The following is a 115,343-nucleotide window of genomic DNA, read 5'->3' as shown; positions in this document are numbered from 1 at the left end:
CTGTGCATCGTAATGCAGCGGCGTGTATTCGCGGTTCAGCGGACGCGGCCCTTCGCCCCACACAATCCCTTCTTCGGTTGCAGCGGGTGGTGTAATGGCATCCCCCGGATTCGCCGGGAAAAACAGTTTGATGTGGTCATCGAAGCCGCGTGACGTAAACCCGGTCAGCTCGTCGCCGTTTAATACAATGCGTTTAAAACAGCCGGAAATCGTTTCACTGCTTTTTACCGTGATATGACGGAAAACCAGTTCGTTTTTGACCCGGACCGGCAGGTTTGCGGCAGGGGTTTCAGTGCGATGTTGTGCCATCACGTTCTCTCTTTTGCGATAAGGTTTGCTGAAAGATATATCTTAGTCATGTTTTCCGCAATCCCGGAAAGTGTAAGGAAAAACAAAAAAGCCATCGCGGTGGATGGCTTCGGATTGCAGTGGCCGGAGGAAGAATGGCTAGCGCACGGCGCCGTACAGGAACATCTCGACGGCGTTTTTCACCAGTTGCTTGATCTCGATGACGTCCAGTGGCGCAGGGTCGCTCTGGTACAAACGCATATTGGTTTGCGCCGTCACCAGCGCCAGAAACTGGCGCGCGCGCAAATCGGCATCAGCATTGCCGAGTTGCCCTTTTTGCATCGCCAGCGCTAAAAATGCCGCCAGTGATTCGATGGCTTCACCCGGACCGGCATCGTGAAACAACATACCGATGTCAGAACGCCCGGCTTCGGCAATCACCATCCGGTATACCGCCAGCGCGGTACCGTCGTTGGTCAGCACCAGCAACATTCTTTCACCAAAACGGGTCAGCACCGTTTCCAGCGGCAGATCAGGCAAGGGGGCGGAAAGCCCGTCAACGGCATCGGAAAGATGCCCGGTGGCGTAGGCTTTAACCACCGCCACCAGCAGCGATTCTTTGGAGGGAAAGTAATTGTAAAGTGTGGCTTTTGATCCGCCAAGCCGCCGGGCAAGCTCATTCATCGAAGCACGCTCGTAGCCGCACTCCTGAAATAATTCCGCCGCGGCATCCACAATGGCATCCCTTCTGGCCTCGGTACGTACCTTCATTTTCGCTCCTTAACTGTACGGTACAGTTTCTATTTATACCCACTCTAACCATGCCTTTCCGGCTTGTAAAGCCGCGCCCCCCTGGCCCGTTTCGAAAGACGAATTGCAAAGATTTCGTTAAGAACTACATTTTTTTTATCATTTTGTTGATAACAATTATCAGTATCATTATCATTCTCACGAAGCCGAAATGGGTGCGGATGTTAAATAAACCCATATTTTATAAGGACAATGGCCTTTTCACGGAAGAATTGCATGCAGATGACCAGCGCGTCTGATTTGTCGAAAGGCAGTAAATGCGAGCAGAACTTAAAAAAATTAGTCCAGGACTTATAACAAATGTTCAAATCCTTTACACAGCAGGGTTTGGTGAAAAACGTCATTTTCATGGGGACGATTCTCACCACCACCTTTAACGTAAATGCAGCGGAAGCCGTTAAAGACAATACCGATCTCACAGCAAGCAATACGCAATCTTCTGAAGCCATCAAAAAAAAACCGGCGGTGCGTACCGCGCAGGATCTGGCGCAGAACAATGAAGAAGTCATGACTGTCACCGAAACGATGCCGGATAAAAAACCAGGCTCGAAAACCACCATCACGGCGGCAGAAATGCAGCGAAAAGGCGGTAATGATTTCGGCACTATCATGCGTTATGAGCCGCTGATCACCGCGACCGGCGCGAGTGGCGGCTCCGGCAATGGCAAAAGCGGCTTCGACCGCAGCGGTTATACCGGCTATAACATCCGTGGCCTGGAAAGCAACCGCGTCGGTATTGACGTCGACGGTATTCCGCAGCCAAACGCTACCGGGCGCAGCTACGTCAGCCGTGCGGGCCTGAATACCTTTGGTATTGGCCGCGATTACATCGACCCGTATATTTACGGTCAGGTGGATATTGAATCCGGCGCCACATCAGCCGATCGCGCCAACACCTCCATCGGCGGTGCCGTTTCCTTCCTGCCAAAATCTGCCGACGATTACCTGCGTCCGGGCAAGGAAGTCTATTTCGGTTACCAGTCTGATTATGATTCTTCGGATCGTTCCTGGCACAACGGCATCACCGCTGCCGCCGGTGACGAAACCCTGCGGGGCCTGATCGCCATCAGCCGCCGCGACGGCCAGGAAACCAGCAACAACAGCGATACGCTCGATGCGTATCCGGCCAACTGGCACTCTGACGCCATTATGACGTCGGTCATCTGGCAGCCGAATGATGCGCATAAAATCACCGGCACCCTCGATTACTACGAGAAAGTGAACCACACCCATTACGATACCTGGAACAATGCTGGCAGCGCGATTCTGGGTACCGCACAACAGCAAAGTAACACCCGCCGCTGGGGCGCGAGCCTGAAAGATGAATGGACGCCATTCAACGATTACGTGGATGCCATCGTCTCGAAAGTGTATTACCAGTACACTCAGGCACACGACAACACCTATCTGCCAAACGAAAGTAAGCAGATGATGAACGTCTACTCAAACTATGACGTGAACACTTACGGCGCGGAGACCAGCTGGCTAAAAACGCTGGGTCGCCATGAGCTGAGTGCCGGTATCAACGGCCGCGTGTCCAACACTGAACGTCCATTCCGCGAAAGCCCGGATCAAAGTGCTTTCACGACTATCATGCAGCCGGAAGCTAACAGCCGGACGTATATCCTCGGCGGCTTCCTGCAAGACACCATTAAGTTTGACCTCGACGGCCATAACTTCTCTGTGGTGCCTGCGGTGCGTGTCGCGTATCAGAATACCAAGGCAGAAAACCTGTCAGACTTGTCCAACAGCATTGTTTCTGAAGATCAGGTTTCCACCCTGTACGGTAAAGCCAACTCCGATACACAGGCCCTGCCATCACTGGCCTTCACCTATGACATCACCCCTAAGCTGATGACTTACCTGCAGTACCAGCGCGGTGCCCAGTTCCCGGATGCCAGCCAGCTTTACGGATCCTGGAACCTCGGTTCTAACTACGCAGGCCGTGGTCAGTACGCGCTGATCGGTAACACTAATCTGAAAACCGAAACCAGCAATAACTTTGAATGGGGCATGAAAGGCGAAGCCACGGAAGGCGTGACCTTCAAGACTTCTCTCTTCTATAACACCTACAAAAACTTCATTGCTAACACCCGTTACACCCGCGCGGGCAGCCCGGGTATGTTCACCAATGTGCCCTCCAATATTTATACGATTTATCAGGCAGAAAACCGCGATGAAGCCTTTATCTACGGTGGCGATCTGAGTACCAAAATTAACTACGGTACCTGGTTCAGCAGCGTTGATGGCCTGAGCACCACCTTCGCACTGGGTTATGCCAAGGGTGAATCGAAATCCAGCTACGATGGCGACAAATATGTTGACCTCGACAGCGTGCCGCCAATGAAGTTTGTGGCTGGCGTGGCATGGGATGCGCCATCCGGCATCTACGGCACCGCCCTGACCGCCACCTTCGTGAAAGGTAAAAAAGCCGAAGCGACCAGCCGCCAGAGCTACACCAATGCCGGGACGCCAATCACGGGTTCCACCACCGAATACATGAATGTGCCGGGCTACGGTATGGTGGATGCAACGGCCTACTGGAAAGTCGCGAAGAACGTGAAACTCAGCGGTGGCGTTTATAACATCACCGACCGCAAATACTGGGATTATCTGAGCAGCCGCACCCTGACCGAAACCACCAATCAGGATGAGTACAACAAAGCGCTGGCTGTGATGCCGGGTCGCAGCTTCCAGTTGGGCGTGAACGTCGATTTCTAACCGATAACGCCCGAACGGACAACATCAAAGGCGTCATGTGCAAACATGACGCCTTTTTTACGCCTTGTGACCTTCTCCTCAAAACTAAACCCACCTGTACATTTTCTTGACATGGGAATTTTATTACTCCATAAATGAACCGTACCGTACGGTTTTGAAATAAACCGAAACCGACGTCCCGCGACGATTCTTAAAAAGGTAGGAAAAATGTCTGCATCCGTTCACGGCTATTCTCTGGCGGCTTTGATTTCTTTGGGTTTTCTCACCGGGTGCGCGAGTACCCAGCCTGTGCCCTACACCGGGGTCACCTCTTCTCCACAAATGAAACCTGATACCCAGGACGATTCAGGCCATATCGCATACAGCTACAACACCCCGACGGACTGGAATAAATACAGCCGCGCGATCCTCGATCCGGTGGTGATTTATCAGGGCAAGGATGCCCAGTTTGATGACGTCACGGCGGAGCAAAAACAGCAACTGGCGGCGTACATGCAGCAGCAGTTCGGCAAAAGTGTCGGCGGGCGTTTCCCGCTGACGAACGCTATTACCCCAGGCACCTTACGTATCCGGCTGACGCTCACCGGCGCGCAAACCACCACCGCGTTTCTGGGCACGTTCACCCGCTTTGATCTGATGGGCGGGCCGTACAACATCGTGCAGTCAGTGCGCGGCAAACAGGGTTCATTCACCGGCTCCGTGAGTTATGCGGTGGAAATTTATGACGCCCCCTCCAATCAGTTGCTGAAGGCTTATATCGCGAAGCAATACCCGAACTCGCTGAACATTGGCGCGACCTGGGGTGCGCTGAGTGCGGCCGAAACCGGGCTGGATAAAGGCGCGGAACAGTTGCAGGCACAACTGAAATAAGTGACGGCAGGACACAGGACATCACCATGAAAATCTATCCGCAGCAGGTCGTTTGCAAACATTGCGACAGTCTGTATACCCGAAAACCTGTGCGGTCCGGCGAGGCCGCACATTGCCAGCGTTGCCGTGCCGTACTGTATCGGGGAAGCTGGCTGAGTCTGGAACAATGGTTTGCGCTGACGGTTACCGCCGCGCTGTTTTTCATTATCGCCAATGCCTTTCCGGTGCTGGAAATTCAGTTTCATGGTCAGGTGCAGGCGGCAACGTTGTGGCAAACCGCGATGGCGCTGGCGTACAGCTACGCATCGCCACTGGCCATTCCGCTGGCCATGCTGATCATCGTCTGTCCGTGTCTGCAAATTCTCTTATTGGGTTGGGTGTTATGGCACGCCTGCCGGAAAAAAGCCGCGCCGGGGCTCGCTTCTGCGATGCGTTTGCTGGCCGGGCTGGCGCCCTGGAGCATGGCGGAAGTGGCGTTGCTGAGCATTCTTATCGCCGCCATCAAACTCTCGGGACTGGTGCAAATCACCCCCGGCCCCGGTACATGGGCGCTGCTCGGGTTGTGCCTGTTATTGCCGGTGATCAACCATCAGGATTTCCACCCGCTGTGGAGCCTCAAAACGCTGAAAGGCCAGCGCGAATGACGCCGGTTCCGCACGCATTAACGCAGGGCATCGTGCGCTGTCATGTCTGCGGACTGGTCTGCGAACAGGTGCCTGGCGTGCGGGCGTTGCCGTGTCCGCGCTGCCATGCGCCGCTGCATCCGCGATTGCCGGACAGCCTCAGCCAGTCATGGGCATTGCTGCTCACCGGGCTGTTGCTGTATCTGCCCGCCAATTTACTGCCGGTGATGTACAACAGTTTTGCCGGTCGCGGCAGTGAAAGCACCATTCTGGGCGGTATTGCCGGGTTCTGGGATGCCGGTGATTACATCATCGCAGCAATCATTTTTACCGCCAGCATTGTCGTGCCGTGTGCCAAGTTCCTGATCCTCGGCGGGCTGCTGATCGCGGTACAACGACGTCCCGCTTCCGGTCAGCTTCGTCGCTCGCGCCTGTTCCGCCTGACGGAACATATCGGTTACTGGTCGATGCTCGATGTGATGGTGGTCGCGATGATCGCAGCGCTGGTGCAGTTCCCCGGCCTCAGCACTGCCGAACCGCGCATCGGTATTGTTTTTTTTGGCGCAGTGGTGATCTTCACCCTGCTGGCTGCCCTGAAGTTCGACCCGCGTTTGCTCTGGGAAAATCAGAATAATGACTGAACACGCTTCACCCCCGCCGGACATTGTCCCGCGCCGTTTTCGCCCCTCGCTGATCTGGCTGGTGCCCGCCATAGCGGCATCAGTGGGTTTGTTTTTGCTGTTACAGGTCTGGGCGGATACCGGCCCGGAAATCTCCATTACTTTTCAGACCGCCAGCGGATTAGAAGCCGGTAAAACCGAAGTGAAATACAAAGACGTCACGGTCGGGCGGGTGAAATCGATTTCGCTCAGCCCCGACAGCCGCCGCGTGCTGGTCACCGTTTCACTGATGAAAAACGCCGAAAATCTGCCCAGGGAGGACACCCGTTTTTGGGTCGTGCGTCCGCGCATCGGCATGGGCGGCGTATCGGGTATCGATACCCTGCTTTCCGGCGCGTATATCAGCCTTGATACCGGCACATCGCAGAAATCCGGCAGTGACTTTCAGGGACTGGAATCGCCCCCGGCGGTGATCAACGGTATGCCCGGCAAACAGTTTGAAGTGGTGGCCGACGATCTGGGTTCACTGGATATCGGTTCGGCGGTGTATTACCGCCGCGTGCCGGTCGGGCGGGTCTCTTCCTATGCGCTGCGCCCTGACGGCAAAGGCGTCAGCCTGAACGTATTTATCGATGCGCCGTATGACCGGTTCGTCACTTCCGCCACCCGTTTCTGGAATGCCAGCGGCGTGGATTTATCGCTCGATTCTGAAGGTTTGCAGATCAAAACGCAGACCATGGCATCGGTGATTGCCGGGGGCATCGCGTTTGCCAATCCGCCCGACGACAGCACGGCAAAACCGGCAGCCAGCCACCGCGTATATACGCTGGCAGACGATCAGGCCTCGGCAATGACCCCGCCGGACGGCACGCCGCAGGTGTTGCAGTTGCGCTTCCAGCAGTCGCTGCGCGGCATGAAAACCGGCGCGCCGGTGGAGTTTTCCAGCGTGAAGCTCGGGAAAGTCACGGCGATTGAGCTCGATTACGACCCTGCCGCTTCACGGTTTATCTCGGTGGTGACGATTGAGGTGTATCCGAACCGCTTAGGGCATGTGCAGGAGAAACTGCCGAAACCTGAAAAAGACGGCCAGCAGCAGGCTGCCACGTTCCTGCGCGACATGGTGAAACACGGACTGCGGGCGCAGGCGCGCACCGGCAATCTGCTCACCGGACAGTTGTATATCTCGCTCGATTTTGTGCCTTCGGCGCTGCCGGTGTCTTTTGATATGACTGCGCGTCCGTTGCAGATCCCCACACTCAATGGCGGCTTTGATCACCTGCAGGAACAGCTCGCGACACTGATTGGCAAGTTATCGACAATGCCCATTGAGTCGATTGGCAGCAATCTGAATGCCACACTGGGCAATCTCAATCAGACGCTGATTCAGGTGAACCGTCAGGTTCTGCCACAAACCACGCAAACCCTGCGCCAGTTCGATCAGACGATGGGCAGCGCACAAACCCTGCTGGCGGCGGACTCTCCGCTGTTGCAAACGCTGGCCGAATTCCAGCGGACATTATATTCCCTGCGCACCCTCACCGGCCTGCTCACGCGCCAGCCACAGGCGCTGATCGCCGGCAGAAACAGTGAAAATAAGGAGCAACCATGAATGTCCTCCGCGTGATAACCAGGGTTTGCCTCCTGCTGGGGTTAAGCGGTTGCGCCTCTCCTGCGCCTCATTATTACACCCTGATCACACCTGCGGAGAATGCGCCATCTGCGATACCACCGGCTGCATTTGTGCTGCGCGTGCAACCGGTGACCGTGCCTGAACAGCTTAATCAGCCGCAACTGGTGATACGTAAAAGTGACGGCGAAATCGTGATATCGGATAGCACGTTGTGGGCCGCGCCGCTGCCGGAGGAAATACGCAGTGCGCTGTCGGCGCAGCTTGAACGCTCGCTGAATACAACAGACATCCGCGAATTGACACCGCCGCCCGATAAACCGGTTATCACCCTGCGCGTAACCGTGCAGCAACTGGATGCCTGGCCGCAACGTCACGCCAGCCTGACAGCCCGCTGGCAACTGCGTTTTGGCGCAGATGAAAAAATGCTGACCTGTCGCTCACAGCATCAGATTGACGTGACGGGTGGCGTGCCGGAACTTATCACCGCGCAACAGAAACTGATTGCGGTACTGGCCGCCGATGTTTCAGATGCCATAAAAAGCCGCCACTGCCGCTGAAAACCGGACTTTTTCGCAATGCTTACACGGCAAAAATAGGTTTACGGCATCTTTCCGCCGTTTATCTCAAGATCAATCAGTTACCCCTGTTCTGAACTGTTAAGAAGTGTCAGCAACAGGGGCGAACCTGAGAGCACCATCATGATTTAGTCATTATAAAACAACACATTAACACTATCCTTACGTTAGTTTCCCGCTCCGTCACTGTCTTGCCCTGCAAACTTGTAAGATATATCTTGAGGTCGTCGGCAATCAGCGAAGGAGAAAAATCATGAGCGAAACCGAACCTGCTGTACGGCGTAAAAGCAAACTGTTCACCCGTCAGGAACTGGCGCTGTTTGTGTTGCATCTGATCCAGATAAACCCGGTGCATGGCTACGAAATTATCAAAACCATCGAAGGCTATTCTATGGGGGTGTACATCCCCAGCCCCGGCGTGATTTACCCGATCCTGGCGCATATTGTTGACAACGGCTTTGCCACCGCCGCAGAAATAGAAGGCGGGAAAAAACAGTTTTCCATGACACCGGCCGGTTCTGAATATCTGGCGGCAAGAAGAAACGAAATCCGCGCCATAGAAGAAAAAATGAAAAAGCGCGTGATTGAAAATAACCCGCCGCCCGCACCTGAAATAATTTACGCCATTGAGAATTTAAAAATCACCGTACGGACGAAAGCCTATAACGGTGAGGTCACGCCGGAAATATATCAGCAGATGGTTAAATACATTAATGAGGTCACGAAGAAAATTCATGATTTATGATTCCTGATTTATAAACAACGGCACATCTTTAAATAATTTTAACGGGATCCTGACTGTTTTATTTCGATAAAACAGCCGGGGCTCCTTTGCCTTTAATTATATTATTTATTATTTACGGACACCAAAATGCCTTTAAGATTCTCCTGCTTATTGATACTTATCGCGCTGAGTGGTTGCGATAATTCACCACCGGCTCAGCCCACTGCCGCGCCCGCTGAAGTGGGCGTCGTCACGCTAAAAGCACAATCGTTCAATCTGGTCAGCGAATTAACCGGCCGGACCACCGCCACACTGACGGCGGATGTGCGGCCGCAGGTCGGCGGTATTATTCAAAAACGTTTATTCACCGAAGGCGACTGGGTTAAAGCCGGTCAGGCGCTGTATCAGATTGATCCGTCGTCGTATAAAGCGACGTACGATCAGGCTGCCGCTGCACTGAAAAGCGCCAAAGCGCTGGTGCTCTCGGATTGCCAGAAAGCCCGCCGTTATGCCGTACTGGTGAAAGAGCAAGGCGTGTCACAGCAGGATGCGGAAGATGCGCAATCGGCCTGTGCAGAAGACCGCGCCAGCGTTGATGAAAAAGCCGCATCGCTGGAGTCGGCCAAAATCAATCTCGACTGGACGCGGGTCACGTCGCCGATTGCCGGTCGTATCGGCATTTCCTCCGTTACGCCGGGCGCACTGGTCTCTGCCGCGCAGGACACCGCGCTGGCGACGGTGCGAAATCTCGATTCAATGTACGTGGATCTCACCCGTTCCAGCGCCGATTTGCTCAGTCTGCGTAAACGCGCGCTGGCAGCGAACAGCGATGCTTTAAGTGTCACGCTCACCCTTGAAGACGGTTCAACCTACCCCGAAAAAGGTCGTCTGGAACTGACCGAAGTGGCGGTCGATGAAGCCACCGGTTCGGTCACGCTGCGCGCCGTGTTCCCGAATCCGCAACACGTTTTACTGCCGGGGATGTTTATCCGCGCTGACGTGGATGAAGGCGTCGTCGAAAATGCCGTGCTCGCGCCGCAACAAGGTGTGACACGGGATGCCAAAGGCGATGCCACCGCGCTGGTGGTTACCGCCGACAACAAAGTCGAACAACGTCATATCGAAACCGGCGAGGCTACCGGAACCCACTGGCTGATTGTCAAAGGTTTGCAGGCGGGTGATCGCGTGCTGGTGGAAGGCAGTGACAAAGTCACGGTGGGCGATACGGTGAAACCGGTTGAAGTGAATAACGCCGCCACTGCGAAAAGCACAGAAGGAGCCGCCTGATGTTCTCCCGCTTCTTTGTGCGTCGCCCGGTTTTTGCCTGGGTGATTGCGATTTTGATCATGATGGCCGGAATTATGGCGATCCGCACGCTGCCGGTCGCGCAGTATCCGGACGTCGCGCCTCCCTCAGTGAAAATCAAAGCCACCTATTCCGGGGCTAACGCCGAAACGCTGGAGAACAGCGTCACGCAGGTCATCGAACAACAACTGACCGGCCTGGATAATCTGCTGTATTTCAGCTCCAGCAGCAGTTCCGACGGGTCGGTGGATATCACCGTCACCTTCAAACAGGGCACCAATGCCGATACCGCGCAGGTGCAGGTGCAGAACAAAGTCCAGCAGGCGGAATCACGCCTGCCGACGGAAGTGCAGGAAGCCGGGGTGACGGTCACCAAGTCGCAGTCCAGTTTCCTGCTGATCATGGCGGTGTACGATAAAACCGACAAAACCAGCAGCTCGGATATCGCCGACTGGCTGGTCAGTAATATGCAGGATCCGCTGGCGCGCGTCAGCGGCGTCGGCAGCTTGCAGGTGTTTGGTGCGGAATATGCCATGCGCATCTGGCTGGATCCCACCAAACTGGCGGCGTATGACCTGATGCCGTCAGATGTGGAAACGGCCATCGAAGCGCAAAACGTGCAAATCTCCGCCGGTAAAATTGGCGGTCTGCCGTCTTCCGCTTCACAACAACTGACCGCCACGGTGCGTGCGCAATCACGTCTGCAAACGCCGGAGCAGTTCCGTAACATCATTGTTAAAGGCAATACCGGCGGCGCGGTGGTGCGCATCAGTGATATCGCCCGCGTCGAAATGGGCAGCGAAGATTACACCGCGTCTTCACAGCTGAACGGTCATCCGGCGGCGGGTATGGCAGTGATGTTATCGCCGGGTGCCAACGCGCTCGATACCGCCACGCTGGTGAAAAACACCATCAGCGAATACCAGCGCAGCATGCCAAAAGGTTATGACGTCGCCTATCCGAAAGACAGCACCGAATTTATTAAAGTGTCGGTGGAAGACGTCATTAAAACGCTGATCGAAGCCATCGTGCTGGTCATCGTGGTGATGTATCTGTTTATGCAGAATCTGCGCGCCACGCTGATCCCCGCGCTGGCGGTGCCGGTGGTACTGCTCGGCACGTTCGGCGTACTGGCGCTGTTCGGCTATTCCATTAACACCCTGACGCTGTTCGCGATGGTGCTGGCCATCGGCCTGCTGGTGGATGACGCTATCGTGGTGGTGGAAAACGTCGAGCGCATCATGCGTGATGAAGGGCTTCCCGCCCGCGAGGCCACCGAGAAGTCGATGGGAGAAATCTCCGGCGCGCTGGTGGCGATTGCGCTGGTGCTCTCTGCCGTGTTCCTGCCGATGGCGTTTTTCGGCGGCTCAACCGGGGTGATTTACCGCCAGTTCTCCGTCACCATTATTTCCGCCATGATACTTTCCGTGGTGGTGGCGCTGACCCTGACACCGGCGCTGTGCGGCGCTTTTCTGCGCCATAAACCACAGGCTACCCGTGGTTTCTTCGGTGGCTTCAACCGTTTGTATTCGCGTACTGAGCAACGCTACGAAAATGGCGTGACGCATGTGCAGCGCCGTCCGGTGGCGATGGCGCTGATTTACGGCGCCATGGCCGCACTGATGGGTGTGCTGATGTGGCAACTGCCGACCAGCTTCCTGCCGTCTGAAGATCAGGGCGAAGTCATGGTGCAATACACCCTGCCCGCCGGGGCGACAGCGAACCGTACCGAAGCCGTCAATTCCCGTGTTACAGAGTGGTTCCTCGGCAAAGAGAAAGCCAATACCAACGTCATATTCACCATCACCGGCTTTAACTTCAGCGGCAGCGGTCAGAATGCCGGGATGGCGTTTGTGTCACTGAAGAACTGGGATGAACGTCCGGGTGCCGTAAACACCGCGCAGGCGGTAGCCGGTCGCGCGATGCGGGATCTGGCGGTGATCCGCGACGCAAAAGTCATCGCCATGACGCCGCCTTCCGTGGACGGGCTCGGGCAAAGCAACGGTTTCACCTTTGAGCTGATGGCTACCGGCGGCACCAGCCGCGCGGACTTACTCAAACTGCGCACCGAACTGCTGGCCCTGGCCGCCAAAAGCCCGGAACTGCAATCGGTTCGCGCCAATGATTTGCCACAAATGCCACAGTTGCAGGTGGATATCGACAACAACAAAGCCGTGGCGCTCGGGCTGACACTCAGCGATGTCACTGCCACCCTGAGCAGCGCGTGGGGCGGCACTTACGTCAATGATTTCATTGACCGTGGCCGCGTCAAGGAAGTGTATATCCAGGGCGACAGTGAGTTTCGTTCCAAACCGGCGGATCTGAATAAATGGTTTGTGCGCAGCAGCGACGGTACCAGCATGACGCCGTTCTCCGCGTTCGCCACCACCCACTGGACCTATGGCCCGGAAAGTCTGGCGCGCTATAACGGATCAACTTCCTATGAGATCCAGGGCGAGAACACCGACGGCTACAGTTCCGGCGCGGCGATGGCAAAAATGGAAGCGCTGGCGGATAAATTACCCGCCGGTTCAACCTGGGCATGGAGCGGACTCTCTCTGCAGGAAAAGCTCGCCAGCGGTCAGGCGCTCAGTCTGTATGCCATCTCGATTCTGGTGGTATTCCTGTGTCTCGCCGCATTGTACGAAAGCTGGTCCGTGCCGTTCTCCGTGATCCTGGTGATCCCGCTCGGTCTGCTTGGCGCATCCCTTGCCGCCGAACTGCGTGGCCTGAATAACGACGTTTACTTCCAGGTGGCGCTGCTGACTACCATCGGCCTGTCGTCGAAAAACGCCATCCTGATAGTTGAGTTTGCCGAAGCAGCACTCAAACAAGGCAACACCCTGACCGCTGCCGCGCTCTCCGCTGCCCGCACCCGTTTACGCCCGATCCTGATGACGTCGCTGGCCTTTATCGCCGGGGTGATGCCGCTGGCAGTCGCGACCGGCGCAGGGGCTAACAGCCGCATCGCCATCGGTACCGGCATTATTGGCGGCACCGTGACCGCCACCTTACTGGCTATTTTCTTTGTTCCGCTGTTCTTCGTGCTGGTGAAAAAAGTCTTCACCGGTCACAAAGACGCGCAGGAGTCAGCATGATTTTTCGTCTGAGTATTATTTCGCTGGCCATGTTGCTGGCAGGCTGTATCTCGCTGGATCCCGATTATCAGCGCCCTGCCGCGCCGGTGCCTGCAGTCTGGCCTGCGCAGGGCGCACAGCCAGCGGCCACCACGGTGCTGAGCGACTGGCAGGGCATCATGGCCGATACACGCCTGAATGCCGTGGTGGCCAAAGCGCTGACCAGCAACCGCGATTTGCAGGAAGCGATTGCTGATATTGAAGCCGCCAAAGCGCTGTATGGCGAGCAACGCGCCAGCCTGTTCCCGACGCTGGATGCTGAGCTTTCACAAACCCGCAGCCGGACGCAGGATGCAGGCGTCAGCAGCAGCGCCACCGCCGACGGTGCGGTCAGCAGTTTTGAAATCGACCTGTTTGGCCGTAACCGCAGCCTGAGCACAGCGGCAAAAGAAACCTGGCTGGCGAGTGAATCGACCGCGCAGAACACCCGCCTGACGCTGATTTCAGAAACCAGCACCGCGTGGATCACGCTGGCGGCGGACAACAGCAATCTGAAGCTGGCGCAGGACACCCTGAAAAGCGCGGCGGATTCGCTGAGCATTACGCAACGGCGGCAACAGGAAGGCGTCGCCTCGGGGCCGGACGTCAGCTCTTCGATGGCGATTTATCAGCAGGCACGCGCCAGTGTCGCCAGCTACCAGACGCTGGTCGCGCAGGACATCAACGCCCTGAATCTGCTGGCGGGCGACACCGTGGCGCAAAATCTGTTGCCGGGTACGCTGGAAAGCCTGGCACCGCAGGCCATCAAACTGGTGCCCGCCGGGATTTCGTCGTCGGTATTACTGCGCCGCCCGGACGTGCAGGAAGCGGAACATAACCTGAAAAGTGCCAATGCGGATATCGGCGCAGCGCGGGCGAATTTCTTCCCGACGCTCTCGCTGACTGCCAGCGCAGGCGTCGGCAGCAGTTCGCTGTCGAACCTGTTCAGCCACGGCAGCAATGTGTGGTCGTTCGCGCCCAGCCTGAGCCTGCCTCTGTTTACCGGCGGCAGTAATACCGCGCAGTTGCGCTACGCTGAAGCGGAGAAAAAGGGGCTGATTGCCGCGTATGAAAAAGCCATCCAGAGCGCCTTTAAAGATGTGGCGGACGCCCTCGCCCGCCGTGCCACGCTCAGTGAACAGATGGATGCCCAGCAGCAATATGTTGCGGCCGCACAGCGCAGTTACGATTTGGCGCGCCGCAGTTATGAAACCGGTGCGGGCGATTATCTGACGGTGCTTACCGATCAGCGTTCACTGTGGTCGGCGCAGACCGACCTGATTGCCCTGCAACAGACTGATTTTGAAAACCGTATCACCCTGTGGCAGACGCTGGGCGGCGGCGTGAAATAGCACACTATGGCAGGAGGGCACTTGCAGCTTGATATGTCGCCCCAATATAGCGCTACACTATAAGGCTGCAATGTCACCTGCCAGGAGCAATGATAATGAACAGAGAACTGAATGATTTTGAACGTTTTGTCATCGAAAACAAAGGGACAGAGCGCCCGAATACCGGTGAGTATAACGACCACTTTTCACCGGGCCGTTACGTCTGTAAAAGATGTTCTGCGCCGCTGTATTCCTCAGAACACAAATTCGAATCCCATTGCGGCTGGCCCGCTTTCGACGATGAAATTCCGGGTGCGGTAGAACGTGTGCCGGATGCCGATGGCCGCAGAACAGAAATTGTGTGTGCCAACTGCAAGGCACATCTGGGGCATGTCTTTGAGGGGGAATATTTAACCGAGAAGAATCTGCGCCATTGTGTCAATTCCGTTTCAATGATTTTTGAAAGTGCCGATGCGCAAGGGAATTACCACAAAGCAGAATAATCGCTTATTTCTGCTGTGATAAACGAATAAAAAGAAGGGCCGCACAGGGGCAGCCCTTAAAAGGAAGAACTCCAACAATATTATAATGGCATGATGTTTTACCCTAAGGGTTGCTCAATAAACATCATGCCGGCATTATAATTGAATCAGATTTATTTTCTATTCTCATTGCGTCTGTAAAAAGTAATAACTTTGTAAGACAGCGTTATTATTACCACGTCTTACCGATATTAAACTGGAATTGCTCCGCACTGTCCCCTTCATATTTCACCAGCGGCTGCGCATAAGAGAACACTAGCGGGCCGAGCGGGGATTGCCATTGCAACGCAATACCACTGGAAACACGAATATGTGTCGGGTCACTGTAATCCGGAATACCCGCGGCTTCGGTCGCTGAGGTATTTTTCCATCTCGTATCCCACACCGTACCGGAGTCGACAAATAATGAGGTACGCACTGAACTGGCGTATTTCTCGCTGATGAACGGCGTCGGCACATACAGTTCCGCGCTGGCAATCGCCATCGCATTACCGCCCACCGCATCAGTCGATTTGGTCACCGGACAGGTGGAATACGAGCTGTCCGCGCTGCTGCATTTGTAATACGCCGCTTTCGGCCCGATGGTGTTGGAGGAGAAACCGCGAACCGAGCTGGAGCCACCTGCGTAGAAGTTGTCGTAGAACGGGACTTCGTTGCTGCCAATGCCTGCCGCGTAACCGGCTTTGGCGCGGCCCATTAATACCCAGTCCGATTTGTCGCTCAGCGGAATGTAATGGTTGGCATCAAAGGTGATTTTGTAATAACTGTCGTCCGAGCCAGGCGTGGTCACTTTTGCCGCCAGGCTGGCGCGCGTGCCGGATGACGGGAAGAAGCCACGGTTAAGATCGTTATACGCCCAGCCGACACTGGCGAAGAAGTCATTGGTGCTCAGTTGTGCATCGCTGTTGGTGGACGTCGTTACCAGCCCCGGATGTACGCCGCTGGCATTGAGATAGCGCCAGACCGCGACCTGCGGTTCCATATCACTCAGCGTACTGTGAACATAATCCAGCCCCAGATTCAGCGTATTGTTTTCGCTGACCGGCAGGCCAAGATTCACGCCTGTGCCGTAACTTTGCAGATTATACGCCGCCAGATCGTTATCTTCCGCGTCGTAATGGTTGTAGAACACTTTGCCGCCAAGGCTGATGCCATCAACGGTGTAATACGGGTTAGTGGCCGAGACTTCGACATAGGTCTGATAGGAGTTGCGCGTGCCGCTGAAACTGACCGTATTACCGCTGCCCAGCCAGTTGTCCTGCGTTACGCCCAACTGATAACTGATGCCGCTGTCGGTGCCATAACCCAGGCCCACGTTGAATGTGCCGGTGTTACGCTCTTTAACTTTATACACCACATCAACCTGATCCGCTGAACCGGGCACCGGCTGGGTATCCACATCAACCGACTCGAAATAGCCGGTACGGTTGAGGCGATCTTTGCCCTTCTGCACCAGATCATTGCCCAGCCACGCGCCCTCCATCTGGCGCATTTCGCGCCGCAGCACTTCATCTTTCGAGGTGTCATTGCCTTCAAAACGAATGCGGCGCACCGAATAACGGTTGCCGGTATCCACGCTGATATGCAGTTTCACGGTTTTATCCGTTTCATTAATGTCGCTTTGCGTCGTGACATGCGGATAGGCATAGCCGTAGCGGCCCAGCAGATTTTTGATGTCACCTTCCACTTTGGTGACTTTCGCGCCGTTATACAATTCACCGGCAGGAATGGTGGCGAGCGATTCAATTTCGGAAGAATGTCCGGCCATGTCGCCGGTCACTACCACGCCGGACACGGTATATTGCGCACCCTCAGCAATATTGACGGTAATATAAATCCCTTTCTTATCCGGCGTTAAACTGACCTGGGTGGAATCAATATTAAAACGGGCATAACCGCGGTCGAGATAAAAACTGCGAAGTGTTTCTAAATCACCTGACAGTTTTTGTTTTTCATATTTTTTATCGCCAATCACATTCCACCACGGCACCTCATCGCGTAGCTGGAAATGGGCGATTAAATCGTCACTGGTAAAAGCTTTATTGCCCACAATATTGATTTGTTGAATTTTTGCCGACACACCTTCGGTAAAGACCAGTTTCACGTCCACGCGGTTACGCGGCAACGGCGTCACCACCGCTTTTACACTCGCGCTGTATTTGCCGACGCTGTAATAAAAATCTTCCAGTCCCTTTTCAATCGACGAAATGGTGGTGCGATCCAGCGCGTCCCCGACGCGGATCCCTGAGGCTTCCAGGTTCTGCTGCAACATCTCGTCCTTTATGGCTTTGTTGCCCGAGAACGTAATGCTGGCAATCGTTGGCCGCTCTTTCACCTGAACAATCAGCGTGTTGCCATCTTCAAGCACCTTCACATCGTCAAAATTGCCGGTCGCAAACAAGGCACGGATCGTCTGGCTGATATCGTCATCGGATACCGTATCGCCCACGCGCACGGGGATGCTCAGCAAGGCTGCGCCGACGGTGACCCGCTGCAATCCTTCGACGTGAATGTCTTTTACGACAAACCCGCCGGCAGCAAAAACCGGGGCACTGCTGAACAGCAGCGACGCTAAGAGTAATTTTTTCATTGTCATGTGATCCGTGCTCGCCGTTTTTCAACTAACAAAAATTCCTGTTAACAAAATATTTTGCTATCAGAAGAAATAACCTCGCTAACAGACTGTGGGATATATAGGAGGTTCAGCGGCAAACATTTGATTTTCGTAAAACATGACGTTGGATTACAGATTACTTACATTATTTTCGTCGGGTGAACAGTTGCGGTCCGGGCAACATCGTCGGGCGCGGTTACCCCTGAGAGGAGAACGCTTTTAAGGTAACGCTGTCGGGTAATGCGGTCATTGCGCCTCTGGCGGTGGTGGCAAGAGCACCGCATGCCAGTGCCTGATGAATGATCTGTTGCCAGACACTCTCCGAGGTCAGCGGCCAGTGTTGCGCCAGCCCGGCCAGTAATCCGGCGACAAAAGCATCTCCGGCGCCGGTGGTATCCACCGCTTTCACTTCGGGGGCCGGATAGTGCTTCAGACTGGCATTATTTTTCCGGTAAACCGAAACCCCCAGTTTTCCCTGCGTGACCAGCAGCAGTTCGGGATTATAGCGGTCACACAGACGCAGCATCCCCTCCGACAGCAACGCTTCGCCCGTCAGAAATTCCAGCTCATCCTCTGAGACTTTAATCACATCAGCCAGCGACAAGGCGCGGGCAAGATTTTCACGCAGTTGTCCCTCATCAGACCACAAGTCATGCCTGATATTGGGATCAAAACAGACATAACCGCCTGCCGCTTTCATCTTCGCCATTGCCAGAAAGGCGGAGGAACGTGAAGGTTCCGCAGATAACGCGATTGAGCATAAATGTAAAAAATCCCCGGGATGGAAAGCCGGAATGTCGGTGGCCTGGAGGAATAAATCCGCGCCCGGACGCACCATAAACGTGAAAGAGCGTTCGCCGTCAGCATCGTTTTCCACCACCACGGTGGAGGTACGGTGATGAGGGTCAAGGTACATACAGTCAATATTCACCCCCTCATCCGCGAGGGTTTTCATCAGGAACTTCCCGAAAGGGTCATCGCCCACGCGTCCGATAAATGCGCTGTCTCCCCCGAGGCGGCGGATCCCGACGGCAACATTCGCCGGTGCCCCGCCCGGGCATTTTAATAAGCGGTCATCCTCTTCAGCGATCAGATCCACCACGGCGTCACCCAAAACCCAAATCCGGTTATTCATCTTCATTCCTTTTTTAAATCCTGATAAATCGTCTGTCGATAAAATAGAAGAACCGGTTTAGCTAATCAAGAGCAAATGAATTTTCAGGACGAGAGATGGAATTGCCAGCAAGATCACAAATCCAGCACAAGGCTGCCGAACTTCGTTGCGTAAATACATAACGGGTGTTTATTGTGCTCAGGAAAACCAGTTTAGCAATTTAGCAAAATGGTTTTCCCATAATAATTAAACTTCCTCTGAAGGGATAAAAATGATGATGAAACCTCGCTATCTTGCTGTTGCTATTGGACTTATTCTTTCTTCTGCGGCCCAGGGTGCCGATATCTCCGCCAGTGCGATTGAAGCGCGCTTTGCGGCGATGGAAAAACGACTACAACTCGCCGAAAGCCGCGCCGCTAAGGCCGAAGCCCGTGCTACGCAGGCAGAACAGCAGGTTAAGCAACTCGAAACTCGCACCGCCAGCAACGAACAGCAAACCCGTCAGGTGGCGAAGACGGCTGAAATCACCCAGCAGCAAACTGCCGATGTGGCTAAACGCACTGAAACGTTAGCCGCTGATAACAATAAAAACAGCAGTGATAACAGCGGGTTTAAATTCACGGGATATGCCCGTTCCGGCGTGATCATGAATGACTCGGCGACCTCCACGGAAAGCGGCCCGTACGTGACGCCTGCCGGACAAACCGGCGGTGCAGTCGGGCGTCTTGGCAATGAAAACAACACCTACGTTGAGCTGAATCTGGAGCATAACCAGACAATGGCCAGCGGCGCGACTTCCCGCTACAAAGTCATGCTGGCTGACGGTCAGCGCAGCTACAACGACTGGACCGGCGCGACCAGCGATTTAAATATCCGTCAGGCCTTTGTTGAACTCGGCTCGCTGCCGACGTTCACCGGTCCGTGGAAAGATTCCACGCTGTGGGCGGGTAAACGCTTTGACCGCGATAATTTCGACATTCACTGGCTCGATTCCGACATCATCTTCCTGGCGGGGACCGGCGGCGGGATCTATGACGTCAAATGGGGAGATAACCTGAAAAGTAACTTCTCGCTTTACGGAAGAAACTTTGACGATCTTGAAGACGATAACAACGATGATACCCGCATCGAAAATTACATTGTCACAGCCAACAACTATGCCGGGCCTTTCCAGTGGATGCTGAGCGGGTTGCGTGCCAAAAACAATCAGGATCGCGAAAATAGCGGCACAAATGGGATCACTAATGCGGCGGATACCGGCTTCCATACCATGCTGGCGTACCACGGCGACAGTTTCTATGGTCTGCGTGAAGGGTCATCCAAAACCGCGCTGCTTTACGGTCACGGACTGGGGGCGGAGGTGAAAGCACTGGGCTCTGACGGACATCTGACTGACGATGCCAGTACACTACGTCTGGCAACCTACGGCATCACACCGATCAGCAAAAACTGGAGTATTGCTCCGGCTGTTCTGGCTCAGCAGAGCAAAGACCGTTATGTCTCCGGCGATGACTATAAATGGCTGACCTTCAACACCCGGCTGATTCAGCAAATTACCGAGAACTTCGAGCTGGCGTATGAAGGCAGCTATCAGTATATGGATCTCAATCCGCAGGGTTACAGCGATTACAACAAAGTGAAAGGCGGTTTCTACAAACTGACCTTCGCACCAACCTTCAAAGTGGGCGATATCAGCAACATGCTGAGCCGCCCTGAAATCCGCTTCTTTGCCACCTACATGGACTGGAGCAAAGAACTCGACAGTTATTCCTCCAGTGATTCATTTGGTACTGATGGCTTTACAGCGGGCGGACAGTGGAATTTCGGCATCCAGATGGAAACCTGGTTCTAAACGGCAGGGTTTGATTTAAAAAAAAAAGCACCCGGTCTGACCGGGTGTTAACGGTAATGACAAATTAAGGGATTCTATGAACATCAATGCAATCGCGACTGAGCTGCTTCCGCTGTTGGGTGGGAAGGACAATATTGCCAGCGCGGCACACTGCGCCACACGTCTGCGCCTGGTGCTGGCAGACGACAGTCTGATCAACAAAAGTGCTATCGAAAAAGTGGAAGGCGTAAAAGGCTGTTTCAGCAACGCCGGACAGATTCAGATCATTTTTGGTACGGGACTGGTGAACAAGGTGTACGCCGAGTTTATTAAAGTGGCCGGTATCAGCGAATCGAGCAAATCCGAAGCCGCCGATATTGCGGCGCGAAAACTCAATCCCTTCCAGCGACTCGCGCGCGTGCTGTCGAATATCTTTGTGCCGATTATTCCGGCGATTGTCGCATCCGGCCTGCTGATGGGGCTGCTCGGCATGGTGAAAACCTACGGCTGGGCCAACCCTGAGAGCGCGATTTTTATCATGCTCGATATGTTCAGCTCGGCGGCATTTATCATTCTGCCGATCCTGATTGGTTTCACTGCCGCGCGCGAATTTGGCGGTAATCCGTTCCTGGGTGCAACACTGGGCGGCATTCTGACTCACCCGGCACTGACTAACGCCTGGGGCGTTGCCAGTGGTTTCCATACCATGAATTTCTTTGGTATCGAAATTGCGATGATCGGTTATCAGGGCACGGTATTCCCGGTTTTGCTGGCGGTCTGGTTTATGAGCTTCATCGAAAAACGCCTGCGCAAAGTGATCCCTGATGCACTGGATCTGATCCTGACGCCTTTCCTGACGGTCATCATTTCCGGTTTTATCGCTTTCCTGATCATCGGCCCTGCGGGTCGTGCGCTCGGGGACGGTATCTCCTTTATTCTCAGCACGTTAATTACCCATGCCGGTTGGGTGGCAGGTCTGGTGTTTGGCGGATTGTATTCGGTTATCGTGATCACCGGTATTCACCACAGCTTCCATGCGATTGAGGCCGGTTTGCTGGGGAACCCGAATATCGGGGTGAATTTCCTGCTGCCTATCTGGTCGATGGCGAATGTTGCACAGGGGGGAGCCTGTCTTGCGGTCTATTTCAAAACGCGTGATGCGAAAATTAAAGCCATTGCCGTGCCTTCAGCATTCTCCGCGATGTTGGGCATAACGGAAGCGGCAATTTTTGGTATCAACCTGCGCTTCATGAAACCGTTTCTCGCCGCTCTGGTCGGCGGTGCGCTTGGCGGCGCCTGGGTGGTTGCGATGCACGTCAATATGACGGCGGTTGGCCTGACCGGTATTCCGGGGCTGGCCATCGTGCAGTCCAGTTCGATTCTCAGCTACCTGATTGGTCTGGTGATTGCCTTCGGCAGCGCATTCCTGTTGTCATTGCTGCTGAAATACAACACGGAGAGTGAAAAATGACAGAAGTCAGTTTGCTGAAAAAAGCGCTGCGCAGTGTGGTGGCCGGTCAGGTCAGAGCGGCGGCAGATCCTTATCGACCCGGCTGGCATCTCGCGCCGCCGGTCGGGCTGCTCAATGACCCTAATGGCTTTATCCAGCATAACGGTCGATTCCATTTGTTCTATCAATGGAACCCGCTGGCCTGCGCGCACGGTGCCAAGTTCTGGGGGCACTGGAGTTCAGCAGATTTACTTCACTGGCAGCATGAACCACTGGCGCTGGCGCCGTCAGAAGAATACGAAACCCACGGCTGTTATTCCGGCTCAGCCGTAACAGACAACGGCCAACTGACGCTGATTTACACCGGCAACGTGAAATATCCCGATGGCAGCCGCACGGCGTTTCAGTGTCTGGCGCGCGAAAATGCTGAGGGTGAGTTTGATAAAACCGGGCCGGTATTCAACCTGCCGCAAGGCTATACCGGACATGTGCGTGATCCGAAAGTCTGGTGGCATGACAAACACTGGTACATGGTGCTGGGCGCTCAGGATCTCAGCCTTCAGGGCAAAGTGTTATTGCTGCGATCTGACGATTTATCCGCGTGGGATCTGCTCGGCGAAATTGCCGGTTCAGGTTTACACGGGCTGGGTGAGTTCGGTTACATGTGGGAGTGCCCGGACTTATTCCGGCTGGCCGAAAACGACATTCTGATTTGCTGCCCGCAAGGTTTAGCGGCGGAATCTGACCGTTATCTGAATACCTTCCAGTCGGGTTATTTTGTCGGACAACTGGATTACGCCAATGCCACGTTTACGCACGGCGATTTCGCTGAGCTGGATCTGGGGTTCGAATTTTATGCACCGCAAACCACACAGACGGATGACGGGCGACGCCTGCTGATTGGGTGGATGGGGATCCCGGACGGCGATGAATTTTTCCAGCCAACGATACAAAACGGCTGGCTGCATACCCTGACCTGCCCGCGCGAACTGACACTGGTCGCGGGAAAAATCATCCAGAAACCGGCCCGTGAACTGCAACAACTTCGTCGTGACGAGCAGACATGGCAAGGGATTGCGGACTATTGCCTGCCTCTGGACATCACCCACGCCGAGACAGAGATTGTCACTGAGCACCCCTTCATCGCCGATTTTGGTGGTGATATGACCCTCAGCTTCGACGGAGAATGGCTGCGTTTAAGCCGTAAAAACCGGCGTACGGGTGTGCCTGAATACCGTGTCTGGCAGGGGCAGTTACGTAAGCTGACGGTGTTAAGCGATGCATCAAGCCTTGAAATTTTCATTAATGACGGAGAAGCGGTGATGTCCGCACGCTATTTCCCTGTTTTACCAGCACAATTGAACTTGCAGGGTTCTCATCAGATTACGCTGCGCCACTGGTCGTTGGCGGAATGCGTGATAGAATAAATGTCTTTCCGGACAACAGAATATGGCGCAGTGAAAAAGACCAAACGCATCACTATCAGTGGCATAGCCGAACTGGCTGGCGTATCGAAATCGACTGCCAGCCAGGTACTCAACGGGCACAGCAAGAAGTTTCGTATCTCCGATCCTACCCGGGATCGGGTGCTCGCCGTGGCGGCTGAACATCATTATCAGCCGAGCATTCACGCCCGCTCGCTGAATGTCAGCCGCAGTTTCACCCTGGGGCTGGTGGTGCCGGAAATGACCAACTACGGTTTTGCTGCCTGTTCTAACGAACTTGAAACACTGTGTCGTGAGAACGGCATGCAGCTGCTGATTGCCTGTACGGATGAAAATACCAGCCAGGAAACCATGGTGGTCAATAATCTCATCCAGCGTCAGGTCGATGGCCTGATTGTGGCGTCCAGCATGCTCAGCGATGCGGAATACGTAAAAATCAGCCAGCAAGTCCCCGTCGTTTTGTTTGACCGTCATATGCAGGACACGCAGCTCCCTATTGTTGTCTGTGAAGCCATCGAATCTTCAGCAGAACTGGTTTCGCGGATAGCGAAAATTCAGCGGGACGAGTTTTATTTTATCGGCGGCCAGCCGCGAATTTCTCCGACCCGCGATCGCCTCGCAGGCTATCAGCTTGGCCTGCAGCGGGCAGGTGTCAGTCTCGACCCCGACTGGATTGTGTACGGCAACTACCACCCGAGCTCCGGCTACGAAATGTTTGCGCAGCTGTGTGCCCGGCTTGGGCGTCCACCCAAAGCGCTTTTCGTGGCCTCCTGCGGTTTGATGGAAGGGGTTCTGCGCTATATGAGTCAGCATCAATTGCTTGAGAGTGATATCCATCTTTGCAGTTTTGACGATCACTATCTTTACGACTCGCTGTCCGTGAAAATTGATACCGTCGCTCAGGACTGCGGGGAGCTGGCCATGCACTGCTTCAGCATGATCAGTGATCTGATGAATGAACACCCCATCGCACAGCCACAATGCTTTTTAACCCCTAAATTGCACTGGCGTTCCCCGCACTTCTCGCAGATCAAATAGATATTCAATGTCGTCACATGAGGATGATGAGAGATGTTAATTCATCTCGCATCATCTGATTGTTCCTGCCAGCTTTGCTTCATCATGTCCCGGCTACGACAGCGGCGAACTCATCATTTCGCTGCCTGAAAGGGTGCTGCACACAGTTGCACCGGCAAATAGCACAGAGAAAATCACAAAACCTTTTGCATTAAATTGACACATTTTGTTATGTTATCACATATCAAAACAGTCGCAGCGATGAACAGGTTTAGGGAATGACATACAACAGGACGCAAAATACTGAACCGGTTCTCGCGGTGGAAGGGCTGACAGTGCGGCTCGCAGGTGAAGAACGCGTCAGCGGACTGAGTTTCAGCGTCAGTGCGGGCGAACGGGTTTGTCTGCTTGGTGCTTCCGGCTCCGGTAAATCACTGACTGCCAAAGCCATCACCGGCACGCCGCCTGCGGGCGCGATACACGGCGGCAGCATTCGGGTGAATAGCGTCGAAGTGCGCGGCATACATCCGGTTTCACGTTGTGCTGCCAGCCGCGTCGCCACGGTTTTTCAGGATTCTTCCACCGCACTGAACCCGCTGATGACGCTCGGAAAACAGCTACGTCTCGCCCTGCCCGCCGCCAGCGAAGACGAAATCTGCACGATGCTGGATGCCGTCGGGCTGGCCGATATTGCGCAATTTTCCACCCGTTATCCGGCAGAACTTTCCGGCGGTCAGCGCCAGCGTTTGTGCCTGGCGCTGGCGATGCAATCCTCTTCTTCGCTGCTGGTGGCGGATGAACCGACCACCGCGCTCGACGTGCTGACCCAGCAACAGGTTTTACAGGTCATGCATAACGTCTGCACCCGCCCGCAATCACCCCGGGCGCTGCTGTTTATCACCCATGATATTGCCGTCGCCGCGCAGCTATGCGAGCGCGCACTGGTGATGGAAAACGGCGTGCTGGTGGAATCTGCCGGTATGGCGCAGTTACTCCGTCATCCGCAACATCCTTATTCCAGAAAACTGGTTCACGCTGCAAGACAGGCCGCCGCGCTGCATCAGAATGCCGCGTCGCTGCGCGGGGTTGCCGTCTGATGGAGTCTTCACTGCATCTGGCCACCGAACCGTTTCTGCATCTGCATAACGTCAGCCGCCATTTCGCCCTGCCGCGTTCCGGCTGGCGCAGGCAGCACGCTGCGCTTTTTGAGCATCTGTCGCTGCGTATCGGCCCCCACGAAACGCTCGGGCTGGTCGGCGCGTCCGGCTGCGGAAAATCCTCCCTGCTGAAAATCTTGCTGGCGCTTGAATCTCCCGACAGCGGTGAAGTATATTGCGCCGGTGTTAAAATTCGCCCCGGCTCTGCACGGTCTCTGCGCGCATACCGGCAGCGCGTGCAGTACATTCCGCAGGATCCGGCCGGTTCGCTGCCACCGGCTCAGACCGTTTATCAGATTATTGCCGAACCGCTGAAACGCCTCGGGTTTAGCGGCAATATCCGTCTGCGCGTGACTGACGTGATGGCGCAGGTCTGCCTGAACGAAACGTTGATAGGGCGTACGGCAGCCGGACTCTCCGGCGGGCAGGCGCAGCGGCTAGCGATTGCCCGTGCGCTGGCGATCCGCCCGCAATTTCTGGTGGCCGACGAGCCGGTGAGCGGGCTGGATCTTCCCCTGCGCGGGCAGATCAAACAACTGCTGCAACAGGTGACGCAGCAAAATGGCATGGGCCTGCTGATGGTCACGCACGATATCTCGATGGTGGCCGGGCTATGCGACCGGTTGCTGGTAATGCACGGCGGCAAAATTGTGGAAGACCGCGCCACACAGGATATTTTGCGCGCCCCGGACCATACGCATACCCGGCAACTGCTGCAGGCCATTCCTCATTTACCTTTGACCGTTAACGGATAACCGGATGCTGACCCGTTCCATTGCCCGCGCTTCTGCGCCAAAACCACCGCTGCTGCTCGCCAGCAATCTGGTATTTAACATTGGCTTTTATGCCGTCGTGCCGTTCCTGGCGATTTTTCTGCGCGACGACTTATTGCTTTCCGGCTGGGCGATCGGGCTGGTGCTGGGTTTGCGGACATTCTCGCAACAGGGCATGTTTTTGCTCGGCGGGGCACTGTCTGACCGCTACGGCGCACGGGTCATCATTCTGCTGGGCTGCGTGGTGCGTATCACCGGTTTTCTGCTGCTCGGGCTTTCCGACACACTGGCACCGGTGATTCTCGGCGCCTGTCTGACCGGCATCGGCGGCGCACTGTTTTCCCCTTCGATCGAAGCGCTGCTGGCACAGGCAGGAACGCACAGCGAGAAAGCCGGAAAACGCAGCCGGGCAGAATGGTTCGCGCTCTCGGCGGTCTGCGCGGAACTGGGTGCGGTGCTGGGGCCATTGCTCGGATCGCTGCTGTCCGGTTACGGTTTTCAGCCGGTGGCGCTGGCCGGCTCCGGTCTGTTTCTGATTGCGCTGGTGGTGTTGTTTTTCACGCTGCCCGCCACGCCGGAACGTGCCGCTGAACTGAAAATTGTGCCGTGGTGGCAGACTTTCCGTCAGCCGCGTTTTGTGGCCTTTATTATTGCCTACAGCGCTTATCTGTTCAGCTACAACCAGTTGTATCTGGCGCTGCCGGTGGAGCTGCGCCGTTCGGGCGGCAGCGAGCAGGACCTCGGGCCGCTGTTCGTGCTGGCCTCGGTTCTGGTGATCGTTCTGCAAATGCCGCTGGCGCGTTTTTCCCGCCGGATAGGCGCGGCGCGGATTTTACCTGCGGGCTTCGGATTGCTGTCTTCCGCGTTTATCGCCGTGGCGCTTTTCGCCTGGACAATACCGCCGGAAGGCTGGCTGCGGCTGCTGCCTTCCGTATTACTGATTACCCTGCTGACTGTCGGCCAGATGCTGATTGTGCCGGTCGGGATGGATCTCATTCCGCGCTTTGCCGGGCAACATAATCTCGGTGCGCATTATGGTGCGCTGTCGTCGATGGGCGGCGCTGCGGTGCTCGCGGGCAATTTCCTGCTCGGCGGCCTGCTCGATAACGCCCTGACACCGTCTCCGGGCGCAGTGATTCCGTGGCTGGCGCTGGCCGCCGTTCCCTTTTTAAGCGCGCTGGCGATGTGGCGAATCTGCCGCCAGTTGCCCCCTCCTGCAATCTGACAAGGAACTTCTGATGTCTCTGTTACGTGTAAGCCCGCTGGCCGGGCTGCTTTCTGCTGCCCTTTTACTGACCGGTTGCTTCAGTGAAGCCGATAAAACCCCGGAAAAAAGCGCGGATCCACGCCTGCGGCTGGCGATGTTACAGCCGCCGCGTTCCGGTCTGACGCCGCTCAGCGACGATGCATTTAAACTCTCACGCTGGAGTACAGCAGAGACGCTGGTGACGCTCGATAAGCTCGGCGAAGCGCAACCGGCGCTGGCCATCCGCTGGCAGAAAATCGGTAATCACAGCTGGCGTTTCGCGCTGCGTGCCGGTGTGAAATTCCACGACGGCAGCCCGCTTGATGCCGCCACAGTGGTGAATGCACTGACCGTCGCCGCACATGCCGCGCCGAAACCGCGCATTCTGGATGGCGTGCAACTGACCGCCGTGGCTGACGGCGCACTGGCGGTGATTGTGACCACCGCACTGCCGGATCCGTTGCTGCCGCAGCGTCTGTCCAGCCCGCAACTGGCGATTCTTTCACAAAAAGCCTACAGCGCCAGCGGCGTGGTCGATCCACGCCATACCGGTTCCGGCCCGTTTAAACTGGTGCAGGTGAATGGCACCAGCAGCGCCCGGCTTGAACGTTTCGCCGGTTACTGGGGTAAAAAGGCCAAAGCCAGCGGCATTGATGTCAGTTTCGTGCCGGACGGCACCGCACGCGGCGCGGCATTACGCAGCGGCACGGCGGATATTGTCGAAGCCATTCCCGTGTCTCAGGCCCCGCTGCTCGATCAGAACTTAATCCACGAGGTGCCGATGCCGCGCACCAACACGCTGTATCTCAATACGCGCCTCGGTGTCATGCAGGATCCGGCGCTGCGTGCCGCCGTTCGCGAGGCGATTAACCGTCAGCAACTGGTGGATAATGTCTACGAAAAACGCGCAGATGTGGCGCAGGGTCTGCTCGGCCCGGCACTCCCCTGGGCAGCACAACTGCGCCAGCCGGTGAGCCATCCGGTAGCTGCCCGTAAACCGGCCGGTGAAACCATCACGTTAGCGACATTCAGTGACCGCGCTGAACTGCCGGAGGTGGCGGTGTATCTTGCGCAACAACTGAAGGCCGCCGGTTTTACCGTGACACAGGTAGTGCGCGAATACTCACAAATCGAATCTGACGCGCTGGCAGGCAAGTTCGATGCCTTTATTTTATCCCGTGCGACGGTGCTGGATTCCGGCGACCCGGTGGCCTATATGTACAGCGATTTTGCCTGCAAAGGGTCGTTTAACATTGCGCAGCTTTGCCGCCCTGACATCGATCAGGCGCTGCAAAAGGCTGCCGTTATTCCGGCTGGCGCTGAACGCCGCCAGGCGATCATGCAGGCTGAAAACCTGATCCTCGCCACGGATGCCGCCATTCCAATGTTGCATGAACGGGTGATTCAGGGCGAAGCAGCGGATATTCGTGATGCAGTGCGCGACCCGCGTGAACGCACATTAATCAATGCCGCGACACAACGTGCGGTTCAGGCCGACTGATGAGTGAATCTCTGTATTGCCGCACCTGCATGGCCGTCAGCCGTGTTCGCATGAGCCAGACCGGCGGCGCGTGGATACCGCTGATTTCGCGCTTGCTGACGCTGGCCGCCATCGTGGTATTGATCGGCCTGTTGCCGTGGCTGTCGGGCAGTGATCCGGCACTGACCTTGCTGCGCGCAAAATCCGGTGAGCAGGAAGCCACGGCAGAAACGCTCAATGCGATCCGCCTTACTCTGGGGTTAGATCAGGGGCCGTGGCATGCACTGACCCACTGGCTGGCCGGTTTGTTGCGGGGTGACGCGGGAATTTCCTGGGTATCCGGCATGCCGGTTTTACCCGGCATGTTGCGGGCCACCGGCGTTTCACTGACGCTGATGGCGGTTTCCGCTGGCGTGGCGTTTCTGATTGCACTGCTGTTATGCGCGGGCACGATGATTCGTGGCTTGCAGGGCGGCACGGCACGCCCGGCCGGTTTTCTGGCCGCACTGCTGACCGCGCTGCCCGAGTTTTTACTGGCGTCGGTGCTGCTGATTACCGGCGCTGTCTGGCTGAAATTTTTCCCGCCTTATGGCTGGTCCGGCTGGTATTACGCTGTGCTGCCTGCGCTGGCGCTGGGCATTCCGGCGGGTGGCTATCTCGGGCGGCTGTATTCCGATGCCCTCAGCGGTGTCTTTAATGAAAGCTGGCTGACCACCTGGAGCGTGCTGGGCATTTCGCGCCGCCATACCGCACTGGCCATTATCCGCCGCGCATTGCCCGGGGTAATGCCGTTAACCGGACTGGTGCTGGTGTCGCTGACCGGCGGTGCAATCGCGGTGGAAAAAGTCTTCGCCATCCCCGGCCTGGGGCGCGCTACGCTGGGCGCGGCGGCGGCGGGAGATTTACCGGCGTTACAAACCGGCGTGCTGATCCTGCTGCTGCTGGCCTCCGCCATCGGCATGCTGACGGGCGGCATGCGGCGGATATTACTGGGACGTGCGTTGTCATTGGGTGCGGTGCCGGTTCCGCAACCCGATGCCACGCCCGAGAAACAGCGGGCATGGCTGCCGTGGCTTTGTCTGAGCGTTCTGGTCGTTATGGTTCTCGCCGGTTTGCCGCGCGACCCGCTGACATCAGAGTATTTGCGCCTGCAATCCCCCTCTTTCGCTTTGCCGTTTGGCGCTGACGCGATGGGTCGTGACCTTCTCGCCCGCGTGGCGCGTGGCACATTCAGCACCTGTTTGCAGGCACTGAGTGTTTCACTGATTTGCCTGCTCGCAGGCGTGATTACCGGTGCTTTTCCCCGTGCTATGACCGGCCCGATTGAAGTCACTAACGCACTGCCGCCGGTCATTGCCGGGCTGGTGATCGCTGCCATCAATGGCCCAACCGCCACCGGCGCGGCGATTGCCGTCACCGCCGTAAGCTGGGCGCCGCTGGCAGCACATACCGCCGCGCTGGTGGCCGAAATCCGCGCAAGGCCATACATGCAGATGCTTGCGGTCATTGGCGTGGGTGCATTGCGCCGTAATGTATTTTATGTGTTTCCTGCGCTGGCAGGTCCGCTGTTGCGCCACGCCCTGCTGCGTTTACCGGGCATCGCGCTGGCGCTGGCATCATTAGGTTTTCTCGGGCTTGGCGAATCCCCGCCCGCCCCGGAATGGGGACGCGTGCTGGCGGAAGGGATGCCGTATATTGAACGCGCCCCGTGGAGTGTGCTCGCGCCTGCCGGTGCGCTGGCGCTGCTGTCCGTGATGGCGGTGACGATGAGCAGTTTGCGCTGGAAAAAAACCGTCAGGGCTGGCTGAACTGTTACCTGAATCATTATTTTCGCGCCAATCTGACGGTACTGCCGCCCTGATGACCGGCCGGACTCAATTTCGCCTCATGACAATCTCCGGTCAGGCGTGTATTTTTTCGCTGTTCTGTTACGTGCTCAAAATCTTCTTTTTTCAGATGCATCGGGGTGATGGGCATGCCGTAGAAATCACGGGTGGGCCCGGTGATTTTTCCACCCAGCTCGCTGATGATCCTGACCGTGGAATCCCGCGCCTCCATTATCACGTTATCTGTTTCTTCAAGCATCTCCGTCAGGGAAACCCGCGCCAGTTGCCTGCCGATGCCCATCCCGCGATAACAAGGATTAACGGCAAACCTTCCCCAGTGCCATTCGTTATTTTCCTGCCAGCAGGCGACAGTGCCCAGAACATATTCTCCCGAGCGAACTATCCAGCATTTAGTTTTAAGCTCTGCGGGTAACAGAATAAGCGCCTGCGGAATATTCTGTTCCTGCGAAAAAGTCTCCATTAAGAGTTTTGTCACTTCGGGAAGGTAATTACTGCGCATAATTTCAATTTGTATTCTTTGCGGATGACGTGCGGCATTCCGCCGGAAAGTATTTATTCTCAACGCACGTAACCCATTAATTATTTCCTGCGCTTGCTGTAATTCCATTGCATTTTGAACAAATGAAAATTCATTATCCGCCGAAGCATCAGCCGCGGCTAAACACTGCGCACCTGCCGTCGTCAGCTGAAAACTTTTTTGCCGCTTGTCTCTCTCTCCGGTGACCGGTTCAACATAATTTTTTCCGGCCAGCACGTTCAGCGTACGGCTTAGCGAGGCCTTATCCATGCTCAGTTGCAGGCATAACTCAGCAAAAGACGTCACGCCGTTCTTTGAAAGATAGGTCAGCAGATGCGCCTGCGTAAGAGATAAACCCGAGCGAAAACAGTTTTTATCCAGCAACCCGAGCTCCCTGACAAGGTAACGCAGCTCGGTGCGAATCGAATGAATGGCCGTCATTTTTAACTCTGTTAGTTGATAGTATCAACGAAATTAAACAGCTTCCGCCATTCTGTCAACCCTGAACTACATCCCTCAATCCACTCATACACTACCGTTCAATTCTGAGCCGCTGCGCCGGCACTTATCTGGCATTATGTTAACGAAACACAATGGATTCATTTCATAACCAGTAAACAGGGTGTCGATTAACCGGCCATATGCTGCGTTGTGTCAAAGGGAATTAAAAATGAGCATTCAGGAATATATTATTGCAGGCAGTAAATTACCGGTCCACAACCATTATCAGCTACGTCTTAAAAGACTTGAATCTCAGCAGCCCGGCATCGATATTTCGGTGCTCAGGTTCAGCGGCAGCGGCAGCGGCAGCGGCAGCGGCAGCGGCAGCGGCAGCGGCAGCGGCAGCGGCAGCGGCAGCGGCAGCGGCAGCGGCAGCGGCAGCGGCAGCGGCAGCGAGGCTATCAGCGATATTCTGCGCTATGAGATAGCGTTTACCCGCACGGGGAAAGATGCGCACCGCTGCCGCGTCTGGGCGATCGCACTCTGTTCGCGGGTTACAACGTGGTGCTGGGATTGCGGGAAGATAATCTGGATAAAATGCCGGAGCAGGTGACGATGAAACTGGGCAGGATCAGGGATAAGAGGTAAAAAGGCCGCTGCATCACTGCCGCTACAGTGGCCTTTTATCCTTCCTATAGCATCACTTTTGCCGCCATTTCCCGGCTGTAGTCACGGCTGGCATCGACCAGCACACGGGTGTAATCATCCCGGATATCGCCGCGCAGCAAGGCATCAGTGTCCAGCGTTTCGAGGATTTTGCCGTATTTCATTACTGCAACACGCTGGCAAAGATGGGCGATAACCCCCAGATCGTGTGTCACCATCAGATACGTCAACCCTTCCTCTTTTTGAAGATCGAACAGCAAATTAAGTATTTCCGCCTGCACGGAAACATCCAGCGCAGACGTGGGTTCATCGAGCAGCAGAACACGCGGTTTAAGGATCAGCGCCCGCGCAATCGCCACGCGCTGGCGCTGACCGCCGGAAAGCTGATGCGGATAGCGGCTGCGGAATGCGCGGTTCAGACCCACTTTCTCCAGAATGGTGTTAATCCGCTGCTCCCGCTGGTCGATACGGTGGATTTGCAACGGTTCTTCCAGAATATCGCCAATGGTGTGGCGCGGATGAAGTGAACCATACGGATCCTGAAACACCATCTGTACCAGTCTGCAACGCTCGCGGCCAATGCGGTGCTCAAGCTGCTGGCCGTCGATTTCCAGCTCGCCCTTCCAGTGAGTAAACAATCCCGCCAGGCATTTCAGCACCGTGGTTTTGCCTGAGCCGGATTCGCCCACCAGCCCGAAAATCTCGCCTTCACGCACAGCGATATTGACATCGGTCAGCACCTGCGTGGTCTTCGCGCCCTCACCGAAACTCAGGTTCAGGTTGCGCACGTCTATCATCGTTTTCTGTGGCATACGTGCTCCTTAATCGGTCAGCCAGCTGGCCTGACGTTGCATCACCGGCAGCGGATAACGGCGGTTATCCATGTCCGGCAACGCGTTCAGCAGACCACGGGTGTACGGATGCTGCGCGTTATCCAGATCGGTTGCGGCAATGGATTCGACAATGCGCCCGGCGTACATCACCAGCACGCGGTCGCAGAAACTGCGCACCAGATTGATGTCGTGACTGATAAATATCAGCCCCAGACCGCGGGTTTTCACCAGGTCATCAAGCAGCGCCAGCACCTGCAAACGCACGGACACATCAAGCGCCGAGGTCGGCTCATCGGCAATCACCATTTCCGGGTCAGTGATCAGCATCATCGCGATCATGATGCGCTGCCCCTGTCCGCCGGAAATCTCGTGCGGATACAGGCCGTATACACGTTCAGGTTCGCGGATACGCACCACGTCGAGCATGTTCAGCACTTTGCTTTTAGCATCGTTATAGGAACATTTGTGGTGCGAGCGCCACGCTTCGGCAATCTGATCGCCGACGCACAGCACCGGATTCAGCGAATATTTCGGGTCCTGCATAATCATTGAAATCCGCTTACCGCGCACCTGTCGCATCTGCGCCGGGCTGGCGTGCAGCAAATCCACATCGGCGAACTGCATTTTGCTGGCGGTGATACGCGCTTTCGACGGATGCAGATGCAGCAGCGCACGCCCCACGGTGGATTTACCCGATCCGGATTCACCGACTATCGCCAGTTTTTCGCGCCCGAGCTGGAAAGACACGCCGCGTACTGCCTGCGTGACCTGACGGCCATTCACAAAGCTGACGTGCAAATCCTGCACATCGAGTAACGCCGGAGCGTCAGTCATTTCGGGGATCGAGAATGTCACGAAGGCCATCTCCTAAAAAGTTGAACGCCAGGCTGTTAATCAGGATCGCCAGACCGGGAATAGTCGCCACCCACCAGCACTCCATCATGTACGTACGGCCGCTGGATATCATTGCGCCCCACTCCGGATCCGGCGGCTGGGCGCCAAGCCCGAGGAAACCCAGACCGGCTGCGGTCAGGATAATCCCCGCCATATTCATGGTGATACGGATGATCACCGACGGCAGGCACAGCGGCACAATGTGACGCCACAACACCCGCAGCGGACTCGCGCCCTGCAAACGTACCGCTGAGATAAAGTCAGCCTGTCGCAGCGAGAGCGTTTCGGCCCGCGCCAGACGCGCAATCGGTGGCCAGGCGGTGAGCGTAATGGCGATCACCACATGTTCCAGCCCCGGCCCGAGTGCCGCGACAAATGCCAGCGCCAGCACCAGACTCGGGAACGAGATGAAGATGTCAGTGACGCGCATCAGCACCATGTCGGTTTTCCCGCCGAAATAACCGGCGGTAACGCCAAGCAGCAAACCGAGCGGCCCGACGGTAACCGACACCAGCAACACGATATACAGCGTGATACGCGAGCCATACACCAGACGGCTGAAGATATCGCGGCCAAACTCGTCAGTGCCGAACCAGTGCGCCGCCGACGGCGGGCTGAGCGCATTGTTTAAATCCTGCACCAGCGGATGAAACGGTGCGATCCACGGCGCAAAAACCGCCACAATCATCAGCACCAGAACAATCGCGCCACCGATGGCGGTCAGCGGATTACACGCCATCTGCCACAGAAAATGGCCCGCCCGGCCAAACGCCCTTTTCACGCGCTGACGTTTTTCGTCGCCCGCGCTGAGCGTGACGGAATCAAGGGAAATCGTCATACTTTTGTCCTCGGATCAAAGACCTGATACAGCAGGTCAGAGAGCAAATTCAGCACCACGAAAATCATACCCACCACCAGCACGCAGCCCATCACCGCATTCATATCGCCCAGCATCAGGCTGCTGGTGAGATACGAACCGAAGCCCGGCCAGGAAAACACCGTTTCGATCAGCACCGCGCCTTCCAGCAGCGAGCCGTATGCCAGCGCCACCACGGTCAGCAACTGAACCAGAATGTTGCGGAACGCGTGATTCCACAGCACATGCCATTCGCTCAGCCCTTTCACGCGGGCGGTGATGATAAATTCCTGCGAAAGCTGCGCCAGCATAAAACTGCGGGTCATGCGGCTGATGTAGGCCAGCGAGTGAAAACCGAGCAGTGCCGCGGGTAAAATCAGATGATTAAGCGCGTTGCGAAACACTTCCCCGTTGCCTGCGATCAGTGCGTCGATCAGCATAAAACCGCTGTGGCGGGTAACCTGTCCGTCGAGGCTGAAATCCAGCCGCCCGGCACCGCCGACCCAGCCCAGCCAGGCGTAAAACACCAGCAAGCCCATCATGCCGACCCAGAATATCGGGGTGGAATAACCCGCCAGGCTGATGATGCGCACCACATAATCCGCGATGCTGTTGCGTTTTGCCGCCGCCAGCACACCGAGCGGAATGCCGACGCCCGCACCGAGAATGATCGCCAGCGTCGCCAGTTCCATGGTGGCCGGGAACACGCGCAGAATGTCCTGCGTCACCGGTTTACCGGTCAGCAGCGCATTGCCCAAATCGCCATGCGCCAGCCCGGAAAGGTAAATACCGAACTGCGTCCACAGCGGTTTATCAAAGCCGAGCTGATGGTAAACCTGCTCATAGGTGCTGTGGTCGGCGTCCGGTCCGACAATCGCCAGCACCGGATCCACCGGCATCACGCGGCCGATAAAAAACGTCAGCAGCAGCAGTCCGAACAGCGTGACCGCTACCTGCACCAGACGTTTGCCGATGCGCCCGGCAGGGAATGACATCCGCGCCGTTTGCTTTGAAGCAGGAGCCGGAATTTGCATGGTCATAACCCTTTACCTCCGGTTGGCTGCACGTCAGCAGGTTCGTCTTTCCAGACGTCACGCAGGAACGTGGTGGCAGAAGGATGCGGCAGGTAGTTTTTGACGTCCCTGCGCACCACAATGGAATCAACCATTTGCGAGAGCGGCACCAGCGCCGGGATCAGCGCGTCGTAGCGTTGCTGAATGGCGAAGTAATCCTGCTTTTGTTTCTCCGGGTCACGTTCCAGCAGCGCCTGATCGATATCCGCATTCAGCTGTTTGTCATAGAAACCGGTGCGCCAGCCCTGAAAATTGGTCAGCCGTGCCGCATCGTTGTTATCCGGGTTGTAGACCAGCGCACGCAGGCTGGAATGCGGATGGGGTTCCACGCCGCTGCCGCCGCGCCCGACCAGCATGTCGAACTTGCGTTCACGCATCGCGCCGTAAATCTGGTTGCCGGTACCGGTAACGATTTTGGCGCGGATCCCCGCCTGCATCAGCGTGGACTGCACCGCAATCGCGATATTGAGGAAAGGCTGATCGGCCAGTACCCGCAGCGTAGTATCAAAACCGTTGGGATAACCGGCTTCCGCCAGCAAAGTTCTGGCACGCGGGATATCCAGCTTATAACCCGGATCCGGCAACGTGGCAGGCATACCGACCTGGATAGGACGCTGATGCACGATGCCATAACCGTCCATCAGCGCCTTGCCGATACCCTGGTAATCAATCAGATAGCGCACCGCTTCGCGTACTTTCGGGTTAGCGAAATGCGGCTCTTTCATGCTCATCGCCACGTAATAAATGGTGCCTTTTTTCACCTGATCGACCTGCATGGCCGGGTCGTGGCTCAGCGCTTTCACATCGGACACCGCCATGTTATTGGCAATATCCAGATCGCCTTTTTCAATCATCAGGCGCAGCGTCTGGGATTCCTGAAAATGACGGAATACCACGCGCGACAGTTTCGGTTCACCGCGCCAGTACTGCGGATTGCGACTCATGTTCAGCACATCTTTCGCCTGCCAGCTATCGAGACGAAATGGCCCGGAACCGGCTTCGTTGGTGGTCAGCCAGCGGTTACCCCAGTCGCCATTCACTTCATGGGCCTGCACGGTTTTGCTGTCCAGCGCCACCACGCTGCCGAGCGCCGCCAGCGAGTAGATCACCAGTTTCGGATCATTGGGTTTGGGTAACTGAATTTCGACGATACCGGGAGACGGCGAACGCACCATCTCATCGACATTCTTTTTGCTGAATCCGTAGGATTTCCACACCGAGGCCTGTGCCAGATTGAGATGCAGAATGCGGCGCATCGACCACACCACATCGTCAGCAGTCACCGGATTGCCGGAGTGGAATTTCACGCCTTCGCGCAGATGAAACGTGATGAGGTTGCGGGCGTCGTTGACCTCCCACGAGGTCGCCAGTGCGGGGCGCACGTTGGTGAGTTGTTGCGGATCAAGCTCAATCAGCGGGTCATAGAGATTGACCACGATGCCGACAATATCATTGCCGGTCATCGCTGCCGGATCGAGTGTTAACAGGTTATTCATGTTCATGCCGATGATCAGCTGGTCGGGCGGCGTTTTTGCCTGCGCCGTCCAGCCAGCCGTCATCAGCAGGAGCGCGAAAAGCCATGCGCCCCACGGTTTGCCAGAGTTCATGATGTACCTTCCGGGTAGAGTCAGAGGTTTATTATTTTTCTGCCCGCAGGTCAGTCGCGGCTGACGGTATGGGTTTCTATGTAATCAAAATTAATGTCCTCTCCGAGGCCGGGGCGGTCAGAAAGATGAACAAAGCCGTGTTCATCCATCGGGTCAACAATGCTGTTCAGGTATGCAGCAGGTTCGTCGTATTCCAGGAACGGATGCAGCAGGCCGCGTTCGTACCAGCGACAGTTGCGGATGGCGCCGACCACCGCCAGACTCGCCGCGCCGTTGCCGTGCACTTCGCAGTCCATCCCAAAAGCTTCCGCCAGACTGGCGACTTTCATGCACGGCGAGATGCCGCCGACGCCGTTGGCACCGGCGCGTAAAATGTCGCAGGCACCGGCCTTCACCCAGTCCGCACGGCTGTGGTGCTTGCCACCCAGACTTTCCGGCCCGATCACGTCGATAGACAGGTTTTCCGCCAGCCAGGCATAAGAAGCCATGCTCTCTTCTTCCATCGGTTCCTCGAACCAGGCGAAGTTGAGTTTTTCCAGCGCCTTACCGATGGTCAGCGCCTGACTGCGGCTGTACCAGTGATAGCCGTCGAGCATCAGTTCGATATCCGGCCCGACCGCTTCACGCACGGCGGCACAGGCTTTGATGTCCATTTTCGGATCCGGCGCGAACGCCACCGGCGGCATCCAGGTGTGCAGCTTGATAGCCTGATAACCGCGGGCCACCAGTTTTTCGGCAAACTGCCCGAATTCGTCCGGCGTCGACAGCCCGCCCTTCAGTTCGTCGCCACACATGGTGCTGCCGTAAGCCGGGACTTTTTCGCGAAAACCGCCCAGCAGTTTGTGCACCGGCATATTGAGTTTGCGGCCAATAAGATCCCACAATGCCTGCTCGACAAACGACAGTGCCCGCTCGGTCAGCTGATGCGCACTGCCACGTTGCCAGTGAACCAGATCCTGCCAGAGGCGTTCGCGGTCGAACGGATTCTGACCTATCAGCACTTTCCTGAAAAATGCGTTCACCACATGCGGACGCACCACTTCCGGCGGTGCGAACGAATATCCGCAATCACCTTCGTCAGTGGTGATCGTTAACATGGCCATTTTCGCCTGACTTTCTTCACCCGGATGAGAATGACCCGCGCTGTCAGAAACGCGACGGGTCGGATAAGTAAAAACAGAGACTTCAACAGAACTTATTTTCACAGCGATACCTGCCATTACTGAGAGAGTTAACGCCCTTCAGAGCGCTTCATCATTGCGCGTCCATTCAGCAGTGTGAGCACACTCACACTTCTTTAAAACCGCAATCCAACAATAATAAAATAGCGTTTCATTATTGAACTTAGCCAGTTTGGTGACGCATTTCCACGGCTAAAAGCCGAAAATTTGCCGGTAGATTTGGGCATCTGCACGACGGAATGTGAGCATTTTCACGAAAGTGAGGGGAAGTGTGATCTGTACAGGAAATAGACGGATGGGATGTAGGGGGATATTGCGGCCTTTACTTTGTGATGAGAAAAGTGGGCACGAGGAAGTCAATCCGTTAGGCTAACGTTTTTAGAAGGTGTTTGCTGACCAGTCGGAGTGGAATATGTTGCGCGTTATTGATACGGAAACTTGTGGATTACAAGGCGGCGTGGTTGAAGTGGCTTCGGTCGACATTGAAGACGGGAAAATCGTCAACCCGATGAGTGATCTGGTGCGCCCCGACCGGCCGATAAGCCATCAGGCAATGGCCATCCACAAAATTACCGAGGCCATGGTGGCCGACAAACCGTGGATTGAAGAGATCATTCCACGTTATCACGGCAGCCAATATTATGTGGCCCATAACGCCAGCTTTGACCAGCGCATGCTACCCGATATGCCGGGTGACTGGATTTGCACCGTGAAACTTTCCCGCCGTTTATGGCCGGGGATCAAATACAGCAACATGGCGCTCTACAAATCCCTCAAGCTGGACGTGGCAACGCCTGCGGATCTGCATCATCACCGCGCGCTGTTTGACTGCTACATCACCGCCGCGTTACTTATCCGCATCATGGATGAATCCGGCTGGACACCGGAAGAAATGGTGACCATTACCGGCCGCCCTGCGCTGGTGAGCACCATGATGTTTGGGAAATATCGCGGCAGAAAAATTGCTGAAATCGCCGAAGACGACCCGATGTACCTGCGCTGGATGCTGAATAACATCAAAGAATTAACGCCTGACCTGCGGATGACACTCAGGCATTATCTGGAGGTAGAGTAACGCGTTACAGCGTCACCTTATCACGACACACTCCCAATACCAGTTGCCGCAGCCAGCGGTGCGCAGGGTCAACTTCTGAACGCGGATGCCACATCTGGGAAATCGTGATTTCACGGGTTTCCAGCGGCAGTTCGAAAGCATATAACCGGTCTGGCTCAGCAATCATGAATGACGCGGGGATCAGCGCCACCAGATCGGAGTTTTGCGCAATCGCCAGGGCGGCGGAAAAACCCGGCACGACGGCGGCAATTTTCCTTTTCAGCCCGACTTCGGCCAGCGCGTCATCCACAGGTCCGTAAGTGTTGTTGCGACGTGAAACGACAACATGCCCGAACGACACGTATTCGTGCGCGGTAATCGTTTTCTTAAGCGCCAGCGGATGACCTTTTCTCACCACGCCCATAAACCTGTCGCGGAACAAAGTTTGCAAACGAATTTCCGGTCCCATTTCGCCTAAAACACCAATCTCAAGATCCACCCGCCCTTCCCGCAACGCATTGGAGGTTTTTTCCGGTTTTGGCATAAATCGCAAACATACAGAAGGGGCCACCTGCGCAGCGGCGGCAATCATCGCCGCGCCAAATGCCACCACAAAACCATCGTTGGAACGGATCAGGAAAGTACGCTCAAGTCTGGCTAAATTGAAATCTGCTGATGAAGGCCGCAACAGGGCGCGCGCCTCAAACGCCACATTCCGGGTGCGCTGGCGGATTTCTTCGGCATAAGGCGTCAGCACCATATTTCGTCCGGCGCGCACCAGCAGCGGATCGCCGGTGGTTTCGCGCAGGCGACCCAGTGTACGGCTCATAGCAGAGGCGCTTAATCCCAGACGTCGGGCAGCAGCGGCTACACTTGCTTCAGCCAGCAGCACATCAAGTGCAATAAGTAAGTTCAGATCGGGTTCAGTCATCTGAACAGAGTAACGCAACGGCAATAATGAGAGAAGGCGTTTGGTGCAGGTATTAAGTGCAGATGCTGCGTCTTCCGCACTATATTACCTGCCGGTATAGTTACCTGACTCAATATCAATAAGGCGAATGCGTTATGGAATTATTTTCCGACAAACCAGGCGATGAAGGATTACCCGGCCGTGAACGGGGATTTGCCATGGCCGCCGTGATGATCATGGCAACGATGGCGGTATTCGACGGTTCGATGGTCAACATCGCACTGCCACAGATTGCACATGCACTGGATATCTCGGCAGGTGCAGCGGTCTGGGTGTCGAACGGTTATCTGCTGTCGGCGTCCATGACACTGGCAATCTTCGCCGCGCTGGCCAGCCGCATCGGTTTCCGTCCGCTGTTTGCCGCCGGACTGACGGTGTTCACCCTTGCCTCTTTGGGTTGTGCGCTGTCATCATCGCTCGACATGTTGATTATCATGCGGGTGCTTCAGGGAATTGGCGCAGCAGCCACGCTGAGTATTGGCCCGGCGATATTGCGCTCCGTTTTCCCCAACCGCCTTCTCGGACGAATACTGGGGCTGAATGCTCTGATGATCGCCACCAGCACCGCTGTCGCGCCGGTGCTGGGCGGGACAATATTATCGGCGATGAGCTGGCAGTGGCTGTTCGCGATCAATATTCCGCTCGGCATTATTGCGGTCATTCTTACGCTGCGCGTGGTGCCATCAAACCCCGCCAGTACGCGCCAGCCGTTTGATACTGCCGGGGCGATTTTATCGGCAGTCGCACTGGGCGCGCTGATTATGGCGGCAGAATCCTTTGCGCATCCGGGAAATGACAAACTTGCCACCGCCATAACCTATGGCCTGACGGCGATAATTGCAGGCGTGGCCTTTGTCTGGCGTCAGCGTCGGGCGCCAAAACCGCTGCTGCCGCTCGGCATGTTTGCCTCCACGCGGTTCACGCTGGCGGCCTTCACTTCGCTGGCCTCATTCGTCAGCCAGGGCATCACCTTTGTCGCGCTGCCGTTCCTGTTTCAGAGCGTTTACGGTTACAGCGCCTTTGTTTCCGCATTACTTTTCACGCCCTGGCCGCTGGGGATTATTCTGGCGGCACCGCATGCAGGACGCCTTGCCGACCGTTATCCGGCCGCCATTATTTCTACTGTGGGTCTGGCGGTATTTGCGGTGGGATTACTGTTACTCGCGCAACTCCCCGCGCAACCCCAGGTCTGGGATATCGGCCTGAGAAGCTTTATCTGCGGACTGGGCTTCGGCTGTTTCCAGAGTCCGAACAACCGTGAAATGCTCTCCAATGCGTCGCGGGAAAACAGCGGTTATGCCTCCGGCGTACTGGCCATTATGCGCACCTTCGGCCAGTGTCTCGGTGCCGCGTGCGTCGGGGTCATCCTGACACTTTATTCTGCCAGCACGGTGTTACACGAAGCGCAGGCGGTGAAGGTCAGTTTGTGGGTGGCGGTGATGGCGACGGTGCTGGCGAGTGTGATAAGCGTGAGCCGCCTGCGAGGTCAGCGCGGTCACTTGCAGGCGGAGAAATAATGGAAATAATAGATAACCGATACCTAAGAGAGTAACACCGTGTCCCGTTCCCAGCGTTTGCTTGATTTAATTCAGATCCTCCGCCGCCACCGGTTTCCGGTGACCGGGTTAACGCTGGCTGCGGAACTCAATATCAGCGTCAGAACGCTCTACCGGGATATCGCAACATTGCAGGAGCAGGGAGCCGATATTCAGGGCGAGCCGGGGCTGGGATATATTTTGCGCCCCGGTTTCATGCTTCCTCCTCTGATGTTTTCTGAGGATGAAATCCAGGCACTGGTGTTGGGTTCCCGCTGGGTATCCAGACGTAGCGACGGGCAACTGAGCGCGGCAGCAAAAAACGCGCTTGCCAAAATTGCAGCGGTGCTGCCCGAAGATCTGCGCATGTCTTTGGAATCGACAACCTTACTCATCGGCCCAGCAGACAATTCTGGCGCAGACGCAGCCTTATTACCGCAAATCCGTCAGGCAATTAAAGACGAACGTAAAATTGAAATTGTTTATCGCAGCCTGAAAAATGAAAGTTCCTCCCGGGTGATCTGGCCATTTGCCCTCGGTTATTTCGATCAGGTTCAGATACTGATCGCATGGTGCGAGTCGCGTCAGAGCTTTCGTCATTTCCGCACCGACTGCATTATGTCTCTCAAACGAACGGATGAGCGCTACCCAAGGCGGCGTCAGAGATTGCTGAAAGAGTGGCAGGATAAGGAACAAATCTCACCTCAGTAACCCGAATCACTCCTGACAGAAACTGGCAGTGGTGGCCACTAAGATACTCAGTAACAGACATCAAACCGGATGTCTTTTCATTCCTGAGGGGCCACTAATGATTGATTCAAACTTCGTTATTTTGTACGTCAACAATCCGCAGGTCAGCGCCAGATTCTATGAAGACCTTCTGGAAAAACAACCCGTTGAGGCTTCAGCCACTTTCGCCATGTTTGTTCTACCCTCAGGGATGAGGCTGGGCCTTTGGTCAAAGCATACTGTCGAACCCGCCGCTGAAGGTTATGCCGGAAATGGTGAGATCGTCTTTTCTGCTGACAGCAATGAACAGGTCGATGCTCTCTGCTCTCTCTGGCGCGATAAGGGACTTGAGATAATGCAGGAACCTGTTGAGATGGATTTCGGCTATACCTTTCTCGCGTTGGATCCTGACGGGTATCGCCTGCGGGTTTACCGGTTGTCGATAGAGTAAACAGCTCAACCCGGAGCGCCCTCACAGGCGCTCTGCTTAAATCAACGGGTTCTGATACGCATTCCAGCGATTGCGGCAGATGTTTCGTTATTCCGGTCAGTCCTTGCGCCGGATCTTTCCCAAACACCTGTTTCAGGATATGTTTATGACGAAACAGACCGGCGAACGTCTGATGGTTATCCCTGAAGTCATACTGTTGAAGGATAAATTCTATGCTGGAACTGAGACCCAACTGCGAGTGTTGCAATACCGACCTCCCCCCTGCTGCTGATGCCAGAATTTGCTCGTTTGAATGCACATTCTGTGTAACCTGTGCCGAAGACAAACTTCACGGGATATGCCCCAACTGTGGCGGAGAACTCGTTGCCCGTCCGCGCAGACCGGCCAATAAACTGGCCAATAATCCGGCGTCCATAACACGGGTATTTAAGCCAGAGGGCTGTGCTTCTTAGTTCCGCGCAGTGTCACGCCAGAGTTTCAGCCGCTGGCGTGCCTTCATCCAAAACAACGGTCATCTGTCTTCTCCTTACTTCAGGACATATAAACGCTTCTGTTTCCTGAAACTGAACTAAAGTTATCCTTCTCCTGCCACTCCCGCTGCATAAAGGGAGTCAAAGAATTCTATAACATTATTATTAAAAAGGATTTTTATGCCCCGCATCACTTCTCTGGTTTCTTCATCTGCACTGATCGGTTCGGTTTTTCTGCTCACCGGGTGTCCGCCCCCGCCTGATTTAACGCAGTGGCAGCGCCCTGGCAGCACCATAGATGACGCGCGTGTTGCGATGGGGCAATGCGGCGTCCCGCTTCCGGGGCCGGAACCTTCTTTTACCGACAATGAAACGGTGCTGTATTACCAGTGCATGGAGGGGAAAGGATTTACCTATAAGGGCGATTTCCATATTTGCGATTACTACAAAAACACCCCTGCCTGCATCGAGAAACAACAGGGACATCCGCTCAGTCAGCGACAGCTCGAAGCGCTACCTTTTGTCGCCGATAAGGGTTTTCACCCGATCAAACCGGATTCAGGCCGGGATGAGTCACAGCTCATCAGCTGGCGTAAAGCGGGCGCCTCACTGCATTTTTCACACGCTGTGGAGAACGATAAGCTCGCGTTACAAATGATGTATGAATGCGGATATCCGAAACCGCTAGGCTCGGTTCCTTTCGTTCCGACCATTCTTAAGGCCGCGAAAGTTCAGCAATGCATGCTGGATAAAGGTTTTGAACCGAAACATAAACTCATGCTGGTTTGCCGCAATTATCCGCAAGTGACAGGCTGCGGGAAATAGCGAAACCTATGTCCAGATTTCCCTGCCATCCGGCATTGAAGTGGTCAACAAATACACGATGGTTCATCAAGATGGTAAATCTACGAAGTCGAGAATATCTATGAATTTTCTGAGAATGACTGCTTCACTCTCGTCCACCAGAGATCCATAACCCCAATTTGCAAATGCAAACGACATTTCGTATCCCTGGGCGGCCTCAAAATCATTCTTATTGTCTCCGATCATTATCTTATGAAGCTTACCGTAATCGGCACGTGCTACAACTGCGTGTAGGTGTCTGGGGTCAGGTTGGAAGAGTGGAGATAGGTTATGTTGGTTCAGCGGCATTTTTTGGGGTACTCCAGGAACAGGTCCAGCGGTTTCGCAATAAATGGCCCGACGTTATGCTTAACACGAAGGAATTACCCACCGAGCAGATCCTGCCACTCCTGGAGGAAGGCAGGATAGATTTGGCTTTTGTCCGAACGCCCGTGCATCTGCCTCTGTCTGTCTCCAGCCATGTCATGGCACGGGACCGATTCTGTGTGGCTCTGCCGGCAGACCACGCTCTGTCGAAGATGTCGACGGACATTCTCCCGCGCGCGCTTTCCAATGAGTCGTTTGTGATCCCAGAACAAGGTCTGGGCTTGCGTGAGGTCGCAAGGCGCGGAAAATTCGATCCACATATCGTCTCGTCGCCCGGAACTCTGGTTGCGGTGTTGACACAAGTAGCGCTGGGTATGGGTGTCGCAATCATTCCCAGTGTGCTGATCAACACGATTCAATTGCCGAATGTCGTTTTCAGAGAAATTGCCGGCCCTGCTATTGTTTCGGAGGTGGCGGCACTATTTCGAAGGCATGAGCGATTGCCAACGGTGCGCAATCTTATTGAACAGATGCTCGAGACTGACTGCCGCGCAGCTTTAGCATGGTTTTACACACCTATGGCTCAAAGTATGGAAATACGCGTCCCTTGAATACTCAGCGCAAAATCTGCACCAAATACTTTAGCTGGCGTCTGAAATCCAGGCTGGCTTACTCCGTTAAGCACCCGTCTGGCGGCTTCGACCGCAGCGAGTGGCGTATAGGAATATCCGTTGACCGTTTCAATGACTGCATGGTGAATGTCACCATCAACCCCGGTCATTTCTACCACTGCACGAGCGACATTACCTGCGCGCTCTTCCTGAGAGGGGCCATCAGGCAAGCGTGATAAATCTCCGGATGGAAAGGCATCGCCACTCACATGGACATACATTTCAATATTTGGAATGCCGGTTGAATGCCATGCAGTAACAAGATCACCGAAAGAGAGTGGCGCACATTCTACTTTCCCTTCACCAAAATCAAAAAAGTCTGTTTTGGCATCGGTTTTCGTCGTCAGTTCACCATTGACCCTGGCAAGCAGACCCGCGCTGATAATCTCTCCCACACTGAAGGCCGAACCCCGTGACATTGAGCCTGCAACCTGCAGCGCAATTCTCAAGCGTACAGGCTCATGCACCTTTTCAGCTATCGTCACCGCGAGACAATCCGTTGGCACAACATCCCATCCCACACCAGGCAGTAACATGACCCTGGCCGTGGAGGCGAGATCATGCAGTGACTCAGCCAGCCGATAAACGTTGATTTCGGCAGTAATATCCAGGTAATGAACACCCTGAATAATGCAGGCTCGCATCAGTGATTCTGAGGTATGAGCAAAAGGACCGGCGCAGTTCAATACAACCGTTATCCCGTCTAAATGACGAGGGAGAGCCCCGGCATCATCCAACGCAAAAGCATGGGCCCTTACGTCCAATGTTTTCGCCAGTTCATCCAGTTTTTCTTTATTTCTGCCGGCAATCACGAAATTGAGACCAGCGTCTTTTGCCTGTTTGGCAATCATGCGTCCGGTATAACCGGTGGCACCGTAAATAAGTAATGTTTTCATGATGAGGTGTGCTGCCAACTTTTATAGACGAATTCCAGGGTGTAGCCGTCGGGATCGATAACGCCGGCAGCGTAATAACGGGGATCATAATAAAGGCGTGCGCCCGGCGCACCATTGTCAGCGGCTCCCGCACTCATTGCTGCGGCATAGGCTTCATCAACCCTTTCTTTGCTATTAGCGACAAAGCCAACGTGCGTGGCCCCGCCTGCAGCGTCCCCCTCGCGCAGCCAGAAAAATATCCGGCCGTTGGCACCAAAGCCTTTGAGGTCAGGATGCCCCGGCGGCCCATCATTTCCGTCATAGTCCAGGCGAACGGTGACGCCGAGAGGCGCCAGGGCTGCGGTGTAAAACGCAACGGATCGCCCGATTTCAGTCACCGATAGAAAGATATGATCGATCATAGAGCCTCCTGTCATCATTAAATGTGATAGCCGCCAGCCACTTCGATGGACTGAGCATTAACCCAGCCATTTTCATCCGACACCAGACTCGCAATGGCCTTACCTACATCGTCAGGCTCCCCAACGCGTCCAAGCGCTGTTTGTGAAGCGAGTAAGGCTTCGAACTCATCATTCAGGCCGCCGCCCAGGCCGGTACGAATGGCACCTGGAGAAATAGCGTTTGCGCGAATACGGCGTGGCCCAAACTCCTTGGCCATATAGCGTGTCAGTACCTCGAGCCCTCCTTTGAAAGCGGCATAAGGCGCCACACCTGAAGTCGCAACGCGTGTCGTTGCGCTGGTCACATTCACGATGTGCCCCCCATCAGCAAGGACGGGCAAAAGAGCCTGTGTCAGGAAGAACGGGCCTTTAAGGTGAACATTGAACAGACTGTCGAACTCATTTTCTGTCACCGTTTCAATCGGGTTAAAAAGGCCGAAACCGGCATTGTTGATCAGTACATCAAAATCAGAACGTTGCCAGAAACGGTGTAGTAAATCCTCAAGGGTCTTCCTAAAGGTAAGGAAAGTTTCAGAGCGCGAAACGTCAAGCTGGACAGCGATAGCCTTACCGCCAGTCGCTTCGATTTGTTTGATAACCTTGTCAGCGGCTTCGGGATGATTATGGTAGGTGAGTACCACGCCCATACCGCGTGCGGCACACTGGATAGCCGTACTGGCTCCTATACCACTGCTTCCACCTGTTACAAGAATAACTTTCATGATGTTTCCTTTCTCTGTGTTTGCGTTGGAGTAATAGTAAGGTAAGGGTCAAACAGGGGCTTCCGTGTTCCTGCTCGATTCTTGCCTGTTTCTGCTTTATGCTCCTTTCAACGATGAGACCGAGGATGTAAGACATGATGATGCAATCCCAGCTTGATGAGCTTTGTGGTCTTGCCGCACACGCCAGCAACTGGCGAACGGAGACGGGGATCCCACGCGTCGCGATGGTTCAGGGAAATATTCCGGCTTCGGCACTGGCTGCGGTTTATGAGCCAATGATCAATCTGATCCTCAGGGGAAGTAAGTCGATGACGGTGGGAGACCGGGTTTTCAACTATGACCCAGCCTCGTATTTTGTGATGTCGGTTGATTTACCTGCAGTGGGTGCTGTTCATCCGTCTGCGACGGGAGAACCGTATCTGGCGGTGAGTCTGACCCTGGAACCTCAACGGGTGGCTGCTATGCTGGACGATTTACCTCAATCAGCCATGAAAAACAGACCGGAAGGCGCGTTCTCTGTTGCCTCAGTGACATCGGAACTTCTTGATGCGTGGGTCAGAATGCTGCGTCTGATGAAGACCCCCGACGATATCCCCGCCCTCGCGCCCAATTATGAGCGCGAAATTCTGTATCACGTATTGAAAGGACCGCATGGCTGGATGCTGAGGGACATTGCCTCTCCGGGCACGATGTTGGCCCGAATCGGCAATGCCATTCGCTGGTTAAGACATAATTTTACAGAAGAGTTTGTCGTTGAATCATTGGCCGAACGGGAGGCGATGAGCGTATCGGCTTTTCATCGTCACTTTAAAGCCGTCACGGCCATGAGTCCTTTACAGTATCAAAAGCGCGTTAGGCTACTTCATGCCAGAACGATGTTATTAGGCAGGCAACAAAGCGTGACGTTTGTTGCCCAGGAAGTGGGGTACAGGAGTGTGCCCCAGTTTAACAGGGATTACGCCCGCATCTTTGGTCTGCCACCGCTAAAGGATGTTGCCCATCTGCGAAAGGTCATCAATGTGCGTGACAATCCGTAGCCACACCACAGGAAAACTTTGCGATCTTTGATGTGTACAATCGACACATAAGAATAACAGGTGGATGGAAAATTTTTTTGGAGTCTGAAAAATGGAGTGAGTACGGGAATTTTGGCGAAGCCAGCATAGCGACAACGAATTACATTACGGGGTATTACGGCCAGACAGCGCCCACTGAAAGCCTGCAGGCACTGTTTTCCATAACTTCGCAGATGGCATTTTTATTGTTTGAGTTCCCTTCACGGTGAGCGATTTCTCAGCCCACGCAATCCCTTTTATTGTACGAATACGTTTTTTCAGTCATCCCCTGCGTATAGTCATATTCCACCCGCAAACCATATTTCTGCACCATCGCGGTGGTACAAAAGAACCGGATGAAACGTGCTCTGCTCTGCGTTTCAAGCTGATATCTGTCAGCCGGATATTTTCTATTGCGTAGGTGTAGTTAAGTGTCTGACCATCTATTCTCGCATCTTGCACAACGGTATAAAAATCCAGTCTGAACGGGTACACGCCTTTCGCATGTTCTCTGTCGATTTGCTGACTGAAATTATGCCAGGCTTCCTCAGGCGAATCGGTCATGAGGTTTTTAACCCCGAGGCCAAGACCGGATGTGATTACCGCACACAGAAAGGGCAGTATCATGACTTTTCGTCCGCTCATATCCTGCAATTGCATTCCCGAGTGATACCAGAAAGTACCGATTACTCCGCCAGAAAAATTCAGCGATATTGTTCGTTTAACCTCGGACAGGAGAATTAAAATGCCTCATACCCCACGCGACGTGCAAATCCGCAATGTTAACACCGGGAAAAATGTCGTGATTTACGAACCCGCTAATGTGTATGACTGTATTCTCGGTGATGACGTTTTTGTCGGGCCCTTTGTGGAAATTCAGGCCAACACCAGCATCGGACGGGGGACAAAAATCCAGTCGCATACCTTTATTTGTGAATATGTCACTGTCGGGGAAAACTGCTTTATCGGCCACGGCGTGATGTTTGCGAACGATATGTTTGAGGCAGGAAAACCCGATCCCGACCGGGATTCATGGGCCAGGATCCGCGTGGGTAACGATGTGGCTGTTGGCAGCGGTGCGACCATTCTGGGCGTCACAATCTGCGATGGCGCAGTGATTGGTGCGGGAAGCGTAGTGACGAAAGACATCACTGTGAAAGGTGTTTACGCCGGAAATCCGGCGCGATGGCTACGGGCGTTGTAGCCATAAAAAAGGCCGCTTTTGCGGCCTTTCAGATTTCAGAGCTTATGACAGCTAATTATTTAGCGTCAGCGTCTGGCAGTGCGTAAGCGATAATGTAATCGCCCAGTTTGGTGCCGAACGAACCGTGACCGCCTGCTGCGATAACAACGTACTGCTTGCCATTCACAGAGTAAGTCATCGGGGTCGCCTGGCCACCTGCTGGCAGACGAGCTTCCCACAGTTTGTCACCGTTGCTCATATCAAATGCACGCAGGTAGTTATCTGCGGTCGCTGCGATGAAGAACACATTACCGGCGGTAGAAATCGGTGCGCCCAACATTGGCATACCCATTTTGAACGGCAGCGGTAATGGTGAGCTGTCACGCACGGTACCGATACGTTTTTTCCACACGATATCGTTGGTTTTCAGGTCAACGCCGGAGATGTAACCCCATGAAGGTTGTTTACATGGGAAGCCCAGCGGAGACAGGAACGGGTTCAGCGTCACGCCAAATGGCACGCCGTACTGTGGCTGAATGCCAGTCTCAGTACCGGAACCACCTTTATCGTTCTCATCTGGCTCCATAGGGTTGCCAGGACCACGTGGGATCAGTTTAGACACGAACGGCAGTGCGATCGGGTTCGCGATAGCCACCTGACGGTCGGTATCCACAGAAATACCGCCCCACTCGAACATACCGAGGTTACCCGGGAACACCAGCGTGCCCTGCTCGGATGGCGGTGTGAAGGTGCCTTCATAACGCAGTTTGTGGAAGATCACACGACACATCAGCTGGTCATAGATCGTTGCGCCCCACATGTCTTTACCGGTCAGTTTGGCTTCCGGACGGAAAGTCAGTTCGGAGAACGGCTGAGTCGGAGAAACGTGGTCGCCTTTCGCTGCGCCTTGCGGAACAGGTTTTTCAGGTGCGTCAACAATCAGCTTACCGTCACGGCGATCCAGCACGAAGATGTTACCGGTTTTGGTCGGTACATAAATCGCAGGAACTTTGTTGCCGCTCTTGTCAGTGATATCAGCCAGCGTTGGCTGCGCCGGAACGTCCATATCCCACAGGTCGTGATGAACGGTCTGATAGAACCAGGCCAGTTTACCGGTGGTCGCATTCAGCGCCAGCAGGCCGCTCGCATAACGTTCCATTTCCGGAGTACGGTTGCCGCCCCAGATATCTGGTGTCGCTACGCCGATTGGCAGGTAGACCAGATCCAGCTTGTCATCATAAGCCGCAGGCGCCCATGAGTTCGGGGAGTTTGGCGTGAAGTGCTGACCATCTTCAGGGATTTTGTTCGGTTCAGCCGCACCCGGATCGAAGGCCCACAGCAGTTTACCGGTTTCCACATCAAAGCCACGGATCACGCCGGAAGGCTCGCGGTTTGAGTAGTTATCGGTAACCGCACCCGCCACGATGATCACAGATTTAGTGATGATTGGCGGTGACGTTGGCTCGTAGTGGCCTGGCGTTGCGTAAGGCATGTTGCCTTGCAGGTTCAGCTCACCGTTGTTACCGAATGCCGGGCAACGTGCGCCGGTTTCAGCGTCCAGCGCAAACAGACGGCCATCGTTGACCGGCAGAATGATACGACGTGAACAGACAGCAGGCGCTGCGCCATTAGCCGCATCACCTTGTGCAGCAGGTGTGGTCTCATGATAAGACACACCGCGACAGGTCACGTGCTGGAAGGTCGGGTTAGAATTGAGCTGCGGATCGAACTTCCACTTCTCTTTACCGGTCGCGGCATCCAGAGCAAACAGCTTCTGGTGCGGCGTACACAGGTAAAGCATGTCGCCGATTTTGATTGGCGTCACTTCGTCAGTGATTTCGCCCGGATCGTTCGGGGTCTTCAGGTCACCGGTACGGAAAGTCCAGGCCACGTCGAGCTTGCTGACGTTTTTATCGTTGATCTGGTTCAGTGGCGAGTAACGGGTACCGCCCTGAGTACGGCCATAGGCCGGCCAGTCACTGGCAGGAACGCCGGAATCGGTTGCTGCCGGTGCAGCATCGGCAGCTTTAAGGGTGCCGTTGATTTCCTGCGGATCGTTGAAGACGGAGTACGCCAGCACAATCACGGTGAACAGCAGGGAAACGGCCAGAGCGCCGCGTGCGAAAGCATTTTTCGCCAGCATCTGGTTATACACAACCGGCAGCAGGATCCACAGGCCCAGGAAGAAGGTGACGTCTAAACGCGGCGTCAGTGCCCAGAAGTCTGTGCCTACTTCCCACACCGCCCACACCGTGGTGCCGAACAGGAAGATTGCGTACAGCAGTAATGCAGAAGAGCGACGGCGATACAGCAACCACGCGGTAACCAGCGAGATAACACCGGCAATAATGTAATAAAGAGAACCCCCTAATTTTGCCAGCCAGATACCGCCGACAAGAAGATAAATCCCGCTTAACGCGGCGAACAAAGCGGTAATTATGACGACGATGCGTGATAACGAGGCTTTCGTTTCCATAGTTGATGACCTTACTGATTTTTTATAATCGTCGATTCAGGCATGAGCCGAATCTTCAAGAACATCCGGTTCTCACCGGGTGTCATTCCTTGCATGTGCTGCCCCGCTTCAAAAAGTGCAGGTAACGGGCAGCACCGCGTGGTTCATTGTTCTGCTGACTGAACGTACTGACTAAAAGTTATTCGAAACTATAAGAAAGCGTAGCGCCGCCACCGTAGTTTCTGCCAGGTGCCGGTTCGAAATAACGGCCATTGCCTTCATTAACAATCACAGAACCGACATAATTTCTGTCGAACAGGTTGTCGACGCGGGTAAACAAATCGAGCGTCACTTTGTTCCAGTTGAAGCGGTAACCCGCATTCACGCTGGCCACGGTATAAGCGGGGGCCTGTTCACTGTTTTCGTCGTTTACTTCAATGTCGCTCATGTATCGCACATCGGCGCCCGCGTGCCAGCCGTCAACCGGTGCCCACTCAAGAGAAGCGTAGCCCATGTTGCGCGCAATACCCGGCAGTCGGTTGCCTGCTGGTGTGCAATCACCCGCGCCACAGGTCTCGTTGCGGAAAGTAGCATCGAGCAGCGTCCAGGCCATTTTCACGCGCCAGTTTTCTTCAATCTGCTGATCTAACGACAGTTCCAGACCGCGACGGCGTGTCTTACCGGCGTTGGTGTAGCTTGACCGCCCGCCGACACTTTGTGCCACAATCAGCTCGTCATCGGTATCGGTCTGGAAGACGGCAGCGGTCACTAAACCGTTGCCCACGCGCCATTTGCTGCCCAGTTCCACGGTGTTACTGGTGGAAGGTTCCAGTCCCAGATTCAGGCCAGATTTACCGTCGGTGCGGTAAGAAAGCTCGTTAATGGTCGGCGTTTCGAAACCGCGCCCGGCCGAAATATAAGTGTTCAGTGCAGGCGTCACGGCATAGTTCAGGGACGCCATCGGCAGCAGTTTGTGATAACGGCGCGAACCGCTGTCATCAGGGTTGCTGCCGGTAATGTAATAATCCTGCGAGTCGAAACTCACGGTGCTGTAACGCGCACCGGCATCCAGCGTCCAGCGCGATGTCAGGTTCCACGTGGTTTGCAGATAGGGATCGAGGTTCCACATCACGTTCTTTTCGTTACGGCGTTCGTCGCCTTTCACGCCCAGATCGCCTTCATCATTGAAGTTTTCATAACCGAAACGACGCTCGGTCATGGTTTCATAATCCAGCCCGCCGGTGACGGAAAACGGTACGGAACCTATCTGAGCGTCATGTTTCCAGCGGGTATCCACACCGGAATACTTACGTTCCAGAACAATCACCCCGCCCGCGTTCAGCGGATTTTTCTGCGATGCCGCCGGAATGGTCTGGTACTGCGTCGTGTGGCGTTCGCCGTGATAAGTCATCAGGCTGAACTCGTCGTTTTCGCCCATCTGACGCTGATAGCGTAACCCGACTTGTGTCTGATCCAGATTCTTACGGGCGTTGTACTGATCGGCGCGTTTGGCCTGCTTCGGGTCATCATGCCATTCAGATTCTGTCAGGCCACCCGGATCGTTGGCATCCACGGACACGCTGTTAAACATCAGCGTCAGGGTGCTGTCATCATCAATACGCACGCCCAGCTTGCCGTTGCCGAGATTTTTCTGCGTACCGCTATGGTCACGGTAGCCGTCAGTGGTGAAACGGGAACCGGAAATCAGGTAATTCACATCACCGGCATGGGTGCCGTCGCCGGTTGCGCCGCTGGCTTTGACGCTGTTACGAAACGAACCGTAGCTGCCGAAATAAGTGCCCGCTTCCAGTTTGGCAGGCTGTGAACCGGTTTGGGTATCGACGTTCACCACGCCGCCGGAGGCGTTGCCGTACAGCGCTGAGAACGGCCCGCGGAGCACTTCAACACGCTCTACCGAGTTCAGGTCAATATTGGAGGTCTGTCCCTGCCCGTCCGGCATGGTGGCAGGAATACCATCAACGTAAATACGCACACCGCGCACGCCATACATGGAACGGCTGCCGAATCCGCGAACGGAAAGTTGCAGATCCTGCGCATAGTTCTGGCGGTTCTGAACCTGTAAACCGGGGACGCTGCCAAGGCTTTCAGACAGATTGACCTGCGCTTTGCTGTTTCTGAAATCCCCGCCATCAATCACGCTGACTGCCGCCGGGGTATCGAGTTCGGATAATTTACCGGTGCTTTCACGCTTGATGACCATCATTGTTGATGAGCCGGCGGTGTCACCCGCATCATCTTTCGGCGACGCTGTCGAAGACTGGGCGTAACTGACTGATACCGGGTTAAAAAATGACAAAAACGTGATGATAAAAGCAGAGGTTTTGGCGTTCACTTTATGAGTTCTTTTGTTTTACGTTAAAAGGTTGAGTCAAAAAATACGACGCATCTCTCAATTCTGGACATAAGAAGTAGACATAAATTGACCAATCTGATTGAGAGCCGTGAAGGGGCTCACTATAGATTTTTTCTTCCTGTTAGTACATACGCAACTTTACAAATATAAATTTTTAACAAAATACCGCACGCAGTGTACATCTGAGGCCATTTTCAAATTCTATCTCCGCGCAAAATACAGGGTTTTATTCGTCTGATACCGTTTATATTCCGACACAAAATAAACATCCGCTTTCATTCGAAAAATCGTCCAACGATCTCCCGGTATTTATCCGCGCCTCAGTGGTAACGATTACACAATATACAACCAACTGATAATTAGGTGATTTACCGGAAAACAAAAATGCACCTGATGCGTATTTATCAGAGAATATTTTCAGCTGGCTAATTCCTTTTTGTCTTTCGAAATCCAGACGAAGGCGCAGACCTCAGAATAAATATAGACCACTATTTCAAGACAGCGGCATATTCATCGCTGTTTTTTCAGACGATAAGTTCCGTGTAATGAAACCGTGGCGTCTTTACAAAAGATATAAAAAGGAGAATTCTCACGGCGCTTAAAATACCCGCAAATAAAGCCGGGGAAACGTTTTCACCGCATCCTGCGGGTCAGCGGCTTTATGACTTTTTTGTCATCCGCAGGTCACTCCTCTGTCAGAGCGCCACACGCAAAGTGGCATCACACACTGAGTTTCATTTCTGATCACAGTAAAAGAGGTCGTGCCATGCGTTTACGTGTAGTTTCAACATTGTTGTTTGCCGCCACTGCGGCGTTCGGTTGCCAGGCAGCCACCGCTGCGCCAGTGAAAAATATCGTGCTGGTTCACGGCGCATTTGTTGGCGGCTCTGGCTGGCGTCCGGTGTATGACATTCTGACCCGCGATGGCTATAAAGTGACACTGGTACAGGAACCACTGACGTCGTTTGCCGAAGACGTTGCAGCCACTAAACGTATTCTGGACAGACAAAACGGCCCTGCCATTTTGGTCGGCCACAGTTATGGCGGCGCGATTATTACTGAAGCAGGCAACGATCCGCACGTAGCGGGGCTGGTGTATATCGCGGCGCATGCGCTGGACAACGGGGAAACCGAAGCGATTAACGGTAAGAAATTCCCGAACTCCGCGCATCCGTTTGTGAAAACGCCGGACGGTTTCCTGTACATCAATCCGGCCAATTTCCCGTCTGATTTCGCCGCAGACCTGCCACGTAAACAGGCTGAATTTGAAGCGCAGGCCCAGATGCTGACATCCGCCAGCGTATTTACTGCGAACATTCCTGATCCGGCCTGGAAAGTGAAACCGAGCTGGTACATGGTGGCGAAGGCCGACAAGATCATTAACCCTGATTTAGAACGCATGTACGCCAAACGCGCACACAGCCACACCGTGGAAATCGCAGGCGCCAGCCATTCCGTTTATGAATCACATCCAAAAGAAGTGGCCGCACTGATTGAGCAGGCGGCAATGGGGGCAGTGAAGTAAAATTATTGACGGCGGACTAAGGCGAACACTTTGATCAGCCGTATAATTCTTCCGGTAATCCTTTTGGGAAAAAACCTTCTGGCGGCACATCGATAAATTCGCCTTCAACCCGACGAATAAGGGTCCAGCCGGTTTCGGTCCACTCAGTTTCTTCCCAACCGTAATCTTTTTCACCTGTGTCTGGGTCTGACCAGTTACTGCGCCTGATGCCCTGAGATGCAGGGACTGGTTGCCCAAAGTCCTCGGGAATAAACCGGGCTGGTGCAAACTTAATATCCGGAAGATAGAATCCTGTTTGTTCGGGATTTTGTCCTATTTCTATTCTTACGGAAGGATCAAGTTCATAACAAGGTATTTTTGCTGGGAGTTCAATGTTTGAATATAAGCTTCCGCAGCCGGTATAGGTCAAATCCCCGTCGTCCCAATTGCCGCGCAAAGTATATGACAGTCTATTGTCTAATGCTGATGCTTTATATTCTAATTCAGAGATATTTAAAATATCCTCCTCCTTCATCCAGCCATTCCAAAACTCGACAATACCTTTGTTAATATTGCTCATAGCATGACCGATATCGAATGCTTTGATATCGTTATGAGTTCGTAGGATATAAGCTTTCATGTATCGTTCTTTCATTGGCCTGATATTAGGCATCACCCGAGACTCCCATACCACATCGGCCTGTTGCCACTGTGGGAGCTTTCTGGCGTTAAGCGGCATTTCACGTTTATATCTTGCCAGTGCTTCCTCATGTGCATCGATATAAGCAATAATGGCATCACGGGTTTCGGCATAATGTTCTGCTGAGATAAATTTTTCTAAAAAGTAACATTCCTGCGGATGTAAAATACCCATTATTCTTTTCCTTTTGGTTCATACCAGTTGTTTTTATTCTCTAGCTTCGGTAGCCCCAGATAAGGGCTGACAGGGTCACCGGCCACATCACCATAGCCCCAGCCGGTTTTACGCCGCTCACCGGTAAACTCTTTTCTAAGCTGCGACGGGTCCAGTACGATTTGTACCGCTCCACCTTCCAGCGAATATTCTTTGGCATTCTCATTAACTTGTGTTGCAGCGCGACCTTCCCAGACTTTAAGCGGTTGCCCCGGCGGAACGGTGTAAACGACATATTCCCCGTTTTCATTCCAGCTTTTCCATACGGCAAAGTTTTTACGCCAGTCACTTTTCGATGTCAGTTTTTCAAACTCTGCCTTACGCATCCAGCAGATGCTGTTGTCTGAAGAGTTTGGGTCAATGACCCGATAGATAATTTCACCCGGGGGAATTTCAACGCCTGTCATGGAATTATCGAAAGTATTAAATTTCCCATTCAAAGGTGTTTTGCGGTGAGGCATGTTTTTAATGTCTGGCCAGCCTTGGTCAATTTGGACGATTTGTGGTTTGGATAGTTTTTTAATCGGCTTATATTTCTCCACGGATACCCCAACATCCACCCAATCCGGTTTTTCCTGCTTAAACATCTCCACTTCTTTAGCCGCCCGTTCGCCGCCGTAGAGGTGTACGTTGGTGCCCACATGCGCGCGGTAGGCATTGTCACCTTCAACACGCAGGCGGTTTGCCAGTTTTTCCAGTAAATCCGTGACGGGGGCGAGGGCTTTACTTAGCATCCGGTCCGCGTTGCGACGTACTGCCATCAGCATGTTCCACAACGCGGCTACGGGTTGCTTTAACGATGCCGGGCCCCAGGCCGTGACTTTATCGAGAAGTTTTTTGGTGACGGAGAGGAGTTCATCAAAAACACTTAACAGATCGAAGACGTCCAGGCTGTCGATCACGCCGCGTAATTTCTCCTCGAGGAAACGGTAAGGGTTATAAATTTTCAGATACTTCAGCGCGCTGCGCGTGGCGGGCATATTCAGAAAATCGTTCAATAAGCCGATGGCGCCTTCAAGAGCACGGTAAAGCTGGCCGGGGTTGTTTAGCTGATCCAGATGACTTTTGCGCAAATACAAAAACAGGACTTTAAATCCGCCCTTGCACAGCGACCCTAACACCGGGAAGCAGCCGATCAATGTCAGGCATAACGCAACCCATGCCCAGGTGTCGCTGTCGTCTTCATTAATTTTTTTGCAGTTAGCCACCAGATCGCGGATATCGCAGAGCTGATCCACAAACGGGATCATGGAAATCACCGTCCCCGTGACGACCTGTCCGGTGGTTTGTCCGGTATTGAAATCTCCCTGCAGGATTTCCCAAATCCATTGCCCTGCGGCCTCAATTTTTCTTTGCCCGCTGCAGACCCAGCTGTCAGGCGGCGGGGTGAAAAATGCCAGCGCCTTTTCGAAATCGTCATCCATTGGTGATTGTCCCTGTTATTTCGTTAAAAGGCTGTCCGTTGCCGCATCAAGTGAGGTGTAGCGTTCCCGGTCCGGATCCGGTACAGGGTTTCGTCGGCGGAGGTGGACAGGCGCTGAAAGTCACGGATAACGCCATACACGGCGCGTTCAGGCTGGAAAGGCGTGCCCAGGGTAAAGCAGGTGAACTGGCGCAGCATCTGCGCGGCACCGATATCCGGTTCGGGGCAGGTGACGTCAACGGTGTAGGAAAAAGTCTCGCTGAGATGTTCCTCGCCGCGAAAGCTCAGCACGTCCAGATGGTACGGGCTGTTCCAGATATCGAGAGAATAGCGGGAAAGTGTGTTCATTCCGGTCCCTGGCTGACATGTGAAAAGCATCCTGCTTTTCGGGGTGTGAGGAAACTGTATTCACATGGTGAAATTGTGGGAATAGAGTTTACTCAGAATTGGGAATTCGGGAAGTGTTAATAATAAGAGGTACCAGACAAAAGCTAGTGAAGCCCTTCTGTTATCTGACCACAACAGAGGCTCTTTAGACACGCCCCCCGGTTACGCCCTGCGGGTAAACGCAATCATCAGGGAAAGGGCATAGACGACGCTGCCCAGAAATACAGCGGGGGCAAGACTGTCAAACAGATGTCCGGGTTGGGCATCTGAGTACAATACCAGCGCAACGACGGAAATCCCCATCATGGCGCCGGGTATGTGGATCCAGCGGGTCAGGCGTTCTTTTTGCTTTTTGTAGGCAGCAAATTCCTGATTTGTTCTTTCCAGCGCATTACTGAGCCGTTCGCAATCTTCTTCGTTATCACACAAGCGTTCGGCCAGGCGGCTGTTTTCATCTTCCAGCTCGGCAATCTGCTTCTTCAGTTTTGCCTTTTCGGTCTTCGCGTTCTGCCCTTCATACTCTTCGAGTTTCAGGCTGGCACGAAGCTGCGTGATTTTACGGTTCGCCTCAGCCGTCAGTTCTTTCTGCTGTCCGAGCAGGGCGTAATTCCCGTCAGCACGGCGGTTGGCGGCATGGCGTTTATCTTCTTCCTCACGCACCCGGCGTTCCGACTCGGTTTCCAGCCGGGTTAAACGCTGTTGCAGCGCATCACGCGCCGCCGCCATCGCGGTCATCTGACTGCCGGTATACGCAATCAGGCTGTTGGCGGCATCGAGTTCTGCGGAGTTTGAATGGCCGTCTGCACGCTGGCGCGAACGCAACAATGCCAGTTCATCGGCGTGCTGCTTTTTCTGTATGTCAGATTGTCGAAGCAGTTCGCTGATGCGGGTGTTAAGACGCGACAACTCCCCTTTCATCCGCTCAGCGTCTTCTGTATTGCCTTTGCCTGTTTGGTTACGCGCAACGGCCAGTTCATTCTTCAGGCTGCACACCTGTTTTTCCAGTGAGGCGAGCTTTTCGAGCGTGACGGCGGTGTCTTTATAAACAGTTTTTACTTTTGCCTTATCTGTCTCGGCGCGGCTGAAACTGATGCCTCTGAGCGCGCTTTCCACTTCGCGGGCGATGGTTGTTTTATCCATGGCTTTCATCCGGTTGCACGCACTGGCCAGGAAAGTGGCTGCTTCGTTGCTGTTACCGGTTCCAAATGCTTGTTTGATAAGGCTCTGTATCACGCTCATGGTTGCCGCACTCACTTGCCGTAAAAAGTCAGGGCACGCCCGTTGTGCACCCGTTTACTGATTGTATCAGATAGGATTTATTTTATTTACAGGAGTTATTTTAAGCGGGATGAGTACAGCAGGATCCGTGGGTTTTCGGACTTAAAGCGCGATCACCCGCAGGCTTTGGACGCCTTTGGCACCCAGCATCAGCGCACTTTCGCTGTCAGCGATCGCCGCCGGGCCGGTGACCATAATCGCGTAACGGGCATTAAAAGGCTGCGGCTGACGGTGGGCGAGATGCAGATGTTCGATGATGTGGTTAACGTCGAGCAGCACGACCAGGTTTTTAGCCATCGCGCTGAGGGTGTTCACACAAAGTTGCGGATCACTGAGAAAGACGGCGCCGGTTTCTGCGACACCAAAACAGGCACGGACCACGCCGACATCAACATCTTTCAGCGATGCCGCCTGAGTACGGGCGTCGAGACTCCTCTCTGCGATAATCTCCGGCGTGGCGGAGCAAAACAGCGAGTCTGCCGGATATAACCCGCGCAGATAGGCATTCAGCGTGGTGTAGCCATTTTGCGGTGCCCGCAGGAACCGGTCATCCCAGATACCGCCCATCAGGGTCAGCGCACGGCCAAATTCTTGCTGCGGATGGGATTTTTCAGCCGGTGGCGGGAACAGCGTTTGCATGAATTTATGCTGACGAATGCCGGTCAGGAAATCGTTGCGGCTCATGGGGTTTCCTTGTCAGGTGAAAGTCAGCAAAACCGGAGTCAGGTTCCCCTGCTCCGGCCACAGTGTGTTAATTAATGGAACTGCAGGTACGCAACATGCGTTTGCAGATATTCCTGCAAGCCATGTTTACCGTCGGCACCACCGACGCCCGACTTACGCCAGCCCGCATGGAAGCCCTGCATGGCTTCGAAGTTTTCACGGTTGATGTAGGTCTCGCCGAATTTCAGCTGTTTCAGTGCTTTCATCGCCGTATTTATATTGCTGGTGTAAATCGATGACGTCAGGCCATATTCGCTGTCGTTTGCCATGGCAATCGCCTCATCCAGCGTTTTGAACGTGGCGACCGGCAGCACCGGACCAAACACTTCTTCATGCATGATCGGCATGTCCTGCTTCACATCCACCAGCACCGTCGGCTGATAGAAGAAACCTTTGTCGCCATGACGTTTGCCGCCCAGCAGCACTTTTGCGCCCTGTGACACGGCTTTCGCCACTTTATCCTCCACACGCTGCAATGCCGCCGCGCTGATCAGCGGCCCCATATCCAGCTCTTTTTGCTCGGCGGTATTGCCGAACGTCACTTTTTTCATCGCTTCGCTGATGCGCGAAATGAATTCGTCGTATACGCCTTCCTGCACGTAAACACGCTCCGCGCAGTTACACACCTGCCCGGTATTGATGACGCGCGAGCTCACGATGGCTTTCACCGCCAGATCCAAATCGGCGTCATTCATCACGATGGCTGGCGCTTTACCGCCCAGTTCCAGTGAGACTTTGGTAACGTTCTGTGCCGCCGCAGTCATGGTGGCGATACCTGCAGCCACGCTCCCGGTCAGACTGACCATGCCGACTTTAGGATTCGCCGCCAGTTCCTGCCCGACGGTCGGGCCGTAGCCGGTGACAATATTCAGCACACCTTTTGGCAGGCCAATTTTGTGAATAATTTCCGCGAAAATCACCGCGTTGTTTGGCGTGATTTCACTCGGTTTGATGACGATGGTATTGCCGGTGATCAGCGCCGGGGCGGCTTTACGGGCGATCAGGAAGAACGGGAAGTTCCACGGCAGAATACCGGTGGTCACGCCGATGGCTTTGCGGAACACAAAGATGTTTTCATTTGGCCGGTCACTCTGAATGATTTCGCCTTCGTAACGGCGTGCCCATTCCGCCATGTAATCAAGGTAGTCGGCGGTGAACAGTACTTCGGTTTGCGCCAGGCCGTAGGTTTTGCCGCCTTCCGCAATAATGGTTTCCGTCAGTTCGGCTTCGCGCTCACGAATACCGTCGGCAATTTTATGCAGCCACACGCCGCGCTCCACCGCAGGTAACGCTTCCCAGCCCGGTTGCGCCGCTTCTGCTGCATCAATGGCTTTTCTGGCGTCTTCTGCTGAGCCTTCAGGGATCTGCGAAATCACCTGTTCTGTCGCCGGGTTCACAACGTCGATCCACTTACCGCCGGTGTTTTCAACGAACTCGCCGTTGATGTACATACGTTTCTGAACTGTGCTCATGTAAGGGTCTCCAAAATACGGATAGAGTTGATGAACGAGTTGTTAATAAAAAAGTTCTTTTTTGTGAAGTTTTAACAGCCTGTTCTATCCGTCTGGTTTTTACCTTTCCGTGATTGCCACTTAATTTTAAGAAATGGCAAAAATGTCATGGTCGGACTGCCCGATATAACAATTTTGCAAAATACAGGGTTCCGCTTACTGATACTGACGAACACTTCTGGGTGCATAGCCAAATTCACGTTTAAACAATGTGGAGAAGTAATTGCTGTCGCAGAAACCACAGTTGTGGGCAATCTCGGTGATCGGGCTGTCGCTGAAACGCAGCATGTTGCGCGCATTGAGCAGACGCAGGCGGTTGAGGTAATTGAGCGGTGTGCAGCCGGTTTGTTGTTTCATCTGACGATGCAAGGTACGCAGCGACATTGAGAACTGCGCGGCCAGTGCCGGCCAGTCGATTTCCTCATCATAATGCTCATTCATCCAGTCCAGCACATTGTTCAGGTCACCGCCCTGCCCGCGATATCCGACATCACGGCTGCCTTTGCGCAGCAATAATAAGAGCTGCATAAAATATAATTCCTGCTGAGCCTGAGATTCCGGCGATTGCGTGGCGGGTTGTCGCGCCAGCAAATTAATCAGCGTTTTGGCCTGCACAATCTGAGTCGGGCTGATGCGCCAGTGCGCCGGATACACCCCGTCCACTTCCTGCGGCAATAAATCACCGACGCCATTAAGGAAACGAAACGCGTTCGGGCTGCGATACAGCACGTTGGTCAGATGCAGGTTTTCGGTATCTTCATAAAGATGATGGTCGCTGTGACGCACAAAACAGACGCTCCCCGCGCTGAGGATCAGCGGCTGGTCATTAAAAACGTGCGTGCCGGTACCTTGCTCGACCAGGACAATTTCATTGAAATCCTGATGATGATGTTCAGGAAAAGTTTCCTGCGGATAACGGGGTTCAATGGCGACCGGGAAATCTCCTGAGGGGAAATACTCACTACTGCGTAACACGGTCATTTCCGACTCCTTATTAACACTATCGTAATATCTTAGTCGTCGCCGGGGCAGCCATCGGGCTGAAACTGTGATCCGCCAGCCGCTTTTGAACAAAACATTTCCCGCCTGATGAAATCCGGTGCAATCCGGCGTACTGCGTAGCTTTATGCCTTATTTCAGTGCGGTCTTCTGAAACCGGTAATGTGTGTTTTTCTGACCGTTTAGCCTGCCTGAAATAAGATTGTTATCAAATTGTGAGGTTGTTCGCTCAAACCTTTGCGTCTTTGCCATAGTTCGCACTGAACTGGCACTCGCGGAAAGGTGAGGCTGTCAGCAACCTCCTAGAGTCGTGATCATGCGCCTGGCGCGTCGGCAACTTTTTGGTCGTTAAACTTTATGCGGACTTATGCGGAGTACAAAAAATGAAATTAAAACACGTACTGAGCCTTACCCTGATGGCGAGCAGCATCCTGCTGGCAGGCGCGGCATCGGCAGAAGTGAAGATCGCCCTGGTAGCAAAATCGTTGGGTAATGGTTTTTTTGAAGCAGCAAACGTTGGCGCACAGCAGGCAGCTAAAGAACTGGGCGATGTGAAAGTGATTTATACCGGCCCAACCACCACTACCGCCGAGGCGCAAATAGAAGTGCTCAATGGCCTGATCGCCCAGGGCGTCGATGCCATTGCTGTCTCCGCCAATGACCCGGATGCGCTGGTGCCGGTGCTGAAAAAAGCCATGCAACGTGGCATTAAAGTCGTGTCGTGGGATTCCGGTGTCGCCAAAGAGGGCCGCCAGATCCACCTTAATCCGTCTAACAACGCGCTGATTGGCGAAACCAACGTCAAACTGGCCGCCGATGCGCTGAAAGCCCTGAACGTAGAAAAAGGCGATGTAGCCATCCTGAGCGCCACGCCAACCTCCACCAACCAGAATCTGTGGATTGCGGAAATGAAAAAAGTGCTGCCGAAATACCCTTCGGTGAATCTGGTGACGGTCGCTTATGGCGATGATCTGTCAGATAAAAGCTACCGCGAAACCATTGGCCTGCTGAAATCCTATCCGGACCTGAAAGTGATTATTTCCCCTTCTTCCGTGGGTATCGTGGCGGCCGCACAGGCAGTGAAAGATCAGGGCAAAATCGGCAAGGTGTATGTAACGGGACTGGGGCTGCCGTCTGAAATGGCGGGCGCAATAAAATCGGGCGCAACCAAAAGTTTTGCTATCTGGAACCCGATTGATCTGGGTTACGCCGCCACTTATCTGGCTGATGATTTGGTGAAAGGCACCGCCACTAAAACCGAAGCCAGCATGGGCCGTTTAGGCAAAGTGAAACTCGATGCAGACGGCAGCGGCGCAATGGCTGAACCGTTTGTCTACGACGCCAGCAACATCGATAAATTCTCTAAAATCTTCTGATCCTGAATGCGGCTGACCGGGTTACCGTTCAGCCGTTTTGTTGTACTTAGCCAGACAGGGGAAACTCCATGAGTGATTCAGCGACACCGTTGTTGTCATTGAAGGGCATCAGCAAAGTCTTTCCGGGTGTCAGGGCGTTAAATAACGTTCATGTGGATTTGTATCCGGGAAAAGTAACCGCCCTGATTGGCGAAAACGGCGCGGGGAAATCGACGCTGGTGAAAGTCATGACCGGCATTTATCAGCCGGAAGAAGGCGAGTTGCACTATAAAGCCATTCCGATAAAACTGCCGAATCCGGAATCCGCACACAAAATCGGCATCACCGCCATTCATCAGGAAACCGTGCTGTTTGACGAGCTTTCCGTGACCGAGAATATCTTCGTCGGTCACTATCTTTACCGCGGCATTTTTAAATGTCTGAACTGGCCGGCGATGCATCAGCAGGCACGCGATATTCTGACGCGTCTGGAAGTAAACATTGATCCGCATGCCATTCTGAAAGAGTTAAGCATCGCGCAGCGCCATATGGTGGCCATCGCCCGTGCGCTGTCGTTTGATGCGCAGGTGGTCATTCTCGACGAACCCACCGCCGCCCTGTCTCAGCATGAAATCGTTGAGTTTTATCAGATTGTCGAACGCCTGAAACAGGAGGGTAAAGCGATTCTGTTTATCTCGCACAAATTCGACGAGATCTTCTCCATTTCCGATTACTACACCGTTTTGCGCGACGGCAGCTATGTCGGCTCCGGCAAAATCAGCGACATCAGTGAACAGCAGATGGTGACCATGATGGTAGGACGTGAAGTCAGTCAGGCTTACCCGAAAGTGAACTGCAAACCGGGCGACACGGTACTGGAAGTGCAAAACCTCAGCCATCCGACCGAATTCGCAGGCATTAACTTCTCACTGCGCAAAGGCGAAATCCTCGGTTTTTACGGGCTGGTCGGTGCGGGAAGAACCGAACTGATGCAGGCGTTATTTGGCGTCACGCAACCGAACGGCGGCAAAATTCTGATCAACGGCAAAGAACACCATTTTTCCCGCCCTTCTCAGGCCATCCGCGCGGGGATTGTGTATGTGCCGGAAGAGCGCCAGAAACAAGGCGCGATTATTGATTTGCCCATCAGCCAGAACATCAGCCTGCCGCAGCTCAGCCAGCTTAATCCGCGCGGCGTGCTCAACGACAAAAAAGAGTGGGCGCTGGCCGATGATTACGCCAGACGGTTGCAGGTGAAAGCGTCAAGCTGGAAACAGGCCGTCGGCACGCTGTCGGGCGGAAATCAGCAGAAAGTGGTGATCGCCAAATGGCTGGCGACCAAACCGGACATCATCATTCTCGATGAACCGACCAAAGGCATTGATATCGGCTCGAAAGCGGCAGTGCATCAGTTTATGTCTGAACTGGTCGGGCGCGGGCTGGCGGTGATTATGGTGTCTTCCGAATTACCGGAAGTCATGGGCATGGCCGATCGCATCATTGTGATGCATGAAGGACTGATGGTCGCCGAATTCAACGCCGGTGAAGCCAGCGCAGAAATGATTGTCAGTGCCGCCAGCGGCGCGGGCGAGGAGGCAGCATGATCAGAAACCTGCTGAAATACCGCGAGCTGCTGCTGGCGGTGGTGATAGTGCTGATGGTGCTGGGCGTCGGCGTGCGCTCGCCGGAGTTTATCGGTGCCGGAAACCTGCTGGAGATGTTTAACGATACCTCGATTCTGATCATCCTGGCGCTCGGGCAGATGATGGTTTTGCTGACCAAAGGTATCGATTTGTCGATGGCCGCCAATCTGGCGCTGACCGGCATGATCGTCGCGCTGATTAACTTCCATCATCCGGATATTCCGGTGTGGTCACTGGTGTTACTGGCAACCGTACTCGGGCTGGTGATGGGCGCAATTAATGGCCTCCTGGTATGGAAAGTCGGTATTCCGCCGATTGTGGTGACGCTCGGCACCATGAGCATTTATCGCGGCATTATCTTCCTGCTCTCAAACGGCGGCTGGATCAATGCCCATCAGATGAGCCCGGAATTCCTCAGTCTGCCACGCGCCACCTTTATTGGTCTGCCGCTGCTTGGCTGGTGTGCGATTGCCGCGCTGATTCTGGTGGCGTATTTCCTGCGTTACAGCCGGACCGGACGGGCACTTTACACGGCTGGCGGCAACGCCACGGCGGCGTATTACACCGGCATCAACGCAGGCAAAATGCAGTTCGTCAGCTTCTGCCTTTCCGGCGCGCTGGCGGGTTTCTGCGGCTATCTGTGGATCTCACGCTTCGCCGTGGCTTACGTGGACGTCGCCAACGGCTTTGAATTACAAATTGTTGCAGCCTGCGTCATTGGCGGGATCAGCACCATGGGCGGCATCGGCTCGGTGGTCGGTTGCCTGCTGGGCGCGCTGTTCCTCGGCGTCATCAACAATGCCCTGCCGGTGATTGAAGTGTCGCCGTTCTGGCAGATGGCGATTTCTGGCGGCGTGATTGTGATCGCCGTCATCCTCAACGAACGCGCCAACAAACGTAAAGGACGGCTGATTCTGCGCCACTCTCCCGCCGTCCAGCCTGTGCGAACTGAAACCGGGGTAAGATCATGAACAAGACCTTAACGTCGCGCAACACGCCGCATTCCGCTGCCGGAGAAAACACCACCATGGCTGTCACGCCGTTTTTCCGCCGCCTGATGTGCTGGGAAGGATTTTTACTGCTGGTGACGCTGCTGGTATTTGTGGTGAATGCGTTCGCCTCGCCGTATTTCCTCAATATATGGAACCTGTCGGACGCAACGTTTAACTTCACCGAAAAAGCCATCATTGTGCTGCCGATGGCGATGCTGATTATCGCCCGGGAAATCGATTTGTCGGTCGCTTCAACCATGGCGCTGAGTTCCACCATTATGGGATTCTGCGCGCAGGCCGGTTTGCCAACACCGGCGCTGGTGGGTGTCGGATTGAGCGTCGGCCTGTTGTGCGGGCTGATTAACGGCCTGCTGGTCACCCGGCTGAATTTGTCGTCTATCGTGATTACCATCGGCACCATGAGCTTGTTCCGTGGCATCACCTACGTGCTACTGGGCGATCAGTCGCTGAATAAATATCCCGCCAGTTTCGCGTGGTTTGGTCAGGGCTATGTCTGGGGGCCCTTGTCGTTTGAATTCGCGCTGTTCCTGGTGCTGGGCGCGGTGTTTTATTTCCTGCTGCACAAAACTAACTTTGGACGCCGCACCTATGCCATCGGCAACAATCCGGTCGCCGCGTGGTACTCCGGGATTAACGTGAAACGCCATAATCTGACGCTGTTCGTGCTGGTCGGCGTAATGTCCGGACTGGCGGCCGTTTTGCTGACCTCGCGCCTCGGCAGTACGCGGCCAACACTGGCTCTCGGCTGGGAACTGAGCGTGATTACCATGGCCGTGCTCGGCGGTGTCAGCGTGCTCGGTGGTTCCGGCAGCATGACCGGCGTAATTATTGCCGCGTTTCTGATGGGGCTGCTGACTTTCGGCCTCAGTCTGCTGAATGTGCCGGGCATCGTGATGTCGGTGATTGTCGGTGCGATGTTGATCGTGGTGATTTCACTGCCGGTGCTGTACCGCAAGGTTCTGGCGCGGGGGAAATAGCGGTGTAACTCCCCCGTCTTCGGGCGGGGGGTGTCGAATGAGTCATTGACGTTCAGTGTGAGGATTGCGTTTCAATGCCTTCACGTAATGCTTCCGCCAGTTTATCGAGCATAAAACTGATAAATGCCGTGCAGTCACTGGCACGATCGCATTCGCCAAGAATGCGGTAGTAATCCTGCTGCTGATTATGGATCAGCGTTTCTACCGGCAGCCAGGCGAACTCTGAACGCCACTGGCTGAGGATCAGCGTCTGCCATAAGCGCCCCATCCTGCCGTTACCGTCGGCAAACGGGTGAATAAATTCAAACTCATAATGGAAAATCGAACTGGCGATGAGCGGGTGGATATCCGTTTCCTTCAGCCAGTTCAGCAAATCTGATATCAGACGCGGGAGTTGCCCGGCCGGTGGTGCCATATGAATCAGCCGATTGTCACGATACACACCCACATTGCCGCTGCGCAGGTGGCCGGGCGCATCCACCAGTCCGAGCATCAGCGTCTGGTGAGCTTTCAGAACATCCTCAAGACGATGACTTTTCAATGCCGGTAACTGTTCGTACGTCAGAATGGCGTTACGCACTTCCTGAATATCTTTTTGCGGCGCCAGCACGCGTTTGCCTTCCATAATGGCGGTCACCTGCGGTGTCGACAGGCTGTTGTGTTCGATAGCGAGTGAAGCCTGAATCGTGCGGATACGGTTTTCTTTTCGCAGCAGCACAGATGACTGTTCAGCATGCGCAGCCCAACGCCCCAGCAATTCCCCGACGTCCACAACCCGGTTGAGGATCTGCGGTGTGATACTGTACGGAGGCTGATAACCTGCCATTCAGTGCTCCTTGTTGAAATAGTGATGGGGCATAGTATCACGCGGCAAAATCTTCAAAAATCCCTCATTCATCATGGCTCTTGATCCCTGCCGCCCTCCTCCCGTAGTTTAAACAAACACAGGGTTTCTGAATGTCTTGATAAAAAAGGATAACGCATGAGAATTTTAGTGGTGGGAGCTGGCGCGACCGGCGGATATTTTGGTGCGCGGCTGGCGCAGGCCGGGCAGGATGTGACGTTTCTTTTACGTGAAAAACGCGCGCTTGTGGTTGAGCAAAACGGGCTGACGATTCACAGTCCGCACGGTGATTTCCATTTCCAGCCCAATGTCTTACAGGCATCGCAGCTGACCGGGCCTTATGACCTGATTTTGCTGACTGTAAAAAGTTTCGGGCTGGAAGCGGCAATGAAAGATATCGCACCGGTTGTCGGTGAAAACACCATGGTGATGCCGGTACTTAACGGGATGAAACATATGGAGACGCTGAGCCTGCGTTTTGGTGAGCATGCGTTAATCGGTGGTTTGTGCAAAATCAACGCGACGCTGGATACTGACGGACATATTCACCAGATGACGCCAATGCATCAGATTATTTACGGTGAACTCTCCGGCGAAAAAACTGAACGCATCCTGAAAGTCGATCAGGCATTCCAGAGTGCGGATATCGAGGCGGTGCTTTCTGAAACCATTATCAGTGATTTGTGGGAGAAATGGCTGCTGCTTTCAAGCTTCGGCGCCATCACCTGCACCATGCGCGGCAATATCGGCCAAGTGGCTTCTGAGCCGGGCGGGACGGAGTTTGCGAATGCCATCGTCACCGAAGCGCTGACCACCATGAAAGCCTTTGGCTACGCGGAACGCGCCGCTGCCGTGGCAAAAGTCAGGGAAGCGGTAACCGATAAAAGCTCGCCGCAGACCTCCTCCATGTACCGCGATATGATGCAGGGTTACCCCATCGAAGCAGAGCAGATTATTGGCGATCTGGTTGAGCGCGCAACGCGTGTGGGGATTACTATTCCATTGTTGCAGGCGGCGTATACGCATTTGTGTGTTTATCAGAAGAACGGCGTAAAACAGTAAAGTTTTTGCGCCTGTTTATGCAAATTAAAATGCTGAACGGGCGCATTCAACATTCATCCCAATGATAACCCGCCATGAATAATAAACATCTGAAAATCAGTCTATTACAACAGTCGCTAATTGTGCCTGGCTGAACAAAGGAATAATTTGAAGCCTCACTTTTAAAAAGGAATTTTCGGAAATGGCAATCCCGGCATATTTATGGCTTAAAGACGACGGCGGTGCACTGATTAAAGGCGGTGTGGATGTCAAACATCGGGAATACAGTATCGAGGTTCGAGGTTTTCACCACAACTTAATGATTCCCACTGATAACGCTACGGGCAAAGTGACGGGTACACGTATGCACTCACCATTGCTTGTGGTTAAAGAGTTCGATTCGTCCAGCCCATACATCTACAAGGCAGTGGCAACGGGTCAATGCCTTGCTTCAGCTGAAATCAAATGGTATCGGATAAATGATGCTGGTCAGGAAGTGGAGTATTTCAACATGCTGTTGGAAAAGGTGCGTATCGTTTCGATTACACCAGCAATGGCCGCAGCCAGCAATCCGAATGAAAATCATATGGAAACTGTTGAGTTGCGTTACGAGAAAATCACCTGGAAGCATAATGATGGGAACATTATCTTTGCTGACTCGTGGAATGATCGCCAAACCGCATGATTAAAAAAGGGGCTAAAGCCCCTTAATCATAAAGCCATTTACCCGCCTTAGCCGATTCTGCGAACATTCTTACAGTTAAGGGCTTTCTGGTCTTTTCTATGTCCTTACGCTTAACCTTAAACCAGCGAGTGAAAAACGGAAGGTTTTCCCAGGGAAAGTAGAAGGACCAATTTACGACTGACAGGTCCACTTTAAAGGTTTTTTCATAAGCTTCGAGGGCATATACGAAATCATCACCTGGAGCAAAATCTTGTAGCTCGGTATCAAACTCAAGCGGAACCTCTCTTTTCAAATCGAAATCGTAGTAGCCAGGTATTTCCTCGCGGAACATTGATAAGACTTTTTCTTCCATTAAAAGTATGTCCATGCAATACGATCTTCTGGACGGGCTATTAAATTATATTTTGATCTGGTTTCGGCGGCCACCTGCTGGATTAATATGACCGCCATTGCATATCCAACAAAGGGGACATATCTATCTATCAGCGCAGCCCATTTTGTGGTTTTTCGCATAGTCAAGGTATTGAACGACTTACCAACCGGCGTCCACGCTTTAAGGCCAAAGGGCAGTTTCGCTTGCTTTAAAAGGGCCCTCGATAGCTTTGACGCCACGCTTGTTCCCGGTATTGCAGTTACCATCTTGCCCGGAACCGGAATGTAAGGCTGCCCTGTAATAATGAGAACTGTAGCCGTAGTATCTAACCCGAGGTGATTTGATAAGCTTTCAATAAAAATTAGACCAAATAACTCTTGATTACTCAGATTGGCGTGGCCGTGATAAAAGTACGTTCCGTTTAGCTCTTCAATAGTATCCATTTCAATATCCTTTTGATTAGAAGGGCTTTAGGATACTGCCGCATTTATTAGCAGGCAATATGCCCCCTCGCACTGGATATCATCATTGTTCCTTCCGTCACGTTAATCGCTCCGTTGATACCAGAAACTGGCAACGGTTTCTCAGACCCACGCACCCGCGGGTTATTTTCGCGAAGGTAACATCCGGATTAGCGTGTTATCGCGCCGGCGATAGTGATGCCAGAGGGCAGCCAGAGCATGTAATCCGATAAGATAATACCCGGCGTTCGCGAGCCATTCATGCAGCGTTTTAAACTGTTTCTGTAAAGGGAGATCCGGAAAAACACTTTTAGGCATAAGGATGTTAAACATCGTCCAGTCATGGCCGCCATAATAACGTGACAAGATGCCCAGCACCGGCAAGCTTAAAAACATCAGATATATAAGTACATGAGCCGAACCTGACAAATAATGCTGCCAGCGCGGCAACGCGGGTTTAACCGGCGGAGTGACATACATTGCGCGAACAAACAGACGCATACACATCAGGAATAATACGCAAAATCCCAGGCTGTAATGCGTAAGGGCTAATAACTCCCTCGCTGGCGTGCCTTTTGCAAACCACCCTTTTATATCCATCGTGGCATAGGTCAGTACGACTAACACAAACACCAGCCAGTGGAGCATAATTTGAACGAAAGAATATCGGGTACGCATAGAAGTTCCGGTAAACGAAGAGACGTTAACCTTACTTATGCAGACTTAAGCTTACCTTAAGAACAATGACGGAGAGTAATGAAAAGGAAAAAATCCCCAGAAACGCGAGAATTTTTAAAAGGGGGAACAGCAGAATAAAAACTGGCGGTGAAGTACGTTTTTCTGCCCGGCTAAAAAGCGGGGCAGAAAAGCGCAGCACATCAGCCGTGAGGTCAGCGCGCGATCAGGAAGCTTTCAAGTGTCGCGCCGCCATCCAGCGCTGCTTTAATGGCAGAAGGCGTGCGACCCTGACCCGTCCAGGTTTTTTTAGAACCGTCAGTGTCTGTGTACTCATAAATGGCCGGACGTGGCTTACGTTTGGCTTTAGTGGTTTCTTTCGCGCTCTGGTGGCCCAACAGGTCATCAATCGCGATGCCATCGTTTGCCAACATTTCGCGGTATTTCAGTAATTTTTCGTCGCGCTCTTGTTGCTGCGCACTGCGCGCTTTGGCATTTTCGCGAGTTTCTTCAACAATGGCAGTCAGTTTCTCAAGAATTTCTTCCAGAGTACTCAAAGGCATTTCGCGAGCCTGAGCCCGAAGTGTACGGATATTATTCAAAACGTTTAATGCGTTGTCCATGATGTGCTCACTTTAGATATGTGCCATTAAATTAGTGACTCTGATTCTACACAAACCAATATTGATATCAATTGCGTCAGGATAATATTACAACCTATTACACAATTCCTGCGTGAGCCTCTTTGGTTTATTGCGTTTTAATGCGTTAGTTTTATAAGTAATTATTGACTCTGGGTTAATAAATTTTCAGCGCACAAATCACCTGCAGAACTTCAAAATAAGCAGGAAAACATTATTAAGCTAAATTTACCTCTCTTTATAAGAGTATCAGTGCGTGAATAACATATGTTGCTATTATGTACAAATCGGGCCAGTTCTTTTCTTTTGATGCGGATCTCACGCTTACTCTTATTCATTTCGCTAAAAATTTTCCTGCCGGAAATCGACGAAAAGCATCTTCTGCACAAAAAATTTAAAGCGGTTTACGCAGCATCGCTTTAAAATGTGACTCACGTCACACAGGATGTTTATTTACCCTATGTTTAAGACCATTTTTATTGTTTGCGCCGCGTGTGTGGCGCTGAAGCTCGCACTGGACTGGCAGATTATTTTGCAGGTGGCGGAAGGTTAACCGTTAACTGAGAGGCCAGAGCCGCAAATTCTGTCAGATTGCGGGTTAATGCGCCGCGCCGCCATATCAGCCACGTTGTCAAAAAACGATAATTGTCGGCCAGCGGCCAGATGCTCACCGTGCTGCTGCCCGGCATACTTTCCAGCATACTGCGCGGCATCAGCGCCAGCCCGCCGCCGGCTATCACACAAGCCAGCATGCCGTGATAAGACTCCATTTCGTAGATTTTCCCCGGCGCAGCGCCATCATCCGCAAACCAGCTTTCGAAATGGCGACGATAAGAGCAGTTCGACCGGAACGCATACAGAATCTCCCCGTTAACCTCCTGCCCACGAGTCACAGGCGCGTGATGTAAGGGGGCGACAATCACCATTTCTTCTTTATACACTGGCACGCCATCCAGAACCGGATGCAGCACAGGGCCGTCGACAAACGTCGCTTCCAGCGCCCCTTCCAGCAATTTATCCAGCAATTCCCCTGAAGGGCCAGTGCTCAGCGCCAGTTCAACCTTGCTGAATTGCTGGTGATAACGCGCCAGTAAAGTGGGGATCCGCACCGCTGCAGTGCTTTCCAGCGCGCCCAACGCAAATATCCCCTGCGGTTCTGTGCCCGCCACGGACACCCGCGCTTCTTCGACTAAATCGAGAATACGGTTGTTGTAACTGAGAAAGTTTCGCCCTGCTGGCGAAAGGCGCAGACGCTGATTCTCGCGGATGAATAATTCGACGCCCAGTTCCGCCTCAAGCTGTTTAATGCGTGTTGTCAGATTCGACGGGACGCGATGCACCCGCTGGGCGGCGGCGCTGATACTGCCGGTTTCAGCAACGGCGCGAAACATCTCGAGCTGTGACAGATTCATAGTCTTTCTCAAAAAGTGAACGGTTTACTTATTTTTATTCATTTTTATTCATCTTCGCAAGTCTCTATGCTGAACGGACTGGATAAATGAGGAGCACATAATGACAACGCCCGACACACACGCAATTTCGCTCAACCCGTTCAACGGCCAGCGTATCGCAGAGTATCCTTTCGACACCGCACTGACTCTTGAGATGGCAGTCACACAAGGCAGCGCGGCCTATAAGCAGTGGCGCAAAACGGATATCGCTCAGCGCGCATCCCATCTGCATAATCTGGCGACTGAACTTCGCAAAGCCAGTGAAGACATCTCCCGCATGATCAGCCGCGAAATGGGTAAACCTATTAAACAGGCGCGCGCTGAAGTGGAGAAATCCGCAAGCCTGTGCGAATGGTATGCCCTGCAGGGCCCGGCGATGCTCGCACCTGAACCCACCATGGTCGATAACGGCGAAGCGCATATTCATTACCGCCCTTCCGGCATGATCCTGGCGGTTATGCCGTGGAATTTCCCGGTCTGGCAGATCCTGCGCGGCGCGGTACCTGCGTTACTGGCGGGAAATACGTTCCTGCTTAAACCTGCCCCTAACGTGATGGGCACGACCCGTCTGGTGAAACAGGCTGCGCTGAAAGCCGGTTTTCCGGCAGGGGCCTTTGGCGTAATTAATGTCGGGAATGCAGATGTTGCCGGGTTGATTGCTGATCCGCGCATTGTTGCCGTCACGGTAACCGGCAGCGTGCGTGCCGGTGGTGCTATTGCGGAGCTGGCAGGTAAATCACTGAAGAAATGTGTGCTGGAGCTGGGCGGCTCTGATCCATTTATCGTGCTCAATGACGCCAACCTCGATGAAGCGGTGAAGGCGGCTGTCGCGGGCCGCTATCAGAATACCGGACAGGTTTGCGCCGCCGCGAAACGTATGATTGTTGAAGAAGGTGTGCTGGAAGCCTTTACCGAGAAATTTGTGGCCGCCACGCGGGCACTGGTCATCGGCGACCCGCAGGACGACGACACCTACATCGGCCCGATGGCACGCTACGACCTGCGCGATGAGCTGGACAGGCAGGTTCAGGAAACGCTGTCAGAAGGCGCAACGCTGTTGCTCGGTGGTGAGAAAATTGCTGGCGAAGGTAACTTCTATGCCCCCACTATTCTGAGCAACGTGACGCCACAAATGACCGCATTCCGTCAGGAGTTATTTGGCCCGGTCGCAGCGATTACGGTTGCACGCGATGCTGAGCATGCGGTCGAACTGGCGAATGACAGTGATTTTGGTCTGAGCGCGACGATTTATACCGCCGACCTGGCACGGGCAGAACAGATGACTGGCGAGCTGGAAACCGGCGGCGTATTTATTAACGGCTACAGTGCGTCAGACCCGCGCGTAGCGTTCGGTGGCGTGAAAAAAAGCGGCTATGGTCGTGAGCTTTCACACTTCGGTTTACGCGAGTTCTGTAACGTGCAGACCGTGTGGAGCAACCGTAAATAACCGTTAACCGGTGGAGGTTTAAACTAATCACAGGATTTTATAATCCTGTGATTATTATTTTTTGCCAGCCTGTGAGTGAGGCCGGGCATCAATCGCCGTGACGGCCTGCTGATAACGAGACGCCTTTGTGGTTACTTAAACAGCCCCATCAGATGGTCCAGAATCAGCGAAGAGAGGGTGAAATCAGGGTCAGCAAATGTGACACCCTGCGCACCAAGATGTGAGAATAATGGCAACGTCAGTGCAGGTAACACACATAACAGCAGTCCGTTGATACCACTGGCAATAATCGCGCCACGGAACCCGCCGGTGGCGTTACCGAAGATGGCCGCCGCGCCTCCCGTAATAAAGCTCGCCATAATGCCCGGAACAATAATGGGCAATCCGACAAACGGGAAAATGAGAATACAGGCCAGTTCCACAGAGAAGCTCACCAGAAAACCAATCAACGTGGCATTTGGCGCTTTAGTGAAAAGCACCATGACATCCACCGCCGGGACCGCGCCAGGTGCGAAAACTCGTGAGAATCCTTTAAACGCCGGTACGATTTCCGCCGTAAATAAATTGACGCCCGCTTTGGCGAGATACAGACCGCAAGCAAACACAGCCGACTGCTCAAGAATAAAAATAATCGTATTTTTATCTGCCGCACCGGCGCCATACACAAGCGTCATCGCCGTTTTGATCTGCGGTTGCGTAGCGAATACACAGGATATCAGCAGAAGAACCAGCATCGTTAAAAGCGTGGCGATATTGGGTTCACGCAGGAAATCAAACTTGTTACTGATTTTGAGATGTTCTGTATCGGTCTTTTTATTACCGAACCATTTTCCCATATATGAACCGATGATATATGAAGATATGGCTGCGTGAGAAATGGCATATTCGTCAGAACCGATGATTTCACGGCTAAATCTGTTCAGGAAAAACGGAGAAGCGGCCATATAAAGACCGATGAAAATCGACGAGATGATAATAATGGGATAATAGCTATAACCCAGTTGCATCAGCACTGCTGTTAATGCAAAGGACATAAACAGGACAAGATGCAGCGAGAGATAGATAAATTTCAGACGCGTAAAGCGGGCCAGAAGGATATTAATCACCATAGAGAACAATAGAATTATCGCTGCCGTTGAACCAATCTGATCGATGGTTGCTGCCATAATGGCTTCATTACTCGGCACCACACCAACAATGTTAAAGGCGTTAGAAAACAAAGTGCTAAAAGCCGTTAACACTTTCATTAAGATTGAGCCACCGACCTTTATCATGGTAAATCCGATAAAAGAAAGTGCCGTTCCGGTGATGATTCTTGATACCGATGCTTTTTGAAAAACCAATCCCAGAAATGCGATAATCGCAATGATAACAGCCGGTGTTTTAACCAAACTCAGAAATATTTCCATCTTCCCCTCTTTCATTGAATTTATATTGATTGAAAGTTGCGGCCTTTTTATAAGAAACTTTATCGTTACATTTTTTCAACATTCCTCATTCATCCTTGCTCAGACGTCATTCGAAATTTGTTTTTATGAAACAATGTTTCTTTTTATTTGGCACGGTGTTTTATATAGAGTTCGTGAAAGGGATGATGTGAAGTGACTCGCAATTAGTGGAGCAGAAGGCATTTTTTAATGTGTTTTGGAATAGACATAACAAGAGAACACCGGTCTGGCGAAGCGCAATGCTGGCCGCCGCTTCCCGCGCCGTGGGTCTGAATCCTTCGACGCTATCCAGCGCACTCTCCGGACCGTGGACGAAAGGTGAAATGCGCAAACTGCAGACAGGGCGTGAAATGTGCCCCTTCTTGCACTCATTTCAAAAATACATGACCTGTAACCAGGTGAAAATATCCTCTGTTACTTTCGTGTTAATTGTGGCGGGAGGTTGCTTAACAAAGAATTAGCAATTAAAGCTAAAGGTCATTACATGAAAAGGTATTTATTAACCTCACGCCCGTTAAATATCTCAGATGCGTCATCACAACGATCGATTAACGGTGCGGCTTAATATCCGATTTAGAAAAATGACCTGATGAGGAGTAAATCCATGAAAGGCTTAGTGAATGATGTCTTATCCATATTCTCACCCAAAGCGGTTAAGCCTGTTTTGGTCCGCTCAGGGTTATCACATCGCGAGATCGCCTCGCTGCAAGCTGTCGGCGTGAGCACGGTGTCCTGGGCTACCTCCATGGAAGAACTCAACAATGCATTTGTTAAAAAAGCACTGGATGCAGGCGCTGTCGGCTACCACATTACCCATGTGGAATCGCACAAACCGGGTAAAGAGCAGCAACACGTTATGGCTGCCACCGCGACCTTTTACCATATCAATCACAAAGTGGCCTATGGCTGATGTGCAGAGCAGAGTGTCATGAAATAAGAACGCCGCAGGCTTTAGGGTTTGCGGCGTTATTTATTGATGAGAAAGCATATTGAAGACCATTCACTGGCCGCGCGGTACACGGGTGGAGCGCCGCCCCATCAGCCTGGAGCATCATCATTCTCTTTTTCTTAATGATAATTACGGGTAAGATTAGTCCGAATAATAACATGTAAGGAAATAGAAATGGGATCTATGGTTTTTTGTAGAGGATGCGGAAAGGAGATCCACGAGTCGGCTAAATCATGCCCTCATTGTGGCGCCACTCAAAGTATTAATCCTCAGGGGACTAAAAGCAGGGTTGCTGCAGCGTTGTTAGCTTTCTTCCTGGGTGGTTTTGGTGTTCATAAGTTCTATCTGGGTAAAATCGGGCAAGGGTTCTTATACCTCATCTTCTGCTGGACGTTTATTCCTTCAATAATTGCATTCATTGAATTCATTATTTATCTGTGCGATTCAGATGAAAACTTCGCCAAAAAATACGGTTGAGTTTAGCTATCTGATTATAAAAGCCGCTTTCAAAGTGGCTTTTTGAAATCTACTAAACATTAAAAAACCCACACCCACCTTTCGGCAGATGCGGGTTCGCATAATCTCTGTACGCTAAATCAGATTACATCTGGATCAGATGTTTGATTTTCACGTCAGGATTGGTGTCGGCAGCATAATCAACACCGTTCAGGCCAAAGCCGAACAGACGCATAAATTCGCTTTTGTAGCCTGCAAAATCAGTCAGTTCCGCGATGTTATCGTTGGTGACTTCATTCCACAGTTTACCCACTTCAGCCTGCACTTCTGGCGCGATCTCTTTCAGGTCAGCGCGCAGACGGCCTTCGTTGTCGACCAGCGGCTCAGCGCCATACAGGCTGTCTTTGTACAGACCGTAAACCTGCTCGATACAACCTTCGTGAGTGCCCTTCTCTTTCATCACTTTGAACAACAGTGACAGGTACAGCGGCATCACCGGGATAGCAGAACTCGCCTGCGTCACAACGGCTTTCAGTACGGAAACGCGTGCGTCGCCGCCCTGCTCTGCCAGTGTGCTACGGATATCCAGAACACGTTTGTCCAGATCCTTCTTGGCTTCACCGATAGAACCGTTCCAGTAAATGTCCTGCGTCACTTCTTCACCCAGATAGGTGAACGCCGTGGTTTTCGCGCCTTCGGCCAGCACACCGGCAGCCTTCAGATCGTCGATCCACATCTGCCAGTCTTCGCCACCCATCACTGCAACGGTGCCCGCGATTTCTTCAGGGGTTGCCGGTTCCAGCGTGGTTTCGTTGATGGTTTCTTTGTCGGTGTTGATGCCGCGAATAGTGACTTGCTTACCGATTGGTTTCAGGGTGGAGTTGAACACTTCACCGGTTTTAGGATGGGTGCGACGTGGCGCAGCCAGGCTGTAAACCACCAGATCAACCTGACCCAAATCTTGTTTGATCAGCTCAATGGTCTTTTGCTTCACTTCGTCAGAGAACGCATCGCCGTTGATGCTTTTTGCGTACAGACCTTTGGCATCGGCAAATTCTTCGAATGCGGCTGAGTTGTACCAGCCCGCAGTGGCGGTTTTGGATTCATCGCCCGGACGTTCGAAGAAGATACCCAGCGTTGCTGCGTCAGAACCAAAAGCAGCTGAGATGCGGGCAGCGAGGCCGTAACCGGTAGAAGCACCGATCACCAGGACTTTTTTCGGACCGCCTGCGATTTTGCCTTGCGCGGTAACGTAGTCGATTTGTTCTTTAACGTTCGCCTTGCAACCTTCCGGATGGGCAGTAACACAGATAAAGCCACGGATGCGTGGTTTGATAATCATATAGACCTCATTGCAACTGTCTCAGTAAATTGGCCGATAGAATATAGGTTTGCGCCGTTTCAGGCAAAACCTGACGCTTCTTCGCCGTGTAAACAGAGTTCTCTGACCCGAAAACAGGCTCGTTTTCGGCAGAAAGCATAAAATTTGAGCCAAAAATTATCTCTGTAGTGTAACGCAGTCCCGCCGGGATGTTCATTTCAGGCCTCACGCATTCCAAAAGCATGGCGGCGGCATACCGCACATTCATTATCCTGCGCAGACCAGGCGGGAAATATGCAGCCACACACCCGGCATTGTGCTTGTTCAAGCCTGGAAACGGTTAACGTACTTTCACTGTTTTCACGCGCGGATACGGAGATAGCGCCATCAAAGCACACCGCCTCGCAGTTGCCACAACCGGTACATTTCACAGGATCCAGCGTTAATGCCAGATTATCCAGGCGGATGGCTTGTTCGGGACAGACACGGCTACAGGCGCCGCAGAGTACGCAACGGTGTTTATCGAGATCAACGTGATATTCACTGATCTGTGTAAAACGGGCGCGCCTGAACCGACGCCCGACAGGTACGTTACCGGCAGAAGCGCCTTCGTTTTTAAGATGCAACCACCGGCGGCGTGAACCGTTCATCGTTTGCCGGGACGGTGGCACAATATTCCACAGCGGTTCCTGCATTCGTTTCAGGCGAACATTCAGCGTGGCGATGGCCTGAAACCAGCCAGCCGCGCTTTCCGCTTTCATCTCAACAAAACGGATGCCGTATTCGCTGTGCCACATCAGCAATTCTTCAGTACAGGGCGCAACGCGAGTCAGCGGCATCACCAGCCGGTCAGCGCGGTAAAACATCACGTTAGTATTGATGTGCATCCAGGTCGCGACAGACGTATGAGCGTAAATCGCGCTCATGCAGAAGAGATCAATCAGGCCCAAAAGAGAAGCGAGCAGCAGAAGAGAAGTCACGACGCGTTTTGCTACCAGCCCGATCAGCCTGGTCAACCCCAGAATACCGAGATAGAGACTGGCGAAAACGATTTCCCGGCTCAGCCAGGAACTGCTGATATGACTCAGTGCATGAAAGGCATTCAGCGGATAGCCCAGATGCGCGGTTGAAGCGACAAGGCCCAGCGCACCGGCGACAAAAGCCAGCAACATGGCAGGTACTGCAACGCGCCATTTTTCCTGCGTATTCAGGCTGTCAGCGGCATACATCAGGATAAATGTGGTGAAAAGCGTGCTGCCTGCGGAAAGCTGGATATGGTGGCCAGCAGCGTCGAGCCGCGCGCGGTACGTTCGCCACAATTATGCCGCGGTGACTCACTTTTAGGTAAGAATAGAGGTTTCATCATCGTTTGATGGAGCCTGACATTCTTGATGTTTATTTGTTAAGCATTACTAATCACTTTTACGAATATCTCGTCACAAAAAAGTAACATTTCCCCCGTTAAATTCAGCGCCACCAGCCTTCGTTTCCCTTCATTTTTCCCGTTTCCTTTCAATATCCGGATTATGCGTTAGATTTATAATGTGTGACATGAGTCACACAAAAACCATAAGAAAAGTAATGATTAGGGAGCATCTGTGAGTGAGAAAATAAACAGTGGCGGTCGGGATGATGCGGCGAAAGCCTCGCAACCGACCGAACCGCTGGTGAAAGTAATTGCCTTTATTGCCACCCTGGGTGGCTTACTTTTTGGCTACGATACCGGGGTGATTGCCGGTGCTTTGCTGTTCATGAAGCACGATCTGCATCTGACATCGTTAACAACCGGGATGGTCACCAGCTTCCTGATACTGGGTTCGGCTGTGGGTGCAGTCTGTGCTGGTCGCGTGGCTGACCGTTTCGGGCGTAAGAAAGTCATTCTGGTGATGGCACTGATCTTTATGGCCGGTTCGCTCGGTTGTGCCACGGCGCCCAACGTCGTGATAATGATTATCTGCCGGTTTATTCTGGGGCTGGCAGTCGGTGGCGCGGCAGCGATTGTGCCCATCTATATCGCGGAAATCGTCCCCTCTCATCGCCGCTGGCAGTTCGTTACATTACAGGAACTGATGATCGTCTCCGGCCAGCTGATTGCGTATACCAGTAATGCGGCCATCAACGAAGTGTGGGGTGGCGAAACCACCTGGCGCTGGATGCTGGGTGTCGCCTGCGTTCCGGCCGTGGTGCTGTGGGTCGGGATGCTTTTCCTGCCTGATACTCCGCGCTGGTATGCCATGCACGGCCGCTATCGCGAAGCGCGTGACGTGCTGGAGCGTACCCGTAAGGCAGGCAGAGTAGAGAAAGAGCTGAGCGAGATCCGCAGTTCCATGAGTTCCAAAAGCGAGAAGCATTCCCGCCGCCAGAAGACTATCTCCGTGTGGATGAAACGTCTGGTGTTTCTGGGGATTGGTATCGCCATGCTGCAACAACTCTCCGGCGTGAATACCATTATGTTCTACGCACCGACCATGTTGCAGGCCACGGGGTTAAGCACTAATGCGTCTCTGATGGCGACTATCGCCAACGGGGTCATCTCAGTGATCATGACGTTTGTGGGCATCATGCTGCTCAGCCGTTTCGGGCGCCGTCCGCTGCTGCTGACCGGTCAGATCGGCTGTACCCTGACGCTGCTTGCCATCGGATTAGTCACCTGGCTGATGCCGGAAACTGTCAACGGTCATCCCGATGCGGTTCGCAGCTATCTGGTACTTGGCGGTATGCTGATTTTCCTGTGCTTCCAGCAGGGCGCGTTGTCGCCTGTTACCTGGCTGCTGCTGTCGGAAATGTTCCCGATGCGCATCCGCGGCATGGCTAACGGCGTATCGGTATTTGCCATGCAGATGACCAACTTCTCCATCGCCTTTATGTTCCCGATCATGCTGGAGTCTATCGGGCTGACGATGTCATTCTTCTGCTTTGCCGCCATCGGTGTCGCAGGCGGAATATTTGCCATTATCTTTGCGCCTGAAACGCAGGGTAAAACGTTAGAACAGATTGAGAAACACTTTAAAAAGCACTTGCAGGATGACCCTGCTCCGCAGGAAGCAGGAAGTTAAGCTGGTCATGTAATAACCCTGCCTGGTCAGCATGATATCTGGCCAGGCAGTCGCTTCAAAAGAAAGAAAAGGCTGCCCCCGCCATCCTCACATTTGATGCATCATGTTGTATAATCGTTTTCCACGGCCTCTTCCCAACTCCGGGTATGCGCACTCTCATTGCTACGGTGAACTTTTGAATTATCCCATCAACTCAATTAATCACGCCTATCTGGGCAGCAGCGTTTACGCCACCTTGCGCGAGGCACTGATTACCGGCCGCCTGAAACCTAATGATCGTTTACGTATCCGCGAACTGGCCGAACAGGTGGGTACCAGTGTCACGCCGGTGCGGGATGCGATTTTACAGCTGGCCAAAGAACAGGCGCTGGAAATGCGTACCCCGAAAGACATCCGCGTACCGCAGCTCGATGAACAGCAATATCAGGAAATTCGCACCTTACGGCTGGAACTGGAAGGTCTCGGGGCGGAGAAAGCAGCGCAATCGGTAACGGAATATGAGTTGCAACGGATTACGCAGAATATTAAAGATAACCGCAAAGCCATCAGCAGCGAAGATTTGCCCGAAGCACTGCGCCTCAACAGCGAGTTCCATCTGATGCTCTCACAAAGTGCGCGGATGCCCCTTTTAAGCAATTTCATCGACAGTTTATGGATGCGCACCGGCCCGCTGATTGCACAGGCTTATGCTCATTTCTCACAACGTATGGCCATTGAACATCACGAAGAGATTTTGATTGCACTGCGTAAAGGCGACGGCGCAACCGCCAGGCGTGCCATTCAGGAAGACATTCTCGACGGCAGCCAGAAGATGGTCGAGTTTCTGAGCGTAAGTCGCAAAGTCCTGTAGCGTGCGTGCTAACGTATGCGCTGAGAAAAAAGGGTATTCAGGGGGTCTGAGATTATCTCGCGGACTCTTTTTAATGTATTAAGTGAAATCGCATTTATTTGACACATAGAAGAAAACATCAGCCAGCAGTATCTGGCATACTGTAACAACAGAAATTACCTGAGGATATCATTTTCAAAAACAACTTCATTTCTCTGACGCTTTGCCAGATAGAGATTCGTATCGGCTTTAGAAATGATTTCTTGTAATGTTGCATTCTGTTTCTCACACTGAGAGATACCGATACTTACTGATAAAGATAAATCATCAAGTTTTAAACTCTTCACTGAATGACGGATCCTGTTTGCGATTAATAATGCATCTGCAGGTGTGGTATCTTTAAGTATAACGATAAATTCATCGCCTCCCACCCTGCCAACAAAGTCAGTTCCACGTAAGCTCTTAAGTATTGTTTCAGCAATCAGAGAAATAGCCGTATCACCTTTGGCATGGCCATAGGTGTTATTCACGTCTCTTAAATGATCAAGGTCGATCACTAAAACACTAAAAGGCACATTATTTTTCTTGGATTTTTCTAATTCGTAACTTGCTTTCGCGTAAAATGCCTCCCTTCGTAAACATCCTGTTAATCCATCTTTAGATGCATATTCATTGAGGACCCGGAGATATCCTCCTGCTATTAATGACAGTAAATAGCTAATAACCATCGATAAAATGATAATAATTAATGCAGGCCAGACGTTCGAAAAATTCATTATAGATTTCGAGAAAGCGGGTTTTCCCAGAATGGAGTATTTACGTATTTTAACCCCGACTAAACTGTAGCCTTTATCATGCAAGGGTAAAATAGAAATGATGGTATTCTCATCAGCAAACCTTCCGATAGCAAATCCACGATTAGCACACACTTTATTTAATACAACGGGAATATTATGAGGCTGTATTTCTTTGACTGAAGTTAAAAACTCTCGGATTTTGGCGTTACATTCTTGCGGATTTCCTGACTTAGAGAACAGTAAAGTCTTAACTTGCACCTCAGTGTATTGTGAAGGATTCCTGATATAGTTTCCTGCTGAGATATCTCCTTGCAAATTATCTGAATCATAAAAGCTGCCCATATTTTGAATGTTATTAATATTGCCTTTCCACTCCTGAACATCCTGGCTGTACAATAAAGGGAAAATAATAAGTGAAGAGACCACACCACCAAATAAAACAAATGAAACAGGTTTTGTAAGTAACGGGAGTAATACTACCCACTTCCAACTTGAATAAATCATTCTTTACTCCCTGAGTAACCATCACATTCTTAATACATTCAAGTAATTTATAATTCCCTCATGTGATTTTAAAATACCACTCACCAGGTCTTCAACAAAGATCTTTTTGATAAAGAGTTAACTCTGTTTTTGTTATGAATTGACTAAGATTTTTAAATCGCTACATTCAAGACCCGACATTCAGTACCTCATCAGCTAAAGGCGCATACATTACGCGGATAGCCGATGTTCCTGAATTCTATAGCACATTCGGTTTCGCAAATGTGCGTTCCTTATCCCGGCATCTCCGCCAGCACGCTTGCCAGTGTTTGCAGCAACAGCGTCGCGTGTTCCGGCTGGAAGACCAGCGGCGGGCGAATTTTCAGGACATTCGCCGCCGGTCCCGTAGCACTAATCAAAACCTGTTTCTGGCGCATTTCATTGACGATAAATGCCGCCAGTTCCGGCGCAGGCGTATTGCGCTGATCGCTCACCAGTTCCACACCGATAAACAAACCGTCGCCGCGTACATCGCCGATGACCGGATAACGTTGCGCCAGTTTTTGTAGCCCTTCACGCAAGATTGCGCCGGTCATCTGCGCATTCTGCTGCAACTCTTCACGACGCAAAATCTGTAAAACGGCATGCGCGGCGCGGCAGGAAACCGGGTTACCGCCGAAAGTATTGAAATAGCGCTGACGGCGGCCAAATTCCGCGAACAGTTCCGGTCTGCCGACCAGCCCGGCGACCGGATGACCGTTACCCATCGGTTTGCCCAGACTGACCAGGTCAGGCGTCACGCCGTAGCGGGCGAATCCCCAGCGCTGGCTGCCGGTACGGCCAAAACCGGGCTGCACTTCGTCTGCGATAAATAATCCACCCGCCGCACGCACCAGCCCGACGGCGCGCTGCATGTCCAGCGGGTCCGGGCTGAATACACCATCACTGGAGAAAATCGTGTCCACTAACAGCGCCGCCGGTTTCACGCCCGCGTGTTTCATTTCTTCCAGCGCGCGCTCCACGCCCGCAGAGAATACGCCGGGATGGCGGAACGTGTCCGGCGCATCAGTCAGCCAGACATTTTTGCCTTGCTCAAACCCGTCACCAAGCGAGGGGGAAAGTTCTGCCAGCGCGCTGGTCACACCGTGATACGCCCAGCTCGTCACAATAACGCCCTGCCCGCCGGTAATTTGTCGTGCGACACGCAGCGCCAGATCGTTGGCTTCGCTGCCGGTGCAGGTCATGGTCAGGTTGCGCAGCTCAGGAGGAAACTCGGTCAGGAAATCTTCAGCAAATTCGACAATCGCATCATTCAGATAACGCGTGTGTGTATTGAGTTGCGCGGCCTGCGTGGTGATGGCTTCAACCACCGCCGGATGGCAATGACCGACAGACGCAACATTATTGTAAGCATCCAGATAGCGCCGCCCTTCGCTGTCATATAACCAGACGCCTTCGCCGCGCACCACATGCAGCGGTTCCTGATAAAACAGCCGGTAACCGCCGCCAAGAAATTGCTGACGACCTTCTAAAACCTGTTTCGGAGTGAGCATATAACGGCCTCTTATTTCTGTTCAAACGCGCATGACTGACGAAATATCAGGTCAGTCTGCGAAAACGGCAGCGCCATCAGACGCGATAAACTTCCCCATGCATGCACCTGATTACGCAAAATATAATCACGGTTTTGCGGATACAGCACCGCACGATGCTGGGCAATCAGCAGACTCAGCGCCAGTCGTGACGCCACCAGTTCCGGTAAAACATCCAGCTCGGCACCGGTGAGTTGCAAACGCGCGGTATACGCAGCAATCATCGGACGGCAATAGAGGAAAAGATCGTCGCCGTCGCTATCGAGCTGATAAGCCAGGGCGGTAGCCAGTTCGTTAATCAGGGGCGCGTGAAGGGCGTCACCGAAATCAATAATGCCCGCGAGACGCTGCGGATCAGCGCTGTTTACCAGAACGTTATGGGCATTCAGGTCATTGTGGATCACTTGTCTGCGCAACCGCTGGCTGGCCGGAACCACTTTTTGCCGGTGGGTTTCCAGCACGCGGGTAATGGTGCGGCGCTGCTCAGGGTCAGTGAGTTGCGTTAACCAGCCCTCGAGGCGTGACATGTCGCTGATGTCCCACAGCAGATCACGCTGTGCGCCGGGATGGTTAAAATCGCTCAGCGCGATATCCAGCCGTGCCAGCGTGTCGCCAATTTCCCGCATCAGCACCGCTGAACGCGACACCTGATATTGCGCGATACCGGGCAGATAACTGACGGCACGCAGTGTCAGCATTTGTCCGTCAACCGTCACCTGCGGCGTAAGTTCACCGTGGCGACTTTCCTGCAACCGTGGCACCGGCAACTGGCTGTCGCGTATCGCCAGATGGCTGAGAATGGCGGTCTGGAAAGCCACTTCTGCGGGCACTTCCGCCGGATTAACAAACCGCAACATGTAAGCGTGGCCAGGCCCCGTGGTCAGGCAAAAATTGCTGTCGCGTTCGCCGCCCAGCACCTCCGCTTTGCCTTCCAGCCCGTAAACCTGCGCAGCAATATTTTCTGCCTGCGACCTGCTGACACGCGGTACCTCCGTGGTGAGCAATGACGGCGCTTCAGACATGCTGACCGCCGTTCACATGTATTTCAGCGCCGTTCACGTAAGAAGCGCCCGATGTGCACAGAAAATGGATCAGTGAAGCGACTTCTTCAGCCTTACCCAGTCGCTGCAACGGCACGCTGCGCTCGACAATTTCCTGCGTGCCCGGCGAGAGGATCGCGGTATCAATTTCCCCCGGCGCAATGGCATTTACCCGTATGCCGTGCGGGCCGAATTCGTGTGCCATTTCGCGGGTCAGCGTCGAGAGCGCCGCTTTAGAACAGGCATAGGCCACACCGGCAAACGGATGCACTTTGCTGCCCGCAATCGAGGTTACGTTGATAATGCTGCCCTGTGCGGTTTTCAGTTCATCAAATAATCCGGTTGCCAGAATGGCGGTTGAAAACAGGTTGACGTTAAACACCTGCAACCAGGTGGCGTAATCACTGTCGAGCACACCGAGACGACCACCGGTAGGGGTTTTCGGTGAAATACCCGCGTTATCGACCAGCGCATCCAGCCGTCCGCCGAGGCGTTCTTTGATCATCGGCAGGGCTTTCTGCACGCTGTCGATGTCTTCCAGATCCAGGTGAATATGATTGAGAAAACCCTCTGCCCACGGACATTCATCCACCCAGTTCTGCCGCGATGCGGTGAAAATCCGCCACCCCGCAGCATAGAAATGTTTGACCGTCGCGTGACCAATGCCACGGCTTGCGCCGGTCAGCAAAAGCGTTTTTTTCTGAGTTGTGTCAGTCATGAGAAATGGCTCCCGTTACTTTTGATATTTGATGCATCAGGAATAATCAAAAAAAGAGGACCTGTAAAGTCCTCTGATGAATTTAACGTCAGTGTGTTGCCGTCGAATGACGCAGGCGTTCGCCACGGCGGCGCAGCAGTTCCATCACCAGCAGCAAAATCAGCGATGCACCGACCATCAGCGACGCCGCCGCCGCAATGGTCGGGTCGAGGTTTTCACGAATACCGGCAAACATCTGGATAGGCAGCGTGCGCTGACGCGGGCTGGCAAGAAATAACGTCACCACCACTTCGTCGAATGACGCCGCAAACGCAAACAGCGCTCCTGAGAAAACACCCGGCGCAATCAGCGGCAGCGTAACTTTACGGAATACGGTCCACGGCGACGCGCCGAGGCTGGCGGCGGCGCGGGATAAATTGCGGTCGTAATTTTTGAGTATCGCCACTACCGTGATCACCACAAACGGCACGCCAAGTAATGCATGTGCCAGCACCAGCCCGAGATAACTGTTGAGCAGGGATACGCGGGCAAAGAAGAAGAACATGCCAACGGCGATAATCACTACCGGCGCGATCATCGGCGAAATCAGAATGGCCATCACCAGTGATTTACCGCGAAATTCACCGCGCACCAGCCCGACCGCAGCCAGAACGCCGAGAAGAGTGGCGAGCAAAGTCGCCAGTGGCGCAATCAGCAGGCTGTTACCCAGTGAACTCAGCCATTCATTGGAATGGAAAAACGTCTGATACCAGCGCAGCGAAAAACCTGTCAGCGGATAGCTGAGAAACGAACCGGCGTTAAATGACAGCGGCACGATGATCAGCACCGGCACAATCAGAAACAGCAGGACCGCCGCACTGTAGAAATTAAAACACCAGCGCCATAACCGCAGGATTAACGCCCCTTTTTGTCTCATTGCGTGTTTCATCTTCGGGCTCCTTAATGCGCTGCAATTTCAGCTTTGGTGCGCGTAACGCGGATGTAAACGATGTACAGCAGCACCACAATCACCAGCAACTGACTGCCCAGCGCTGCGGCCATGCCCCAGTTCATGGTTGTATTGGTAAAGAACGCCACGAAGTAACTGACCATCTGATCGCCCGGACCGCCCAGCAACGCAGGCGTGATGTAGTAACCAATCGCCATCATAAACACCAGCAATGCACCGGCCGTGACACCCGCGTAGGTTTGCGGCACGTACACCCGCCAGAAGGCGGAGAAAGGATGCGCACCCAGTGAAATCGCGGCGCGAACATAATTAGGCGAAATGCTTTTCATCACCGCATATAAAGGAAGGACGATAAACGGCAGCATGATGTGCGTCATCGAGATATAAACGCCGAGGCGGTTGAACACCATCACCAGCGGGTGATCGATAATGCCGGTGGAAAGTAACGCCCGGTTAATCAGGCCGCCCGATTGCAACAGCACAATCCAGCTGGCCGTGCGGACAATCAACGACGTCCAGAACGGCAGTAACACCAGAATCATCAGCAAATTCGCGCGTCCGGAAGGTTGTTTTGCCAGCCAGTACGCCAGCGGATAACCCAGCACGACGCAGCAAATCGTCACCACCAGCGCCATCCACAATGTGCGCAGCAGCACGTTGACGTACAGCGCCTGATCCGGTGGCAGTGCGACAACTTTGCCAGTATCCACGTCTACCTTCCGGTCGAACGCCGACAATAAATAGAGAGAAGTCACCGGACCCGAAGCACGTTGCAGCGTCTGCCAGGTGCTGAGTTCACCCCACAGCGGCATGCTCTGGATTAACGGTTCACGGATCGCGCCCCCTCCCGCGGGTACGTGACGTAATGTGCCAGTGATCAGGCTGCGGTAACGGTTATCTTCGTAGCTTAAACGCTTGGCAATGCTTGCCATCTGACCGCTGCTGCGGGCATGACGCAAATCGGTGACCAGTGCAGTAAACGTCGCTTCATCCGGCACGGTTTTGCCGTCCCAGTGTGCAAGCTGCGCCACAGTTTCCGGCAGGGTTGCGCCCAGTTCCGGATTAGTCACACTCTTGCCCAGAATGGACGCAATCGGGAACAGAAAACTGACAATAACAAACAGCAACAGCGGCGCGATCAGCAATAAAGAACGACGCGTATACGCCGCTTCCACTTTACGCAGACGCTGACGCAATGTTGGCCCTTCTGCTGATTCCTCCGTCACCGGTGTGGTCAACATTTCGGTTTGACTCATGTTTTTCTCCCGCTGCGAGGTTTTTATGCTTTTATCGGGCTCACAGCCCAAAATCATTCGAGTTGCAGCAAGGCGGCGAACGAGACGGATCCCCGGGAGCATACTTGAGTATGTGACCGGGGTTCACGAGTGAAGCCAGCGCAGGTGCAGCTTGAAGGATGAAGGGCCGACTACTTAGAAGACCAGGCGTTGAACCGTTGCTCGAGATCTTCACCATGCTCAATCCAGAAGTGAGTATCTACCTGCAAAGCGCCTGCCAGGTTTTTCTCAGCGGTTGGCAGATTCTGAGCATATTTCGCGTCTATCATGCCGGTGACCGACTTCTCGGTCGGGCCATAGGGGATGGTTTCGGCAAAGACTTTCTGGTTTTCAGGTTTGTTGGCGAAGGCTATAAACTGTTCGGCCAGATCTTTGTGTTTGGAACCTTTGACAATGGCCCAGCTGTCGAGGTCGTAGAGACTGTTGTCCCAGACCATTTTGAAATCGTGGCCTTCACCTTGCGCGGCGCTGACGCGGCCATTATACGCAGAGGTCATGACCACATCGCCGGACACCAGCCATTGCAACGGCTGTGCACCGGATTCCCACCACTGAATGTTCGGTTTGATCTGATCAAGTTTTTTGAAAGCACGTTCAACGCCCGCAGGGGTTGCCAGAACTTTGTAAATATCTTCACGTTTCACACCGTCTGCCAGTAAGGCGATTTCCAGCGTGAATTTGGCGCTCTTGCGCAGTGCGCGTTTGCCCGGAAAATCTTTCACGTCCCAGAAGTCGGCCCAACTGGTTGGCGCTTTTTTCAGTTTACTGGCGTCATAAGTCAGCACGGTTGACCACAGGAAGATGCCCGCACCACATTCGGTGACCGCGCCCGGCACGTACTGCGTTTTGTCGCCCAGCTTGTTCCAGTCCAGCGGTTCGAACAGCCCTTCATCACAGCCGCGGATAAGCTCCGGGCTTTCCACTTCCACGACGTCCCAGCCAACCTGTTTGGTTTCAACCATGGCACGGATGCGCGCCATTTCGCCATTGTATTCTCCTGGCTCAATCGTGCCTTTTCCTGCTGCCGCAAAAGGTTTGTAAAATGCTTTGTCCTGGGCGTCCTTATTCAGGCCACCAAAAGAAATCACGGTCAGGGATTCCGCCTGAGCCTGAAACACCAACCCTGCAAGAAGCGTGGTAAGGGCTATTTTCTTGAACATGCTGTGACTCCTGGGTTAACGAAAAAGTAAGGAAAAACGCTAAGAGAACGGCATTGTTAAAAATATGATGCATCATATTTTATAATGAAGCATAAACCATGCCATTCCGGTTGAGTCCATCCGCCACGCACAGAACGGCGGGCGGACAGGGATTGAAGAGGCGTTATGTGATTTTTTTATGCCTCATGACACTCAGTTTCTTATTATTGGCACTGCTTTCGTGCATCTGTGCACTCTGTCTGAACGGCTAATCACTCAGCCCGATGCGCAGGTTTCCTCAGTCAGTCAGCACACGGGACAAAATTGCCAGGGCTTCTTTAAACTGCACATCAGGAATGGTCAGCGGATAAAGGAAACGGATCACGTTGCCATGCACACCGCAACTGAGCATCAGCAATCCGGCGTCCAGCGCTTTGCGCAGATACTGTTTGGTCAGTTCAGAAGAAGGTTTTCCGGTCACGGGATCGTTAAATTCGGCCGCCACCATTGAACCACGCGCACGGACATCCACCAGTGCCGCACAATTCGCTTTGGCTTTCCCGAGTACTTCAGTCAGCTCTGCACCGAGACGATTTGCGCGCTCGCACAATTTTTCTTCTTCGATGATATCCAGCACTGCCAGCGCAGAGGCCACGGCCAGCGGATTACCCGCGTAAGTACCGCCAAGGCCGCCCGGCTCCGGTGCGTCCATCAGCCCGGCGCGCCCGGTTACGCCCGAGATCGGCAAACCGCCGCCGAGGCTTTTCGCCATCGTGACGATGTCCGGTTTGGCATCGGGATAGTATTCTGACGCGAACATTTTACCGGTACGCGCAAAGCCGCTCTGTACTTCGTCGGCAATCATCACGATGCCGTGACGGTCACAGATTTCGCGCAGCCCTTTCACGAAATCTTCCGGCGCGATATTGAAACCGCCCTCGCCTTGTACCGGCTCATACAGGATCGCAGCAATTTGCTGCGGCGCGATATCGCTGCGAAAAATACGTTCAATACTGTCGAGTGCCATTTCAGTGGTGACACCGTGAACGGCGTTGGGATATTGGGCGTGGAAGACCGAGGCCGGGAACGGCCCGAAGCCCACTTTGTAAGGCACTACTTTGCCGGTCAACGCCATGGTCAGCAGCGTGCGGCCATGAAATGCACCGGAGAAAGTGATGATGCCCGGGCGACCGGTGGCGGAGCGGGCAATTTTCACCGCGTTTTCGACAGCTTCCGCGCCGGTACTGAAGAAAGTGGTTTTCGCTTTGCCGCTCACCGGAGAAATCGCGTTGATGCGTTCAGCCAGATTCACAAAGCTGGCATAAGGCACAATCTGGTAGGAAGTGTGTGTGAACAGGTCGAGCTGGTTGCGGATGGCTTCAACGATTTTCGGGTGACGATGTCCGGTGTTCAGAACCGCAATCCCGGCAGTGAAATCGATGTATTCCCGCCCGTGTTCATCCCACAGCGTGGCATTTTCTGCTTTTGCCGCATAGAAATCACACATGACACCTACACCACGCGGCGTCGCTTCTTTACGGCGTTTTTCCAGTTCACTGTGACTCATCTTTCGCTCCTGCCTTCAGGTTGATGTTTTATAGATTGCCGGTTGCGAGATGAACAATTTGTCGAATTAGCAATCTGTACTTGTTTTTTATCCCGCCAGCGGCTCTATAATCCAGAACCAGTTTCATTTATTTTGAGGATCCACTTTTGCGCTCATTGCTTTCTGACCTCATTTTGCAACGTCTCACTGAGCTTTCAGATGCCTGGCCCGGCACGCTGAACAAGCGGGTTTATCAGGCATTACAACAGGCTATATTTGATGGCAGTATTGCGCCTGGCAGCCGCTTGCCCGCCTCAAGAGACCTTGCCAAAGAACTGGATATTTCGCGCAATACGGTGCTGGCTGCCTACGAGCAGTTACAGGCCGAAGGCTACATTCAGACCCGCACCGGAAGCGGAACCTTCGTTCCCGCAGATTTACCGAAAGACGGCGTGATCGCCGATAAAACACCTCTGCGCTGCGCACCGGTTCGCAGCCATGTGTCACTTTCCAAGCGCGGTTCTCAACTGCTGACGCGTACCGGCGTTGCCTCGCATCAGTGGGGCGCGTTTATGCCCGGGGTTCCGGACGTCACAAAATTTCCGCATGACATCTGGCGTAAGTTGCAGAACCGTCTGAGCCGTCGTCTGCCGCCCGAATTCCTCACCTACTCCCGCCATGGTGGCTGCCCGCAACTGCAACATGCGCTGGCAGATTATTTGCGTATAGCGCGTTCTGTTGACTGCACGGCAGATCAGATCCTGATTACCGCCGGTACCCACCAGGCGCTGGATTTGCTGGCGAAAATGCTCTGTGACCCGGGCGATGTTGCCTGGATTGAGGAACCGAGCTACTGGGGAATCCGCAATGTGCTGACCATCAACGGCGTGGATATTCAGCCGGTGCCGGTGGATGAAAACGGGCTGAACCCGCCCGACAGCCCGCCACAGGACCGCGCACCTAAGCTGATATGCGTGACACCGTCACATCACTATCCGCTCGGTTCAGTGATGAGCCTGGCCCGACGGCAAAAAATTCTTGCCATCGCCAGCCAGCAAGGTAGCTGGGTAGTGGAAGATGATTACGACAGCGAATTTCGCTATTCGGGCAGTCCGATCCCCGCGTTGCAGGGACTGAGCAGCGATGCGCCGGTGATTTACATCGGTACATTCAGTAAAACATTGTATCCGGCAATGCGGATAAGTTATGTCGTCCTGCCGCGTCCGCTGGCCTCGCGCCTCAAAATTGCGCACTCCGAGTTGTACCGTGCCGGTAACGGACTGACGCAACTTACGCTTGCGGAATTTATTCGCGAAGGGCATTACGCCGCCCACATCCGCCGGATGCGATTGCTTTACGGCAGACGACGTAATGCCCTGATACGGCTTATCGGACAGGAACTCGGTCCGGAATTCCTGTGTGAAAACAGCAATGCCGGTTTGCATCTGATTTTGTCACTGCCTGATTCGATTGATGATGTGGCGCTGAGCGCAGAGCTGGAGCAGAAAAAAATTCTCACACGCCCGCTGTCGGCATATTACCTGCGCCCTGCCCCGCGGCGCGGGCTTTTGCTCGGTTACGGTTGCGTTCCTGAAGAAGAAATTGAAACGGCTTTCGGGCACATCGTGGAGTGTTTGCGACACAGGCTGCAAGCCGGTGGTGCAATCCCGGGGTCTGACCATAGGCTGCTGACCCTGCAAGGTGATTTGCCTGATCCTGCGTAAAACACAGATCTTACTGCTAGCAATAAACTCTTTTAAAATAAAAATAACAATAAGATTCATAAGCCTGCGAGATTTCTCTCAGGCTTATTTTTTGTGTTATTTTGTCAAAAAATGCTTGTTAGCGTCAGAAGCGGATGGTAAAGATTTTTAATAACGCCAGACAAACAATCCTTCTGAGGATGTTTTATGCACAAATTGTGCCGTGTCGCGTCATCCCATTTTCGATAATTTTATTTGCGGAGTGCCTGTGATGAGAACGTATGTCAGCTTCAAAAATATCAAAAAGAGTTACGACGGGGACAAGCTGGTAGTCAAAAACCTCAACCTTGATGTGCACGAAGGAGAATTTCTGACACTGTTGGGCCCTTCCGGTTCCGGCAAAACCACCAGTCTGATGATGCTTGCAGGTTTTGAAACGCCTACCCAGGGTGAAATCTTATTACGCGATAAACCTCTGCATAATTTGCCACCACATCAGCGAGATATCGGCATGGTGTTCCAGAACTATGCGCTTTTCCCTCACATGACCGTGGCGGAAAATCTGGCATTTCCACTGACCATTCGACGGCTTAATAAATCTGATATCAAAGAGAAAGTTGACCGCATTCTGGACATGGTCAAACTCAAATCTCTGGCTGACCGCTACCCTGCCCAAATGTCGGGCGGTCAGCAGCAACGTGTTGCGCTAGCCCGCGCACTAGTGTTTGAACCTAAGCTGGTGCTGATGGACGAACCCCTTGGTGCGCTGGATAAACAATTGCGCGAACATATGCAGATGGAAATTAAGCAACTTCATAAAATGTTGGATCTGACGATTGTTTATGTGACGCATGACCAGAGCGAAGCAATGACGATGTCTGACCGTGTTGCGGTGTTCAATGATGGTGTGATCCAGCAGATGGACAGCCCGAATGTGATTTATGAAAAACCGGATAATGCATTCGTGGCTCAGTTCATCGGCGAGAATAACAGCCTGCTGGCCACCAACAATGCTGCCGAAGGCGACTATTACCGCGCATCACTCGATGACGGCACTCAACTGCGTGCAGTAAAAATTCGCCCAAGCTCGCCGGGCAAAAAGATTTTGCTCTCTATTCGCCCTGAGCGTATTCACGTAAATAATCCGCAACCCGGAATGGAACAGGTGAAGGCAAGAATTCAGCAATTCATTTATCTGGGTGATCACGTACGCATGATGACGGAAGTGGCCGGTCAGGATAATTTTATGGTTAAACTTTCTGCGGCTGCAATGAATCCAGGGTGGAAGCCAGGTTCCGAAGTGCTACTTTCCTGGCAACCTGAACATCTCCGGGCACTTGATGTTGTCACGCATTAATCACCTGATCATGTGATTGTATGATTGTATGATTGTATGATTGTATGATTGTATGATTGTATGATTGTTGAATCCTAAGATTCTTTATCTTGGGATTCAATGATTACCAGATGTCAGGATTCACTATACCTATATTCTTCTATCTCCTCATCTTGCACTCTCAGAATCCTGAAATCCCTGCATCTTCGAATCCGGTGATTTGCTATTCCCACTATCTTTTAATCCCAATATCTCTGAATCATTTGTACAGGTGAATGACCAATCATAATCTCAGGATTGTATAATCTCAGCACAACCAAAATCACAGGATTCTATCGAGACACTAACCACATGGTATCCTGCAATCGAAGATCCCCCACAGAATCCTGTAATCATACAATCCTCAATAGGAATCTCAGGATTATGTAATCCTTTAATATAATCCTGTAATCACAGAATCATAACATTAAATAAAATCACTATAACTGACTTAACTGCATGTAAAACATCAAATAATCATTAAATCCTGTAATCCTACCTGTGGTTTTAATCCTGAAATCCTGTAATCACATAAGCATCCTGGCATTCCAGGATTCTCTCAATTGCATCTTATGATAGCCAGGCAGCAGAGTATTTAATTAATGGAATCCTGAAATCCTATAATCTTAATTAGGATTCTACTATCCTGTAATCATAGAATACCTGGAGGCTGGTACAGGATAATCTGAACCCGTCTTTCATCCTAAGATAGCAGCCTTGCAGGATTTAGAGATTCCAGGATTCAAAGATATTTAGCCGCTGGTTCATGATAATCACAGGATTCCAATACTTCCAGGATTAAGAGATCATGCCCGGTTGAATGAAATCCTGAGACTGGAAAAATCCTGTAATCAAACAATCCTGCCACTCCTGAAATCACGAAATCTGAAGATGGTGAGATGGTGAGATTTTATAGCAGGATGTTCATATGTCTGGCGTAAAACTGTATGTACTTAAGACATGCAAAACTCATAAGGAATCATTGCATCCTGTAATCCTAAGATTTAAAAATCCTAAAATCCGGAGATGTACATTGATGACTCTGCTTTTGCCCGACTTGCTTTGACATCCCAACTGCGTTCCAACCGGAATCACTGAATCATATAATCACAGGCTTTAATCATCCTGGAATCACAAGATTTACTACTTATTGGCTCCACGCATCATAATCTCATAATCTTGAGATTTCATAATCACAAGATATTATAATTCGATAATCCTAAAATATTGAAATCCCCGGATGCAAACTTTATAGTAGCAGCACAATCCTGTGATTCATGGATTTAAAAATCTCAGAATCCTATGATTACAAAGTTTATGAATCCTGAAATCTTATGATTTTAGAATCATGTTATCTTCACTGAACGCTTCATCAGAGGTTGTCATGGCAGCGAAAATTATTTCTTTCCTGAACGGGAAGGGCGGAGTAGGGAAAACCACGACGTCTATAAACATAGCAACCTGTCTTGCCCGGCAAGGGCACAAGGTCGTAATGGTGGATACCGACCCGCAGGGGAGTATCAGCAACTGGTATGACGAAAGCAAATGCCTGTTCGATCTTGCAGAAGCGGCTTCAGAAAAAGAAGTCTATACCGTCCGTAAGCAACTGAAAGAATACGATTACGTGGTGATCGATGGTGCTGCTGCAATATCAGCTATTTCTTCCGCGGCGGTAATGGTGAGTGACCTGGTACTCATCCCCGTGACACCGTCACCTTTAGATTTTGCTGCCTGTGGCGCTATTCTGGCCGTCGTGGAAGCTCGCGAAAACTTGCAGCCGGTGATTGCCCGTTTTCTTATCACCAAAAAAGTCGCGTCAGCTAAAATGCTTGAAGTGTTGAAAGAATCCATTGCCGATACCGGCGTTCCCGCATTGCGTACTGGTACGACACAGCGCCAGGTTTACATCCGCACAATGATGGATGGCGGCACCGTTTTCGATACGACAGACGGAAACGCGAAAGGTGAAATTGAAATTATGACCAAAGAAATTACGGAGTTGCTGAAATGAAAATGAAACTTGGCCAGCACAGACAACTGACGACTGCACTGGAAGCGGTATCTAAACCACCCGCATCAGTGAAGAAATTGCAGACCAATATCGATGAAGAGCTACATCGCCGCTTTAAAACCAGTTGCTTCCTGCAAGATCGCGAAATGAAAGACGTCCTGACAGAGCTGATCGAAGCCTGGCTCATCACCAACGAACGGTCATAATGTGCTGATTACTGGCTGGATCGGGTCTCCCAAGGCCCGTTTGTGATGACATCTTGCCTGAGAACATTGCTCTGTCTGCCTTCAACGCTAACTTATCCCTTCTTGAATTATCTACTCCGGGGTGATCAGATCCCAAGATCAAATAATGTTTTGTTTATTTTTTAAGTTTAGATCTTTCTCTTTAGAGACGGTTTTTACTATTTATTATCAATAGGTTACTACCCGTATTGTGGAGGTATTTCCTGCTTCAGGTGGAGATCCTTCCTGTTGGATGTGGATCCTTTTCATGCCAAATGTAGAGTCTTTTTCTGTGGATAATATCTTTACGGATCAATCTATTATCTATGTGGAATGATTTTCTGTGGATATCTCGGTTACCCGCCAGTCAACAGCCACAGTAAGCTTAACACCTGCCTAACCGACTGTCACAACAGGCGTTTCTCATAAGTGGAAGGATTTCCTGATCCCATAGCTAACATTAATATGTGGAACAATTTCCTGTGACAGCGTCACGTTATGTCACGTACTCCGATAACGGATCCCAAATACCTGCAGACAGGGCAGACCCATTCTCTTTGAGGCGGTCAGGGAAGGGGATATGTGGAAGCTTTTCCTGATCCTGAACCTCCCTATGTGGAAACATTATCTGATCCCTTGAAAGCATCTTCTCATCGCTACTGCATAATAATTGTTATAAATCAGCATATTAAAATAACTGTGACAACGTCACGTCTCGATATGTGGAATGTTTTCCTGATCAAAGATGATGATATTCACGATGCTTACCCGGCGAAAAACCACATTGCATGACTTTAGGTGGAGAAATTTCCTGATCCAATCCCGGTCTGTATGTGGAAACATTTTCTGTGAGCGCCATCGGGCTTCTTATGTGGAGTAATTTCCTGCTGACGCGATCATTGCCTCTTAATGTGGAGACATTTTCTGATCCCCATGCTGGCTATACGTGGAAAGTTTTCCTGTGCATCAGCTCAGGGTGAGAAACCCTGGACCGGAACGAAGTGAGAAGGGGATCACAAAGGTAACTTTGATGGTTTTATGTGCATGAGCGCTTCAAATGTGGAATGATTTTCTGATCGCGGTTAGGGTCTGGTTGCGCATTGCTGATAAAATTCAGCGAAGGTCATCACCCGCATATGTGGAATAATTTCCTGTAAAAAACCCGACGATCCAACGTATTTAAAAAAGGATCCCTGGCCGTGCTGAAAACAATATGTGGAGATTTTTCCTGATCATGTTTTTTGGATCATTGTTTAAGTTGTTGATTGTAAAAGAATAAATAACCCTTGTTTTTACTTTACGTCGGTATTTTTTATGTGGAATAATTTACCTACTTTCCACTTATGGATCCTGCTACATGGAACTGAATAAACTCACCGTAGTTCAGGGGAATGATCTTCTTGAAGGCGCTTACAGCGTCACTCTGGATGAAATGCGCCTGCTAAATCTGGCGCTGGCACAAATTGATAGCAGGAAACCTCAGCCAGATACGCTTTATCGACTTTTCCCTCAGGACTATCAGCGGATCTACGGGGTAAACCCGACCAGCAGCCACCGCCAGTTGCGCGAAGCCGCTGAAAGCCTGATGAAAAAGCCGGTCACCATCTACAAACCGGACGTAAAAACCGGCAAGGTTCGCACTGTACAACTCTCCTGGTTTTCACGTCTTGAGTATGTGAGCAGCGACGATCACAGCGCAGTGGTTCTGCGATTCGGACAGGATGTTGCCCCGTATCTTTATGAACTTAAAGAGTCTTTTACCAAATTGAATTTTGCCAACATCGCAAAACTTGATACGCCGTTCTCCGTAAGGCTGTATGGCTGGCTCATCAAAGCTAAGAACCTCTACGGACGTCGCAGCGGTAAAGCCATAGAAGTGACGCTGGATCTCAACTGGATGCGCGAGAAGGCCGGTTTGGCGGGCAAATACGAGGATTATCGTGACTTCCGTCAGAAACTCCTTGAGCCGACGATCAACCGGATCAACGCCAATACCGATATTTCGGTGGTCTGGGAGCCAGTAAAGCAGGGCAGAACCGTGGTATCCATCAAGTTTGCCTATGTGGATGAATCTGCACCGGAAGCCAGCAAACCGCTGCGCCCGCGCTTACCGCGACGTCCGCGAGCTGTCGCCGGATCGGCGCTGGAAGGCGAGTGGGCGCGCCGTTGCATCACGATCTTCGAAGAATATCTCGACAAACTAAGCGCTTACGATGTGGATGAGAAGGCCACCTTGCCGGACCTGCGTAAGCTTTCTGGATGGTATAAGCTGATCGGCGAGAAGAGTAAGCATAAAGCGATCCTGGCAGAAGTCAGTTCGCGTAGCAAAAAAGTCGCTGCCTGATTCCCCTTAAGCAGAAATAAAAATAAACGGCGTATCTTTCACGAGATACGCCGTTTTTCTTTTGTCCAAAATGCAAGCATTCACCGCACATATCCTTCTGAATAAGGCTTAATGGGTTAGTAAGCGCTTACTGGGTGATATCAGGAAATCTTTCCACATTAGCCGTTTTGGCGACTTTTTCTGCGTACTGTTTAAAAGCTATAAGCCATATTTTTTCGTTGTTAGACAAGGGTAAACGGCATCCTTACTCTTTGTCATGTTTTGTAAACCGTTTGCACACTTATGATGAGGATGTCTTTTGGCTACGTTATTACGCTCTGCATTCGCGCCAGCCGCACAACGCGCGCACCGTACTGCTTCTTTCAAAATCGCATTACTGGCCAGCGCCGTGATGCTGTCTTCTTTTGCATTCGCTGATGATGTATTAAAGGAAGGCATCACACCGGCAACAGATGTCAGCCAGGTTCCTGCGGCTGCAAAACTGCGCACTGATACAGTGATCGCCGGGATCTCCGAACCTCAGGGGATTTTTAACCCGTATTTCTTCGTCAACGGCTGGGATGAAAATGTCACTAACGTGATTTTCGCCCGTCTGATTGACTGGGACAGCCAGGGCAAACTGGTTCCCGGCTTGGCGCAAAGCTGGACCGTCAGCCCGGATGGCAAAACCTATACCATCAAACTACGTCCTGACCTGAAATTCAGTGACGGTTCACCACTGACTGCAGAAGACGTCGCGTTCACGCTGACGGTGTTGTATGACCCGAAATACGATGGTGATACCGATATCACGCTGGCACACATTGCCGGTGGTGATGAATATAAGCAGGGCAAGGCGGACAGCATCAATGGTCTGAAAGTGATTGACCCGTTGACGTTGCAGGTCACCACCACTCAGCCGGGGGCTACCACGTTGCAAAAAATCGGCGGGCCGGTGCTGTCGAAAGCGTATTACGGCAAAGGCTATCAGCGAGGAAATCTTGATTACCTGCGCACGCTGCATGGCAAACCGTTGGGTAATGGCCCGTATGTGTACGATAAGTACATCCCGGGGCAGGAGATCCGTTTCCACGCCAACACCAATTATTATCGCGGCGTACCGCCGACTCCGCGCTTTATCTATCGCGTGACCAATCCGTCGACTAACTTCCAGTTATTCCAGACCGGCGATACTGATTACGATGCCTTCACTTCCCGACCGGATGACATCGAGCAGCTGAAAATGCTCGGCTTTGCCAACATCAACCTGTATGGATCCAGCGATTACAGCAAAATTGAATTTAACGTTCACCGCCCTGCGTTGCAGGATGTGAAAGTGCGTCAGGCGCTGATCTACGGGCTGGATCGCCAGAAACTGATCGACGTGGTTTATCAGGGTTACGGCTCTGTGGCGATTGAGCCGATCGCGCCTATCTCCTGGGCGTACAACACTGATGGCGTGAATCCCTATAAATTCGATCCGGCGCAGGCCAATAAATTGCTGGATGAAGCAGGGTGGAAAGTTGGCGGTGATGGTATTCGTGTGAAAGACGGTAAACGTCTCGAACTGACGCTGCTGGTCAGCAAAAAAGTGCTGAACGACGCGCTGATCCCGATAGCAAAAGAAGACTATCAGAAAATTGGCGTATTGCTGAAACCGCAGGTTGTGGACTTCAACGCCCTGATGTCACAGCGTAAAGCGGGTAATTACGATCTGGCCTCATTCAGCACCAGCACGCTTAACGATCCCCACGATGGCGTGTGGGATTATTACAGCACCGAGGCTACCGAATCCGGCTACAACAACCCTGAAGTCGATAAGCTGATCAACGAAGGGAACGCGACGCTGGATATCGAAAAGCGTAAGCCGATTTACCACGAGCTGTACAAAGTGCTGGCAAACGATCCGCCGGCGATCCTGCTCGGTAACCGCAAAATTCTTTCAGCCAGCAGCGCCCGCGTGACCGGTTTTAAACCGGACATCTACAACGGCCTGACCGGCAGTCTGCCGGATGTCAAAATTGTCAAATAATCAGAAATAACGCCGCTGCCGGGCTCTTCCGGCAGCTTCAATGAGAAAGTCATGAGAAATTTCATTCTGCGTCGTTTACTTCAAACCATTCCGATGTTGTTCCTCGCTTCGCTGCTGATTTTCATGCTGTTTGCCAAAACGCCGGGTGATTTTATCGATGGTAATATTACGCTGACTGCACAACGCGCTGCTGAACTGAAAGCCTTATACGGCCTGGATCAACCGCTGCTCAGCCGCTATCTGCACTGGCTGGGGAATCTGTTGCGGGGGGATCTGGGTTTTTCGTTGCAATATCAGATCCCGGTCAGCCAGTTGCTGAATCAGTACATCTGGAATTCCTTCCTGCTTGCGACCATTGCGATGGTGTTGTACTGGGGGATCGCGCTGGCAGTTGGCATTGTCTCGGCGATGAAGCCTTATTCCCTGTTCGACCATGTGGTGAGCATTGTGATTTTTGCCGCGATGTCCTTCCCGACCTTCTTCCTTTGCCTGCTGCTGATTAAATGGTTTGCCGTGGATCTTCACTGGCTGCCTGTGGGCGGCATGACCAATACCGGCAGTGACGCGACCGGCTGGGCGTGGGTGATGCAGGTGGCCGCGCATCTGGTGTTGCCGGTCGTTGCGCTGGTGATGCTGCAGGCGGGCAGCCTGACGCGTTATTTTCGCGCCAGTATGCTGGACGTCGTGCGGATGGATTTCATCCGTACCGCGCGTGCCAAAGGGCTTCGTGAACGCACGGTTATCCTTAAACACGCGTTGAGAAACGCGCTGCTGCCAATTATTACGCTGCTCGGATTTGAGTTGCCGGGGCTGTTTTCCGGAGCGCTGATCACCGAAAAAGTTTTCAACTGGCCGGGTGCAGGGCACATTCATATTGATTCACTGGCAGCGCGTGATTACCCGGTACTGATGGGGTTCACGCTGTTTCTGGCGGTTTTGACCATTCTTGGCAATCTGATTGCCGACGTGTTGTATGCGTGGGCTGATCCGCGTATCCGTGTGAGGTCGTAATGTTTGGCTCTTTATTTTCAACCAACCGCCGTCTGCGCGAAGCGCAAATTCCGGTGCTGGCTCAGGTGACACCGTCACCCTGGCGACAGGCCTGGCGGGCGTTGCGCCAAAACCGGCTGGCAATGTTTTGCTTAGTTCTGCTGCTGGTTATGGCCGTCTGGTGCATAGCGGGTCCTTACTATTCTCCCTGGCGCGATGATGCCACTGATGCGCTGATGATCAACAAAGCGCCGAATGCAGAACACTGGCTGGGTACCGATTTTCTCGGGCGTGATGTCTATACGCGGCTGCTGCTGGCGGGGCGCATCTCGCTGATTATCGGCATGCTGACCATGTTGCTGTCTGTGACACTCGGGTATCTCATGGGCGCGGTGTCCGGCTATCTCGGTGGTGTGACTGATAAAATCATCATGCGTTTTGCTGATCTGGTGATGACTATTCCGAGCCTGCCGCTGCTGATCGTGATGGGCGCGATGCTTTCTGAACTGGATTTTTCGCCGGATTCCCGTGTGTACATGGTGATCGTGATGCTCAGTTTGCTGGAATGGCCGAAGCTGGCACGTCTGGTGCGCGGGCAAATTCTCTCCCTGCGTGAACGTGATTTCATGCTGGCGACACAGGTGCTCGGCTTGTCTTCACGCCGTCGGCTGTTCGGTCATTTACTGCCAAACACGGTGCCAATTCTGGTGGTGATGGCCACGATGGCCGTGGCGAACGCCATTCTCAGCGAATCTGCACTCAGCTATCTGGGATTAGGCGTGGTGCCGCCGACGCCGTCTTGGGGAAATATGATGGATGCGGCGAACAGTCTGATCGACTTCCAGCGTCGCCCGTGGTTGTGGATGCCGCCTGGCGTGGCGATCTTTATTACGGTGATTGCGATTAACGTGCTGGGTGATGGCCTGCGTGACGCGCTCGATCCAAAACTGAAACGGAGCAAAAAATGACACAACCGTTGATCCGTTTTAATCAGCTTTCGCTGTCGTTCTCCAGCGATCAGGGCCGTGTGCGCGCGGTACAGGATGTCACCTTTGACGTTCAGGCAGGTCAAACTGTCGGTATTGTCGGGGAATCCGGCTGCGGGAAAAGTGTCACGGCGATGTCGCTGATGGGGCTGTTACCGCCACAGGCCGCACGTATTGATGGCGGTGAAATTCTGTTTCAGGGGCGTGACCTGCTTAAACTGCGGCCGTCACAAATGGCGGATTTGCGCGGTAACCAGCTGGCGATGATTTTTCAGGAACCCATGACCGCGCTGAATCCGGTGCTGACCCTCGGTGAGCAACTTGTCGAGCCGCTGATCCGCCACCGCCGTGAATCGCCGAAACTGGCGTGGGCACATGCGACGGAGATGATCACCAACGTCGGGCTGGCGCGTGCGGAAAGCCTGATGACCAGTTATCCGCATCAGCTTTCGGGCGGTATGTTACAGCGCATCATGATTGCGATGGCGCTGAGCTGTAAGCCGCAGTTGCTGATTGCTGACGAGCCCACCACTGCACTGGACGTCACCGTACAGGCGCAGATCCTGCGTTTATTACGTGAACAGGCGCAGCAAAATCATATGGCACTGATGCTGATCACTCATGATTTGGGCGTGATCGCGCAGATGGCCGACCACGTGGTCGTGATGTACGCCGGTAAAATTGTCGAGCAGGGGGCGACCGCCGATGTGCTGCGCAATCCGCTACATCCGTATACCCAGGGACTTATTGCCTCGAGGCCGACACCGGGCGAACGCCGCCGCCGCTTGTATTCCATTCCCGGTCAGGTACCGGATCTGGCCGCGCTGCCGCCTTACTGCGCATTCACCGAACGCTGTTCCCGCGCCACGGAAAGATGTCGCCAGGGCATTCCGCCGCTGGAAGGTCAGTTCCGGCAGGCCGCATGTTTTTATAGCGGACTGAACGCGGTCAGTGAGAAGGAAAACTGGGGGTTACAGCCATGAGTGCTGAATATCTGATTGAAGTGGATGGCCTGAAAAAGTATTTCCCGATCCGTGATGGCGTATTCGGGCAGGAAACCGGGCAGTTGCGCGCCGTGGATGGCGTCAGTTTTAACATCCGCAAGGGCACGATTTTTGGGCTGGTCGGTGAATCCGGCAGCGGTAAAACCACCGTCGGACGCACGTTGCTGGGGCTGTATGACAAAACGGCGGGCAGCGTAAAATTTCGTGGCGAAGACCTGCACGGACTGAAACCTAAGCAACTGAAAGCGTTACGCCCGAAAATCCAGCTGGTCTTTCAGGATCCTTACAGTTCGCTGAACCCGCGCATCCGCATTGGTGATGCTATCGGTGAAGCGATGCTGGAACACAAGCTGTGTACGCGGGCGCAACTGCACGGGAAAGTGGTGGAGGTGATGAAGATCTGCGGGCTGTCGCCGCTGCATTACAACCGTTTCCCGCATGAGTTTTCCGGCGGTCAGCGCCAGCGTATCGGCATCGCCCGCGCGCTGATCCTGCAACCTGATTTCATTATTGCCGACGAACCCATTTCGGCGCTGGACGTGTCGATTCAGGCACAGATCATTAATTTGTTCGCGGATTTACGTGACGATCACGGCGTGACGTTTCTGTTTATCTCGCACGATCTCGGCGTGGTGGAACATCTGTGTGATGACGTGGCGGTGATGTATCTCGGCCAGTTAGTGGAAACGGCCAGCCGCGATGCGTTGTTCTGTCAGCCCCTGCATCCGTATACGCAGGCGCTGCTGGCGGCGGTGCCGACGCTGGATCCGGACAGTGAGCCGGTGGCGATGGTCAGTGGTGAAATTCCGGATCCGTCAAAACCGCCTGCCGGTTGTCGTTTCCATACCCGCTGCCCGTGTGCAACCGACCGTTGTCATAAAGAAATTCCGTTACTGCGTGAGGTAGAAAGCGGTCATTACGTGGCCTGCCATCTGGTGTAAAAACAAGCCCGCCGGATTTCAGTCTTCCATGATCCGGCGGGCTTCCATCTGCATTTTTTGCCCAACGCTTTTGGTCACGTCGATCACTTTCTGTGTGGCCGGTGAAAGAAACGCACCTTCCAGCCAGGTGATCCCGACCCGGCGTTCCATCACTAACTGGTCGTTATCGATACGGATCAGCCGCGAAAGGAATTCTTCTTCGACCAGAATATTCTCCGACAAAAAGCTCAGCAATCCGCTTTTCGCAATCAGCCCCGGCACCGACGCCAGTGAGCTGATTTCCACTTTCACGTCTGGCGGTGAGCAATGATTTTCATAGAACATTTTATCCAGCCACTGGCGCATCGACACGGTTTTCGCCGGTAAAATCCAGCCATAACGGCTGAGTTCACGCAGGCTGGCGGGTTTACCGGCCAGCGGGTGATCGCGTGACGCGGCGACGATCACCCGGTCGGCGGTTACCGGCAACTGCACCACCGGGCTGTCGTAGTTGACCAGCGGACCGATGATCACATCGATCGCATGACGTTCCAGCAACGTAAAAAGCACATCGTTCATGCCGATCTGGATTTCCAGTTTCATATTCGGCACCTGCGATTGCAGCATTTTACAGATTTCAGGCAGTAAGAATTGTGTCGCAGAACCTGAGACACCCACGCGAACGATACCGCCCGCGCCGCTGCTCAGTTCATTCATGATTTCCCCAAGCTCAAGATAGGAACTTTGCAGCGCTAAACCACGCTGATAAAGCACCCGTCCCGCCTCGGTCAGTTCCAGCCCGCGACCTGCCCGTTTGAACAGTTTGATGTTCAGTTCTTTCTCTAAACGGGTGATGGATTTCGAAAGCGCAGGCTGAGTTATATTTAAATTTTGTGACGCAAGTCTCAAATTCATTATCTGCGCAGCCGTCACGAAATACTCTAAGTCTCTGTTATTTAACATTGATTCCTGAAATTCATCAATTTGATAATAAAATATAGTAGAAGGCATGAGAGGCAGGGTCAATAATCACGCCAACGTTGTGACCGGCACGCCGTTTTCGCAACACGAACGCCAGCGAATTTACCTGTTTTAAGTAAAATAAGAATCTAAGTGCATCTATGAAAATTGTTAATTTCACCATCAATAAAGACCACACCAAAAGCTTCGGTATCTACCAAAAAGAGGGGATTGTCGACGTCGGCAGTCACTCAGGATGCCGCGATATTAACGAATTCATGGCACGCCATTCACTTGCAGAACTGCAACGCTATGTTGAGTCCCCTGCGGATCTTCAACTGAATGACATCAGTTTCCTGCCGGTTATCGACAGGCCGGGCAAAATTTTCGGCGTGGGCATGAACTACGCGGAAAAACGCAAAGAATTTAATGAAACCAGCGACGCGCCGACATTGTTTGTCCGCTTCGCGGATTCGCAGGTCGGTCACAACGGCACCATCATTAAACCGGCTTCTTCTGAGCAGTTTGATTATGAAGGCGAACTGGCGATTATTATCGGCCGCACGGGCCGCAATATTTCAGCAGAAAACGCACTCGATTTTGTCGCCGGTTACAGCTGCTACATGGATGGCTCAGTACGCGACTGGCAGCATAAATGGTATACCGCAGGTAAAAACTGGCCATCGACAGGCGCATTTGGCCCGTGGATGGTGACGCCGGATGAAGTCGGCGACCCGCAAAATCTGAGTATCAAAACCTGGCTGAATGACCGGCTGGTGCAGGACGACACCACAGCCAATATGGTGCACACCATTCCGCAGATGATTGCCTACATCAGCACCTTCACCCAGCTTTCTCCGGGCGATGTGATCATGACCGGTTCACCGGGCGGTGTGGGTAAAACCCGCGTACCGCCGTTGTTCCTGCATGAGAATGACAAGATTGAAGTGGAAATCGAAAATATCGGGCGTCTGACCAATCTTATTCAGAATGCACCGCTGTCTGAGCTTACGCATTCAAAGACAGCGGCCTGATAAATCTCAGCGCGTTTGATTCACCAAAGGCACCGATTGTTCGGTGCCTTTGTTTTTGACGACCATCAGGTAGGTCAGCGTAAACGACAGCCCCAGTGACAGCACTACGCCCATCAGAATGTAAATGAAATAGGGACCGATGTAAGCGGGCAGGCTGAAAATGCTCGACAGAATATAGCCGTACAAACGCACTCCGAAGAACGCGATAAATGCCGACGCCACGGAACTGCTGATGGTGGTGGCGATAAAGGCTTTTTTGTAGCGCGTCAGCACGCCGAATAATGCCGGTTCGGTGATCCCCAGCAAGCCGGAAATCGCCGCAGAGAGCACCACGGATTTTTGTTCACGGGTTTTAACGTGGAAATAAATCGCAAAGGTGGATCCGGCAATCGCCATGTTGGCCATAAACATCATCGGCATCAGCATGTCCCAGCCCTGATCAGTAAAGTTCTGCAACGCAATTGGCGTCATGGCGTGATGCATGCCGGTGAGGATCGCCACCGGGCGGATCGCGCCGACAATAAAGCCCGCAAACACCGCCGATACATCGAACAATCCCTGGATGCCAAACGCCAGCAACTTACCGAGATAAATCCCCGCCGGACCAATCAGCGTCAGTGATACCAGCGCCGCGATAAACAGTGTCAGCGTTGGTGTAAAGACGGTTTTCAGCACATCCGGCATGATTTTATCGACCCAGCGATGGATGTAACTCAGCGCCAGCACCGAGAAAATTACCGGAATGACGCTTGCCGAATAGTTGAAAACAGACACCGGAAGCACATCCATAAAATACAACGCTGTCGGTGCCCCGGCCGTGTGGCTGGCGAGTGCTTTCGCCGCGTCCATCAGTGTCGGGTACATCAGGCAGGCGGCTACGGCAGCGGCCAGATATTCATTGGTTTTGAAGATCTTCGCCGCAGAAACCGCGAGGAAAAACGGCAGGAAGTAAAATACGCCGCTGGCGATCAAATCGATGATCATCACGGTTTCGCTTTTAGCCGATATGACTTTCAGGGCAATCAGTCCGGCCAGTAAACCTTTAATCATCCCCGCGCCCGCAATGGCCGGAACGATCGGGCCGAACACGCCGGAGACAGTATCCATGAACATCGATACCAGGCTTTTTCTTCCTTTTGTGGAAACATTTCCTGTTGGTGTTTCGGCGTTGCCGCTCACCGGATCCAGTTGCGACACGATGGCCTCGTACCAGACATTCACCTTTGGTCCGATGATGATTTGCACCTGATCACTCTGGCTTTGCGCGCCGAGCACGCCGGGCAGATTTTTAATCTCATCCCAGGCCACTTTATTTTCGTCGCGTAAATCAAAACGCAGGCGGGTCATGCAGTGCCAGACTTTATTAATATTTCCCGCACCGCCCACCAGTTTAATTACCGAGAGCATTATTTCTGTATTCACCCTGAACCCCGCGACGAAAAAATCAATTATTCTTTATTTGAGTGAAGAGGAGTGTAATGAGGGATATTTTTAAAAACAAACCAATAAAACAGGATCCCCGTCACAGAACTTCACTGATCGGTGCTGGTTTAGTGCATCATGGTTAAATTGGTCTGTTTTTTGGCGATATTCAGCCATGCTTTCAAACCAAAATAAAAGCCTGAATTTTAGGTTTACAAGCAGTATAAAAATACGTTGAAATAACCTCTATACGAATATTCCCGCCGCCTTTTTGTGAAAAGGAATTACGGTCTTTATTAAGGATTTATCATGCAGCCTGTGCTGATTACTCATATCGAATGTCAGATAACGCGCCCTGATCGTCATAATTTAGTGGTGGTCAGAATTGAAACTGATCGTGGTATTTTCGGTCTGGGCTGCGCGACATTCCAGCAGCGCCCGCTGGCGGTCAAACTGATGGTGGATGAATATCTCAAACCGCTTTTGATCGGCCGCGATGCCAATCACATCGAAGATTTGTGGCAGATGATGATGGTGAACGCTTACTGGCGTAACGGACCTGTGATCAATAACGCCATTGCGGGCATTGATATGGCGCTGTGGGATATCAAAGGCAAGCTGGCAGATATGCCGCTGTATCATCTGTTTGGCGGTAAATCGAAAGATGCCGTCACGGCGTACAGCCATGCGGCCGGTGAAACGCTGGAAGAATTGTACGGTGAAGTGGATCGCTTGCTGGCTGAAGGTTACCGCCATATCCGCTGCCAGCTAGGTTTTTACGGCGGTAATGCGCGTGATTTCCACAGCACCCGCCAACCGACGGCGGGTGCGTATTACGATCAGGATCAGTACATCGACAACACGCTGGCGATGTTCAAAGCGCTGCGTGAAAAATACGGCAATCAGTTCCACATTCTGCATGACGTTCACGAACGGCTGTTCCCGCAGCAGGCGGTGCAGTTCGCCAAAGCCGTCGAGCAGTACCGGCCTTACTTTATCGAAGATATTCTGCCGCCGGACCAGAACGAATGGCTGGCGCAAATCCGCAGCCAGACTGCGGTGCCGCTGGCGACCGGTGAATTATTTAATAATCCGGCGGAATGGAAAGAACTGGTTATTAACCGCCGCATAGACTTTATCCGCTGCCATGTTTCGCAAATCGGCGGTATCACACCGGCATTAAAACTGGCGCATTTCTGTCAGAGCTTTGGCGTGCGACTGGCGTGGCATTGTCCGCCTGATATGACGCCGATTGGTGCAGCCGTGAATACGCATCTGAATATTCATCTGCATAATGCGGCAATTCAGGAATTTGTCGCGTATCCGGCTAACACGCAGCAGGTCTTTCCGGGCGCACGGGCACCGGAGAACGGGTATTTCTATCCGGGAGAAGAAGCGGGCATTGGTGTGGGCTTTAACAGCCAGGCTGCGGCTGAATTTCCGGTGGTGTACCGTCCGCATGAATGGACGCAAAGCCGCCTGCCGGACGGCGTGATCCACACGCCCTGACAACAGGGTGTTACTTCTGGCGGAAAGCCAGATTGTCCTGATTAAACGGGATGATGTAGGTACAGGAATAATCGATGTCGATAATGTCGCTGAACGCATAAACTTTGCCGCCCTGCAAAATGCCTCTGTTGGTAATGTGCATGGCGGCAATGCCTTTTTTACATCCCAGGATGTGCGCCTGTTCTTTATTGACTGTCACCGCCTGATAGCGGGTGAGGGAATGTGAAATCGCATAGCCCTTGCTCAGAACATATTGCTGAATGGAATGTTCGATGGTCTTCTGATTCAGATCACCAAATTCACGGGCAGGCATACGGGAGTATTCAATCTGTACGTTGCGCTGGCTGATACGCCGCAAACGGATGAATGCCCAGATAAAATCATCCACATTCAGATCGAAAACCTGCTGCTCTTCTTTATCCGGCCGCCGCTTGTGCAGCTCCAGCATTTTAAAGCTGATTTCGGCGAATTTCTTTTCGGTGATCGAGTTGTACACCAGCGGATTACTGCTCACGCCGGGGTTAATGTAAATTCCCGAGCCCTGCACAATGCGCACCGCCCCGATGCTCACCAGTTTTTCCAGCGCCTTGCGCACGGTAAAGCGCGAAACCCCGTATTCTTCCGCTAACTGGCGCTCCGGCGGTAACTTCTCCGGCAGCGATCCGCTGTTCTGATAAATCTTGCTCAGTAAATCCTGAGCGATAAATTCGCTTTTTTTCATGAGGTTTCATCCGGGCGTGAAACCGGTATTTGAGCATGAGGGGGCAGTAGTGGGCAAATTACAGCTTATAAACTGTATTTATCTTTAACAGCTTGCAGGCTGTATTTTGTTTTTACAGCCTTTAGGGTGTAATGTGCTGAATACAGCCTATAATCTGTATAAGAACCGCGATACCAGAGCCAAAATAATGAATACAGTCTATCCGTTAAAAACACTTAACCAGCTCCGTCCGTTACTGGTGGGGTTCCGTAAGGAAAAAGGTCTGACGCAAAAGGATGTGTCAGAAAAACTGGGCGTGACCCAGCAGACATATGCCCGACTGGAGGCAAACCCTGCTACTGCCAGCCTTGACCGGCTGTTTCGGGTATTTAATGTGTTGGGCATTGAGATGGTGTTTTCCTCACAATCCGATCCTGAAAAACCCTCTATGGAGGAAATCAAGCCGGATTATTTAAGTACGCCCGCCAGAAAGGAACAATGGTGATGATATGCGTCGTGCGCAGCAGCGTTTAGCGATATGGATGAACGGTATTCCTGTGGGGTACTGGGATAAGCAAAAAGGCGAGGATCGTTTACAGTACTCGCCCGAATGGACAGAGGACCCACAAGGGCGACCTTTGTCGCTTTCCCTGCCGTTTACGCCGGGTAATCAGGTGCATCGCGGCAATGTGGTTCGCGATTATTTTGATAATTTATTACCTGATCAGCAAGATCCTGCGCAGGCATTGGATTAAGCAGGGCGAGCAGAGCGGGTTAGGTAAACGGCAAATAGAAACCATGATCGATGAGCTCATCGAGCTCGTACCGGTCGTTATTGAAAATGTCGCAAGGCAGCTCCCTGCTTCGTTTCCTCCTGAACTGGCAGACGCTATTTTTACCGGGATGGAACAGCAGCGGGTGAGGCTGGAGGCGCAGGTTTAAGATATCAGCACCGCGCGACAAAGCCCCGCCGGTGCAGACCCGCGGGGCTTTATTTACACTGAGAATTCAACTTTTTCCTCCCTGAAGGTAACTTCATAATGACTTCGTTATTTCATGGGTAGCAGTTTTTCGTAATTAGGATAAATATACGGAATTTTTTCGGTACTCCCATCAGGATAAATCGCTGAAAAATCTCTATCCTCTTTTTGTTCAGGCGGAATGAGTGTAACAACTTTTGTTAAATGAATATTCGGTGCAACAAGTATCCGATGTGTATTAAAAAGTTTATATCTGCGTCTCCATTGTTTAAATCCAGTATCTCCACCAAAAAATTTCAAGCTAGTAGTATTATCAATGTGATAAGTAACCATTGGGAAAAAATCTGTCTTTAAAATAATATCCCCGCTGGCTTCCATTGCCCTTCCGGTGCCGTAACCATCACTGAATCCATAATCATCAAAATCGAAGATATAATTAGTAGCGAAAACCTCTTTTCCTTTAACGAGAGGATTGCCATCAGCAATCTTAAAACTGACTTTAATGGAATTAAGCCGCCACTGGCATGGCCCGCCGCCATCAATGGCAATCCGTTGCTGTCTAATGTCACTGTTTGCCTGCGGGTTGAATGCCTGCATAAAACCGTTATATCCGCGAATTTCATAGGCTTCATTACTCGAGTTATAGCTTTTAGTCTTGCACCGTTCAGAACGGTAAAGCATTTGCAATGGCAACAGTGTAATGCCCTCAGGAACCCTGACGGCTATGGTTACTCGCCGGGCATTTTCCGGCGGTGACAGCGTCTGATCTGTTTTGCCATAACAGGCGGAAAGCAAAAATACTGTCGGCAGCAACAGGGCTGTTTTATTTAGAAAAT

The 115,343-nt window shown here is 52.9% G+C and carries 100 protein-coding genes and 4 pseudogenes (1 of these 104 running past the window's edge); 59 read left to right on the top strand and 45 right to left on the bottom strand.

Going from position 1 to position 115,343, the window contains the following annotated elements:
• A protein-coding gene (locus GW591_RS16025; protein ID WP_119262335.1) for a siderophore-interacting protein crosses the window boundary here: on the bottom strand, nt 1-309 show its 5' portion. The gene continues 504 nt to the left of window position 1, outside the view; 309 of the gene's 813 nt are visible here — the first part of the coding sequence; the start codon lies at nt 307-309; its stop codon lies beyond the left edge, outside the window.
• Between the two features lie 138 nt (nt 310-447).
• Nucleotides 448-1,059 carry a TetR/AcrR family transcriptional regulator gene (locus GW591_RS16020; RefSeq protein WP_013578092.1) on the bottom strand — a complete coding sequence of 204 codons (612 nt, stop codon included), beginning with the start codon at nt 1,057-1,059 and terminating at the stop codon, nt 448-450.
• A gap of 387 nt (nt 1,060-1,446) precedes the next feature.
• On the opposite strand from GW591_RS16020, the gene GW591_RS16015 reads away from it, so the two are divergent.
• The 11 genes from GW591_RS16015 (at nt 1,447) to GW591_RS15965 (ending at nt 15,116) form a co-directional block, all read left to right on the top strand.
• On the top strand, nt 1,447-3,819 hold the full coding sequence (locus GW591_RS16015; RefSeq protein WP_370461751.1) for a TonB-dependent receptor domain-containing protein: 2,373 nt from the start codon (nt 1,447-1,449) through the stop codon (nt 3,817-3,819).
• A 207-nt stretch (nt 3,820-4,026) separates the two neighbouring features.
• Entirely contained in the window at nt 4,027-4,689 is a 663-nt protein-coding gene (locus GW591_RS16010; RefSeq protein WP_013578090.1) for a DUF3313 domain-containing protein, read from the top strand.
• 26 nt (nt 4,690-4,715) lie between these two features.
• The gene (locus GW591_RS16005) at nt 4,716-5,333 is read left to right on the top strand and encodes a paraquat-inducible protein A (protein ID WP_013578089.1); all 618 of its coding nucleotides are present in this window, start codon (nt 4,716-4,718) and stop codon (nt 5,331-5,333) included.
• Nucleotides 5,330-5,953, top strand: coding sequence for a paraquat-inducible protein A (locus GW591_RS16000; RefSeq protein WP_166860973.1), 624 nt, complete (start codon nt 5,330-5,332; stop codon nt 5,951-5,953). The genes GW591_RS16005 and GW591_RS16000 overlap by 4 nt, the downstream gene beginning before the upstream one ends.
• Nucleotides 5,946-7,541: a PqiB family protein gene (locus GW591_RS15995; RefSeq protein ID WP_037032776.1), complete on the top strand. Its 1,596-nt coding sequence runs from the start codon at nt 5,946-5,948 to the stop codon at nt 7,539-7,541. The genes GW591_RS16000 and GW591_RS15995 overlap by 8 nt, the downstream gene beginning before the upstream one ends.
• Nucleotides 7,538-8,119, top strand: a complete 582-nt coding sequence (locus GW591_RS15990; protein WP_166860971.1) for a PqiC family protein — start codon at nt 7,538-7,540, stop codon at nt 8,117-8,119. The genes GW591_RS15995 and GW591_RS15990 overlap by 4 nt, the downstream gene beginning before the upstream one ends.
• Nucleotides 8,120-8,390: 271 nt before the next feature.
• Complete coding sequence (locus GW591_RS15985) at nt 8,391-8,882, top strand: PadR family transcriptional regulator (RefSeq protein ID WP_013578085.1); 492 nt, start codon at nt 8,391-8,393, stop codon at nt 8,880-8,882.
• Between the two features lie 126 nt (nt 8,883-9,008).
• On the top strand, nt 9,009-10,148 hold the full coding sequence (locus GW591_RS15980; RefSeq protein ID WP_166860968.1) for an efflux RND transporter periplasmic adaptor subunit: 1,140 nt from the start codon (nt 9,009-9,011) through the stop codon (nt 10,146-10,148).
• A complete protein-coding gene (locus tag GW591_RS15975) occupies nt 10,148-13,264 on the top strand; it encodes an efflux RND transporter permease subunit (RefSeq protein ID WP_166860966.1) in 3,117 nt (1,038 codons plus the stop codon). Before GW591_RS15980 ends, GW591_RS15975 begins: the two co-directional genes overlap by 1 nt.
• Nucleotides 13,264-14,634, top strand: coding sequence for an efflux transporter outer membrane subunit (locus GW591_RS15970; protein WP_166861184.1), 1,371 nt, complete (start codon nt 13,264-13,266; stop codon nt 14,632-14,634). The genes GW591_RS15975 and GW591_RS15970 overlap by 1 nt, the downstream gene beginning before the upstream one ends.
• 95 nt (nt 14,635-14,729) lie before the next feature.
• The gene (locus GW591_RS15965) at nt 14,730-15,116 is read left to right on the top strand and encodes a methionine-R-sulfoxide reductase (protein WP_013578081.1); all 387 of its coding nucleotides are present in this window, start codon (nt 14,730-14,732) and stop codon (nt 15,114-15,116) included.
• Between the two features lie 211 nt (nt 15,117-15,327).
• On the opposite strand, the gene bamA is transcribed toward GW591_RS15965, so the two are convergent.
• Together bamA and GW591_RS15955 are read right to left on the bottom strand one after the other, a co-directional pair.
• Nucleotides 15,328-17,751, bottom strand: a complete 2,424-nt coding sequence (gene bamA, locus GW591_RS15960) for an outer membrane protein assembly factor BamA (RefSeq protein WP_013578080.1) — start codon at nt 17,749-17,751, stop codon at nt 15,328-15,330.
• Between the two features lie 214 nt (nt 17,752-17,965).
• Entirely contained in the window at nt 17,966-18,904 is a 939-nt protein-coding gene (locus tag GW591_RS15955) for an aminoimidazole riboside kinase (protein ID WP_166860964.1), read from the bottom strand.
• A gap of 250 nt (nt 18,905-19,154) precedes the next feature.
• Here GW591_RS15955 and GW591_RS15950 point away from each other — a divergent pair, with 250 nt between their 5' ends.
• The 9 genes from GW591_RS15950 to GW591_RS15910 all read left to right on the top strand — a co-directional run bounded on the left by GW591_RS15950 (nt 19,155) and on the right by GW591_RS15910 (nt 31,090).
• Entirely contained in the window at nt 19,155-20,735 is a 1,581-nt protein-coding gene (locus GW591_RS15950) for a carbohydrate porin (protein ID WP_119262343.1), read from the top strand.
• Between the two features lie 76 nt (nt 20,736-20,811).
• Nucleotides 20,812-22,185 (top strand): sucrose-specific PTS transporter subunit IIBC, encoded by a 1,374-nt coding sequence (locus GW591_RS15945; protein WP_013578077.1) that lies wholly within the window; start codon nt 20,812-20,814, stop codon nt 22,183-22,185.
• Entirely contained in the window at nt 22,182-23,591 is a 1,410-nt protein-coding gene (locus GW591_RS15940) for a sucrose-6-phosphate hydrolase (RefSeq protein WP_153375203.1), read from the top strand. Before GW591_RS15945 ends, GW591_RS15940 begins: the two co-directional genes overlap by 4 nt.
• Nucleotides 23,592-24,647, top strand: a complete 1,056-nt coding sequence (locus GW591_RS15935) for a LacI family DNA-binding transcriptional regulator (protein WP_013578075.1) — start codon at nt 23,592-23,594, stop codon at nt 24,645-24,647. It abuts the gene before it with no gap.
• Nucleotides 24,648-24,904: 257 nt separating this feature from the next.
• The gene (locus GW591_RS15930) at nt 24,905-25,723 is read left to right on the top strand and encodes an ATP-binding cassette domain-containing protein (RefSeq protein WP_166860962.1); all 819 of its coding nucleotides are present in this window, start codon (nt 24,905-24,907) and stop codon (nt 25,721-25,723) included.
• Nucleotides 25,723-26,538 (top strand): ABC transporter ATP-binding protein, encoded by an 816-nt coding sequence (locus tag GW591_RS15925; protein WP_166860960.1) that lies wholly within the window; start codon nt 25,723-25,725, stop codon nt 26,536-26,538. The genes GW591_RS15930 and GW591_RS15925 overlap by 1 nt, the downstream gene beginning before the upstream one ends.
• 4 nt (nt 26,539-26,542) lie before the next feature.
• Nucleotides 26,543-27,781, top strand: coding sequence for an MDR family MFS transporter (locus GW591_RS15920; protein ID WP_013578072.1), 1,239 nt, complete (start codon nt 26,543-26,545; stop codon nt 27,779-27,781).
• 13 nt (nt 27,782-27,794) lie between these two features.
• Nucleotides 27,795-29,303, top strand: coding sequence for an ABC transporter substrate-binding protein (locus GW591_RS15915; RefSeq protein ID WP_166860958.1), 1,509 nt, complete (start codon nt 27,795-27,797; stop codon nt 29,301-29,303).
• Complete coding sequence (locus GW591_RS15910; protein ID WP_166860956.1) at nt 29,303-31,090, top strand: ABC transporter permease subunit; 1,788 nt, start codon at nt 29,303-29,305, stop codon at nt 31,088-31,090. Before GW591_RS15915 ends, GW591_RS15910 begins: the two co-directional genes overlap by 1 nt.
• A 16-nt stretch (nt 31,091-31,106) precedes the next feature.
• On the opposite strand, the gene GW591_RS15905 is transcribed toward GW591_RS15910, so the two are convergent.
• A complete protein-coding gene (locus GW591_RS15905; RefSeq protein ID WP_153375195.1) occupies nt 31,107-32,087 on the bottom strand; it encodes a bifunctional helix-turn-helix transcriptional regulator/GNAT family N-acetyltransferase in 981 nt (326 codons plus the stop codon).
• Between the two features lie 513 nt (nt 32,088-32,600).
• Here GW591_RS15905 and GW591_RS15895 point away from each other — a divergent pair.
• Nucleotides 32,601-32,735: pseudogene (locus GW591_RS15895) on the top strand (type VI secretion system baseplate subunit TssG); the annotation flags it as partial.
• A gap of 44 nt (nt 32,736-32,779) precedes the next feature.
• Here GW591_RS15895 and GW591_RS15890 read toward each other — a convergent pair.
• Genes GW591_RS15890 through GW591_RS15865 form a run of 6 tightly spaced genes read right to left on the bottom strand, consistent with a single transcriptional unit; the run spans nt 32,780 to nt 39,221 of the window.
• Nucleotides 32,780-33,550 carry an ABC transporter ATP-binding protein gene (locus GW591_RS15890; RefSeq protein ID WP_037033214.1) on the bottom strand — a complete coding sequence of 257 codons (771 nt, stop codon included), beginning with the start codon at nt 33,548-33,550 and terminating at the stop codon, nt 32,780-32,782.
• Between the two features lie 24 nt (nt 33,551-33,574).
• Nucleotides 33,575-34,441, bottom strand: coding sequence for an ABC transporter ATP-binding protein (locus GW591_RS15885; RefSeq protein WP_112151589.1), 867 nt, complete (start codon nt 34,439-34,441; stop codon nt 33,575-33,577).
• Nucleotides 34,413-35,318: an ABC transporter permease gene (locus tag GW591_RS15880; RefSeq protein ID WP_013578055.1), complete on the bottom strand. Its 906-nt coding sequence runs from the start codon at nt 35,316-35,318 to the stop codon at nt 34,413-34,415. Before GW591_RS15880 ends, GW591_RS15885 begins: the two co-directional genes overlap by 29 nt.
• The gene (locus GW591_RS15875) at nt 35,315-36,331 is read right to left on the bottom strand and encodes an ABC transporter permease (RefSeq protein ID WP_119262445.1); all 1,017 of its coding nucleotides are present in this window, start codon (nt 36,329-36,331) and stop codon (nt 35,315-35,317) included. The genes GW591_RS15880 and GW591_RS15875 overlap by 4 nt, the downstream gene beginning before the upstream one ends.
• 41 nt (nt 36,332-36,372) lie before the next feature.
• Nucleotides 36,373-38,016, bottom strand: a complete 1,644-nt coding sequence (locus GW591_RS15870; protein ID WP_404814849.1) for an ABC transporter substrate-binding protein — start codon at nt 38,014-38,016, stop codon at nt 36,373-36,375.
• A gap of 50 nt (nt 38,017-38,066) precedes the next feature.
• Entirely contained in the window at nt 38,067-39,221 is a 1,155-nt protein-coding gene (locus GW591_RS15865) for a mandelate racemase family protein (protein WP_037033211.1), read from the bottom strand.
• A gap of 388 nt (nt 39,222-39,609) precedes the next feature.
• Here GW591_RS15865 and exoX point away from each other — a divergent pair, with 388 nt between their 5' ends.
• Nucleotides 39,610-40,272: an exodeoxyribonuclease X gene (exoX, locus tag GW591_RS15860; RefSeq protein ID WP_013578051.1), complete on the top strand. Its 663-nt coding sequence runs from the start codon at nt 39,610-39,612 to the stop codon at nt 40,270-40,272.
• A 4-nt stretch (nt 40,273-40,276) separates the two neighbouring features.
• Here exoX and GW591_RS15855 read toward each other — a convergent pair whose 3' ends face one another.
• On the bottom strand, nt 40,277-41,182 hold the full coding sequence (locus tag GW591_RS15855; RefSeq protein WP_119262353.1) for a LysR family transcriptional regulator: 906 nt from the start codon (nt 41,180-41,182) through the stop codon (nt 40,277-40,279).
• 134 nt (nt 41,183-41,316) lie between these two features.
• Between GW591_RS15855 and GW591_RS15850 the strand changes: the two genes are divergently transcribed.
• The 6 genes from GW591_RS15850 (at nt 41,317) to GW591_RS15825 (ending at nt 46,187) form a co-directional block, all read left to right on the top strand.
• Nucleotides 41,317-42,738 (top strand): MFS transporter, encoded by a 1,422-nt coding sequence (locus tag GW591_RS15850; protein ID WP_013578049.1) that lies wholly within the window; start codon nt 41,317-41,319, stop codon nt 42,736-42,738.
• Between the two features lie 39 nt (nt 42,739-42,777).
• The gene (locus tag GW591_RS15845) at nt 42,778-43,467 is read left to right on the top strand and encodes a helix-turn-helix transcriptional regulator (protein ID WP_013578048.1); all 690 of its coding nucleotides are present in this window, start codon (nt 42,778-42,780) and stop codon (nt 43,465-43,467) included.
• 97 nt (nt 43,468-43,564) lie between these two features.
• Nucleotides 43,565-43,936 (top strand): VOC family protein, encoded by a 372-nt coding sequence (locus GW591_RS15840; protein WP_013578047.1) that lies wholly within the window; start codon nt 43,565-43,567, stop codon nt 43,934-43,936.
• Nucleotides 43,937-44,148: 212 nt separating this feature from the next.
• Nucleotides 44,149-44,388 carry a DUF1272 domain-containing protein gene (locus GW591_RS15835; RefSeq protein ID WP_072012244.1) on the top strand — a complete coding sequence of 80 codons (240 nt, stop codon included), beginning with the start codon at nt 44,149-44,151 and terminating at the stop codon, nt 44,386-44,388.
• A 198-nt stretch (nt 44,389-44,586) separates the two neighbouring features.
• Nucleotides 44,587-45,231, top strand: coding sequence for a hypothetical protein (locus tag GW591_RS15830; RefSeq protein WP_013578045.1), 645 nt, complete (start codon nt 44,587-44,589; stop codon nt 45,229-45,231).
• A 296-nt stretch (nt 45,232-45,527) separates the two neighbouring features.
• A complete protein-coding gene (locus tag GW591_RS15825; protein WP_014416637.1) occupies nt 45,528-46,187 on the top strand; it encodes a LysR family substrate-binding domain-containing protein in 660 nt (219 codons plus the stop codon).
• Here GW591_RS15825 and GW591_RS15820 read toward each other — a convergent pair.
• From GW591_RS15820 to GW591_RS15810, 3 genes are read right to left on the bottom strand one after another with little or no spacing between them, the layout of a single operon-like run.
• Nucleotides 46,160-47,143: a saccharopine dehydrogenase family protein gene (locus tag GW591_RS15820; RefSeq protein WP_121019867.1), complete on the bottom strand. Its 984-nt coding sequence runs from the start codon at nt 47,141-47,143 to the stop codon at nt 46,160-46,162. The genes GW591_RS15825 and GW591_RS15820 overlap by 28 nt on opposite strands.
• A complete protein-coding gene (locus GW591_RS15815; RefSeq protein ID WP_013578042.1) occupies nt 47,140-47,544 on the bottom strand; it encodes a VOC family protein in 405 nt (134 codons plus the stop codon). Before GW591_RS15815 ends, GW591_RS15820 begins: the two co-directional genes overlap by 4 nt.
• 17 nt (nt 47,545-47,561) lie before the next feature.
• Nucleotides 47,562-48,305, bottom strand: a complete 744-nt coding sequence (locus GW591_RS15810) for an SDR family NAD(P)-dependent oxidoreductase (RefSeq protein ID WP_013578041.1) — start codon at nt 48,303-48,305, stop codon at nt 47,562-47,564.
• A 134-nt stretch (nt 48,306-48,439) separates the two neighbouring features.
• Here GW591_RS15810 and GW591_RS15805 point away from each other — a divergent pair, with 134 nt between their 5' ends.
• Entirely contained in the window at nt 48,440-49,342 is a 903-nt protein-coding gene (locus GW591_RS15805; RefSeq protein ID WP_013578040.1) for an AraC family transcriptional regulator, read from the top strand.
• A 763-nt stretch (nt 49,343-50,105) separates the two neighbouring features.
• Nucleotides 50,106-50,564 carry an acyltransferase gene (locus GW591_RS15800; protein WP_095925458.1) on the top strand — a complete coding sequence of 153 codons (459 nt, stop codon included), beginning with the start codon at nt 50,106-50,108 and terminating at the stop codon, nt 50,562-50,564.
• A gap of 55 nt (nt 50,565-50,619) precedes the next feature.
• Here the strand turns inward: GW591_RS15800 and GW591_RS15795 are convergent, their stop codons facing one another.
• Both GW591_RS15795 and pqqU read right to left on the bottom strand, forming a co-directional pair.
• The gene (locus GW591_RS15795) at nt 50,620-53,019 is read right to left on the bottom strand and encodes a glucose/quinate/shikimate family membrane-bound PQQ-dependent dehydrogenase (RefSeq protein ID WP_013578038.1); all 2,400 of its coding nucleotides are present in this window, start codon (nt 53,017-53,019) and stop codon (nt 50,620-50,622) included.
• Nucleotides 53,020-53,197: 178 nt separating this feature from the next.
• Nucleotides 53,198-55,351, bottom strand: coding sequence for a TonB-dependent receptor PqqU (gene pqqU / locus GW591_RS15790; protein WP_121019866.1), 2,154 nt, complete (start codon nt 55,349-55,351; stop codon nt 53,198-53,200).
• Between the two features lie 787 nt (nt 55,352-56,138).
• Here pqqU and GW591_RS15785 point away from each other — a divergent pair.
• The gene (locus GW591_RS15785; protein ID WP_013578036.1) at nt 56,139-56,897 is read left to right on the top strand and encodes an alpha/beta hydrolase; all 759 of its coding nucleotides are present in this window, start codon (nt 56,139-56,141) and stop codon (nt 56,895-56,897) included.
• Between the two features lie 34 nt (nt 56,898-56,931).
• On the opposite strand, the gene GW591_RS15780 is transcribed toward GW591_RS15785, so the two are convergent.
• The 7 genes and pseudogenes from GW591_RS15780 to rhaS (GW591_RS15750) form a co-directional block, all read right to left on the bottom strand.
• Nucleotides 56,932-57,750 carry a hypothetical protein gene (locus GW591_RS15780; protein WP_013578035.1) on the bottom strand — a complete coding sequence of 273 codons (819 nt, stop codon included), beginning with the start codon at nt 57,748-57,750 and terminating at the stop codon, nt 56,932-56,934.
• A complete protein-coding gene (locus tag GW591_RS15775) occupies nt 57,750-59,213 on the bottom strand; it encodes a hypothetical protein (RefSeq protein WP_121019865.1) in 1,464 nt (487 codons plus the stop codon). The genes GW591_RS15780 and GW591_RS15775 overlap by 1 nt, the downstream gene beginning before the upstream one ends.
• Nucleotides 59,214-59,287: 74 nt before the next feature.
• Nucleotides 59,288-59,560 (bottom strand): annotated as a pseudogene (locus tag GW591_RS15770) (contractile injection system protein, VgrG/Pvc8 family); the annotation flags it as partial.
• Between the two features lie 201 nt (nt 59,561-59,761).
• Complete coding sequence (locus tag GW591_RS15765; RefSeq protein WP_225444948.1) at nt 59,762-60,739, bottom strand: coiled-coil domain-containing protein; 978 nt, start codon at nt 60,737-60,739, stop codon at nt 59,762-59,764.
• Between the two features lie 240 nt (nt 60,740-60,979).
• Entirely contained in the window at nt 60,980-61,561 is a 582-nt protein-coding gene (locus GW591_RS15760) for a LutC/YkgG family protein (protein ID WP_013578032.1), read from the bottom strand.
• Nucleotides 61,562-61,632: 71 nt separating this feature from the next.
• Nucleotides 61,633-63,072, bottom strand: a complete 1,440-nt coding sequence (aldA, locus tag GW591_RS15755) for an aldehyde dehydrogenase (protein ID WP_037032738.1) — start codon at nt 63,070-63,072, stop codon at nt 61,633-61,635.
• A gap of 195 nt (nt 63,073-63,267) precedes the next feature.
• The gene (gene rhaS, locus GW591_RS15750; RefSeq protein WP_013578030.1) at nt 63,268-64,092 is read right to left on the bottom strand and encodes an HTH-type transcriptional activator RhaS; all 825 of its coding nucleotides are present in this window, start codon (nt 64,090-64,092) and stop codon (nt 63,268-63,270) included.
• Nucleotides 64,093-64,493: 401 nt separating this feature from the next.
• Between rhaS (GW591_RS15750) and rhaS (GW591_RS15745) the strand changes: the two genes are divergently transcribed.
• The 4 genes from rhaS (GW591_RS15745) (at nt 64,494) to GW591_RS15730 (ending at nt 69,098) form a co-directional block, all read left to right on the top strand.
• Nucleotides 64,494-65,486: a rhamnose ABC transporter substrate-binding protein gene (gene rhaS, locus GW591_RS15745; protein ID WP_112197654.1), complete on the top strand. Its 993-nt coding sequence runs from the start codon at nt 64,494-64,496 to the stop codon at nt 65,484-65,486.
• Between the two features lie 68 nt (nt 65,487-65,554).
• Nucleotides 65,555-67,069, top strand: coding sequence for a sugar ABC transporter ATP-binding protein (locus GW591_RS15740; RefSeq protein WP_166860952.1), 1,515 nt, complete (start codon nt 65,555-65,557; stop codon nt 67,067-67,069).
• On the top strand, nt 67,066-68,079 hold the full coding sequence (locus tag GW591_RS15735) for an ABC transporter permease (RefSeq protein WP_013578027.1): 1,014 nt from the start codon (nt 67,066-67,068) through the stop codon (nt 68,077-68,079). Before GW591_RS15740 ends, GW591_RS15735 begins: the two co-directional genes overlap by 4 nt.
• 56 nt (nt 68,080-68,135) lie before the next feature.
• Nucleotides 68,136-69,098 (top strand): ABC transporter permease, encoded by a 963-nt coding sequence (locus tag GW591_RS15730; protein ID WP_099049221.1) that lies wholly within the window; start codon nt 68,136-68,138, stop codon nt 69,096-69,098.
• 55 nt (nt 69,099-69,153) lie between these two features.
• On the opposite strand, the pseudogene GW591_RS15725 reads toward GW591_RS15730, so the two are convergent.
• A pseudogene (locus tag GW591_RS15725) lies at nt 69,154-69,924 on the bottom strand (Fic family protein); the annotation flags it as partial.
• 156 nt (nt 69,925-70,080) lie between these two features.
• On the opposite strand from GW591_RS15725, the gene panE reads away from it, so the two are divergent.
• Both panE and GW591_RS15715 read left to right on the top strand, forming a co-directional pair.
• Nucleotides 70,081-71,004, top strand: coding sequence for a 2-dehydropantoate 2-reductase (panE, locus tag GW591_RS15720; protein ID WP_013578024.1), 924 nt, complete (start codon nt 70,081-70,083; stop codon nt 71,002-71,004).
• 181 nt (nt 71,005-71,185) lie between these two features.
• The gene (locus GW591_RS15715) at nt 71,186-71,668 is read left to right on the top strand and encodes an Hcp family type VI secretion system effector (protein ID WP_013578023.1); all 483 of its coding nucleotides are present in this window, start codon (nt 71,186-71,188) and stop codon (nt 71,666-71,668) included.
• A gap of 22 nt (nt 71,669-71,690) precedes the next feature.
• Here GW591_RS15715 and GW591_RS15710 read toward each other — a convergent pair whose 3' ends face one another.
• The 5 genes from GW591_RS15710 to ptrR all read right to left on the bottom strand — a co-directional run bounded on the left by GW591_RS15710 (nt 71,691) and on the right by ptrR (nt 75,230).
• On the bottom strand, nt 71,691-72,035 hold the full coding sequence (locus GW591_RS15710) for a DUF1493 family protein (protein ID WP_037032727.1): 345 nt from the start codon (nt 72,033-72,035) through the stop codon (nt 71,691-71,693).
• Nucleotides 72,020-72,484 carry an STM2901 family protein gene (locus GW591_RS15705; protein ID WP_013578021.1) on the bottom strand — a complete coding sequence of 155 codons (465 nt, stop codon included), beginning with the start codon at nt 72,482-72,484 and terminating at the stop codon, nt 72,020-72,022. The genes GW591_RS15710 and GW591_RS15705 overlap by 16 nt, the downstream gene beginning before the upstream one ends.
• A gap of 162 nt (nt 72,485-72,646) precedes the next feature.
• Nucleotides 72,647-73,180 carry a cytochrome b gene (locus tag GW591_RS15700; protein WP_013578020.1) on the bottom strand — a complete coding sequence of 178 codons (534 nt, stop codon included), beginning with the start codon at nt 73,178-73,180 and terminating at the stop codon, nt 72,647-72,649.
• A 212-nt stretch (nt 73,181-73,392) separates the two neighbouring features.
• Nucleotides 73,393-73,800 carry an H-NS family histone-like protein gene (locus GW591_RS15695; protein WP_013578019.1) on the bottom strand — a complete coding sequence of 136 codons (408 nt, stop codon included), beginning with the start codon at nt 73,798-73,800 and terminating at the stop codon, nt 73,393-73,395.
• Nucleotides 73,801-74,345: 545 nt separating this feature from the next.
• Nucleotides 74,346-75,230, bottom strand: coding sequence for a putrescine utilization regulator PtrR (gene ptrR / locus GW591_RS15690; protein ID WP_013578018.1), 885 nt, complete (start codon nt 75,228-75,230; stop codon nt 74,346-74,348).
• 100 nt (nt 75,231-75,330) lie between these two features.
• Between ptrR and GW591_RS15685 the strand changes: the two genes are divergently transcribed.
• Complete coding sequence (locus GW591_RS15685; RefSeq protein WP_121019860.1) at nt 75,331-76,716, top strand: aldehyde dehydrogenase family protein; 1,386 nt, start codon at nt 75,331-75,333, stop codon at nt 76,714-76,716.
• Nucleotides 76,717-76,847: 131 nt separating this feature from the next.
• Here the strand turns inward: GW591_RS15685 and GW591_RS15680 are convergent, their stop codons facing one another.
• A complete protein-coding gene (locus GW591_RS15680; RefSeq protein WP_013578016.1) occupies nt 76,848-78,125 on the bottom strand; it encodes a PTS ascorbate transporter subunit IIC in 1,278 nt (425 codons plus the stop codon).
• A 278-nt stretch (nt 78,126-78,403) separates the two neighbouring features.
• Between GW591_RS15680 and GW591_RS15675 the strand changes: the two genes are divergently transcribed.
• The 3 genes from GW591_RS15675 (at nt 78,404) to GW591_RS15665 (ending at nt 79,590) form a co-directional block, all read left to right on the top strand.
• Nucleotides 78,404-78,625 (top strand): helix-turn-helix domain-containing protein, encoded by a 222-nt coding sequence (locus tag GW591_RS15675; protein ID WP_121019859.1) that lies wholly within the window; start codon nt 78,404-78,406, stop codon nt 78,623-78,625.
• A 143-nt stretch (nt 78,626-78,768) separates the two neighbouring features.
• The gene (locus tag GW591_RS15670) at nt 78,769-79,074 is read left to right on the top strand and encodes a YdgH/BhsA/McbA family protein (RefSeq protein WP_013578014.1); all 306 of its coding nucleotides are present in this window, start codon (nt 78,769-78,771) and stop codon (nt 79,072-79,074) included.
• A gap of 213 nt (nt 79,075-79,287) precedes the next feature.
• Nucleotides 79,288-79,590 (top strand): TM2 domain-containing protein, encoded by a 303-nt coding sequence (locus GW591_RS15665; protein WP_013578013.1) that lies wholly within the window; start codon nt 79,288-79,290, stop codon nt 79,588-79,590.
• Nucleotides 79,591-79,714: 124 nt separating this feature from the next.
• Here the strand turns inward: GW591_RS15665 and fabV are convergent, their stop codons facing one another.
• Entirely contained in the window at nt 79,715-80,911 is a 1,197-nt protein-coding gene (gene fabV / locus GW591_RS15660) for an enoyl-ACP reductase FabV (RefSeq protein ID WP_013578012.1), read from the bottom strand.
• Nucleotides 80,912-81,108: 197 nt separating this feature from the next.
• Nucleotides 81,109-82,209, bottom strand: a complete 1,101-nt coding sequence (locus GW591_RS24145; protein ID WP_225444947.1) for a DmsC/YnfH family molybdoenzyme membrane anchor subunit — start codon at nt 82,207-82,209, stop codon at nt 81,109-81,111.
• Nucleotides 82,210-82,488: 279 nt separating this feature from the next.
• Here GW591_RS24145 and GW591_RS15650 point away from each other — a divergent pair, with 279 nt between their 5' ends.
• Nucleotides 82,489-83,946 (top strand): sugar porter family MFS transporter, encoded by a 1,458-nt coding sequence (locus GW591_RS15650; protein ID WP_013578006.1) that lies wholly within the window; start codon nt 82,489-82,491, stop codon nt 83,944-83,946.
• Between the two features lie 175 nt (nt 83,947-84,121).
• Nucleotides 84,122-84,796: a GntR family transcriptional regulator gene (locus tag GW591_RS15645; RefSeq protein ID WP_041689163.1), complete on the top strand. Its 675-nt coding sequence runs from the start codon at nt 84,122-84,124 to the stop codon at nt 84,794-84,796.
• Nucleotides 84,797-84,951: 155 nt separating this feature from the next.
• Here the strand turns inward: GW591_RS15645 and GW591_RS15640 are convergent, their stop codons facing one another.
• The 8 genes from GW591_RS15640 to GW591_RS15605 all read right to left on the bottom strand — a co-directional run bounded on the left by GW591_RS15640 (nt 84,952) and on the right by GW591_RS15605 (nt 94,355).
• Complete coding sequence (locus GW591_RS15640) at nt 84,952-86,076, bottom strand: GGDEF domain-containing protein (RefSeq protein WP_013578004.1); 1,125 nt, start codon at nt 86,074-86,076, stop codon at nt 84,952-84,954.
• Nucleotides 86,077-86,348: 272 nt separating this feature from the next.
• Nucleotides 86,349-87,608, bottom strand: coding sequence for an aspartate aminotransferase family protein (locus GW591_RS15635; protein ID WP_013578003.1), 1,260 nt, complete (start codon nt 87,606-87,608; stop codon nt 86,349-86,351).
• Between the two features lie 11 nt (nt 87,609-87,619).
• A complete protein-coding gene (locus GW591_RS15630) occupies nt 87,620-88,669 on the bottom strand; it encodes a phosphotransferase (RefSeq protein WP_119262365.1) in 1,050 nt (349 codons plus the stop codon).
• The gene (locus GW591_RS15625) at nt 88,662-89,405 is read right to left on the bottom strand and encodes an SDR family NAD(P)-dependent oxidoreductase (protein ID WP_014416620.1); all 744 of its coding nucleotides are present in this window, start codon (nt 89,403-89,405) and stop codon (nt 88,662-88,664) included. The genes GW591_RS15630 and GW591_RS15625 overlap by 8 nt, the downstream gene beginning before the upstream one ends.
• A gap of 88 nt (nt 89,406-89,493) precedes the next feature.
• Complete coding sequence (locus tag GW591_RS15620; protein WP_131637575.1) at nt 89,494-90,321, bottom strand: ABC transporter permease; 828 nt, start codon at nt 90,319-90,321, stop codon at nt 89,494-89,496.
• 23 nt (nt 90,322-90,344) lie between these two features.
• Nucleotides 90,345-91,610 (bottom strand): ABC transporter permease, encoded by a 1,266-nt coding sequence (locus GW591_RS15615; RefSeq protein ID WP_166860949.1) that lies wholly within the window; start codon nt 91,608-91,610, stop codon nt 90,345-90,347.
• Between the two features lie 170 nt (nt 91,611-91,780).
• Nucleotides 91,781-92,809 (bottom strand): ABC transporter substrate-binding protein, encoded by a 1,029-nt coding sequence (locus tag GW591_RS15610; RefSeq protein ID WP_013577998.1) that lies wholly within the window; start codon nt 92,807-92,809, stop codon nt 91,781-91,783.
• A gap of 277 nt (nt 92,810-93,086) precedes the next feature.
• Nucleotides 93,087-94,355 (bottom strand): 4-aminobutyrate--2-oxoglutarate transaminase, encoded by a 1,269-nt coding sequence (locus GW591_RS15605; RefSeq protein WP_119262366.1) that lies wholly within the window; start codon nt 94,353-94,355, stop codon nt 93,087-93,089.
• Nucleotides 94,356-94,501: 146 nt separating this feature from the next.
• Here GW591_RS15605 and pdxR point away from each other — a divergent pair, with 146 nt between their 5' ends.
• The 11 genes from pdxR to GW591_RS15550 all read left to right on the top strand — a co-directional run bounded on the left by pdxR (nt 94,502) and on the right by GW591_RS15550 (nt 107,923).
• On the top strand, nt 94,502-96,058 hold the full coding sequence (gene pdxR / locus GW591_RS15600; RefSeq protein ID WP_166860946.1) for a MocR-like pyridoxine biosynthesis transcription factor PdxR: 1,557 nt from the start codon (nt 94,502-94,504) through the stop codon (nt 96,056-96,058).
• A gap of 250 nt (nt 96,059-96,308) precedes the next feature.
• A complete protein-coding gene (locus GW591_RS15595) occupies nt 96,309-97,394 on the top strand; it encodes an ABC transporter ATP-binding protein (protein ID WP_134705457.1) in 1,086 nt (361 codons plus the stop codon).
• A gap of 1,402 nt (nt 97,395-98,796) precedes the next feature.
• Nucleotides 98,797-99,423, top strand: a complete 627-nt coding sequence (parA, locus tag GW591_RS15590) for a ParA family partition ATPase (protein ID WP_013577994.1) — start codon at nt 98,797-98,799, stop codon at nt 99,421-99,423.
• Nucleotides 99,420-99,629 (top strand): plasmid partition protein ParG, encoded by a 210-nt coding sequence (locus GW591_RS15585; protein ID WP_013577993.1) that lies wholly within the window; start codon nt 99,420-99,422, stop codon nt 99,627-99,629. Before parA ends, GW591_RS15585 begins: the two co-directional genes overlap by 4 nt.
• 600 nt (nt 99,630-100,229) lie before the next feature.
• A complete protein-coding gene (locus GW591_RS15580; protein WP_148232220.1) occupies nt 100,230-100,439 on the top strand; it encodes a hypothetical protein in 210 nt (69 codons plus the stop codon).
• 565 nt (nt 100,440-101,004) lie between these two features.
• A complete protein-coding gene (locus tag GW591_RS15575; RefSeq protein ID WP_013577992.1) occupies nt 101,005-101,991 on the top strand; it encodes a replication initiation protein in 987 nt (328 codons plus the stop codon).
• Nucleotides 101,992-102,382: 391 nt separating this feature from the next.
• A complete protein-coding gene (locus tag GW591_RS15570; RefSeq protein ID WP_225444958.1) occupies nt 102,383-104,002 on the top strand; it encodes an ABC transporter substrate-binding protein in 1,620 nt (539 codons plus the stop codon).
• 51 nt (nt 104,003-104,053) lie between these two features.
• Nucleotides 104,054-105,013, top strand: coding sequence for an ABC transporter permease (locus GW591_RS15565; protein ID WP_013577990.1), 960 nt, complete (start codon nt 104,054-104,056; stop codon nt 105,011-105,013).
• A complete protein-coding gene (gene opp4C / locus GW591_RS15560; protein ID WP_013577989.1) occupies nt 105,013-105,960 on the top strand; it encodes an oligopeptide ABC transporter permease in 948 nt (315 codons plus the stop codon). Before GW591_RS15565 ends, opp4C begins: the two co-directional genes overlap by 1 nt.
• Complete coding sequence (locus tag GW591_RS15555; protein WP_119262369.1) at nt 105,957-106,961, top strand: ABC transporter ATP-binding protein; 1,005 nt, start codon at nt 105,957-105,959, stop codon at nt 106,959-106,961. Before opp4C ends, GW591_RS15555 begins: the two co-directional genes overlap by 4 nt.
• On the top strand, nt 106,958-107,923 hold the full coding sequence (locus GW591_RS15550; RefSeq protein WP_166860944.1) for an ABC transporter ATP-binding protein: 966 nt from the start codon (nt 106,958-106,960) through the stop codon (nt 107,921-107,923). The genes GW591_RS15555 and GW591_RS15550 overlap by 4 nt, the downstream gene beginning before the upstream one ends.
• Before the next feature lie 18 nt (nt 107,924-107,941).
• On the opposite strand, the gene GW591_RS15545 is transcribed toward GW591_RS15550, so the two are convergent.
• Nucleotides 107,942-108,865 carry a LysR family transcriptional regulator gene (locus GW591_RS15545; RefSeq protein ID WP_013577986.1) on the bottom strand — a complete coding sequence of 308 codons (924 nt, stop codon included), beginning with the start codon at nt 108,863-108,865 and terminating at the stop codon, nt 107,942-107,944.
• 158 nt (nt 108,866-109,023) lie between these two features.
• Between GW591_RS15545 and GW591_RS15540 the strand changes: the two genes are divergently transcribed.
• Nucleotides 109,024-109,896, top strand: coding sequence for a fumarylacetoacetate hydrolase family protein (locus tag GW591_RS15540; protein ID WP_112151483.1), 873 nt, complete (start codon nt 109,024-109,026; stop codon nt 109,894-109,896).
• A 6-nt stretch (nt 109,897-109,902) separates the two neighbouring features.
• On the opposite strand, the gene GW591_RS15535 is transcribed toward GW591_RS15540, so the two are convergent.
• A complete protein-coding gene (locus tag GW591_RS15535; RefSeq protein WP_014416613.1) occupies nt 109,903-111,303 on the bottom strand; it encodes a PTS transporter subunit EIIC in 1,401 nt (466 codons plus the stop codon).
• Nucleotides 111,304-111,627: 324 nt separating this feature from the next.
• Between GW591_RS15535 and GW591_RS15530 the strand changes: the two genes are divergently transcribed.
• Nucleotides 111,628-112,827: an enolase C-terminal domain-like protein gene (locus GW591_RS15530; protein WP_013577983.1), complete on the top strand. Its 1,200-nt coding sequence runs from the start codon at nt 111,628-111,630 to the stop codon at nt 112,825-112,827.
• Between the two features lie 10 nt (nt 112,828-112,837).
• Here the strand turns inward: GW591_RS15530 and GW591_RS15525 are convergent, their stop codons facing one another.
• Nucleotides 112,838-113,548 carry a GntR family transcriptional regulator gene (locus GW591_RS15525; protein WP_013577982.1) on the bottom strand — a complete coding sequence of 237 codons (711 nt, stop codon included), beginning with the start codon at nt 113,546-113,548 and terminating at the stop codon, nt 112,838-112,840.
• A gap of 187 nt (nt 113,549-113,735) precedes the next feature.
• On the opposite strand from GW591_RS15525, the gene GW591_RS15520 reads away from it, so the two are divergent.
• The 3 genes and pseudogenes from GW591_RS15520 to GW591_RS24245 all read left to right on the top strand — a co-directional run bounded on the left by GW591_RS15520 (nt 113,736) and on the right by GW591_RS24245 (nt 114,469).
• Nucleotides 113,736-114,032: a helix-turn-helix domain-containing protein gene (locus GW591_RS15520; RefSeq protein ID WP_121019978.1), complete on the top strand. Its 297-nt coding sequence runs from the start codon at nt 113,736-113,738 to the stop codon at nt 114,030-114,032.
• Between the two features lie 4 nt (nt 114,033-114,036).
• A pseudogene (locus tag GW591_RS24140) lies at nt 114,037-114,258 on the top strand (HipA N-terminal domain-containing protein); the annotation flags it as partial.
• A complete protein-coding gene (locus GW591_RS24245; protein ID WP_205963718.1) occupies nt 114,215-114,469 on the top strand; it encodes a hypothetical protein in 255 nt (84 codons plus the stop codon). The pseudogene GW591_RS24140 and the gene GW591_RS24245, both read left to right, overlap by 44 nt.
• A 107-nt stretch (nt 114,470-114,576) precedes the next feature.
• On the opposite strand, the gene GW591_RS24010 is transcribed toward GW591_RS24245, so the two are convergent.
• On the bottom strand, nt 114,577-115,343 hold a 767-nt coding region (locus GW591_RS24010), incomplete at its 5' end, for a hypothetical protein (protein ID WP_318645664.1).

Origin of the sequence: Rahnella aceris (genome assembly GCF_011684115.1) — a bacterium.
Lineage (GTDB): Bacteria > Pseudomonadota > Gammaproteobacteria > Enterobacterales > Enterobacteriaceae > Rahnella > Rahnella aceris.
This window is presented reverse-complemented; position numbering and strand designations above follow the sequence as displayed.

Bases quoted from the DNA above. Each gene is read 5' to 3' on its own strand.
- GW591_RS16020 (WP_013578092.1), bottom strand. From the start codon at position 1,059: ATGAAGGTACGTACCGAGGCCAGAAGGGATGCCATTGTGGATGCCGCG.
- GW591_RS16015 (WP_370461751.1), top strand. From the start codon at position 1,447: ATGGGGACGATTCTCACCACCACCTTTAACGTAAATGCAGCGGAAGCC.
- GW591_RS16010 (WP_013578090.1), top strand. From the start codon at position 4,027: ATGTCTGCATCCGTTCACGGCTATTCTCTGGCGGCTTTGATTTCTTTG.
- GW591_RS16005 (WP_013578089.1), top strand. From the start codon at position 4,716: ATGAAAATCTATCCGCAGCAGGTCGTTTGCAAACATTGCGACAGTCTG.
- GW591_RS16000 (WP_166860973.1), top strand. From the start codon at position 5,330: ATGACGCCGGTTCCGCACGCATTAACGCAGGGCATCGTGCGCTGTCAT.
- GW591_RS15995 (WP_037032776.1), top strand. From the start codon at position 5,946: ATGACTGAACACGCTTCACCCCCGCCGGACATTGTCCCGCGCCGTTTT.
- GW591_RS15990 (WP_166860971.1), top strand. From the start codon at position 7,538: ATGAATGTCCTCCGCGTGATAACCAGGGTTTGCCTCCTGCTGGGGTTA.
- GW591_RS15985 (WP_013578085.1), top strand. From the start codon at position 8,391: ATGAGCGAAACCGAACCTGCTGTACGGCGTAAAAGCAAACTGTTCACC.
- GW591_RS15980 (WP_166860968.1), top strand. From the start codon at position 9,009: ATGCCTTTAAGATTCTCCTGCTTATTGATACTTATCGCGCTGAGTGGT.
- GW591_RS15975 (WP_166860966.1), top strand. From the start codon at position 10,148: ATGTTCTCCCGCTTCTTTGTGCGTCGCCCGGTTTTTGCCTGGGTGATT.
- GW591_RS15965 (WP_013578081.1), top strand. From the start codon at position 14,730: ATGAACAGAGAACTGAATGATTTTGAACGTTTTGTCATCGAAAACAAA.
- bamA (WP_013578080.1), bottom strand. From the start codon at position 17,751: ATGACAATGAAAAAATTACTCTTAGCGTCGCTGCTGTTCAGCAGTGCC.
- GW591_RS15955 (WP_166860964.1), bottom strand. From the start codon at position 18,904: ATGAATAACCGGATTTGGGTTTTGGGTGACGCCGTGGTGGATCTGATC.
- GW591_RS15950 (WP_119262343.1), top strand. From the start codon at position 19,155: ATGATGATGAAACCTCGCTATCTTGCTGTTGCTATTGGACTTATTCTT.
- GW591_RS15945 (WP_013578077.1), top strand. From the start codon at position 20,812: ATGAACATCAATGCAATCGCGACTGAGCTGCTTCCGCTGTTGGGTGGG.
- GW591_RS15940 (WP_153375203.1), top strand. From the start codon at position 22,182: ATGACAGAAGTCAGTTTGCTGAAAAAAGCGCTGCGCAGTGTGGTGGCC.
- GW591_RS15935 (WP_013578075.1), top strand. From the start codon at position 23,592: ATGTCTTTCCGGACAACAGAATATGGCGCAGTGAAAAAGACCAAACGC.
- GW591_RS15930 (WP_166860962.1), top strand. From the start codon at position 24,905: ATGACATACAACAGGACGCAAAATACTGAACCGGTTCTCGCGGTGGAA.
- GW591_RS15925 (WP_166860960.1), top strand. From the start codon at position 25,723: ATGGAGTCTTCACTGCATCTGGCCACCGAACCGTTTCTGCATCTGCAT.
- GW591_RS15920 (WP_013578072.1), top strand. From the start codon at position 26,543: ATGCTGACCCGTTCCATTGCCCGCGCTTCTGCGCCAAAACCACCGCTG.
- GW591_RS15915 (WP_166860958.1), top strand. From the start codon at position 27,795: ATGTCTCTGTTACGTGTAAGCCCGCTGGCCGGGCTGCTTTCTGCTGCC.
- GW591_RS15910 (WP_166860956.1), top strand. From the start codon at position 29,303: ATGAGTGAATCTCTGTATTGCCGCACCTGCATGGCCGTCAGCCGTGTT.
- GW591_RS15905 (WP_153375195.1), bottom strand. From the start codon at position 32,087: ATGACGGCCATTCATTCGATTCGCACCGAGCTGCGTTACCTTGTCAGG.
- GW591_RS15890 (WP_037033214.1), bottom strand. From the start codon at position 33,550: ATGATAGACGTGCGCAACCTGAACCTGAGTTTCGGTGAGGGCGCGAAG.
- GW591_RS15880 (WP_013578055.1), bottom strand. From the start codon at position 35,318: ATGACGATTTCCCTTGATTCCGTCACGCTCAGCGCGGGCGACGAAAAA.
- GW591_RS15875 (WP_119262445.1), bottom strand. From the start codon at position 36,331: ATGTCATTCCCTGCCGGGCGCATCGGCAAACGTCTGGTGCAGGTAGCG.
- GW591_RS15870 (WP_404814849.1), bottom strand. From the start codon at position 38,016: ATGAACTCTGGCAAACCGTGGGGCGCATGGCTTTTCGCGCTCCTGCTG.
- exoX (WP_013578051.1), top strand. From the start codon at position 39,610: ATGTTGCGCGTTATTGATACGGAAACTTGTGGATTACAAGGCGGCGTG.
- GW591_RS15855 (WP_119262353.1), bottom strand. From the start codon at position 41,182: ATGACTGAACCCGATCTGAACTTACTTATTGCACTTGATGTGCTGCTG.
- GW591_RS15850 (WP_013578049.1), top strand. From the start codon at position 41,317: ATGGAATTATTTTCCGACAAACCAGGCGATGAAGGATTACCCGGCCGT.
- GW591_RS15840 (WP_013578047.1), top strand. From the start codon at position 43,565: ATGATTGATTCAAACTTCGTTATTTTGTACGTCAACAATCCGCAGGTC.
- GW591_RS15835 (WP_072012244.1), top strand. From the start codon at position 44,149: ATGCTGGAACTGAGACCCAACTGCGAGTGTTGCAATACCGACCTCCCC.
- GW591_RS15830 (WP_013578045.1), top strand. From the start codon at position 44,587: ATGCCCCGCATCACTTCTCTGGTTTCTTCATCTGCACTGATCGGTTCG.
- GW591_RS15820 (WP_121019867.1), bottom strand. From the start codon at position 47,143: ATGAAAACATTACTTATTTACGGTGCCACCGGTTATACCGGACGCATG.
- GW591_RS15815 (WP_013578042.1), bottom strand. From the start codon at position 47,544: ATGATCGATCATATCTTTCTATCGGTGACTGAAATCGGGCGATCCGTT.
- GW591_RS15810 (WP_013578041.1), bottom strand. From the start codon at position 48,305: ATGAAAGTTATTCTTGTAACAGGTGGAAGCAGTGGTATAGGAGCCAGT.
- GW591_RS15805 (WP_013578040.1), top strand. From the start codon at position 48,440: ATGATGATGCAATCCCAGCTTGATGAGCTTTGTGGTCTTGCCGCACAC.
- GW591_RS15800 (WP_095925458.1), top strand. From the start codon at position 50,106: ATGCCTCATACCCCACGCGACGTGCAAATCCGCAATGTTAACACCGGG.
- GW591_RS15795 (WP_013578038.1), bottom strand. From the start codon at position 53,019: ATGGAAACGAAAGCCTCGTTATCACGCATCGTCGTCATAATTACCGCT.
- GW591_RS15785 (WP_013578036.1), top strand. From the start codon at position 56,139: ATGCGTTTACGTGTAGTTTCAACATTGTTGTTTGCCGCCACTGCGGCG.
- GW591_RS15780 (WP_013578035.1), bottom strand. From the start codon at position 57,750: ATGGGTATTTTACATCCGCAGGAATGTTACTTTTTAGAAAAATTTATC.
- GW591_RS15775 (WP_121019865.1), bottom strand. From the start codon at position 59,213: ATGGATGACGATTTCGAAAAGGCGCTGGCATTTTTCACCCCGCCGCCT.
- GW591_RS15765 (WP_225444948.1), bottom strand. From the start codon at position 60,739: ATGGATAAAACAACCATCGCCCGCGAAGTGGAAAGCGCGCTCAGAGGC.
- GW591_RS15760 (WP_013578032.1), bottom strand. From the start codon at position 61,561: ATGAGCCGCAACGATTTCCTGACCGGCATTCGTCAGCATAAATTCATG.
- aldA (WP_037032738.1), bottom strand. From the start codon at position 63,072: ATGAGCACAGTTCAGAAACGTATGTACATCAACGGCGAGTTCGTTGAA.
- rhaS (WP_013578030.1), bottom strand. From the start codon at position 64,092: ATGACCGTGTTACGCAGTAGTGAGTATTTCCCCTCAGGAGATTTCCCG.
- rhaS (WP_112197654.1), top strand. From the start codon at position 64,494: ATGAAATTAAAACACGTACTGAGCCTTACCCTGATGGCGAGCAGCATC.
- GW591_RS15740 (WP_166860952.1), top strand. From the start codon at position 65,555: ATGAGTGATTCAGCGACACCGTTGTTGTCATTGAAGGGCATCAGCAAA.
- GW591_RS15735 (WP_013578027.1), top strand. From the start codon at position 67,066: ATGATCAGAAACCTGCTGAAATACCGCGAGCTGCTGCTGGCGGTGGTG.
- GW591_RS15730 (WP_099049221.1), top strand. From the start codon at position 68,136: ATGGCTGTCACGCCGTTTTTCCGCCGCCTGATGTGCTGGGAAGGATTT.
- panE (WP_013578024.1), top strand. From the start codon at position 70,081: ATGAGAATTTTAGTGGTGGGAGCTGGCGCGACCGGCGGATATTTTGGT.
- GW591_RS15715 (WP_013578023.1), top strand. From the start codon at position 71,186: ATGGCAATCCCGGCATATTTATGGCTTAAAGACGACGGCGGTGCACTG.
- GW591_RS15710 (WP_037032727.1), bottom strand. From the start codon at position 72,035: ATGGACATACTTTTAATGGAAGAAAAAGTCTTATCAATGTTCCGCGAG.
- GW591_RS15705 (WP_013578021.1), bottom strand. From the start codon at position 72,484: ATGGATACTATTGAAGAGCTAAACGGAACGTACTTTTATCACGGCCAC.
- GW591_RS15700 (WP_013578020.1), bottom strand. From the start codon at position 73,180: ATGCGTACCCGATATTCTTTCGTTCAAATTATGCTCCACTGGCTGGTG.
- GW591_RS15695 (WP_013578019.1), bottom strand. From the start codon at position 73,800: ATGGACAACGCATTAAACGTTTTGAATAATATCCGTACACTTCGGGCT.
- ptrR (WP_013578018.1), bottom strand. From the start codon at position 75,230: ATGAATCTGTCACAGCTCGAGATGTTTCGCGCCGTTGCTGAAACCGGC.
- GW591_RS15685 (WP_121019860.1), top strand. From the start codon at position 75,331: ATGACAACGCCCGACACACACGCAATTTCGCTCAACCCGTTCAACGGC.
- GW591_RS15680 (WP_013578016.1), bottom strand. From the start codon at position 78,125: ATGGAAATATTTCTGAGTTTGGTTAAAACACCGGCTGTTATCATTGCG.
- GW591_RS15675 (WP_121019859.1), top strand. From the start codon at position 78,404: ATGCTGGCCGCCGCTTCCCGCGCCGTGGGTCTGAATCCTTCGACGCTA.
- GW591_RS15670 (WP_013578014.1), top strand. From the start codon at position 78,769: ATGAAAGGCTTAGTGAATGATGTCTTATCCATATTCTCACCCAAAGCG.
- GW591_RS15665 (WP_013578013.1), top strand. From the start codon at position 79,288: ATGGGATCTATGGTTTTTTGTAGAGGATGCGGAAAGGAGATCCACGAG.
- fabV (WP_013578012.1), bottom strand. From the start codon at position 80,911: ATGATTATCAAACCACGCATCCGTGGCTTTATCTGTGTTACTGCCCAT.
- GW591_RS15640 (WP_013578004.1), bottom strand. From the start codon at position 86,076: ATGATTTATTCAAGTTGGAAGTGGGTAGTATTACTCCCGTTACTTACA.
- GW591_RS15635 (WP_013578003.1), bottom strand. From the start codon at position 87,608: ATGCTCACTCCGAAACAGGTTTTAGAAGGTCGTCAGCAATTTCTTGGC.
- GW591_RS15630 (WP_119262365.1), bottom strand. From the start codon at position 88,669: ATGTCTGAAGCGCCGTCATTGCTCACCACGGAGGTACCGCGTGTCAGC.
- GW591_RS15625 (WP_014416620.1), bottom strand. From the start codon at position 89,405: ATGACTGACACAACTCAGAAAAAAACGCTTTTGCTGACCGGCGCAAGC.
- GW591_RS15620 (WP_131637575.1), bottom strand. From the start codon at position 90,321: ATGAGACAAAAAGGGGCGTTAATCCTGCGGTTATGGCGCTGGTGTTTT.
- GW591_RS15615 (WP_166860949.1), bottom strand. From the start codon at position 91,610: ATGAGTCAAACCGAAATGTTGACCACACCGGTGACGGAGGAATCAGCA.
- GW591_RS15610 (WP_013577998.1), bottom strand. From the start codon at position 92,809: ATGTTCAAGAAAATAGCCCTTACCACGCTTCTTGCAGGGTTGGTGTTT.
- GW591_RS15605 (WP_119262366.1), bottom strand. From the start codon at position 94,355: ATGAGTCACAGTGAACTGGAAAAACGCCGTAAAGAAGCGACGCCGCGT.
- GW591_RS15595 (WP_134705457.1), top strand. From the start codon at position 96,309: ATGAGAACGTATGTCAGCTTCAAAAATATCAAAAAGAGTTACGACGGG.
- parA (WP_013577994.1), top strand. From the start codon at position 98,797: ATGGCAGCGAAAATTATTTCTTTCCTGAACGGGAAGGGCGGAGTAGGG.
- GW591_RS15585 (WP_013577993.1), top strand. From the start codon at position 99,420: ATGAAAATGAAACTTGGCCAGCACAGACAACTGACGACTGCACTGGAA.
- GW591_RS15575 (WP_013577992.1), top strand. From the start codon at position 101,005: ATGGAACTGAATAAACTCACCGTAGTTCAGGGGAATGATCTTCTTGAA.
- GW591_RS15570 (WP_225444958.1), top strand. From the start codon at position 102,383: ATGCTGTCTTCTTTTGCATTCGCTGATGATGTATTAAAGGAAGGCATC.
- GW591_RS15565 (WP_013577990.1), top strand. From the start codon at position 104,054: ATGAGAAATTTCATTCTGCGTCGTTTACTTCAAACCATTCCGATGTTG.
- opp4C (WP_013577989.1), top strand. From the start codon at position 105,013: ATGTTTGGCTCTTTATTTTCAACCAACCGCCGTCTGCGCGAAGCGCAA.
- GW591_RS15555 (WP_119262369.1), top strand. From the start codon at position 105,957: ATGACACAACCGTTGATCCGTTTTAATCAGCTTTCGCTGTCGTTCTCC.
- GW591_RS15550 (WP_166860944.1), top strand. From the start codon at position 106,958: ATGAGTGCTGAATATCTGATTGAAGTGGATGGCCTGAAAAAGTATTTC.
- GW591_RS15545 (WP_013577986.1), bottom strand. From the start codon at position 108,865: ATGTTAAATAACAGAGACTTAGAGTATTTCGTGACGGCTGCGCAGATA.
- GW591_RS15540 (WP_112151483.1), top strand. From the start codon at position 109,024: ATGAAAATTGTTAATTTCACCATCAATAAAGACCACACCAAAAGCTTC.
- GW591_RS15535 (WP_014416613.1), bottom strand. From the start codon at position 111,303: ATGCTCTCGGTAATTAAACTGGTGGGCGGTGCGGGAAATATTAATAAA.
- GW591_RS15530 (WP_013577983.1), top strand. From the start codon at position 111,628: ATGCAGCCTGTGCTGATTACTCATATCGAATGTCAGATAACGCGCCCT.
- GW591_RS15525 (WP_013577982.1), bottom strand. From the start codon at position 113,548: ATGAAAAAAAGCGAATTTATCGCTCAGGATTTACTGAGCAAGATTTAT.
- GW591_RS15520 (WP_121019978.1), top strand. From the start codon at position 113,736: ATGAATACAGTCTATCCGTTAAAAACACTTAACCAGCTCCGTCCGTTA.
- GW591_RS24245 (WP_205963718.1), top strand. From the start codon at position 114,215: ATGTGGTTCGCGATTATTTTGATAATTTATTACCTGATCAGCAAGATC.